Source organism: Rahnella bruchi, from assembly GCF_003614975.1.
GTDB classification, from domain to species: Bacteria; Pseudomonadota; Gammaproteobacteria; order Enterobacterales; family Enterobacteriaceae; genus Rahnella; species Rahnella bruchi.
Map to the genome: position 1 here is coordinate 1 of NZ_QZWI01000016.1, position 115,343 is coordinate 115,343.

Annotated in this window: 105 protein-coding genes and 1 riboswitch (1 of these 106 running past the window's edge); of the genes, 61 read left to right on the plus strand and 44 right to left on the minus strand. The window is 51.7% G+C overall.

Going from position 1 to position 115,343, the window contains the following annotated elements; all coding sequences use genetic code 11:
- Nucleotides 1–309: 309 nt before the first annotated feature.
- Entirely contained in the window at nucleotides 310–1,191 is an 882-nt protein-coding gene (murI, locus tag D5398_RS20720; RefSeq protein ID WP_120509317.1) for a glutamate racemase, read from the minus strand.
- Nucleotides 1,136–2,998, minus strand: coding sequence for a TonB-dependent vitamin B12 receptor BtuB (btuB, locus tag D5398_RS20725; protein ID WP_120509318.1), 1,863 nt, complete (start codon nucleotides 2,996–2,998; stop codon nucleotides 1,136–1,138). Before btuB ends, murI begins: the two co-directional genes overlap by 56 nt.
- Before the next feature lie 71 nt (nucleotides 2,999–3,069).
- Nucleotides 3,070–3,337: riboswitch (cobalamin riboswitch) on the minus strand.
- Nucleotides 3,338–3,478: 141 nt separating this feature from the next.
- Between btuB and trmA the strand changes: the two genes are divergently transcribed.
- On the plus strand, nucleotides 3,479–4,579 hold the full coding sequence (gene trmA, locus D5398_RS20730; RefSeq protein WP_120509319.1) for a tRNA (uridine(54)-C5)-methyltransferase TrmA: 1,101 nt from the start codon (nucleotides 3,479–3,481) through the stop codon (nucleotides 4,577–4,579).
- 63 nt (nucleotides 4,580–4,642) lie between these two features.
- Here the strand turns inward: trmA and bglB are convergent, their stop codons facing one another.
- From bglB to fabR, 4 genes are all read right to left on the minus strand, one after another.
- Nucleotides 4,643–5,782: a beta-galactosidase BglB gene (bglB, locus tag D5398_RS20735; RefSeq protein WP_120133165.1), complete on the minus strand. Its 1,140-nt coding sequence runs from the start codon at nucleotides 5,780–5,782 to the stop codon at nucleotides 4,643–4,645.
- Nucleotides 5,783–5,806: 24 nt separating this feature from the next.
- Nucleotides 5,807–7,393 (minus strand): MFS transporter, encoded by a 1,587-nt coding sequence (locus D5398_RS20740; RefSeq protein ID WP_120509320.1) that lies wholly within the window; start codon nucleotides 7,391–7,393, stop codon nucleotides 5,807–5,809.
- A gap of 275 nt (nucleotides 7,394–7,668) precedes the next feature.
- Entirely contained in the window at nucleotides 7,669–8,028 is a 360-nt protein-coding gene (locus D5398_RS20745) for a YijD family membrane protein (protein ID WP_120509321.1), read from the minus strand.
- On the minus strand, nucleotides 8,003–8,683 hold the full coding sequence (gene fabR, locus D5398_RS20750; protein WP_095924159.1) for an HTH-type transcriptional repressor FabR: 681 nt from the start codon (nucleotides 8,681–8,683) through the stop codon (nucleotides 8,003–8,005). Before fabR ends, D5398_RS20745 begins: the two co-directional genes overlap by 26 nt.
- A 211-nt stretch (nucleotides 8,684–8,894) precedes the next feature.
- On the opposite strand from fabR, the gene sthA reads away from it, so the two are divergent.
- Nucleotides 8,895–10,295: a Si-specific NAD(P)(+) transhydrogenase gene (sthA, locus tag D5398_RS20755; RefSeq protein ID WP_120509322.1), complete on the plus strand. Its 1,401-nt coding sequence runs from the start codon at nucleotides 8,895–8,897 to the stop codon at nucleotides 10,293–10,295.
- Here the strand turns inward: sthA and oxyR are convergent.
- Nucleotides 10,278–11,201: a DNA-binding transcriptional regulator OxyR gene (gene oxyR, locus D5398_RS20760; RefSeq protein ID WP_120509323.1), complete on the minus strand. Its 924-nt coding sequence runs from the start codon at nucleotides 11,199–11,201 to the stop codon at nucleotides 10,278–10,280. The genes sthA and oxyR overlap by 18 nt on opposite strands.
- Before the next feature lie 160 nt (nucleotides 11,202–11,361).
- Between oxyR and D5398_RS20765 the strand changes: the two genes are divergently transcribed.
- The 7 genes from D5398_RS20765 to D5398_RS20795 all read left to right on the plus strand — a co-directional run bounded on the left by D5398_RS20765 (nucleotide 11,362) and on the right by D5398_RS20795 (nucleotide 17,555).
- On the plus strand, nucleotides 11,362–12,123 hold the full coding sequence (locus D5398_RS20765) for a glutathione peroxidase (RefSeq protein WP_120509324.1): 762 nt from the start codon (nucleotides 11,362–11,364) through the stop codon (nucleotides 12,121–12,123).
- Nucleotides 12,124–12,326: 203 nt separating this feature from the next.
- Nucleotides 12,327–13,082 carry a LacI family DNA-binding transcriptional regulator gene (locus tag D5398_RS20770; protein ID WP_120509325.1) on the plus strand — a complete coding sequence of 252 codons (756 nt, stop codon included), beginning with the start codon at nucleotides 12,327–12,329 and terminating at the stop codon, nucleotides 13,080–13,082.
- Nucleotides 13,083–13,110: 28 nt separating this feature from the next.
- Nucleotides 13,111–13,338: a hypothetical protein gene (locus D5398_RS20775; protein WP_120509326.1), complete on the plus strand. Its 228-nt coding sequence runs from the start codon at nucleotides 13,111–13,113 to the stop codon at nucleotides 13,336–13,338.
- Nucleotides 13,339–13,484: 146 nt separating this feature from the next.
- Nucleotides 13,485–14,873 (plus strand): Sapep family Mn(2+)-dependent dipeptidase, encoded by a 1,389-nt coding sequence (locus tag D5398_RS20780; RefSeq protein ID WP_162940805.1) that lies wholly within the window; start codon nucleotides 13,485–13,487, stop codon nucleotides 14,871–14,873.
- Nucleotides 14,874–14,875: 2 nt separating this feature from the next.
- Nucleotides 14,876–15,196 (plus strand): PTS fructose transporter subunit IIB, encoded by a 321-nt coding sequence (locus tag D5398_RS20785; protein ID WP_120509328.1) that lies wholly within the window; start codon nucleotides 14,876–14,878, stop codon nucleotides 15,194–15,196.
- A gap of 36 nt (nucleotides 15,197–15,232) precedes the next feature.
- Nucleotides 15,233–16,474, plus strand: a complete 1,242-nt coding sequence (locus tag D5398_RS20790; protein WP_120509329.1) for a PTS fructose transporter subunit IIC — start codon at nucleotides 15,233–15,235, stop codon at nucleotides 16,472–16,474.
- Between the two features lie 13 nt (nucleotides 16,475–16,487).
- Nucleotides 16,488–17,555: a M24 family metallopeptidase gene (locus tag D5398_RS20795; RefSeq protein ID WP_120509330.1), complete on the plus strand. Its 1,068-nt coding sequence runs from the start codon at nucleotides 16,488–16,490 to the stop codon at nucleotides 17,553–17,555.
- A 64-nt stretch (nucleotides 17,556–17,619) separates the two neighbouring features.
- On the opposite strand, the gene argH is transcribed toward D5398_RS20795, so the two are convergent.
- From argH to argC, 3 genes are all read right to left on the minus strand, one after another.
- Nucleotides 17,620–18,996: an argininosuccinate lyase gene (gene argH / locus D5398_RS20800; protein WP_120509331.1), complete on the minus strand. Its 1,377-nt coding sequence runs from the start codon at nucleotides 18,994–18,996 to the stop codon at nucleotides 17,620–17,622.
- A gap of 88 nt (nucleotides 18,997–19,084) precedes the next feature.
- The gene (gene argB, locus D5398_RS20805; protein WP_120509332.1) at nucleotides 19,085–19,858 is read right to left on the minus strand and encodes an acetylglutamate kinase; all 774 of its coding nucleotides are present in this window, start codon (nucleotides 19,856–19,858) and stop codon (nucleotides 19,085–19,087) included.
- A gap of 129 nt (nucleotides 19,859–19,987) precedes the next feature.
- Nucleotides 19,988–20,992: an N-acetyl-gamma-glutamyl-phosphate reductase gene (gene argC, locus D5398_RS20810; RefSeq protein WP_120509333.1), complete on the minus strand. Its 1,005-nt coding sequence runs from the start codon at nucleotides 20,990–20,992 to the stop codon at nucleotides 19,988–19,990.
- A 137-nt stretch (nucleotides 20,993–21,129) separates the two neighbouring features.
- On the opposite strand from argC, the gene argE reads away from it, so the two are divergent.
- Together argE and ppc are read left to right on the plus strand one after the other, a co-directional pair.
- Nucleotides 21,130–22,281: an acetylornithine deacetylase gene (argE, locus tag D5398_RS20815; RefSeq protein ID WP_120509334.1), complete on the plus strand. Its 1,152-nt coding sequence runs from the start codon at nucleotides 21,130–21,132 to the stop codon at nucleotides 22,279–22,281.
- A 290-nt stretch (nucleotides 22,282–22,571) separates the two neighbouring features.
- Entirely contained in the window at nucleotides 22,572–25,217 is a 2,646-nt protein-coding gene (gene ppc, locus D5398_RS20820) for a phosphoenolpyruvate carboxylase (protein ID WP_120509335.1), read from the plus strand.
- Nucleotides 25,218–25,289: 72 nt separating this feature from the next.
- Here ppc and metF read toward each other — a convergent pair whose 3' ends face one another.
- The 3 genes from metF to metB all read right to left on the minus strand — a co-directional run bounded on the left by metF (nucleotide 25,290) and on the right by metB (nucleotide 30,043).
- Complete coding sequence (metF, locus tag D5398_RS20825; protein ID WP_120509336.1) at nucleotides 25,290–26,198, minus strand: methylenetetrahydrofolate reductase; 909 nt, start codon at nucleotides 26,196–26,198, stop codon at nucleotides 25,290–25,292.
- A gap of 246 nt (nucleotides 26,199–26,444) precedes the next feature.
- On the minus strand, nucleotides 26,445–28,880 hold the full coding sequence (locus D5398_RS20830) for a bifunctional aspartate kinase/homoserine dehydrogenase II (RefSeq protein WP_120509337.1): 2,436 nt from the start codon (nucleotides 28,878–28,880) through the stop codon (nucleotides 26,445–26,447).
- Between the two features lie 2 nt (nucleotides 28,881–28,882).
- On the minus strand, nucleotides 28,883–30,043 hold the full coding sequence (gene metB, locus D5398_RS20835) for a cystathionine gamma-synthase (RefSeq protein WP_120509338.1): 1,161 nt from the start codon (nucleotides 30,041–30,043) through the stop codon (nucleotides 28,883–28,885).
- A 330-nt stretch (nucleotides 30,044–30,373) separates the two neighbouring features.
- On the opposite strand from metB, the gene metJ reads away from it, so the two are divergent.
- Nucleotides 30,374–30,691 carry a met regulon transcriptional regulator MetJ gene (gene metJ / locus D5398_RS20845; RefSeq protein ID WP_004392248.1) on the plus strand — a complete coding sequence of 106 codons (318 nt, stop codon included), beginning with the start codon at nucleotides 30,374–30,376 and terminating at the stop codon, nucleotides 30,689–30,691.
- Between the two features lie 153 nt (nucleotides 30,692–30,844).
- Here the strand turns inward: metJ and rpmE are convergent, their stop codons facing one another.
- On the minus strand, nucleotides 30,845–31,057 hold the full coding sequence (rpmE, locus tag D5398_RS20850) for a 50S ribosomal protein L31 (protein WP_112289349.1): 213 nt from the start codon (nucleotides 31,055–31,057) through the stop codon (nucleotides 30,845–30,847).
- Between the two features lie 201 nt (nucleotides 31,058–31,258).
- Here rpmE and priA point away from each other — a divergent pair, with 201 nt between their 5' ends.
- From priA to rraA, 7 genes are all read left to right on the plus strand, one after another.
- On the plus strand, nucleotides 31,259–33,454 hold the full coding sequence (priA, locus tag D5398_RS20855) for a primosomal protein N' (protein WP_120509340.1): 2,196 nt from the start codon (nucleotides 31,259–31,261) through the stop codon (nucleotides 33,452–33,454).
- Nucleotides 33,455–33,657: 203 nt separating this feature from the next.
- Nucleotides 33,658–34,686 (plus strand): DNA-binding transcriptional regulator CytR, encoded by a 1,029-nt coding sequence (gene cytR / locus D5398_RS20860; protein ID WP_120509341.1) that lies wholly within the window; start codon nucleotides 33,658–33,660, stop codon nucleotides 34,684–34,686.
- A gap of 120 nt (nucleotides 34,687–34,806) precedes the next feature.
- Nucleotides 34,807–35,745: a cell division protein FtsN gene (ftsN, locus tag D5398_RS20865; RefSeq protein WP_120509342.1), complete on the plus strand. Its 939-nt coding sequence runs from the start codon at nucleotides 34,807–34,809 to the stop codon at nucleotides 35,743–35,745.
- Between the two features lie 115 nt (nucleotides 35,746–35,860).
- Nucleotides 35,861–36,391, plus strand: a complete 531-nt coding sequence (hslV, locus tag D5398_RS20870; protein WP_120509343.1) for an ATP-dependent protease subunit HslV — start codon at nucleotides 35,861–35,863, stop codon at nucleotides 36,389–36,391.
- 12 nt (nucleotides 36,392–36,403) lie between these two features.
- On the plus strand, nucleotides 36,404–37,738 hold the full coding sequence (hslU, locus tag D5398_RS20875) for an HslU--HslV peptidase ATPase subunit (RefSeq protein WP_120509344.1): 1,335 nt from the start codon (nucleotides 36,404–36,406) through the stop codon (nucleotides 37,736–37,738).
- Nucleotides 37,739–37,834: 96 nt separating this feature from the next.
- Nucleotides 37,835–38,761: a 1,4-dihydroxy-2-naphthoate polyprenyltransferase gene (locus D5398_RS20880; RefSeq protein ID WP_120509345.1), complete on the plus strand. Its 927-nt coding sequence runs from the start codon at nucleotides 37,835–37,837 to the stop codon at nucleotides 38,759–38,761.
- Nucleotides 38,762–38,881: 120 nt separating this feature from the next.
- Nucleotides 38,882–39,367: a ribonuclease E activity regulator RraA gene (gene rraA / locus D5398_RS20885; RefSeq protein ID WP_104923992.1), complete on the plus strand. Its 486-nt coding sequence runs from the start codon at nucleotides 38,882–38,884 to the stop codon at nucleotides 39,365–39,367.
- A 64-nt stretch (nucleotides 39,368–39,431) separates the two neighbouring features.
- On the opposite strand, the gene zapB is transcribed toward rraA, so the two are convergent.
- Nucleotides 39,432–39,671 (minus strand): septal ring assembly protein ZapB, encoded by a 240-nt coding sequence (gene zapB / locus D5398_RS20890; RefSeq protein ID WP_013577585.1) that lies wholly within the window; start codon nucleotides 39,669–39,671, stop codon nucleotides 39,432–39,434.
- A gap of 575 nt (nucleotides 39,672–40,246) precedes the next feature.
- Here zapB and D5398_RS20895 point away from each other — a divergent pair.
- From D5398_RS20895 to glpX, 3 genes are all read left to right on the plus strand, one after another.
- Nucleotides 40,247–41,095: an MIP/aquaporin family protein gene (locus D5398_RS20895; RefSeq protein WP_120509346.1), complete on the plus strand. Its 849-nt coding sequence runs from the start codon at nucleotides 40,247–40,249 to the stop codon at nucleotides 41,093–41,095.
- A gap of 45 nt (nucleotides 41,096–41,140) precedes the next feature.
- On the plus strand, nucleotides 41,141–42,664 hold the full coding sequence (gene glpK / locus D5398_RS20900; protein ID WP_120509347.1) for a glycerol kinase GlpK: 1,524 nt from the start codon (nucleotides 41,141–41,143) through the stop codon (nucleotides 42,662–42,664).
- A 141-nt stretch (nucleotides 42,665–42,805) separates the two neighbouring features.
- Nucleotides 42,806–43,816, plus strand: a complete 1,011-nt coding sequence (glpX, locus tag D5398_RS20905) for a class II fructose-bisphosphatase (protein WP_120509348.1) — start codon at nucleotides 42,806–42,808, stop codon at nucleotides 43,814–43,816.
- A 64-nt stretch (nucleotides 43,817–43,880) separates the two neighbouring features.
- Here the strand turns inward: glpX and emrD are convergent, their stop codons facing one another.
- Nucleotides 43,881–45,074 (minus strand): multidrug efflux MFS transporter EmrD, encoded by a 1,194-nt coding sequence (gene emrD / locus D5398_RS20910; RefSeq protein ID WP_120509349.1) that lies wholly within the window; start codon nucleotides 45,072–45,074, stop codon nucleotides 43,881–43,883.
- Between the two features lie 308 nt (nucleotides 45,075–45,382).
- Between emrD and fpr the strand changes: the two genes are divergently transcribed.
- Nucleotides 45,383–46,129: a ferredoxin--NADP(+) reductase gene (fpr, locus tag D5398_RS20915; protein WP_120509350.1), complete on the plus strand. Its 747-nt coding sequence runs from the start codon at nucleotides 45,383–45,385 to the stop codon at nucleotides 46,127–46,129.
- 16 nt (nucleotides 46,130–46,145) lie between these two features.
- On the opposite strand, the gene D5398_RS20920 is transcribed toward fpr, so the two are convergent.
- Entirely contained in the window at nucleotides 46,146–46,568 is a 423-nt protein-coding gene (locus D5398_RS20920; RefSeq protein ID WP_120509351.1) for a DUF805 domain-containing protein, read from the minus strand.
- Nucleotides 46,569–46,726: 158 nt separating this feature from the next.
- On the opposite strand from D5398_RS20920, the gene D5398_RS20925 reads away from it, so the two are divergent.
- Nucleotides 46,727–47,335, plus strand: coding sequence for a DUF1454 family protein (locus D5398_RS20925; protein WP_120509352.1), 609 nt, complete (start codon nucleotides 46,727–46,729; stop codon nucleotides 47,333–47,335).
- 127 nt (nucleotides 47,336–47,462) lie between these two features.
- Entirely contained in the window at nucleotides 47,463–48,230 is a 768-nt protein-coding gene (tpiA, locus tag D5398_RS20930; protein WP_120509353.1) for a triose-phosphate isomerase, read from the plus strand.
- A 99-nt stretch (nucleotides 48,231–48,329) separates the two neighbouring features.
- Here the strand turns inward: tpiA and D5398_RS20935 are convergent, their stop codons facing one another.
- The 3 genes from D5398_RS20935 to cpxP all read right to left on the minus strand — a co-directional run bounded on the left by D5398_RS20935 (nucleotide 48,330) and on the right by cpxP (nucleotide 51,346).
- Entirely contained in the window at nucleotides 48,330–49,319 is a 990-nt protein-coding gene (locus tag D5398_RS20935; RefSeq protein WP_120509354.1) for a sulfate ABC transporter substrate-binding protein, read from the minus strand.
- Nucleotides 49,320–49,502: 183 nt separating this feature from the next.
- Nucleotides 49,503–50,489, minus strand: coding sequence for a 6-phosphofructokinase (gene pfkA, locus D5398_RS20940; protein ID WP_112289334.1), 987 nt, complete (start codon nucleotides 50,487–50,489; stop codon nucleotides 49,503–49,505).
- Between the two features lie 347 nt (nucleotides 50,490–50,836).
- Nucleotides 50,837–51,346 (minus strand): cell-envelope stress modulator CpxP, encoded by a 510-nt coding sequence (gene cpxP / locus D5398_RS20945; RefSeq protein WP_120509355.1) that lies wholly within the window; start codon nucleotides 51,344–51,346, stop codon nucleotides 50,837–50,839.
- A gap of 152 nt (nucleotides 51,347–51,498) precedes the next feature.
- On the opposite strand from cpxP, the gene cpxR reads away from it, so the two are divergent.
- From cpxR to trmL, 3 genes are read left to right on the plus strand one after another with little or no spacing between them, the layout of a single operon-like run.
- Entirely contained in the window at nucleotides 51,499–52,200 is a 702-nt protein-coding gene (cpxR, locus tag D5398_RS20950; RefSeq protein WP_120133127.1) for an envelope stress response regulator transcription factor CpxR, read from the plus strand.
- Nucleotides 52,197–53,567, plus strand: coding sequence for an envelope stress sensor histidine kinase CpxA (cpxA, locus tag D5398_RS20955; RefSeq protein ID WP_120509356.1), 1,371 nt, complete (start codon nucleotides 52,197–52,199; stop codon nucleotides 53,565–53,567). Before cpxR ends, cpxA begins: the two co-directional genes overlap by 4 nt.
- Nucleotides 53,568–53,604: 37 nt before the next feature.
- A complete protein-coding gene (trmL, locus tag D5398_RS20960; protein ID WP_120509357.1) occupies nucleotides 53,605–54,078 on the plus strand; it encodes a tRNA (uridine(34)/cytosine(34)/5-carboxymethylaminomethyluridine(34)-2'-O)-methyltransferase TrmL in 474 nt (157 codons plus the stop codon).
- 53 nt (nucleotides 54,079–54,131) lie between these two features.
- Here trmL and cysE read toward each other — a convergent pair whose 3' ends face one another.
- The 5 genes from cysE to D5398_RS20985 all read right to left on the minus strand — a co-directional run bounded on the left by cysE (nucleotide 54,132) and on the right by D5398_RS20985 (nucleotide 57,347).
- Nucleotides 54,132–54,953, minus strand: coding sequence for a serine O-acetyltransferase (cysE, locus tag D5398_RS20965; RefSeq protein ID WP_013577600.1), 822 nt, complete (start codon nucleotides 54,951–54,953; stop codon nucleotides 54,132–54,134).
- Between the two features lie 87 nt (nucleotides 54,954–55,040).
- Nucleotides 55,041–56,060 carry an NAD(P)H-dependent glycerol-3-phosphate dehydrogenase gene (gpsA, locus tag D5398_RS20970; RefSeq protein WP_120509358.1) on the minus strand — a complete coding sequence of 340 codons (1,020 nt, stop codon included), beginning with the start codon at nucleotides 56,058–56,060 and terminating at the stop codon, nucleotides 55,041–55,043.
- Nucleotides 56,060–56,530, minus strand: a complete 471-nt coding sequence (gene secB, locus D5398_RS20975) for a protein-export chaperone SecB (RefSeq protein WP_013577602.1) — start codon at nucleotides 56,528–56,530, stop codon at nucleotides 56,060–56,062. The genes gpsA and secB overlap by 1 nt, the downstream gene beginning before the upstream one ends.
- A 64-nt stretch (nucleotides 56,531–56,594) precedes the next feature.
- Nucleotides 56,595–56,846, minus strand: a complete 252-nt coding sequence (gene grxC / locus D5398_RS20980) for a glutaredoxin 3 (RefSeq protein WP_120509359.1) — start codon at nucleotides 56,844–56,846, stop codon at nucleotides 56,595–56,597.
- Nucleotides 56,847–56,915: 69 nt separating this feature from the next.
- On the minus strand, nucleotides 56,916–57,347 hold the full coding sequence (locus tag D5398_RS20985; RefSeq protein WP_015699203.1) for a rhodanese-like domain-containing protein: 432 nt from the start codon (nucleotides 57,345–57,347) through the stop codon (nucleotides 56,916–56,918).
- Nucleotides 57,348–57,651: 304 nt separating this feature from the next.
- Between D5398_RS20985 and gpmM the strand changes: the two genes are divergently transcribed.
- From gpmM to D5398_RS21010, 5 genes are all read left to right on the plus strand, one after another.
- The gene (gpmM, locus tag D5398_RS20990; protein WP_120509360.1) at nucleotides 57,652–59,196 is read left to right on the plus strand and encodes a 2,3-bisphosphoglycerate-independent phosphoglycerate mutase; all 1,545 of its coding nucleotides are present in this window, start codon (nucleotides 57,652–57,654) and stop codon (nucleotides 59,194–59,196) included.
- A 172-nt stretch (nucleotides 59,197–59,368) separates the two neighbouring features.
- Complete coding sequence (gene envC, locus D5398_RS20995) at nucleotides 59,369–60,634, plus strand: murein hydrolase activator EnvC (RefSeq protein WP_244216808.1); 1,266 nt, start codon at nucleotides 59,369–59,371, stop codon at nucleotides 60,632–60,634.
- A gap of 2 nt (nucleotides 60,635–60,636) precedes the next feature.
- Nucleotides 60,637–61,569, plus strand: a complete 933-nt coding sequence (locus tag D5398_RS21000) for a divergent polysaccharide deacetylase family protein (protein ID WP_120509362.1) — start codon at nucleotides 60,637–60,639, stop codon at nucleotides 61,567–61,569.
- Between the two features lie 180 nt (nucleotides 61,570–61,749).
- Nucleotides 61,750–62,973: a glycosyltransferase gene (locus tag D5398_RS21005; protein ID WP_120509363.1), complete on the plus strand. Its 1,224-nt coding sequence runs from the start codon at nucleotides 61,750–61,752 to the stop codon at nucleotides 62,971–62,973.
- A 2-nt stretch (nucleotides 62,974–62,975) separates the two neighbouring features.
- Complete coding sequence (locus D5398_RS21010) at nucleotides 62,976–63,905, plus strand: hypothetical protein (RefSeq protein WP_120509364.1); 930 nt, start codon at nucleotides 62,976–62,978, stop codon at nucleotides 63,903–63,905.
- A gap of 67 nt (nucleotides 63,906–63,972) precedes the next feature.
- On the opposite strand, the gene tdh is transcribed toward D5398_RS21010, so the two are convergent.
- On the minus strand, nucleotides 63,973–64,995 hold the full coding sequence (tdh, locus tag D5398_RS21015; protein WP_120509365.1) for an L-threonine 3-dehydrogenase: 1,023 nt from the start codon (nucleotides 64,993–64,995) through the stop codon (nucleotides 63,973–63,975).
- Nucleotides 64,996–65,004: 9 nt separating this feature from the next.
- Complete coding sequence (gene kbl, locus D5398_RS21020) at nucleotides 65,005–66,201, minus strand: glycine C-acetyltransferase (protein WP_120509366.1); 1,197 nt, start codon at nucleotides 66,199–66,201, stop codon at nucleotides 65,005–65,007.
- A 241-nt stretch (nucleotides 66,202–66,442) separates the two neighbouring features.
- On the opposite strand from kbl, the gene rfaD reads away from it, so the two are divergent.
- The 12 genes from rfaD to coaD all read left to right on the plus strand — a co-directional run bounded on the left by rfaD (nucleotide 66,443) and on the right by coaD (nucleotide 78,927).
- On the plus strand, nucleotides 66,443–67,375 hold the full coding sequence (rfaD, locus tag D5398_RS21025; RefSeq protein ID WP_120509367.1) for an ADP-glyceromanno-heptose 6-epimerase: 933 nt from the start codon (nucleotides 66,443–66,445) through the stop codon (nucleotides 67,373–67,375).
- A gap of 30 nt (nucleotides 67,376–67,405) precedes the next feature.
- Complete coding sequence (gene rfaF, locus D5398_RS21030) at nucleotides 67,406–68,455, plus strand: ADP-heptose--LPS heptosyltransferase RfaF (RefSeq protein ID WP_120509368.1); 1,050 nt, start codon at nucleotides 67,406–67,408, stop codon at nucleotides 68,453–68,455.
- Nucleotides 68,455–69,438: a lipopolysaccharide heptosyltransferase RfaC gene (rfaC, locus tag D5398_RS21035; RefSeq protein WP_120509369.1), complete on the plus strand. Its 984-nt coding sequence runs from the start codon at nucleotides 68,455–68,457 to the stop codon at nucleotides 69,436–69,438. The genes rfaF and rfaC overlap by 1 nt, the downstream gene beginning before the upstream one ends.
- Nucleotides 69,439–69,440: 2 nt before the next feature.
- Entirely contained in the window at nucleotides 69,441–70,538 is a 1,098-nt protein-coding gene (locus D5398_RS21040) for a glycosyltransferase family 9 protein (RefSeq protein ID WP_120509370.1), read from the plus strand.
- Entirely contained in the window at nucleotides 70,531–71,535 is a 1,005-nt protein-coding gene (locus D5398_RS21045) for a glycosyltransferase family 8 protein (protein ID WP_120509371.1), read from the plus strand. Before D5398_RS21040 ends, D5398_RS21045 begins: the two co-directional genes overlap by 8 nt.
- Nucleotides 71,532–72,818: an O-antigen ligase family protein gene (locus tag D5398_RS21050; protein WP_120509372.1), complete on the plus strand. Its 1,287-nt coding sequence runs from the start codon at nucleotides 71,532–71,534 to the stop codon at nucleotides 72,816–72,818. Before D5398_RS21045 ends, D5398_RS21050 begins: the two co-directional genes overlap by 4 nt.
- Nucleotides 72,819–72,884: 66 nt before the next feature.
- Nucleotides 72,885–73,892, plus strand: a complete 1,008-nt coding sequence (locus D5398_RS21055) for a glycosyltransferase (protein WP_120509373.1) — start codon at nucleotides 72,885–72,887, stop codon at nucleotides 73,890–73,892.
- 160 nt (nucleotides 73,893–74,052) lie between these two features.
- Entirely contained in the window at nucleotides 74,053–75,135 is a 1,083-nt protein-coding gene (rfaQ, locus tag D5398_RS21060; protein ID WP_120509374.1) for a putative lipopolysaccharide heptosyltransferase III, read from the plus strand.
- Entirely contained in the window at nucleotides 75,128–76,276 is a 1,149-nt protein-coding gene (locus tag D5398_RS21065) for a glycosyltransferase family 4 protein (RefSeq protein ID WP_120509375.1), read from the plus strand. Before rfaQ ends, D5398_RS21065 begins: the two co-directional genes overlap by 8 nt.
- 120 nt (nucleotides 76,277–76,396) lie before the next feature.
- A complete protein-coding gene (gene waaA, locus D5398_RS21070) occupies nucleotides 76,397–77,671 on the plus strand; it encodes a lipid IV(A) 3-deoxy-D-manno-octulosonic acid transferase (RefSeq protein WP_120509376.1) in 1,275 nt (424 codons plus the stop codon).
- The gene (locus D5398_RS21075; protein ID WP_120509377.1) at nucleotides 77,671–78,438 is read left to right on the plus strand and encodes a glycosyltransferase family 2 protein; all 768 of its coding nucleotides are present in this window, start codon (nucleotides 77,671–77,673) and stop codon (nucleotides 78,436–78,438) included. Before waaA ends, D5398_RS21075 begins: the two co-directional genes overlap by 1 nt.
- A 6-nt stretch (nucleotides 78,439–78,444) precedes the next feature.
- Nucleotides 78,445–78,927, plus strand: coding sequence for a pantetheine-phosphate adenylyltransferase (gene coaD / locus D5398_RS21080; RefSeq protein WP_120509378.1), 483 nt, complete (start codon nucleotides 78,445–78,447; stop codon nucleotides 78,925–78,927).
- A gap of 8 nt (nucleotides 78,928–78,935) precedes the next feature.
- On the opposite strand, the gene mutM is transcribed toward coaD, so the two are convergent.
- The 4 genes from mutM to radC form a co-directional block, all read right to left on the minus strand.
- A complete protein-coding gene (gene mutM, locus D5398_RS21085; RefSeq protein WP_120509379.1) occupies nucleotides 78,936–79,745 on the minus strand; it encodes a bifunctional DNA-formamidopyrimidine glycosylase/DNA-(apurinic or apyrimidinic site) lyase in 810 nt (269 codons plus the stop codon).
- A gap of 141 nt (nucleotides 79,746–79,886) precedes the next feature.
- Entirely contained in the window at nucleotides 79,887–80,054 is a 168-nt protein-coding gene (rpmG, locus tag D5398_RS21090; protein ID WP_004392084.1) for a 50S ribosomal protein L33, read from the minus strand.
- A gap of 11 nt (nucleotides 80,055–80,065) precedes the next feature.
- On the minus strand, nucleotides 80,066–80,302 hold the full coding sequence (gene rpmB, locus D5398_RS21095) for a 50S ribosomal protein L28 (protein ID WP_004953342.1): 237 nt from the start codon (nucleotides 80,300–80,302) through the stop codon (nucleotides 80,066–80,068).
- 265 nt (nucleotides 80,303–80,567) lie between these two features.
- Entirely contained in the window at nucleotides 80,568–81,248 is a 681-nt protein-coding gene (radC, locus tag D5398_RS21100) for a RadC family protein (protein ID WP_120509380.1), read from the minus strand.
- 185 nt (nucleotides 81,249–81,433) lie between these two features.
- Between radC and coaBC the strand changes: the two genes are divergently transcribed.
- The 3 genes from coaBC (at nucleotide 81,434) to slmA (ending at nucleotide 83,855) form a co-directional block, all read left to right on the plus strand.
- Nucleotides 81,434–82,651: a bifunctional phosphopantothenoylcysteine decarboxylase/phosphopantothenate--cysteine ligase CoaBC gene (coaBC, locus tag D5398_RS21105; protein WP_208646042.1), complete on the plus strand. Its 1,218-nt coding sequence runs from the start codon at nucleotides 81,434–81,436 to the stop codon at nucleotides 82,649–82,651.
- Entirely contained in the window at nucleotides 82,629–83,087 is a 459-nt protein-coding gene (gene dut / locus D5398_RS21110) for a dUTP diphosphatase (protein WP_162940806.1), read from the plus strand. The genes coaBC and dut overlap by 23 nt, the downstream gene beginning before the upstream one ends.
- Before the next feature lie 171 nt (nucleotides 83,088–83,258).
- Entirely contained in the window at nucleotides 83,259–83,855 is a 597-nt protein-coding gene (gene slmA / locus D5398_RS21115) for a nucleoid occlusion factor SlmA (protein WP_120509381.1), read from the plus strand.
- 172 nt (nucleotides 83,856–84,027) lie between these two features.
- Here the strand turns inward: slmA and pyrE are convergent, their stop codons facing one another.
- Together pyrE and rph are read right to left on the minus strand one after the other, a co-directional pair.
- Complete coding sequence (gene pyrE / locus D5398_RS21120) at nucleotides 84,028–84,669, minus strand: orotate phosphoribosyltransferase (RefSeq protein WP_120509382.1); 642 nt, start codon at nucleotides 84,667–84,669, stop codon at nucleotides 84,028–84,030.
- 83 nt (nucleotides 84,670–84,752) lie between these two features.
- A complete protein-coding gene (gene rph, locus D5398_RS21125; RefSeq protein WP_120509383.1) occupies nucleotides 84,753–85,469 on the minus strand; it encodes a ribonuclease PH in 717 nt (238 codons plus the stop codon).
- Between the two features lie 126 nt (nucleotides 85,470–85,595).
- Here rph and D5398_RS21130 point away from each other — a divergent pair, with 126 nt between their 5' ends.
- Nucleotides 85,596–86,459, plus strand: coding sequence for a YicC/YloC family endoribonuclease (locus D5398_RS21130; protein WP_120509384.1), 864 nt, complete (start codon nucleotides 85,596–85,598; stop codon nucleotides 86,457–86,459).
- An 80-nt stretch (nucleotides 86,460–86,539) separates the two neighbouring features.
- Here D5398_RS21130 and fabF read toward each other — a convergent pair whose 3' ends face one another.
- Complete coding sequence (gene fabF / locus D5398_RS21135; RefSeq protein WP_120509385.1) at nucleotides 86,540–87,814, minus strand: beta-ketoacyl-ACP synthase II; 1,275 nt, start codon at nucleotides 87,812–87,814, stop codon at nucleotides 86,540–86,542.
- 143 nt (nucleotides 87,815–87,957) lie between these two features.
- The gene (locus tag D5398_RS21140) at nucleotides 87,958–88,578 is read right to left on the minus strand and encodes a TetR/AcrR family transcriptional regulator (RefSeq protein WP_120509386.1); all 621 of its coding nucleotides are present in this window, start codon (nucleotides 88,576–88,578) and stop codon (nucleotides 87,958–87,960) included.
- Between the two features lie 342 nt (nucleotides 88,579–88,920).
- Here D5398_RS21140 and D5398_RS21145 point away from each other — a divergent pair, with 342 nt between their 5' ends.
- Nucleotides 88,921–89,538, plus strand: coding sequence for a trimeric intracellular cation channel family protein (locus D5398_RS21145; RefSeq protein WP_120509387.1), 618 nt, complete (start codon nucleotides 88,921–88,923; stop codon nucleotides 89,536–89,538).
- A 15-nt stretch (nucleotides 89,539–89,553) separates the two neighbouring features.
- Here D5398_RS21145 and ligB read toward each other — a convergent pair whose 3' ends face one another.
- On the minus strand, nucleotides 89,554–91,248 hold the full coding sequence (gene ligB / locus D5398_RS21150) for an NAD-dependent DNA ligase LigB (RefSeq protein WP_120509411.1): 1,695 nt from the start codon (nucleotides 91,246–91,248) through the stop codon (nucleotides 89,554–89,556).
- Between the two features lie 278 nt (nucleotides 91,249–91,526).
- Between ligB and gmk the strand changes: the two genes are divergently transcribed.
- From gmk to D5398_RS21180, 6 genes are all read left to right on the plus strand, one after another.
- Nucleotides 91,527–92,150 carry a guanylate kinase gene (gene gmk / locus D5398_RS21155; RefSeq protein ID WP_120509388.1) on the plus strand — a complete coding sequence of 208 codons (624 nt, stop codon included), beginning with the start codon at nucleotides 91,527–91,529 and terminating at the stop codon, nucleotides 92,148–92,150.
- A 54-nt stretch (nucleotides 92,151–92,204) separates the two neighbouring features.
- Nucleotides 92,205–92,480 (plus strand): DNA-directed RNA polymerase subunit omega, encoded by a 276-nt coding sequence (gene rpoZ, locus D5398_RS21160; RefSeq protein WP_015699238.1) that lies wholly within the window; start codon nucleotides 92,205–92,207, stop codon nucleotides 92,478–92,480.
- A 19-nt stretch (nucleotides 92,481–92,499) separates the two neighbouring features.
- Complete coding sequence (gene spoT / locus D5398_RS21165) at nucleotides 92,500–94,608, plus strand: bifunctional GTP diphosphokinase/guanosine-3',5'-bis pyrophosphate 3'-pyrophosphohydrolase (protein WP_120509389.1); 2,109 nt, start codon at nucleotides 92,500–92,502, stop codon at nucleotides 94,606–94,608.
- Nucleotides 94,609–94,613: 5 nt separating this feature from the next.
- Nucleotides 94,614–95,312, plus strand: coding sequence for a tRNA (guanosine(18)-2'-O)-methyltransferase TrmH (gene trmH / locus D5398_RS21170; RefSeq protein ID WP_120509390.1), 699 nt, complete (start codon nucleotides 94,614–94,616; stop codon nucleotides 95,310–95,312).
- Nucleotides 95,309–97,390: an ATP-dependent DNA helicase RecG gene (recG, locus tag D5398_RS21175; protein WP_120509391.1), complete on the plus strand. Its 2,082-nt coding sequence runs from the start codon at nucleotides 95,309–95,311 to the stop codon at nucleotides 97,388–97,390. The genes trmH and recG overlap by 4 nt, the downstream gene beginning before the upstream one ends.
- Before the next feature lie 230 nt (nucleotides 97,391–97,620).
- A complete protein-coding gene (locus D5398_RS21180) occupies nucleotides 97,621–98,949 on the plus strand; it encodes a PTS sugar transporter subunit IIC (RefSeq protein ID WP_120509392.1) in 1,329 nt (442 codons plus the stop codon).
- A 55-nt stretch (nucleotides 98,950–99,004) separates the two neighbouring features.
- Here D5398_RS21180 and gltS read toward each other — a convergent pair whose 3' ends face one another.
- Nucleotides 99,005–100,216 (minus strand): sodium/glutamate symporter, encoded by a 1,212-nt coding sequence (gene gltS, locus D5398_RS21185; protein ID WP_120509393.1) that lies wholly within the window; start codon nucleotides 100,214–100,216, stop codon nucleotides 99,005–99,007.
- A 239-nt stretch (nucleotides 100,217–100,455) separates the two neighbouring features.
- Between gltS and D5398_RS21190 the strand changes: the two genes are divergently transcribed.
- Nucleotides 100,456–101,847: a nucleobase:cation symporter-2 family protein gene (locus D5398_RS21190; RefSeq protein ID WP_120509394.1), complete on the plus strand. Its 1,392-nt coding sequence runs from the start codon at nucleotides 100,456–100,458 to the stop codon at nucleotides 101,845–101,847.
- Nucleotides 101,848–102,001: 154 nt separating this feature from the next.
- Nucleotides 102,002–103,696, plus strand: coding sequence for an AsmA family protein (locus D5398_RS21195; RefSeq protein ID WP_120509395.1), 1,695 nt, complete (start codon nucleotides 102,002–102,004; stop codon nucleotides 103,694–103,696).
- 68 nt (nucleotides 103,697–103,764) lie between these two features.
- Here D5398_RS21195 and fabY read toward each other — a convergent pair whose 3' ends face one another.
- From fabY to typA, 5 genes are all read right to left on the minus strand, one after another.
- On the minus strand, nucleotides 103,765–104,697 hold the full coding sequence (fabY, locus tag D5398_RS21200; RefSeq protein ID WP_120509396.1) for a fatty acid biosynthesis protein FabY: 933 nt from the start codon (nucleotides 104,695–104,697) through the stop codon (nucleotides 103,765–103,767).
- A 33-nt stretch (nucleotides 104,698–104,730) separates the two neighbouring features.
- On the minus strand, nucleotides 104,731–105,168 hold the full coding sequence (gene dtd / locus D5398_RS21205) for a D-aminoacyl-tRNA deacylase (RefSeq protein ID WP_120509397.1): 438 nt from the start codon (nucleotides 105,166–105,168) through the stop codon (nucleotides 104,731–104,733).
- Between the two features lie 18 nt (nucleotides 105,169–105,186).
- Entirely contained in the window at nucleotides 105,187–106,056 is an 870-nt protein-coding gene (locus D5398_RS21210) for a virulence factor BrkB family protein (protein ID WP_120509398.1), read from the minus strand.
- 11 nt (nucleotides 106,057–106,067) lie between these two features.
- Nucleotides 106,068–106,655 (minus strand): glucose-1-phosphatase, encoded by a 588-nt coding sequence (gene yihX / locus D5398_RS21215; RefSeq protein ID WP_120509399.1) that lies wholly within the window; start codon nucleotides 106,653–106,655, stop codon nucleotides 106,068–106,070.
- A 163-nt stretch (nucleotides 106,656–106,818) separates the two neighbouring features.
- Entirely contained in the window at nucleotides 106,819–108,642 is a 1,824-nt protein-coding gene (typA, locus tag D5398_RS21220) for a ribosome-dependent GTPase TypA (protein ID WP_120133061.1), read from the minus strand.
- Nucleotides 108,643–109,099: 457 nt separating this feature from the next.
- On the opposite strand from typA, the gene glnA reads away from it, so the two are divergent.
- From glnA to glnG, 3 genes are all read left to right on the plus strand, one after another.
- The gene (gene glnA / locus D5398_RS21225; protein WP_013577652.1) at nucleotides 109,100–110,509 is read left to right on the plus strand and encodes a glutamate--ammonia ligase; all 1,410 of its coding nucleotides are present in this window, start codon (nucleotides 109,100–109,102) and stop codon (nucleotides 110,507–110,509) included.
- 269 nt (nucleotides 110,510–110,778) lie between these two features.
- The gene (gene glnL / locus D5398_RS21230) at nucleotides 110,779–111,828 is read left to right on the plus strand and encodes a nitrogen regulation protein NR(II) (RefSeq protein WP_120509400.1); all 1,050 of its coding nucleotides are present in this window, start codon (nucleotides 110,779–110,781) and stop codon (nucleotides 111,826–111,828) included.
- Nucleotides 111,829–111,835: 7 nt separating this feature from the next.
- Nucleotides 111,836–113,248, plus strand: a complete 1,413-nt coding sequence (gene glnG, locus D5398_RS21235) for a nitrogen regulation protein NR(I) (protein ID WP_120509401.1) — start codon at nucleotides 111,836–111,838, stop codon at nucleotides 113,246–113,248.
- A gap of 62 nt (nucleotides 113,249–113,310) precedes the next feature.
- Here the strand turns inward: glnG and hemN are convergent, their stop codons facing one another.
- Nucleotides 113,311–114,684: an oxygen-independent coproporphyrinogen III oxidase gene (gene hemN, locus D5398_RS21240; protein WP_120509402.1), complete on the minus strand. Its 1,374-nt coding sequence runs from the start codon at nucleotides 114,682–114,684 to the stop codon at nucleotides 113,311–113,313.
- Nucleotides 114,685–114,871: 187 nt separating this feature from the next.
- Nucleotides 114,872–115,343, minus strand: the 3' portion of a protein-coding gene (yihI, locus tag D5398_RS21250; RefSeq protein ID WP_120509403.1) for a Der GTPase-activating protein YihI. The gene runs 80 nt beyond the window's last position; only the last 472 of its 552 coding nucleotides appear in the window; the start codon falls outside the window, past its right edge; the stop codon is at nucleotides 114,872–114,874.

The following is a 115,343-nucleotide window of genomic DNA, read 5'->3' on the forward strand; positions in this document are numbered from 1 at the left end:
GATATTTTTTGCCACCGAGGTGGCTGATATCGTCTTGTGAGTGCCCACACAGATTGTCTGATAAATTGTTAAAGAGCATGCCGCGGTTCGCAAGGAATCTTATGCGGCGCGGGAGGCGTATATTACGTTTTCCCGCTGAAGAGTCAAGAGATTATTCATTCGAACATTCTACTTTTTCTCTTCCTGTCCGAGCGACTTGTCAGTCGTTGTTCCCGGTCAGTGGAGGCGCATTATAGGGAGTTCTCAGAAGGCCGCAACCCCTAAAATACAAATAATTTACTGACCGCTGAATCTTTCATCAAATGGCGTTTAAAGCGGCAATTCCTGGATACTTATGAAGCCATATGACTGTAAAACAGGCAGCAAACTTTGCGCCTCTGCGGTCATCGCCATGCAGTAGGCGACACTCTCTATTTCAACACCGGCTTTTTTTTCTGGAATAGCGGCATGAGAAGTCTCAATTAACCAGTGCGCACGTCTGGCAATCGCAGAACCGGAGTCGATCATGCGCGTGCCGTCGGGTAAAACCTGTGACAACTCTTGCGAAAGCAGCGGGAAATGCGTGCAACCTAATACCACAGTGTCCGGTGGTTCACGTAAACGCAGCCACGGGTGCAGGATTTTCTTCAATGCCGCCAGTGAAACCTCTTCGCCATGCAGCTTCGCTTCGGCGAGTTCCACCAGCTCCGCCGATCCCAGCATCAGAATCTGACAATCTGTCGCAAACCGCGCAACTAAGTCATGCGTATAAGGACGTTGTACCGTCGCGCGCGTCGCCAGCAATCCGACCACTCCATTACGGGTTAATTTGGCCGCAGGTTTGATGGCAGGAACAACCCCGACAACTGGGCAACTGAATTTGGCGCGTAATGCAGGAAGAGAAACGGTGCTCGCAGTGTTGCAGGCGATGACAATAATAGAGAGGGGGTGGCGTTTCGCGACGGCAGTGACAATCTCAACCACGCGCTCAACAATAAACTCTTCGGATTTCTCACCGTAGGGGAAAGCTACATTATCGAAGGCATATATATAGTGCAGGTCCGGCAACATCTGCCGGACCTCATCATAAACCGACAACCCGCCGACGCCGGAATCAAAAACCAGCACCGTCGGGCGTTCAGGAACTTGTGTTGTATCAGAAGGTATAGCTTCCAGAGAGGTAGTACTCACGTCCTGGTGTGGCATAGCCATAAGCCGTCTCGTAATCTTTATCAAACAAGTTGGCAATTCTACCACGAACTGTCAGGTGTGAGGTCACAGGATATGATGCCGCGAGATCCCACAAACTTACGCCGCCCAGTTTAACGGTCTGGTTAGGATAGGTTCCGTAGTCGGTATCGTAACGCTGTCCCAGATACTGATAGTTGATCGACCAGTCGATGTCAGCGATGTTCCAGTCAATCTGGTATTTCACCTGCTGCTTCGCACGACGGACCAGAATCTCGTTGGTTGTCGCATTACGTGGATCAAGATATTCCAGCGTAATCTGATGTTGCAGCGGACCGGTATCGAAAGACCCTGTCCATTCCACACCTTTAATCGTCGCTTTACCGATGTTGTAGTAAGTACTGGTCGAGTCGTCGTAATTAATCATCTGATCGATGTCGTTACGATAAACATTCAGGCGCCAGCTGAGAGGCCCCGTCAGGCCTTCCAGCCCGCCTTCCCATTGCTTACTTTCTTCAGGTTTAAGATCCGGGTTACCGCCGTATCCGCTATAAAGCTGCCCCAGATTCGGCGATTTATAGGCTGTACCATAAGAAGCGATCAGACGATAACCATCGATGAATTCCCACGCTGCGCTGCTCTGCCAGGTGGTGTGCTGACCAAACTGGGAGTTATCGTCACTACGCACGGCACCTTCCAGCGTGAAATCGCTGATTTTTTGCTGCGTGGTCAGATACACGCCTGTGTTGTGCTGGTCATAACCATCGGCCAGATAGTTGGTTCCCGGCTCGGTGGTCAGTTTCTGCCAGTCCAGACCTGCGCTGACCTCACCTTTCCATATCTGGAATGTATTTCCCCATTGCACGTTGTACTGGTCGGAGTCATCCAGAGACGCGGAAGAATCATACGGGCCGTATTTCGGATCGTAGTTGTAGTCTTTGACGTGGCTGTAGCTGCCGATAAGCTGCGTGGCGTAAATGCCATTCTGATAACGCAAGCCGGTGTCATAGGTCCGGCTGTAAAGCTGGCGGGTATCAATCAGCGGGCTGCCCGGAGAATCGTAGGCATCATAAGCCGTGCGGTTATCGAAACCATAGGCTCGCGCAAAGCCACTGATCTCCTCATTGAACTGATGCTGCAACGCCAGATACAGCGTTTTACTCATGAAGCCATCGCGATCGGGCTGCGGAATGCCGCCTGTTGCGCCGTCGGCAACCACATCAATACCGCGCGTATAGGTGTAATCCCCCGCAGCAGTCACTGTGGTGTTTTCACCAATCTTTTGCTGCGTAGAGCCGTTATAGTTTTGATAACCATGCGAGCCCACGCCTGCGCCGAGCGTCGTACCATCTTTATCGCGCGTCGTAATAATATTGACGACACCACCGATGGCATCGGAGCCATAGACCGCAGAACGCGGGCCGCGGATAAACTCAATGCGCTGAACCAGCGAAAGTGGGATCTGGCTGATATCGGCAGAACCGGAAATACCGGCCTGATTAAGGCGTACGCCATCGATTAAAACCAGCGTATGGTTGGAATTGGTACCGCGAACGAATAAGGAAGACTGCTGACCCATTCCGCCGTTTTGCGCGATATCCACGCCAGGCAAACGGCGCAACACATCGGCCACGGATTTTGACTGCCATCTGTCGATATCTTCACGCGTAACGACATCGGTCGGTGCGAGGACAGAAGAAACCGGCTGAGGGAAACGGTTAGCGGTAACCACCATATTATCGCTGCTGTTTGTAGAAGTGCTGTCTTGCGCCCACCCTGAAAAAGCCGTGACGGATAATGCCGTCAGCAGCACGTGCTTTTTAATTGTCATGAATCTAGCATCCAAACTTAATTGGCGGATGCCGCAGAGGATCACCGGCGGTATTTCGCGACGACGATGATTAATGCGACGTAACATCGGCAGGTCTTCGGACTTAGGATTTGCAGGTCCATTAATTACGTCGTAATTAATGGAGAATACCCGCACCGGGCGATGACTTCCCATCTCCTCTTTCTCCTTTCCTATATAAGGACAGAGAAGGAAGAAACAGTGTCTGCATAATAAAGAATGCTATCGCCGTGATTTCCCCATACCGCTGCGCGCCAGTTCCGGATTCACACCGGATTCCCTTTTAACTCAGTCAATGAGGCCGAAGCGCAATCGTACGATCAACCTATTTGGAAATCCAGACATCCGTAATGCCAGATGAACTTTCCCGATATAAACACGACAAAGGTAGACATGGAGGAGACTTTCCCTACAATCCCCCGCTAAGTTTGTACATTCATTCCCTGGTAGACGAGAAAACTGATGACGCCTGAAAACCTGCCCATTGAACAATACGACGACCAGCTGGCGGAAAAGTCCGCACGTCTCACGGCGATGATGTCGCCTTTTAATGCGCCGCAGCCTGACGTTTTCCGCTCTCCTGTCAGCCATTATCGTATGCGCGCGGAATTCCGCGTCTGGCATGATGAGGGCGACCTGTACCACATCATGTTTGATCAGCAGACCAAAGCCCGTATGCGCGTGGACCAGTTCCCGACTGCCAGCGAACTGATTAACCGCCTGATGCCGGTGCTTATCTCCGCTATCAAGCAAGATCCAGCATTGCGTCGTAAGATCTTCCAGATCGACTATTTGTCGACCCGCAGCGGCAAAATCATCGCCTCACTGCTGTACCATCGTAAGCTCGATGAAGAGTGGCAGCAGGCCGCCACCGCCCTGCGCGACCAGCTGCGTGCTGACGGTTTTGATATACAGCTGATTGGCCGCGCCGCGAAAACCAAAATCATGCTCGATCAGGATTATGTCGATGAAGTCCTGCCTGTCGCGGGCCGCGATATGATTTACCGTCAGGTGGAAAACAGTTTCACCCAGCCCAATGCTGAGATGAATATCCAGATGCTGGAATGGGCACTGAAAGCTACGGAAAACTCGACCGGTGATTTGCTGGAACTTTACTGCGGTAACGGCAACTTCTCGCTGGCTCTGGCACGTAACTTCCGCCGCGTTCTGGCGACTGAAATCGCCAAGCCTTCCGTTGCCGCCGCGCAATACAATATTGCCGCGAACCATATTGATAACGTGCAGATTATCCGCATGGCTGCGGAAGATTTTACTCAGGCGCTGAACGGCGTGCGTGAATTCCGTCGTTTACAGGATGTCGATTTAAGCGGATATGAATGCAACACGATTTTTGTTGATCCGCCGCGCAGCGGGCTGGATGACGAAACCGTGAAAATGGTGGCTGGGTACGACCGTATTCTTTATATCTCCTGTAATCCTGAAACGCTGTGTGCGAACCTGGAAACCCTGAGTACAACGCATCGCGTGACGCGTCTGGCGTTGTTTGATCAGTTCCCGTACACGCACCATATGGAATCAGGCGTTCTGCTGGAAAAAATCTGATTATCCGCGGATGAAAAAAACGGGCACCTCGGCGTGCCCGTTTCCTTTACTGCACTACTCTTTTTACAGATAAACCCGCAAATATTCTGACAGGCAAAGGATCGCCATCGCCTGTCCGTAAGGCATCGACGTCAGCGCAATCTCACGATAGAAATCGAGATTGTTCCCCATCGCGGTGCCGAATGACGTTTGCGTCAGTTCCCCGGCCGGATTGATATGCTTAATAACCCCCTGAATGGCTTTCTCTGCCACCGGCGCATACGACGCATCGATATAGCGCTTACGCACCGCTTTCAGAATGCCGTAGGCGAAACCGGCAGTCGCCGAGCTTTCCAGATAAGAGTGCGGATCGTCGAGCAGCGTATGCCATAACCCGCTGTCGTCCTGACATTTCGCCAGTGCACTGACCTGACTTTCCAGCACCTGCAATAAATAGCGGCGTGTCGCGTTGTTTTCCGGTAAATCCACCAGTTCAAGGAATTCAGGAATGGCAATCGTCAGCCAGCTGTTTCCGCGCGCCCAACGGGCCTGGGCAAAATTATGATGACCGTCAAATGTCCAGCCGTGGAACCACAGGCCGGTTTCGCGATCCATCAGATATTGCACATGCAGCAGGAACTGATACGTCGCCTCTTCAACAAACTCCGGGCGGTCGAGCAACTTACCGATTTTGGCCAGCGGCAGTACACTCATCATCAACGTGTCATCCCACATTTGCTGATGGTTTTCGTTGTTATAAACGATGTGCTGCATCGCGCCTTTGTCGGTGCGCGGCATTTCATACATCACCCACTCTGCCCAGCGTTCCAGATAGGGACGCCATGCCGCATTACCGGTTTCTTCGTAACGATACGCCAGCGTCAGGAACGGACTCATGGTATTGACGTTTTTGGTTGGCGTCCCTTCAGCCAGACGCGCAGTAAACCAGTCGTCGATCACCGCACGCATTTTTTCGTCGCCGGTCTGCTGATAGTACTGATAGATACCATACAACCCGATGCCGTGCGTCCACTCCCAGCCTGCCCAGCCTTTGGTATCAATCACGCGACCGTCATCCAGTCTTAACAGGAATTCCCCGGTTTTATCTTCGATATTCACCAGATTATTGGTCACGTTGTGGATCAGCGATTTCAGTTCCCCGCGTGAAATGAAATGTTCCGGCTGTCGCAGCAAAGCACTGTGTTTAACTTCAAAAACTTTCATGGCGTTCTCCTGTGAATTCAAAAATTATAAACGTCCCTGGACCGGTATTTCGGCGGTATTTTCGCGGGTCAGCTTTTCGGGTGGCGGGTTATTGCGATGCAGATAACCGATGTTGTTATTGCCCCACAGAGATTCGTATTTCATCCCTGTCAGCATTTCGACGGTTGCCCGGTCTTCCGGTGTGATTTGCTCCGGCACGATGCGGTTGGCATCACGCATTTTTTGCGTTTCACGGGTCAGTACACCGTGGGTTTTCTGGTTAAGATGGAAGAACAACGAGATAATGAAGCCCATGCTGAGCATCAGCAACGACCCGATCACCAGCACACCAAGGATGGTATGGCCGACCGCCGGAACCTGCTGGCTTTGTCCGGATACAAATCCGGCAAGTTGTAAAATAATCCCTACCAGCATCACCGCGCCGGCCTGCGAAGCTTTACGGGTCAGCGTCATGACGCCCGCGAAAATCCCTTCGCGGCGCTGTCCGGTGATGGTTTCATCGACGTCAGCAATATAGGTATAGATATTCCAGGGCACATAGTTGATCCCGCCACGTCCGAGACCGGCCAGCGCAGAGACCAGTAACAGCAACGACATCGAATCATTCATGCCGGTGTAATACAGCACGCCGTAAGACAACGCCGCGAGCCCGAACAGGGAAACCGCCAGCCGGTAAGAAGGCGCAGGGCCGAATCGGATACACAACGGGATCATGCCGATCACCGCCACGAATTGCAGAATCGCCATCATTCCCATCAGATTGGAAGCAATCGCCGCACTTTGCATCAGCACGAAGACCACGTAATAGGTGAACACGGCATTAAATACGTCCTGCGCGATATACCCGCCCAGATACAAACCCAGATGCTGACGGAAAATCTTGATGCGCAGCGTAGAAGACAATTCGACTTTCAGGCGTTTCAGGCTTTGTGCCAGAGTCAGTTGCTGACGCTCGCGTTCGATTTTCTTCGTGGCTTCAGATTTGAGTTCTTCCGGACGTTCCCAGGTAAAGAAATAGACCAGCGTCAGGACGAAGGCACAAATCACCGCAAATACCAGGCTCGAATAGAAGAAGGAAATGGCGTTATCTTTGCCGAAATGCTGCAACAGAATCCCCGGCAGGAATGCAGCGAGGATAGCGGAGAGCTGCGCCAGCGCGATACGGGCGCCAGAGAATTTGGTTTTCTGTTTGAAATCATCCGTCATTTCCGGCACCAGTGTTTCATACGGCACCAGAATCATGGTGTAGACAATGTCGAACAGCAGATAAGTCAGCAGGTAATAGACGTATCCCATGTCGCCCACCCACATAAAGCTGTAGCTGAAGACACAGGGGATACCGAGCAGAATGAAGAACTTACGGCGGCCAAACCGTTTACCGAGCCAGGTATTGCCGAAGTTGTCGGTGAGATAGCCCATCATTGGACTCAGTACCGCATCGGCGACGCGTGCGGTAGCAAAGATAAAGGTCGCCTCGATGGGCGAGAGCCCGCAGAACGTAGTATAGAAATAGAGCAGCCACGCCGCTGTCAGGGCTGTGGTTCCTGCCCCCAGAAAATCGCCAGAGCCGTAGGCGATGTAATTAAAGATCCCAATTTTACGTGTTTTCATTGCCGTCTTGCCCCTGTTAAATCACCTATAGGCGTAGGCTGAATGCGAACGAAGATTCATCGTCCGGCCATGATTCAAATTAACGAGGTGCAGGAATGAAAACCTTTTGGTTTTTGCCACTCAAACGAACTTTATGGCAAAGAAATAAAGAAGTGGGCGATCAATATCTAACTATTGAACATAGGTTTGATATTAATGAAATGACAGTTCATTAAATGAAGGAAACATAAAAAAGGCAACCCGCAGATTGCCTTTTTTGAATATCAGAATAGATTTTACTGAATTGAAGATTTGCGTTTTTTCAGCTTCAGGCCTATCCAAAACACCAGTGCGACACTGATCAGCGACGGCATGAAATTCGAACCCAGCTCAGGATATTCCGCGCGGACAATTGTGCTGTAAAGCAGCAATCCCAGCAGGAAACTGGCCGCTGCCAGTACCGGTAATCCTTTCGGCATTTCACCTCTGTGGTAGCGAACATGCAGACAATATACTGCTAACACCAGGGAAACGATGGGGAAAATCGAAAATGTGACGATGGAGCTGAATAACGCATCGAAAGTGCCATTAATCGACAGCCCGGCAATCAGAGCCAAAACCAGAGTGCCATTATCCTGGTTCGGTTGTTCGGTCATCTTCTTTACCTCGGGTCTTATTATTGATGGGAGTCACAGCCGTACGTTCCTGTTGACGGCGATACCAGTAATACGCGCCTTTGGAAATCATCCGCAACTGCAACACCAGCCGTTCTTCGAGCTGGCGACGCTGTGCGATATCCACATCCAGTGCTTCAGCACCGGCGTTGAAAACGATAATCACCATGGCTTCAGCCTGCGCTTCGGTAAAACTGCGCGGCATATGGTTTTCGAGTTGCAGATAGTCAGCAAGTTCCGCAATAAAATGCTGAATTTCACGGGCGACAGCGGCACGGAAAGCCGAAGACGTGCCGGAACGTTCACGCAGCAGCAGGCGGAATGCGTTGGGATTATTACCGATGAACTCCATAAAAGTGGAGACCGACGTGCGGATCACGCTGCCACCTTTGGCAATACGCTGGCGCGCCTGGCGCATCAGCTGACGCAACATCAGACCGCTTTCATCCACCATTGTCAGACCCAGTTCATCCACATCGCGAAAATGCCGATAAAAGGATGTGGGTGCAATTCCTGCTTCGCGGGAAACTTCACGCAAGCTCAGACTGGCAAAGCTGCGCTCGGCACTGAGCTGGCTAAAAGCCGCCTCGATCAGCGAGCGACGCGTGCGCTCTTTTTGTTGTGCTCTTACGCCCATGACCTTCATCCGGATAGTATTCTTCTTTTGATTATTCGCCCGATACCGATTCACTATACCAAAATTTTTAACGGGCGGAGCCAAAGAAACAACAGCATAAAGTGGGTCAGAATGTTGCTGCTTTACCATTAAATGACAACTGCATGTGGGGTAAACAGGTGTAATATGTTACTTTCTCGTTGTGATTTTGTATAAAAATAGGTTTCGAACTATGCCACAGCACTCACATTTTGATGCCATCATCATTGGCTCAGGCCCTGGCGGAGAAGGCGCCGCGATGGGACTGGTTAAACAAGGCGCCCGGGTTGCTGTCATCGAACGCTATAACAACGTCGGTGGCGGATGTACTCACTGGGGCACCATCCCTTCCAAAGCACTGCGCCACGCCGTCAGCAGAATCATCGAATTTAACCAGAATCCGCTCTACAGCGATAACTCGCGCACCATGAGTTCAAGCTTCCCGGATATTCTGCGCCATGCCGATTCGGTTATTAATCAGCAGACCCGTATGCGTCAGGGTTTCTATGAAAGAAACCAGTGCCAGCTGTTTTCCGGCGACGCCAGCTTCGTGGATGCCAATACTGTCAGCATCCGCTATGCCGATAACACGCATGAACAAATCACCGCTGATAACATCATCATCGCCTGCGGCTCGCGTCCTTACCGCCCTGCCAACGTCGATTTTGGTCATCCACGCATTTATGACAGCGATCTGATCCTTGAACTGAGCCACGAACCGCGCCACGTCATTATTTACGGAGCAGGTGTGATCGGCTGCGAATATGCGTCGATTTTCCGTGGGCTGAACGTCAAAGTGGACTTAATCAACACCCGCGACCGCCTGCTCTCTTTCCTCGATCAGGAAATGTCGGACGCCCTTTCCTACCACTTCTGGAACAACGGTGTGGTTATCCGCCACAACGAAGAATTCGAGATGATCGAAGGTGTGGAAGATGGCGTGATCATGCATCTCAAATCCGGTAAAAAAGTGAAAGCCGACGCGCTGTTGTACGCCAACGGACGCACCGGTAACACCGACAAGCTGGGTCTGGAGAATATTGGTCTGGAAGCCGACAGCCGCGGTTTGCTGAAAGTGAACAGCATGTACCAGACGGCGCTATCGCATATTTATGCGGTCGGTGATGTGATCGGTTACCCAAGTCTGGCATCAGCTGCTTACGATCAGGGCCGTATTGCCGCACAGGCGATGATTCAGGGGGAAGCCAAAGTCCACCTGATTGAAAACATTCCAACCGGTATCTACACCATTCCTGAAATCAGTTCCGTCGGTAAAACTGAGCAGGAACTGACAGCGATGAAAGTGCCATACGAAGTGGGCCGCGCCCAGTTCAAACATCTGGCACGCGCACAAATTGCCGGGATGAATGTCGGCAGCCTGAAGCTGTTGTTCCACCGTGAAACCAAAGAAATTCTGGGTATTCATTGCTTTGGTGAACGTGCCGCCGAAATTATCCACATCGGCCAGGCCATCATGGAACAGAAAGGGGAAGGCAATACTATCGAGTATTTCGTTAATACGACCTTCAACTATCCGACCATGGCAGAAGCCTATCGTGTTGCCGCGCTGAACGGATTAAACCGCTTGTTTTAATACCGCGGTTTTATCCATGTAAGGCTGCATGTGCTCTTTAATGGCTTCAGCAAGTTGTTCGTAACGCCCGCGCAGTGGCGAACCGGGACGGTATACCAACGCGATAGTGCGTCGCGGTTCCGGTTTGTCACATGTCAGGTAAGTCACTCCGTCACGGCTGCGCTCTTTTGGCACGGCCAGTGATGGCAGTAAGGTAATGCCGCTGCCCGCCGCGACCATATTGCGCAGCGTTTCCAGACTGGTCGCACGGAAATGCGTATCCTCGTCAGCACCTGCCTGGAAGCAAAAACCTAAAGCCTGATCGCGCAGACAGTGTCCGTCTTCCAGCATCAGCAGTTTTTCACCCGCCAGATCGGCCATCGCCACGCGATCGCGTGATGCCCACGGATGATCGTCATAGATTGCCAGTTTCATCGGCTCATCGAATAACGGCACTTCTATAAACGCTTCGCTCTCTTTCACCAGCGCCAGAATGGCACAATCGAGCTTTCCGCTGTCGAGTTGCGCCAGCAGCTGATGGGTTTGCGCTTCATGCAGATACATTTCCAGTTTCGGGAACGTCTTGTGCAATGACGGAATAATTTGCGGCAAAAGATAAGGTCCGACGGTTGGGATCAGCCCGATATGCATCGGGCCGGACATCGCTTCGCCCTGCTGACTCGCCATCTCTTTAAGCACTTTCACTTCGCGCAGCACCGTGCGTGCCTGATCGACCAGCAGTAACCCCGCCTGCGTAAACAGCACCTTACGGCTGGTTCTTTCCAGCAACATCACACCCAGCTCGTCTTCCAGTTTGCGGATCTGTCCGCTCAACGTTGGCTGGCTGACATGGCATGAGTCTGCGGCGCGACGGAAATGACGGAACTCTGCCAGTGCCACCAGATACTCTAAATCACGGATGTTCATTTTTCCTCCAGTCCCTATAAGGCAATGCGATAGTCGGTAACGATAGATAAGATAGCAATCAACGATTATATCTATCAACCTTTATCGTTAATAATGCATCCCAACGAAGCGGCATGACCGTTAAGACATTCATTTATATTCAGTAATCAGGAGGTTATTCATGTTCGCAAGCCAGGAAGGTAAACACATACCGCAGGTTACTTTTCACACCCGCCAGGGCGACCAATGGGTAGATCTCACCAGCGATGAGCTGTTCAAAAATAAAACAGTGATTGTCTTTTCACTGCCGGGCGCATTTACCCCGACGTGTTCTTCGAGCCATCTGCCACGTTACAACGAACTGGCACCGGTCTTTAAAAGTCACGGGGTGGACAGCATTCTGTGCGTTTCCGTAAACGACACTTTCGTGATGAATGCCTGGAAAGCAGAGCAAAACGCATCAAACATCACTTTCATTCCGGACGGTAACGGTGAATTCACCAAAGGGATGGACATGCTGGTAGAGAAAGCAGATTTAGGTTTCGGCCCGCGCTCATGGCGTTATTCCATGCTGGTACGTAACGGCGTGGTGGAAAAAATGTTCGTCGAGCCAAACAAACCGGGCGACCCGTTTGAAGTGTCGGATGCCGACACCATGCTGAAATATCTGGCACCAGAATTCAAAGTGCAGGAATCCGTCTCCGTGTTCACCAAACCGGGATGTCCGTTCTGCGCCAAAGCCAAACAAATGTTGCAGGAACGCGGCATTCAGTACGAAGAAATTGTATTAGGTAAAGACGCGACCACCGTCAGTCTGCGCGCCGTGACGGGCCGGGCGACAGTGCCGCAAGTCTTTATCGGTGGACGCCACATCGGGGGAAGTGACGACCTGGAGGTTTACCTCCATTCAGAAACAGAAGACCTGTGTGAAGTCGCACAATAATCTTCGATAAGAAACAGCTGTAAGAAGTAAGACAAGAAATCCCTGCATTACCAACAAAAAAGCAAAGTTAGACTACGTGAATTTTCGGCGGATCTCTGATCCGCCTTTTTTTGTTTCACTATCCCCTTCTGAGATCACCGACCCTGTTTTCCAGCCACGCACCTGCGACACTTTGCGGTTCCTTTATAACGAATGGCACCTCGATGACGGCGCAAAAACCCCGCAATAAAATCACGCAGCAGGATGTCGCCCGTCTGGCCGGCGTATCAGTAGCGGCAGTTTCGCTGGTGCTGGGCGGAAAAGGTCGCATTTCGCCGGAGGGCGTGGAAAGGATTTATCAGGCGATTGACCAGCTGGGTTACCGTCGCACCATCACTTCCCCGCCCGTCACACTAGCGCGTATCGGCCTTTTACTGCCGTATGGCTGTGCCTTTTCGGCAGGCCTGCTGCCGGAACTGGCGAACATGTTGCAACAGGCCGGTTTCGCCCTCGCGCTGGCGTATTCCACACTGGCTCCCGCTGACGTGCTCGCTCAGGCCGAAGCGCTTCTTTCCCAGGATGCGCGGGGCATTATTATCTGCGGCAAATTACTGAACAGCCGTTCGGAAACATTGCAGGCGCTGAATGCCAGAATGGCGGCACGTCACGTTGCACTGACGGGAATATGCGCACATCATCATCCGGGGCCGGTTGCGGCCGTCCATCCCGATAATGCACTGGCCGCGCATATGGCCGCAGATGCGTTGCTGGAGCAACAACATCAACATATTGCGTATCTCGGCGGCGAAAACCACTCGCTGATCCGTGCCGAGCGGCTCGGCGGACTTTCCGTAGCGCTGGGCAAAGCGGGCGTGGCATTTTCACCGGCGCTCAGCTTTCCCTGCGCTGCCACGCTTGATGATGCGTCACTGGCTGCCACGCAGGTACTCAAACATAACCCTAGCAATCCTGTGCGATAACCCGACGGTTTTGCAGGCTGTATATCACGTGCTGGCCAGCCGGTTACAGGCCAACAAATGGCGGCTTTTTTCACGACGCATTGCGCTGACCGGTTTTGGTGAATGTGACCAGTCGGTAAAGCTGCAACTGCCGCTGATTGCCGTCAGTCACAACGCGATCGCCACCCGTGCGCTTGAATGCCTGCGACACCAGCTGGAGGGCTCCTCATTATTACCCGGAGACTCGCGGCTGACGGTTGCTCCCGCGTTCCTCTGACACACCGTCCACTCGCGTCCTGAACAGGTTAAAAAAAACGGCAAAAAATTTTACCTGTTTTATTTATCATTCCTGAATCCTGCCTTTTGACGCTTTTTGCGCCAGCCGTGATGCTTACCTCCATGTTTTCCAGATGGCCAGGGTCAATGATCGACTTCTCCGCACACGCCCGGGACAGGGCAAATCATTTTCTTCAATTACTCGCGCAATGGGTGGCAATCCCCTCGCCCTTCGACAGCGAAACTCGCCAGCCGGATGCCCCGTTTGGTCAGGGCGTAGCTGATGCGCTGGGCTGGTGGCAAAAACTCGGCGACGATGCCGGACTGAAGACGCTCAACGTTGATCATCACGCGGTACATATCGAATACGGCAGTGGCGACGAAATTGTGTATGTCTTTGGGCATGCCGATGTCATTCCTGCTGGTGAGGGCTGGCATTTCCCGCCGTATCAGCTGACGCGGCTGGGCGATAAGCTGATGGGTCGCGGCGTCGTTGATGATAAAGGCCCGATGATCGCCGCATGGCTGGCACTGGATATTCTGCGCGAGCTGCAACTGCCGCTGGCGCGCCGCATTCGTCTGGTCGCGGGCGGTAACGAAGAAACCGGCTTCCGTTGTATCCGCCGTTATTTTGAATCACAGCCACAACCGGCCTTCGCTTTCACGCCTGACGGAAAATTTCCGGTGATCTACGGCGAAAAAGGCTCGTTACTGGTCACGCTAACGGCGCCTGTGGAACAACCTGATTTGTCGGTTTCCTGCGGCGAAGTGGTGAATTCCATTCCTGATGTCGCGCACCTGCGCGGCCTTTCGCTGTATTGCGGCAGCTGGACGCTGGAAGAGGGATTTACGCTGCTGGCGGAGCCGGAATCCGCCGACCACTGGCGGCTGTATGGCCGCGGTGGTCATTCATCAAAACCGGAATCCTGCCTGAACCCGGTAGTCGCCACGGCGCAGTTACTTCATCAGCGCTATAACGCCCGCTGGACGCAACAACTGGTCGAAATCACCGAGGCGAAAACCGGCCAGAGCGGCGTGCGTTTTGCGCTGGACACCGCCGGAGAATGCGGAAAAATCCTGCTGGTGCCGACGGTACTGAACATCGAAAACGGGCTGATGACACTGACACTCAATGTGCGTTATCCCGAAAATATCAGCGCAGAAATGATCACGGAAAGTCTTGCGCGTTGGAATCACGACTGGCCCGCCAGCCGCTTTGAAATCCAGCCGGTCAAACCGCCGAGCCTTTATCCGCCAGACAGCCCGCTGGTGCAGACGCTGCATGAGATTTACACCCGCCACACCGGCGATACACACCATCCTTCACGCACCACCGGCGCGGGCAGTTACGCCAGCGCGATGCAAAACGCAGTGATTTTTGGCTGCGAATTTCCCGACGGATCTTCCGGTAATACTCACAGCCCAGATGAATACGGCAGCTTGAGTCGTTTTATCAGCGCCATCGGTATTTACGCCGAAGCCCTTTACCGGCTGGCAAATCTGCCCGCCGAAACCAGTGAAAAACGAGGTAACTGATTATGTCTGCTAAGAAACTGATTGCTCTGTGTGCCTGCCCGATGGGTCTGGCCCATACCTTTATGGCCGCCGAAGCCATCGAAGTGGCCGCCCGCGCACGGGGTTATGAAGTGAAAATTGAAACGCAGGGGGCTGACGGCATCCAGAACGAACTGACGGCGGAAGATATCGCACAGGCCACAGTCATCATTCACGCGACCGGTATCACCCCGCAAAACATCGAGCGGTTTAACGGCGTGGAAGTGTATGAAGTCGAGCTGAAAGACGCGGTGAAAAACGCCGGCGGGCTGATCGACGAAATCGAAGAAGATCAGGGTCAGTAATTCCACTTTTGCTTTGTTAAGCGCAAGGAGTTTCCCGTGGCGATAAGAAAAAGAGTCATCAATACCGGTCACAGTCAGTCCTCCGATACCCCGGCAGCGCCCGCAGGACCGGCAGGTAAAGGTCAGAGCCATGCCTGGAAAGAGTTCAGCAAACACATCATGACCGGTATTTCCTACATGATCCCGGTGCTGATTATGGGCGGCCTGATTGGCGCACTGTCGCAAATCATTCCGTATGTTTTTCTGGGGATGTCACCGGATGAGTCGATCATGGCGGCGCTCAACAGCGGGCGCTACACCGGCAGTTCCGTCTGGATGCTGCAAATCGCCAGCATCATGGAAAGCTTCGGGTTCACGCTGTTTGGCTTTGCTATCCCGATGTTTGCCGCTTTCACTGCCAACTCTATTGGCGGTAAAACGGCGCTGGCAGCCGGATTTATCGGCGGCTATGTGGCAATCAAACCGGTGGCCGTTCCTGCGCTGGTCAGCGGGCAATGGGCGGCGGTCGCACCGGTCGCTTCAGGATTCCTCGGTGCCATCGTGATTGCGTTTGTAGTTGGTTATTTCGTCCGCTGGATGAATAACAACATCAAACTGCCGCACAACTGGCTGGCGTTCAAAACCACCTTTTTCATTCCGCTGATTTCCGCGATTGTCGCGATGGTATTGATGGTGTTCCTGATCACACCAATCGGTGGCTGGCTGAACACGCTCATCAAAGAAGCGTTGCAGGCCGCAGGCTCGGCAGGGACTTATTTCTACGCCACTTTGCTGGCAGCCGCGACAGCCTTTGACCTTGGCGGACCGGTGAATAAAGCCGCAGGATTTGTGGCGCTCGGTTTCACCACCGAAAAAGTGCTGCCGATCACCGCACGCTGTCTTGCCATCGTCATTCCTTCGTTCGGGCTGGGGCTTTCAACGGTTATCGATAAATGGCTGGTAGGGCGCCGGGTTTACGATCGCCAGTTCAATCAGATTGGCCGCACAGCGATTTTCCTGGGCTTTATGGGGATTTCAGAAGGGTCGATTCCGTTCGCACTGGAACGTCCGGGGTTTGTCATTCCGGTATACGTGATTGGTGCCGTTATCGGCGCGTTGCTGGGAGTTTCGCTGGGTGCCGTACAATGGTTCCCGGAATCCGCCATCTGGGCGTGGCCACTCATCAGCAACATTCCGGCTTACCTGATTGGTCTGCTCGGTGGTTCACTGTTTATTGCGGTGACCTGCGTGTTCTACCGTAACCGTTTAATCAAAAAAGGCCTGCTTGAAGTCGCCTGATACCGGAGGATAAATGAGTCGTCAGCAACGTCTGGATGTTCTGCGCCAGCATATGGCAGAGCACAATATGGCCGCCGTGCTTCTGACCGACAGGTTCAGTAAGTACGCGATGGCTGAACTGTACAGCGCATCGGGTTATGTGCTGGTCACGCCAGCAGGTCTGCGGATCCTGGTCGATGGTCGCTACAGCGCCGAATGCAGCCAGAACAATCCGGACGTTGAGGTGCTGACGCTCAACGCTGAGCATCCGCTCAGCCATTTCCTCAGGCAGTTTATCAGCGCAGACACCCTGTTCGCCGATGCCAGCACGTTATCGCATCTCGCCTGGCAGGCGCTGGAAAGTCAGTGCGGCCTGGCACTTCAGCATTGGGATGCTTCAGTTCTGCGCGTGCATAAATATCCCGATGAAATCGCCAAAATCCGTGAGGCCGCTGCGATTGCTGACCGCGCGCTGGAAAAGGTTATTCCGTTTATCAGGCCGGGTATCAGTGAGAAAGCGCTGGCGGATCATATCGAAATGGCCGTGAGGCAGGCAGGTGGCAGTAAAACGTCGTTTGATACCGTGGTGGTTTCCGGCACGCGCGGTGCATTGCCGCACGGGCGTCCGGCAGACAAAAAACTGATGACCGGTGAACTGGTGACGATAGATTTCGGCGCGGTATATCAGCATTACTGTTCCGACATGACACGCACTTTCGCCCTCGGCAACGTCAGCCCGGAACTCAAAGCGATTTACGACACGGTACTTATCGCGCAACAGGCTGCCCGCGATGCCGTGAGACCGGGGATCCGCTGTCAGGAACTGGATGCCGTCGCCCGCGATATTATTGTAGCAGCAGGTTTTGGCGAGTATTTCAGCCATAATCTGGGGCATGGCTTAGGTCTGGATGTCCACGAAGCGCCAGCGCTCAGCCCGCAAAATGCGCAGCCGCTGGAACCGGGAATGGTGATCACCATTGAGCCGGGAATTTATGTTCCGGGTCTGGGCGGTGTGAGAATTGAAGACGACGTACTGGTGACGGAAAATGGTGGCGAGGTGCTGACGCAAAGTCCTCGGGCGTGGGAAGAGATCTGTTTGTAGAACTGCCGTCGTTTGCAAAACCCTTTCTCAGTCTCCCCCTTCGCAGGGGGAGAAGCTAAGAGATTTATACCCCTAAACGCGCTTTCGCATCGGCAATTGCCTGCGCGACCTGCTGCGGAGAAACACCGCCTTTAGCCGCACGTTTATCGAGACAGGATTGCAGTTCGAGAATGGCGTAAACGTCATCGCCAATCACGCTGCTGAATTTCTGCAAATCTGCCAGCGGCAATTCTTCCAGCGCTTTGCCCTGATTTATCGCTTCCACTACCGCTTCACCCACAATATGGTGCGCTTCACGGAACGGAACACCTTTGGCGACCAGATAATCCGCCAGCTCGGTGGAGTTGGCGTAACCCTGCTGTGCGGCTTCTTTCGCTCGCGGGCGTTTCACCTGAATACCGTCCAGCACCAGCGATGCCATGTTCAGACAATCCATCCAGGTGTCGAGCGCGTCGAACAGCCCTTCTTTGTCTTCCTGCATGTCTTTGTTATACGCCAGTGGCAGACCTTTCATGGTCATCATCATGCCGGTCAGTGCGCCCTGCACCCGACCGCATTTGCCACGGATAAGCTCCAGCGCGTCCGGGTTTTTCTTCTGCGGCATCAGGGAAGAGCCTGATGTCACACGGTCAGACAAATCGATAAATGCCGCTTCACCGGTGTTGAAGAAGATCAGATCTTCGGCGAAACGGGACAGGTGAACCATGCTGATGGCCGCATTGGAAAGCAGTTCCAGCACGTGGTCACGGTCGGACACGCTGTCGAGGCTGTTGCGGGTGGCAGATGCAAAGCCTAACCAGCCTGCCAGCTGCTCGCGGTCCATCGGATACGCAGTACCGGCCAGTGCGCCACAACCCAGCGGGCTGACGTCCAGACGGGTCAGCGTATCTTTCAGACGGCTTTCGTCACGCGCCAGCATTTCGACATACGCCATACACCAGTGCGCGAAGGTCACCGGCTGAGCGCGTTGCAGGTGAGTGTAACCCGGCATCACGGCGTCCTGATTAGCTTCAGCGGTAGCGACCAGCGCCTGTTGCAAATGATGTAACGCATCGCCCAGCTCAACCACCTGCGCTTTACACCACAGTTTGATGTCAGTGGCGACCTGATCGTTACGGCTGCGACCGGTGTGCAGTTTTTTGCCGAGATTGCCGACTTTATCGATAAGCTTACCTTCGACCCAGCTGTGAATATCTTCGGCATCGCTGGCTAAAATAGCGCGGGGATTGGCACGGACTTCCTCCAGCAGTACGGTCAGGGCTTCTTCCAGCTGAATCTGTTCATCCGCGGTTAATACATTCACGGTTACCAGCGCTTTGGACCAGGCAACGGAGCCCACAATGTCCTGCTCTGCCAGCCGGTAATCGAAACGCAGTGAATCATTCAGCTCTTTAAAACGCTGATCTGCTGCCTGAGTAAAACGTCCGCCCCAAAGTGCCATTTTCCTGCTCCTGAAATTTTTTATGCAAAAGGGCGCAAGATGCTGCGCCCTGACAAAAGTGTGTACCGTATGCGCGCCAGATCCGAAGCTACGCCAGAATGCGTGTGCCGATCGCTACGCCGTTAAATAGTGCCGGTAATTGCTCGGCGTGACGCCAGCTGGCGATGTCCACCGGACGTCCGAGAGAACGTGCAGCATCCAGCGCGGCGTGGACTTTGACGATCATGCCGTCAGTGATAATGCCCTGCTCAATCAGCTGTTCCGCTTTCTCTGCGCTCATTTCCGGAATACGCTGACCTTTGCCATCGAGAATACCGCTGACATCAGACAGCAGGATCAGATCTGCGCCCAGCGTGGCCGCCAGCGCCGTTGCCGCCTGATCCGCATTTACATTCATCAGTTCACCGGCTGCGGTTATGCCAATAGAGCTGACAATCGGCAGATAGCCTGCGCCGGTCAGCGTGTTGATTAGCGCCGGATTGCCCGCTTCCGCTTTACCGACGAAGCCCAGTGATGCATCCAGCTGTGTGACGCTGACGGTGCCGCCGTCCGCCAGAGACAGACCCACCGCATTGATATGATTTTTTACCGCCCACGCCAGCAGGGTTTTGTTAGCGCTGCCCGCGAGCGCGCCGGTGATGATATCAATCTGGTCAGCCGGAGTAACACGCAGACCAGCTTTTTTCACCACGGGCAGATTCAGCTTTTTCATCAGCTCATCAACCAGGCAGCCGCCACCGTGAACAATGACCAGCGGGCGGTGATATTCCTGACGATAAGCTACGACCGCCATGAACAGGCGCTCAAGCGCTTCTTCATTGTCCAGCAACACACCACCTAATTTGATGACTAACGGATTCATAGCTGTTCGCGCCCCGACCGGTTGAGAATGTTAATTAATAACAATGGGTTTCATTTAATCTACCACCCCTGCGCGTCTGAATAAACGCTCAGGGGCGGTTGTTTTTGTTTGCTGACAATCTGAGGATTGTTAAAGCAGAGATTGCGTTTCAGGGAAGCCGAAACGGATATTCATGCACTGAACCGCCTGTGCTGAGGCGCCTTTGAGCACGTTATCTTCCGTCGCCACCACAATCAGGTGTTCGCCTTTCACCGCAAAACCGATATCGCAGAACGGCAGACCGACCACGTCTTTCAGCGCCGGAACACCTTTGGTGTACAAACGCACCAGCGGTTTATCGTGATAAGCATTATGGAAAGCTTCCGCCACATCCTGCTCCGTCACACCCGCGTTCAGACGGCAGGTGATGGTCGCCAGAATTCCGCGCGGGAAGTTGCCCAGATGCGGGGTGAAAATCACCGGCACGCCCAGGTGTTCGACAATTTCCGGCTGATGACGGTGGCTGAACAGTTTGTAAGGCTGAAGACTGACTTCGCAGAAGCTGTTGCCGAGCGTGGCTTTACGACCTGCGCCGCTGACGCCACTGGTGGCGTTGATGACCGGCCACTGGCCGTCATTGAGCAGACCCTTTTCGATAAGCGGTTTAAGCGCCAGCTGTGAAGCGGTCGGGTAACAACCCGGCACGGCGATCAGCTGCGCGTCTTTTAATTTGTCAGCCTGCCATTCGGCCAGGCCATACACGGCTTTATCGAGCAAATCGAGATGCTGATGCTCGAAGCCGTAGAATTCGGTGTAAAACTCAGGTTTGCTGACGCGGAAGGCTCCCGAGAGATCAAACACCACGCAGCCCGCCGCCAGAAACTGTGGCGCCAGATCGTGGCTGACTTCGTGCGCGGTCGCCAGAAATACTACATCGACACCTTTCGCTGCTTCCGCCACATCAGTCAGCGGCAAAACAGGCAAATCGACGATGCCTTTTAATTGAGGATGCAAATCAGAAAGCAATTTTCCTGCATCTGCACTTTGCGCTGAAACCGTTAAACCGGTTATGTTCATATGTGGGTGGCGATTCAGGTAAGCGGCGAGTTCGGCTCCGGCATAACCTGTGGCACCAACAATCAGCGTATTCAACATAGGGCTTGTTCACCTTCTCAATTTTTGGGTAGGGGCCGGATGAATTTTTTCCGGTTTCCTTACGCGCTGGCTTATTGTATTTTTATTCACAATTATTGCATGAATATGAATACTACCCTAACTAAAGGCTGTCAACAGTGAAGATGAAATTACCTCCTTTTATTGAGCTCTACCGGGCGTTAATTGCAACGCCTTCCATCAGCGCAACCGACGCGGCTTTGGACCAGAGCAATGAGACGTTAATCAATTTACTGGCAGGCTGGTTCGGTGATTTAGGCTTCAAAGTCGAAGTGCAACCCGTTCCAGGAACACGCCATAAATTCAATATGTTAGCCAGCACCGGCGAAGGCGCTGGCGGCTTGCTGCTGGCCGGCCACACCGACACAGTTCCGTTCGATGATGGCCGCTGGACACGCGATCCGTTCACCCTCACCGAGCATGAAAATAAGCTCTATGGTCTGGGTACTGCCGACATGAAAGGTTTCTTCGCCTTTATCCTCGATTCACTGCGTGATGTAGACCTGACCAAACTGACTAAACCGCTGTATATTTTGGCGACCGCTGATGAAGAAACCACCATGGCCGGTGCCAGCTATTTCTCCAAAAACGCCAAAATCCGCCCCGATTGCGCCATCATTGGCGAACCGACTTCCCTGAAGCCCGTTCGTGCGCACAAAGGTCATTTGTCGAATGCTATTCGCATCACCGGCCAGTCCGGTCATTCCAGTGATCCTTCACGCGGCGTGAACGCGATTGAGCTGATGCATGAATCGATTACCCATTTAATGACGCTGCGCAATACGCTGAAAAGCCGTTACAACCACAGTGGTTTCGTGATCCCGTACCCGACCATGAACTTTGGGTATATCAACGGCGGCGACGCGCCAAACCGTATTTGTGCGTGCTGCGAAATGCATATGGATATCCGCCCGCTGCCGGGTCTGACGCTGTCCGAGATCAACGGATTGCTCAATGAAGCGCTGGCACCGGTGAGCGAACGCTGGCCGGGACGTCTGGCGATTGAGGAACTGCATCCGCCGATCCCGGGTTATGAGTGTCCGCCGGATCACCCGCTGGTGCAGGTGGTCGAAAAGCTGCTGGGTGTGGAAACGGAAATCGTTAACTACTGCACCGAAGCGCCGTTCATTCAGGAACTGTGCCCGACGCTGGTTCTCGGACCGGGTTCTATCGATCAGGCGCATCAGCCAGACGAATATATTGATACCGCGTTCATTAAACCAACTCGCGAGCTGATTTCTCAGGTCGTTCATCACTTCTGTTATCACTGATACTGAATTACGGATTGATGAAGAAACAATCAGGGCGCTCACGGGCGCCCTTTGATACTGTACAAAACGTTGATTAGCCAAACTGATATCGTCGCTGTTGTAATTAAATTTCAGCGACATCGCCAAAAAGACCATTTTTCATGTGAGTGATCGGGGCTTTTTGGGTTAAAACAGGGGTGGCATTTAAAAAGTATGGCCAGGTTGGCAGGGTGAACGGGGCAAGAATGCCTGACGGGTGAAAGTTATTTACAGAAAATAAAAATTAAACGAGAGAACGGGTCAGAGGTAATATGAACGAACAATATTCCGCAATGCGAAGTAATGTCAGCACCTTAGGTAAATTGCTAGGTGACACGATCAAAGATACGTTGGGAGAGCATATCCTGGATCGTGTTGAGAAAATCCGTAAGCTGTCGAAATCCTCCCGTGCCGGAAACGACGCGGATCGACAGGAATTGCTGTCAACGCTGCAAAATCTCTCAAATGATGAGCTGCTGCCGGTTGCCCGAGCTTTTAGCCAGTTCCTGAATTTAGCCAACGTGGCGGAACAATATCACAGCATTTCGCCGCACGGCGAAGCAGCCAGCAATCCTGAAGCGCTGGCGCAATTGTTCGATCGTCTGAAATCCAAAAATCTCTCTGAACAGCAATTACGGGATGCCGTTGACCAGCTTTCTATCGAACTGGTTCTGACCGCGCACCCGACAGAAATTGCCCGCCGTACGCTGATCCACAAACTGGTCGAAGTGAATAACTGCCTCAAGCAGCTCGACCATAATGATCTGGCCGATTACGAGCGCAAACAAATCATGCGCCGCCTGCGTCAGTTGATCGCGCAGTCATGGCATACCGATGAAATCCGCAAAAATCGCCCTTCTCCGGTGGATGAAGCCAAATGGGGCTTTGCGGTAGTAGAAAACAGCCTTTGGGAAGGCGTGCCGGCTTTCCTGCGCGAACTGAATGAGCAGCTGGAATCTTCACTGGATTACAAAATGCCAGTGGAAGCCGTGCCGGTTCGCTTTACCTCCTGGATGGGTGGCGACCGCGATGGTAACCCGAACGTGACCGCGGATATCACCCGTCACGTGCTGTTACTGAGCCGCTGGAAAGCAACTGACCTGTTCCTGCGCGATGTGGCAGTGCTGGTGTCAGAGCTGTCGATGACCGAATGTACGCCGGAGCTGCGCGAGCTGGCCGGTGGTGCGGACATCCTCGAACCTTACCGCGAAATCATGAAGCAGCTTCGTTCGCAACTGACTAATACTCAGGTGTATCTGGAAGCCCGTCTGAAAGGCGAACGCGTTGCACGACCTCACGATCTGCTGGTGAAAAATGATCAGCTGTGGGCACCGCTGTATGCCTGCTACCAGTCGCTGCAAGCTTGCAACATGGGCATTATCGCCAACGGTCAGTTGCTCGATACCCTGCGCCGCGTGCGCTGTTTCGGCGTGCCGCTGGTCCGTATCGACGTGCGTCAGGAAAGCACCCGCCATACCGACGCTATCGCTGAAATCACCCGTTATCTGGGGCTGGGCGATTACGAAAGCTGGTCAGAATCTGACAAACAGGCATTCCTGATCCGCGAACTGAATTCAAAACGTCCGCTGGTGCCACGTCACTGGGAACCTAGCGCAGATACCAAAGAAGTGCTCGATACCTGTCAGGTGATTGCCGAAGCGCCGGAAGGTTCGATTGCGGCGTATGTCATCTCAATGGCGCGTACTCCGTCTGACGTGCTGGCCGTGCATCTGCTGCTTAAAGAAGCCGGTTGCCCGTTCCCGCTGCCTGTCGCGCCGCTGTTCGAAACGCTCGACGACCTGAACAATGCCGACGATGTGATGAAGCAGTTGCTGAGCATCGACTGGTATCGCGGTTTCATTCAGGGCAAACAGATGGTGATGATTGGCTATTCCGACTCCGCAAAAGACGCGGGCGTAATGGCGGCATCATGGGCGCAATATCGCGCGCAGGATGCATTGATCAAAACCTGCGAGAAATCCGGGATTGCTCTGACGCTGTTCCACGGACGCGGTGGTTCTATTGGCCGTGGTGGCGCACCGGCACAGGCAGCATTGTTGTCTCAGCCTCCGGGCAGCCTGAAAGGTGGCCTGCGCGTCACCGAACAGGGCGAGATGATCCGCTTCAAATTCGGTCTGCCGGAAGTCACCATCAGCAGCCTGGCGCTGTACACCTCGGCGATTCTGGAAGCTAACCTGTTGCCACCGCCTGAGCCGAAACAAGCCTGGGTCAACATCATGGAACAGCTGTCTGATGTGTCTTGCAAGATGTACCGCGGTTACGTTCGCGAGAACAAAGACTTCGTGCCTTACTTCCGCGCCGCAACGCCTGAGCAGGAACTGGCGAAACTGCCACTGGGTTCGCGCCCGGCGAAACGTAAAGCCAGCGGCGGTGTTGAAAGCCTGCGTGCTATTCCGTGGATTTTCGCCTGGACGCAAAACCGACTGATGCTGCCAGCCTGGCTGGGCGCCGGTGCCGGTTTGCAGGCTGTGGTGGATGGCGGTAAACGCGACGAGCTCGAAACCATGTGCCGCGACTGGCCATTCTTCTCCACCCGTATTGGTATGCTGGAAATGGTGTTTGCGAAAGCGGACCTGTGGCTGGCGGAATACTATGACCACCGTCTGGTTGGCGAAGAACTGTGGCCACTTGGACAGCAACTGCGTGAGCAGCTGGCGAGTGATATCAAAGTGATTTTGGCGATTTCTAACGACGATCACCTGATGGAAGACTTGCCGTGGATTGCGGAATCCATCGCACTGCGTAACGTCTACACCGACCCGCTGAACGTGTTGCAGGCTGAATTGCTGCACCGCTCCCGCGAGCTGGAGAAAGACGGCAAACAGGACGCTAACGTTGAACAGGCGCTGATGGTGACGATTGCTGGTGTGGCAGCAGGTATGCGTAATACCGGCTAATTCCCGCAGACAAGCACCCAAAGAAAAACCCGCGAATTCGCGGGTTTTTTGTATTCTGCATCGGGCAAAAGATTAAGCGCGAACCGGCACGGCGATTTCAGGGCGCACACCCAGCGTGTGGCAAATCGCGTAGCTCATTTCTGCACGGTTCAGGGTGTAGAAGTGGAAATCCTTCACGCCTTCGCGGCTGAGGATTTTTACCATGTCCATTGCGATATTGGCACCGACCATTTTGCGGGTTTCCGCATCATCATCCAGCCCTTCAAACTGACTGTTCATCCATTTCGGCACACGCACATTGGTCATCGTAGCAAAGCGCGTCAGCTGCTTGAAGTTGGACACCGGCAGAATGCCCGGCACGATTTCTACATCAATTCCCTGACCGGCGCAGCGGTCGCGAAACCGCAGGTAGCTTTCGACATCGAAGAAGAATTGCGTGATGGCGCGGTTTGCACCGGCGTCAATTTTACGTTTCAGGTTAATCAGATCAGCCTGCGCGCTTTTGGCTTCAGGATGCACTTCCGGATAGGCCGCGACAGAAATATCAAAGTCGCCGACTTCTTTCAGCAAATGCACCAGATCGGTGGCATACATTTCGGGTTTGCCGCCGCCTGCCGGTAAATCCCCGCGCAGGGCCACAATGTGACGAATGCCACTGTCCCAGTAATCCTTTGCAATCTGGCGCAATTCATCACGGCTGGCATCGATACAGGTCAGGTGCGGTGCCGCTTCCAGACCGGTACGCTCTTTAATGCCTTTAATGATGCTGTGCGTGCGGTCGCGCTCGCCGGAGTTTGCGCCATAAGTCACAGAGACAAACTTGGGTTTAAGGCTGCTGAGACGGTCAATAGAGCTCCACAACGTATCTTCCATCTCGCTGGTCCGCGGCGGGAAAAATTCGAAAGAAACGTTAATCTGACCCTGTAACTCGGCCAGATTCTGATTCAGCGCTTCGCGCTGGTTTGCGTGGAAAAAGCTCATAAACACTACCTCATGGATCACTGCGTTTTATTATGGTTCGTCATGATGGACGTTTGGACGTCTAAACGTATAGATAGAAAATGACGGAAAGCGGGCAAAGTGTCAACGTTAAAATGAGGGGATAGGATGATTAATCTTCACGCAAACTGAAAGAATTTCACTTTGGGGAATGTTTGCTGCGGGGAAGATGAGGAAAAATGGAGATTTTTTACTCCTGCCCTTCATGAGACGGACAGGAGTAAGGAATTACAGAAGTTGAGTCAGACGATTAAGGTCAGACTGCAATGCACCGGCGGTGACATCACGTCCTGCACCCGGCCCGCGGATCACCAGCGGGTTATCGCGGTACCAGCGGCTTTCGATAGCAAACACGTTATCGCATGGTAAAAGGGAAGCCAGAGGATGATCCTCACGCACCGCTTCAACACCAACGCGCGCTTTGCCGTTCGCATCGAACCGCGCCACGTAGCGCAGCACCAAACCCATTTCGCGGGCGGCTTCCAGACGTTGCAGCATTTGCTGGTTCAACGCCTCGCCGTCTTCAAAGAACTGATCGACGGAACCTGTCACACAGCTCTCCGGCACCAGCGACTCAACACGAACTTGCGTCGGTTCAATGTCATATCCCGCTTCACGCGCCAGAATCACCAGTTTACGCATGACATCCTGACCGGATAAATCATCACGCGGATCTGGCTCCGTCAGCCCCTGTTGCCACGCCAAATCCACCAGTTCTGTGAACGGCAGCGTGCCGTCAAATTGCAGGAACAGCCACGACAATGTACCGGAGAAAATCCCGCTGATGGCCAGAATGCTGTCGCCGCTGTCGCGCAAATCACGCACCGTATGGTTTACCGGCAAACCGGCGCCCACAGTGGCGTTATACAACCAGTGGCTGTCAGTTTTAGAAAACGCATCGCGGATCTGGCGGTATTTATGGGTGTCCGACGCGCCAGCCAGCTTGTTGGCGCTGATCACGTGGAAACCGTAACTGGCGAAATCCAGATACTGATCGGCCAGTTCAGCGCTGGCGGTGACGTCCAGCACCACTAAATCGTCATAAGGATGCGCACGCATCCACAGGAACAACGATTCTTCATCGTGCGCCTGTGCTTCATCATCAAAGAAAGCCAGAGCACGGCTGGCGTCCAGCCCTTCATAATTAAGCAGGCTGCGCTTACTGTCGACCACACCGGCCAGCACGAACTCAAAGCCGCTGCGGGCAGAAATGTTCTTTTGCTCGCGGGCGAACAGTTCCAGCCAGCGTGAGCCGATATTGCCTTTACCAAACAGCATCAGACCGATTTGCTTTTCAGCACGGAACAGCGTCTTGTGCAGCCCCTGAATCAGGTGCGCGGTCGGGCCGATACGCAGCACAGCGACCAGGCTGATGCCGTCTTCGGCCTGCCATATAAACTCGACAGGCTGATCTTTCATTTCCTGATAAAAACGGTGGCTGTGCAGCGGATTCTTGCAAACCCCCGCACCGACCAGCGCCACCAGCGCCAGCCCTTCACGCAGCGTCAGACGCGCCGGAAGTGCCGCCTCTTCAAGAACCTGCAACGCACTGCCCGCCACTTCGGAGGTGTAGCAAAGTTGCAGCAAATTACGGTCAGGATGAATGCCGGTACACAGCGGTTTGATCTGCGCACGTTTCAGCAGCAGCTCAACATCTTTTTGCGCCAGACCAAAATCGTGGCCGGACGGAATGACCATTTCGATCAGACAGATATCATCGTGGCTGGTGACAATTTTTGCACCTGTACCGGAAGCCAGCACGCGCTCAATACGCGTTGAGCCTTGCTCCGGCTGGTAGCTGCAACGCAGCTGTAAATCGATATCGCTGCCGGAAACCGGCTGAAGCGTACGGGTGTGCAATACCGGGGCCGCCAGACGCGCCAGTTCACTGGCTTCATCGAGGCGCAGCAACGGCAGCAGACACGCATCTTTTACTTTACGCGGGTCAGCGCTGTAGACACCGGCCACATCACTCCAGATAGTCACGCGGCTGGCATCGGCGAGTGCGCCAATCTGAGTAGCGGAATAGTCACTGCCATTACGGCCAAGCAACACGGTTTCACCCGCTTCGCTGCGGGCGATAAAGCCGGTCACCACCAGATATTGCTGAGGATGTTGCGCGAGAAGTTGTTGCAGCAGCGGATACGAACGGCCCTCATCCACCTGAGGTTGAGCGGCACGTTCAGCACGCAGGAATTCACGGGCATCCAGCCAGGCGGCCGGTAATTCCAGTTTGCATAACACCGCAGACATCAGGCGTGCAGACCAGACTTCGCCGTGCCCGACGACTTCGGCGTAAATCGCGTCGGTCATTTTACCATCAAGCAAAACGGCCAGACGTTCGAGATCATGAATAAACGAAGCAATAAGCGGTTCGGCCATTTCCGGCGGCAACAGGCCGGTTATCAAATCACTCTGATAACGGCGCAGAGCCTGCTGAACCTGATGCGCGGCAATTCTGTCTGTCTGGCTGAGCTTCAGCCAACTGATCAGCTGGTTGGTTGTGCTGCCCGCCGCCGACACCACCATCATGTCACCCGGCTTAGCATACTCGGCCATGATCCCGGCAACGCGCAGATAACATTTCACGTCGGCCAGACTGCTACCACCAAATTTGTGCAACTGACGGCTTCCCGCCGGCGCTGCAACCGCTATTGCATTCATACTTACCTCGTTGCCACTGACTGGAATGCGTGTTCCAGATCAGCAATCAAATCTTCGCTGTCTTCAAGACCTACAGAAATACGGAGCAAGCTGTCAGAAATCCCGGCGGCTTTACGCGCTTCTGGCGCCATGCCAGCATGCGTCATGGTCGCGGTATGAGAAATCAGGCTTTCGACGCCCCCCAGTGATTCTGCGAGGGTAAATAACTTCAATTCTTTCAGGAAATGGCGCAACTGAGCTTCATCTCCGTTAAATTCAAAACTGATCATGGCACCGAAGCCACGTTGCTGACGGCGGGCAATTTCATGGCCCTGATTTTCCGGCAGCGACGGATGATACAGCTTTTTGACCTGCGATTGTTTCTGTAAATAAGCAACAATTGCCAGTGCATTTTCCTGCTGCTGTTTCACGCGAACGGTCAGCGTGCGCAGACCACGCAATAACAGATAGCTGTCAAAGGCTGCGGCGGTCACACCGATGTTGTTCGCCCACCACGCCAGTTCTGTCGCGTGTTCTGCGGTCTTAGATATTACCGTACCGGCGACCACATCAGAATGCCCGTTAAGATATTTCGTACACGAATGGACGACTAAATCCGCCCCAAGCTGCAACGGGTTCTGCAAGGCCGGACTGAGGAAGGTGTTATCCACCACAGTCAGCGCACCGGCGTCGCGGGACGCATCGCAAATCGCCTGAATGTCCACGACACGCAGCAACGGGTTGCTCGGGGTTTCAATCAGCACCAGCTTCGGTTGTTCTTTCAGTGCTTCAGCCAGCGCCTGCGGGTCGCCCTGATCGACAAACAGCACGCGATAGGCGCCACGCTTGCTCAGGCTGTCGAACAGACGGTAACTGCCGCCGTAGCAATCGTGCGGCGCAACCAGTAAATCGCCAGGTTTCAGAAAGACCGTACATACCAGATGAATAGCAGACATACCGCTGCTGGTCAGTACCGCACCGGCACCCCCTTCCAGATCAGCCAGCGCACGCTGGACCACATCACGTGACGGATTACCGCGACGCGAATAGTCATGGGCTCTTGGCTGATTGAAATCTTCAAAGTTGTAAGTACTGGAAAGGTAGATTGGCGGAACTACACAACCATATTGCTGATCATTGTTCAGGCCACTGCCCACGGCAATGGTGGCTTGCTTGTGCGTCATAATCATTTCTTCCTGACGAAATGCGGAGGATGAGGGTGTCAAGAGTAACGCCCGGAGTTATAGACGTCAATACATCTGGACATCTAAACTTCTTTGCGTATAGATTGAGCAACAGAGCAATACCCGCTAAAATTATGGCGTTAATGAAGATGTCAGGCAGATCTGTCGCGCGGAGGTAGTTAAGCGCAAGGTGACAAAACGAACAATGCCGCAGAGGAAATCGTGAGATATCCCTGTCAAATCCCGACATTTATTTAGTGAGAACAGTGAAAATCGGGCATAATCACGCGGTTTTCAGAATTTTATTTTTTTATAAATTTAAGGTGTCCCATGGCTGAGTGGAACGGCGAATATGTCAGCCCTTACGCTGAACACGGTAAGAAAAGCGAACAAGTTAAGAAAATCACGGTATCCATTCCGCTGAAAGTCCTCAAAATTCTGACTGATGAGCGCACCCGTCGCCAGGTGAACAACCTGCGTCATGCGACCAACAGTGAATTATTGTGCGAAGCTTTCCTTCATGCCTTCACCGGTCAGCCTTTGCCGAATGACGAAGACCTGCGTAAAGAACGCAGTGACGAAATCCCGGAAGCGGCGAAGATCCTGATGCGTGAACTGGGTGTGGATCCTGATACCTGGGAATACTGATCGCGATGTTGCAAAGAAGTGCTGAAAGACCGTGCGAACCGTCGCGCGTTTTTTCAGTGTCTTTGTAATTGCAGAAGATTTGTCTGGCGGGAAGTGAAACGACAGGCAACAAAAAAGGCGCCAAAGGCGCCTTTTTTTGCTCTCAAGCGTAGCTTATTTGCTGCTTGGAACGCTGAAACGCTTGTTGAAGCGGTCAACGCGGCCACCGGTAGCGACTTCACGTTGCTTACCAGTGTAGAACGGGTGACATTCGCCACAAACGTCCAGGTTCAGATCATGACCCACAGTTGAGTGAGTTTTGATAACGTTACCGCATGAGCAGTTTGCAGTAACTTCTACGTATTTAGGGTGAATACCTTTTTTCATGGAAAACCTCTTCTTAAGGCCGCGTCGCTATCCAACCCTGTTCTGTCAGACACCACGCGTAGTGGATGATAGGCTTTGAGTACGAAATGCACCAAAGGCGGCGAATCATACAGAATCTCTGAGAACCACGCAATGATGTTCATGCATTTCGAAGGACACAGTGTACACTATCTCGTCATTTTTTTATAGTCTGGACCCACAATGCCTGTTGCCCACGTTGCTTTACCCGTCCCGCTCGCCCGTACTTTCGACTATCTGTTGCCGCCTGACATGCCGGTTTCAAAAGGTTGCAGGGTCAGTGTGCCTTTCGGTAAACGCGACGCTATCGGCATTGTTGTTAACGTCAGTGAATCCAGTGATTTTGGCCTGGATAAGCTAAAACCTGTGCGCGAAGTGCTCGACAGTTCCAGTCTTTTTACCCCTGATTTGTGGCGCATCCTGTTCTGGGCTGCCGACTATTATCATTATCCGATAGGTGAAGTGCTTTTCCATGCACTGCCGGTTTTACTGCGTCAGGGGAAACCCGCCGAACTCACGCCACTGTGGCAATGGTTCGCCACCGAACAGGGGCGCGCTACCCCGCTCGACAGCCTTAAACGTGCGCCTAAGCAACAGCAGGCGATGGCTGCGCTGATGCAAAAACCGCTTTACCGCCATCAGGTCGCCGATCTTGACCTCACGGACACGGCGTTGCAGGCATTACGCGCCAAAGGGCTGACGGATTTACGCAGTATCGCACCCGCCACGCTCGACTGGCGTAAAGATTTCTCAGTGGTGGGCGAGCGTCTGCGCCTTAATACTGAACAGGCCACTGCCGTTGGCGCAATCCGCAGTGAAGATCAGCAATTTTCCGCGTGGCTGCTGGCCGGTGTGACAGGTTCAGGTAAAACAGAAGTTTATCTGAGCGTACTGGAAAACATTCTGGCGCAGGGCCGTCAGGCGCTGGTGATGGTACCGGAAATCGGCCTGACGCCGCAAACCATCGCGCGCTTTCGTGAACGTTTCAGCGCGCCGGTGGATGTACTGCATTCCGGCCTGAACGACAGTGAACGTCTCGCCGTCTGGTTGCGGGCGCGTAATGGCGAAGCCGGAATTGTCATCGGCACCCGCTCGTCGCTCTTTACGCCGTTCGCGCGGCTGGGCGTCATTATTATCGATGAAGAACACGACAGTTCTTATAAGCAGCAGGAAGGCTGGCGCTATCACGCACGCGACCTGGCGGTGTACCGCGCTCATGCTGAAAACATCCCGATTATTATGGGTTCTGCGACGCCTGCGCTGGAAACTCTGCATAACGTGGAACTGGGGAAATATCGCCAGCTGAAACTGACCAAGCGCGCCGGGAATGCCAAACTCGCCCGCCAGAATTTACTGGATTTAAAAGGGTTGCAGCTGAAAGTCGGGCTGTCTCAGCCGTTAATTCAGAAGATGCATGAACATCTGAAAGCCGATAATCAGGTGATGTTGTTCCTCAATCGCCGCGGTTATGCACCTGCCCTGCTTTGCCACGAATGCGGCTGGATTGCTGAATGTCAGCGCTGCGATCACTATTACACTCTGCACCAGAATCAGCGTCAGTTGCGCTGCCACCATTGCGATAGCCAGCGCGCCGTGCCGCATCAGTGTCCGCACTGCGGATCAACGCAGCTGGTTTCCGTTGGCGTAGGCACTGAACAGCTGGAAAACGAAATCGCGCCGTTGTTCCCAGATACGCCTATCACGCGTATTGACCGCGATACCACCAGCCGCAAAGGCTCGCTGGAACAGCATTTGAATGAAGTCCATCGCGGCGGCGCGCGTATTCTTATCGGCACGCAGATGCTGGCGAAAGGACATCACTTTCCTGACGTCACGCTGGTGTCATTACTGGATGTCGACGGCGCGCTGTTCTCGGCGGATTTCCGTTCTGCCGAGCGCTTTGCCCAGCTTTATACGCAAGTTTCAGGCCGTGCCGGACGTGCCGGTAAACCGGGTGAAGTGGTCCTGCAAACGCATCATCCTGAGCATCCGCTATTGCAGGTTCTGTTGCAGCAAGGCTATGACGAGTTCGCCAGACAAACGCTGGCGGAACGTAAGAGCGTGTTTCTTCCTCCTTTTACCAGCCATATTCTGATCCGCTCTGAAGATCATGATAATCAGCAGTCGGCGCTGTTTCTCCAGCAGTTACGCAATCTGCTCGAATCGAGCCCGCTGAAGGATGATTCGCTGTGGATTTTAGGGCCGGTTCCCGCTTTGCAGGCCAAACGCAGCGGACGCTTCCGCTGGCAGTTGCTGCTACAGCATCCTTCACGGCGCGTTTTGCAGCATCTGATCAAAAGTTCTCAGCCATTGATTGCCAGCCTGCCGCAAGCTAAAAAAGTGAAATGGACGCTGGATGTCGACCCGATTGACAGCTGATCCCTGAGGGAAATCCGCATAATTAGTCAGGATTTCTGCGTGATGGATCGAAAAAAGCATCTGCATCACACTTTTAATGCAAATTAGGTAACAAATCCTACTCACATTCTGTTTAGAATGTGATGTGCTACACATCATCGGTAGCCAGGTGAGGAATGTTGATGCTGTTGTGTCAGTTTGATGCTGTTGCAAGGAGAGAGACGTTGGAGCACAAGAAAGAATTACCCGCCGCGACAATGAAAGATGTGGCTGAACAGGCAGGCGTTTCAACAGCAACGGTATCCCGCGCGTTAATGAATCCGGAGAAAGTCTCCGCCTCTACCCGTCAGAAGGTTGATCAGGCCGTCATGGCAGTGGGTTATTCTCCTCACGCCTTGTCCCGCAACCTGAAACGTAACGAATCGCGTACGATCCTGGTGATCGTCCCGGACATTTGCGATCCGTTTTTTGCCGACCTGATCCAGGGGATCGAACGAACGGCGGCTGAAAGCGGCTACCTGGTGCTCATTGGCGATTGTGCCCAGCAGAATCAGCAAGAAAAAACCTTCATCAATCTGATCATTACCAAGCAAATTGACGGCATGCTGCTGCTCGGCTCCGATTTACCTTTCGACGCCAGCAAAGAAGAACAACGCAATTTGCCACCGATGGTGATGGCCAACGAATTTGCGCCGGAACTCGAACTGCCAACGGTACACATCGATAATCTGACCGCCGCGTTTGAAGCCGTACATTATCTCCTCAAACTGGGGCATCAGCGCATTGCCTGCATCGCCGGGCCGAAACATATGCCGCTGTGCCAGTACCGTTCACAAGGTTACGTACAGGCGCTGCGCCGCAACGGGCTGAGCGTCGAAAGTCAGCTCTCCGTACACGGTGATTTCAGTTATGAATCCGGAGCACAGGCCGTTACCGAACTGATGTCCCTGCCCGTGCCGCCTACGGCGATTTTCTGCCATAACGATATTATGGCGATTGGCGCGATGTTCCAGGCGAAAAAAATGGGTTTGCGCATCCCGGAAGATCTGTCGGTCGTCGGCTTCGATGACATCAAGGCCAGCCAGTATACCGATCCTCCGTTGACCACTGTCGCGCAGCCAAGATTCCAGCTTGGTCGTCAGGCCATGTTATTATTACTTGAGCAGTTGCAGGGAAATCAGGTACAAAGCGGTTCACTGCTGCTTGATAGCGAACTGGTCGTGCGTGAAAGCACCGCCGCCCCAAAAACGTGAGTCAGTTTTGATTGCTGTTCAGTGATTTTGATTTCAGCAATTGAGTTTTAATTTCAGTAAATGTTCAGGGTTGAGTAACATGACGCACTTCTTCATTTATCACGACACAGCGAAACGATAGTGGCACAAAGAGACTATGTAAGCCGTGGGCGCTCAGGAGCGCGGCGGAAAAGTACCAGCCGGAGTAAAAAACGCAGTTCCCCAACGATCTCCAAAACCATGGTGGTGTTAGCCGTTGCGGTGCTGGTGGTGTTTGTCGGTGGCCTCTATTTTATTGCGCACAATAAACATGAAGAAGCGGCGGTATTACCGACGCACGCTGTCCGTCCTGGTAATGGATTGCCACCTAAGCCAGAAGAACGCTGGCGCTACATCAAAGAGCTGGAAAACCGCCAGATAGGCGTGACTACGCCAACCGAACCGACAGCGGGCGGCCAGGTCGAATCCAAAACACAACTGACGCCGGAACAACGTCAGCTGCTCGAACAGATGCAGGCCGATATGCGCCAGACGCCGACACAACTGTCGGAAGTGCCGTATAACGATCCAAATCAGGCGACACAAACGCGCACAGCGCCAGCACAGCGTCAGGTTCAGCAGCAGCAACCGATACCGACTCAGCCGCGTCAGGTCCAGCCACAGCCGACCTATACGCCGCAGACTCAGCCGGTACGTGCGCCGCAGGCTCAGGTGCAAACGCAGCCCGTTCAGCCAAAACCGAAGCCACAGGTTAAAGAACCAGTGAAAGAGGTGCCGAAAGAAGTGGCGAAACCGCAACAACCGGCAGCAATTACCCAGGTCGCGCCGGAGAAACCGAAAGCGCAGGAAAAAACCCAGCACTTTCTGGTTCAATGTGGTTCGTTCAAAGGATCTGAGCAGGCGGAATCCCAGCGTGCCAAGCTGGCATTCGAAGGTTTTGAAGGCCGGATCACTAACGGCGGTGGCTGGAGTCGCGTCGTCATCGGCCCGTACAACAGCCGTTCGGGTGCTGACAGCACACTATCGCGCCTCAAAGGCGCTGGCATCTCCGGTTGCATCCCCGTCGCAACCGGGGGTTGAAAACTCGTAATCCTTCCCCAATCTATACTTTCAATATGCCCCGTAAGTTTGTGAGACACATTCAGTGTCGCGCAAACCTACGGGGATCTTTTCCGTCTGCAACGAGGAACTGCTCGTGACAACAATTGTAAGTGTACGCCGCAACGGCAAGGTCGTTATTGGTGGTGATGGCCAGGCCACATTGGGAAATACCGTCATGAAGGGCAACGTCAAAAAAGTACGTCGCCTCTATAACGATAAAGTGATCGCCGGTTTTGCTGGCGGTACGGCTGATGCCTTCACGCTGTTTGAGCTGTTCGAACGCAAACTGGAAATGCACCAGGGTCATCTGGTGAAAGCTGCCGTTGAACTGGCAAAAGACTGGCGTACCGACCGCATGTTACGTCGTCTGGAAGCTCTTCTGGCCGTGGCGGATGAAAACGCCTCGCTTATTATCAGCGGTAACGGTGACGTTATTCAGCCTGAAAATGATCTGATCGCGATTGGTTCCGGTGGCCCATACGCGCAAGCGTCAGCCCGCGCTTTGCTGGAAAACTCAGAGCTTGGCGCACGTGATATCGTGGAAAAATCGCTGAGCATTGCGGGTGATATCTGTATCTACACCAACCATTTCCAAACTATCGAAGAATTGTCTTCTAAAGCGTAAGGATCGAAAATTATGTCTGAGATGACCCCGCGCGAGATTGTCAGCGAGTTAGACAGCTACATCATTGGCCAGGATAAAGCGAAACGCGCTGTGGCCATTGCTTTGCGTAACCGCTGGCGCCGCATGCAGCTTGATGAAGCGCTGCGCCATGAAGTCACACCGAAAAACATTCTGATGATCGGCCCGACCGGTGTCGGTAAAACCGAAATCGCGCGTCGCCTGGCTAAACTGGCTAATGCGCCGTTCATCAAAGTTGAAGCCACCAAATTCACCGAGGTGGGTTATGTCGGTAAAGAAGTGGATTCTATTATCCGCGATCTGACCGATTCCGCCGTGAAAATGGTGCGCCTGCAATCCATTGAGAAAAACCGTTACCGCGCCGAAGAAATGGCCGAAGAGCGCATTCTCGACGTACTGATCCCGCCTGCTAAAAACAACTGGGGACAGTCCGATGAAGCGCAGGAACCTTCTGCCGCACGCCAGAATTTCCGCAAAAAACTGCGCGAAGGTCAGCTCGACGATAAAGAAATCGAAATCAATCTGGCCGCTGCGCCAATGGGCGTTGAAATCATGTCCCCTCCGGGCATGGAAGAAATGACCAACCAGCTGCAATCCATGTTCCAGAACATGGCCGGTCAGAAACAGAAACCGCGTAAACTGAAAATCAAAGAAGCGTATAAGCTGCTGGTTGAAGAAGAAGCGGCGAAACTGGTGAACCCGGAAGAGCTGAAAGAGCAGGCTATCGAATCCGTTGAACAGCACGGTATCGTGTTCATCGATGAGATCGACAAAATCTGTAAACGCGGCGGCCAGAGTTCCGGTCCTGACGTTTCCCGTGAAGGCGTTCAGCGCGACCTGCTGCCGCTGGTGGAAGGGTGTACGGTTTCGACCAAACACGGCATGGTGAAAACGGATCACATTCTGTTTATCGCTTCCGGTGCATTCCAGACGGCCAGTCCGTCAGACCTGATCCCTGAATTGCAGGGCCGTCTGCCAATCCGTGTGGAACTGCAGGCACTGTCGACAGAAGACTTCGAACGCATCCTGACTGAGCCAAGTGCTTCGCTGACACATCAGTACAAAGCGCTGATGGCAACCGAAGGCGTGACGATTGATTTCACGGCTGATGGCATACGTCGTATTGCCGAAGCGGCATGGCAGGTTAACGAAACCACCGAGAATATTGGTGCGCGTCGACTGCATACCGTTCTGGAGCGTCTGATGGAAGATATCTCCTATGACGCGAGTGAAAGTAACGGAATCTCCATAAACATTGATGCAGATTATGTTAGAAGCCACCTTGACCAGCTGGTAGCTGATGAAGATCTGAGCCGTTTTATCTTATAATTTGCTCATACGTTCCGAAAGTGATCTTCAGGGAGGCGTTTGCCTCCCTGATTTTTTTAGATTTCGGACTGATTCTTCACCTGAGCGAAATCACCTATGAGCACAATGACTCCCTGCACCCCGACAACGCCTGCCCGCGCGTGGCTGGAAAGCCTGCGTCCGAAAACGTTGCCCCTGGCTTTTGCCTCTATCGTCATGGGTTCTGCCATTGCCAGCCTGCAAGGCGTTTTCCATCCGTTAACCGCGCTTCTGGCGCTGCTGACCGCCGGTTGTCTGCAAATCCTGTCGAATCTGGCCAATGACTATGGCGACGCCGAAAAAGGCAGCGATACGCCCGATCGCGTCGGGCCTTTGCGCGGTATGCAAAAAGGTCTGATTACGGCCGCGCAGATGAAACGCGCCATCATACTGACTATCGCGGTGACCATTGTTTGCGGAATTGCGCTGATTGCCGTCGCCTGCCACAAACCAAGCGATGTGGTGGGGTTCCTGATCCTCGGTCTGCTTTCGATTGGCGCAGCTATCACTTACACCGTCGGCACACGTCCTTACGGTTACATGGGGCTTGGCGATATTTCCGTACTGATTTTCTTTGGCTGGATAAGCGTCGCGGGGACGTTCTATTTACAGGCAGGATATTTTGACTGGATTGTGATGTTACCGGCAACAGCAACCGGTTTGCTCTCAACTGCCGTTCTGAATATCAATAATTTGCGCGATATCGAAACCGACAGCGCGAATGGCAAGAACACGCTGGCTGTACGGCTCGGTCCGGTTAATGCCCGTCGCTATCATGCAACCATTCTGACGGCTGCTGTCGTGTGTCTGGCAATATTCTCCGCCGTACATTTGCATCACTGGACCGGCTGGTTGTTTATTCTGGCCATTCCGATGCTGGCAAAACACGTCATGCGTGTAATGCGGGCCAAAACATCCACCGGGGTACGTCCCCTGCTGGAACATATGGTGAAAGCGGCGTTGCTGACTAACGTCTTGTTTGCAATAGGTCTGTTGCTCAACTGAGGCAAGTTGGCCTGACGTGCGTTTATCGGGCCACTTTTCACATTTAACAATTGATGATTTTGCCAACATCTGCCGGAAAGGGATATACTGAACACTCATGCAGCAACCAGATGAAATCCTATGAAATACGATACTTCCGAACTTTGCGACATCTACCATGAAGAAGTGAATGTCGTCGAACCCCTGTTCTCCAATTTTGGCGGCCGTACTTCATTTGGCGGGCAAATCACAACAGTGAAATGCTTCGAAGATAATGGCTTGCTTTATGATCTGCTGGAAGAAAATGGCCGTGGCCGCGTGTTAGTGGTCGATGGTGGCGGCTCTGTTCGTCGCGCATTGCTGGATGCCGGACTGGCACGCCAGGCGCTGCAAAACGAATGGGAAGGCATTGTGATTTACGGTGCTGTCCGTCAGGTAGACGATCTGGAAGAGCTCGACATCGGCATTCAGGCGATGGCAGCCATTCCTGCGGGCGCAGGCAGTGAAGGGATCGGCGAAAGCGACATTCGTGTCAATTTTGGCGGCGTCACCTTCTTCTCCGGCGATCATCTGTATGCCGACAATACCGGCATCGTGCTGTCAGAAGATCCGCTCGATATCGAATAAACCGCTGTTTTCAGACACAAAAAAGGACGCCTTGGCGTCCTTTTTCATTTAATGGCGGAAGTACTCAGACTTCCTCCATTTTTCCCAACAATGCACGCAGACGATCCTGCCATACGTGTTGTTCTTCTTTCAGCTGCGCATTTTCACGCACCAGAGACTCGTGGTTGCCGCTGGCCTGCTGAACTTCCTGAGACAGGGTGTTGTTCTGCTCTTTCAGTTCTTCGATTTCCATCTGCAACAGAGTGATGGTATCAATCGCTTGCTGAACTTTAGCTTCTAATTTCTCAAATACTTCAAATGACATTTTTCGGTCCCCTTATGTTCGCAAGGCGCACATCTTATGTTCTGCCGCATCGTCCGGACACGGCTCAAAAATTCCTGCACTCCGCCGATTTTCATAACGAATTCAAATCAGAATTTCGTAGAAACGTCAGGTGTCTTAACGGGTGATTGTATGTAGCCAGCTTTGCCCTGTCTACCAGGAACCCCTTTATCCACGCAGTCTGTTGCAATTTTACCGCCCCGAATATCAGGAAATGCCTAAAAAGCAGCGTCAGCCGCCAGAAATCTGCCTTAATACCAAATAACCTTGGCGACTGTACTGAAATCCCCTTTCATGTTCGTTACCTCAAAAGCGGCCCTGAAATGTTAAATCACGGACTTTCCGCTGCGCCTGATGCTCCGATAATACGCGAAATCGCTCATTTTTATGACACAACACACAAAATTTGATTTCGCTATTTCTCGTTTATGCTCGTTAACGATAAATTCACATTACGTTCTCATTTAATGATGAACGTCAAAATCCGATTACGTTCACGTACGCATGACAGAAAAACTATAACTAACCATTAACATCATCCTTAGCAGGATCAAACTATGAGCCAAACCATGAGTTCCACATTAAAAGGTCAGTGCATCGCTGAGTTTCTGGGTACCGGGCTTATCATTTTCTTCGGTGCAGGCTGTGTTGCTGCGCTGAAACTTGCCGGAGCATCCTTTGGCCAGTGGGAAATCAGTATCGTCTGGGGGTTTGGTGTGGCAATGGCCATTTACCTGACTGCTGCAATTTCAGGCGCACACCTGAACCCGGCTGTAACCGTCGCCTTATGTTTGTTCGCGAACTTTGAAGGACGCAAAGTTCTGCCTTACATCATCGCGCAGGTCGCAGGCGCCTTCTGCGCCGCCGCACTGGTCTACGGCCTGTACTACAATCTGTTCTTCGATTTCGAGCAAAGCCACAATATGGTGCGCGGTAGTGTCGAAAGTCTGGATCTGGCCGGTATTTTCTCGACCTATCCAAACCCGCACATCAGCGTATTGCAGGCCTTCTTCGTTGAAACTGTGATTACTGCGGTTCTGATGGCACTGATCCTCGGCCTGACCGACGACGGTAACGGCCTGCCACGTGGTCCGCTGGCACCGCTGCTTATCGGTATTCTGATTGCGGTTATCGGTGCATCAATGGGTCCTTTGACCGGATTCGCACTGAACCCGGCTCGTGACTTCGGTCCTAAGCTTTTCGCGTACTTCGCTGGCTGGGGCAAAGTTGCCTTCACCGGTGCCCGCGATATTCCTTATTTCCTGGTGCCAATTTTCGGTCCGCTGGTGGGTGCTGCCTTGGGTGCCGCCGGTTATAAAGCATTGATTAGTCGCCATCTGCCACATCAGATTAATGTGCCGGCAGAAGATAAAGCGCAGCAGCCAACCAAACAGCGTAAGGCCTGATCGGCTAAACTGTTCCACAGCTTACTTATTCGCAGGATGAACATTATGTCAGCAGATACGACTCACGAAAAAAAATACATTGTCGCCCTCGACCAGGGTACGACCAGTTCACGCGCCGTGGTTCTGGATCACGATGCCAATATCGTCAGCGTTTCACAGCGCGAATTCACCCAGATTTACCCTAAATCTGGGTGGGTTGAGCATGACCCGATGGAAATCTGGTCCTCACAAAGCTCGGTGCTGGTAGAAGTGCTGGCGAAAGCCGACATTAACTCCGATCAGATCGCCGGTATCGGTATCACCAACCAGCGTGAAACCACCATCGTGTGGGAAAAAGAAACCGGCAAGCCAATCTATAATGCGATTGTGTGGCAATGCCGTCGTACTGCTGACATCTGTGAAAAGCTGAAAAAAGACGGCATGGAAGAATACATCCGTCACAACACCGGCCTGGTGGTTGACCCGTATTTTTCCGGCACCAAACTGAAATGGATCCTTGATAATGTTGAAGGCTCCCGCGAGCGTGCTAAAGCTGGCGAACTGCTGTTCGGCACCGTAGACACCTGGTTAGTCTGGAAAATGACTCAGGGACGCGTTCACGTTACGGATTACACCAACGCCTCACGTACCATGCTGTTCAACATCCACGACCTGAAGTGGGACGACCGTATGCTGGAAGCGCTGGATATTCCGCGCGAAATGCTGCCGGAAGTGCGTCCTTCTTCTGAAATTTATGGTCAGACCAACATCGGTGGTAAAGGCGGTACGCGTATTCCAATCGCGGGCATTGCAGGTGACCAGCAGGCGGCGCTGTATGGCCAGCTCTGCGTACAACCGGGTATGGCGAAAAATACCTATGGCACCGGCTGCTTCCTGCTGATGAACACCGGTACTGAAGCAGTCGCTTCTAAAAACGGCCTGCTGACCACCATCGCCTGCGGTCCGCGCGGCGAAGTAAACTACGCACTGGAAGGCGCAGTGTTTGTTGGCGGGGCTTCGATTCAGTGGCTGCGCGACGAACTGAAACTGATCAGCGACGCAACCGACTCCGAATACTTCGCGTCTAAAGTGAAAGACACCAACGGCGTTTATGTCGTTCCTGCTTTCACCGGACTGGGCGCGCCTTACTGGGACCCGTATGCCCGTGGCGCAATTTTCGGACTGAGCCGTGGCGCGAACAGCAACCACATTATCCGCGCAACGCTGGAATCCATCGCTTACCAGACCCGCGACGTACTGGATGCGATGCAGGCTGACTCAGGCGCACGTTTGCAATCGCTGCGCGTAGACGGCGGCGCGGTTGCCAACAACTTCCTGATGCAATTCCAGTCAGACATCCTGGGCACCCGCGTAGAGCGCCCTGAAGTGCTGGAAGTTACCGCACTGGGGTCTGCCTTCCTCGCAGGTCTGGCCGTCGGTTTCTGGAACGACCTGGAAGAAGTTCGCAGCAAAGCCTCTATCGAACGTGAATTCCGCCCAAGCATCGAAACGACGGAACGTAATGTCCGCTATAAAGGCTGGCAAAAAGCGGTGGCACGCGTTCGTTCGTGGGAAGATCACGACGAATAATCGTCAGAGATTACCGCCAACACCACTTTCTGAAACTCCCCGCATGGGGAGTTTTTTATGCCTGTACCCCGTTGTGCTAAAATCGCTCCACAGATGAGCCCTGCCTCACCGACCTCTTTTTTTCTTTCTACAGGCTTTCCAATGAAACGTGAATTAGCAATCGAGTTCTCCCGCGTGACCGAAGCTGCCGCACTCGCCGGTTATAAATGGCTGGGCCGGGGTGATAAAAACCTCGCCGACAATGCTGCCGTTCAGTCCATGCGCATCATGCTCAACAAAGTTGATATCGACGGCACTATCGTCATTGGCGAAGGGGAAATCGATGAAGCACCAATGCTGTATATCGGTGAAAAGGTCGGTACCGGTAACGGCGATGCGGTAGATATCGCGGTCGATCCAATTGAAGGTACGCGTATGACCGCAATGGGGCAATCCAATGCGCTGGCCGTTCTGGCCGTGGGCGATAAAGGGTCGTTTCTCAACGCGCCAGACATGTACATGGAAAAAATCGCTGTCGGACCGGGTGCCAAAGGCGCTATCGATCTGAATCTGACGCTGGCTGAGAACCTGGTCAATATCGCCAGAGCGCTGGATAAGCCACTGACCGAACTGACTGTCGCTGTGCTGGCGAAACCTCGGCATGACGACGCTATCCGTGAAATGCTGGCATCAGGCGTGCGTGTGTTCGCGTTCCCGGACGGTGACGTGGCAGCAACTATTCTGACCTGTATGCCGGAAAGCGAAGTGGATGTGTTGTACGGCATCGGCGGCGCACCGGAAGGTGTGATTTCCGCTGCGGTGATCCGCGCGCTGGATGGCGATATGCAGGGTCGTTTACTGGCGCGTCATGACGTGAAAGGTGATACGCCGGAAAACCGCCGCATGGGTGAAGATGAACTGGCGCGTTGCCAGGCGATGGGGATTGAAGCCGGTAAAGTGCTGCTGCTTGATGATATGGCGCGCAACGATAACGTGATTTTCTCCGCAACCGGCATTACCAAAGGCGATCTGCTGGAAGGCATCAGCCGCAAGGGAAATATGGCGACCACTGAGACACTGCTGATCCGCGGTAAATCCCGCACCATCCGCCGCATCCGCTCGACGCATTATCTCGACCGTAAAGACGCCGCACTGCACGAATTTATTATCTGACCGGACGCCTGATAGACAAAAAGCAGAGCTCAGGCTCTGCTTTTTTTATGTGCCGGACGCGGTTTCAGACCGTGTGACCCTGCTCCTGATGACGGTTTGACATCGGCCACCAGCACAGCAAAATCAGTACCGCCATCGCAAACATCAGTAAACCCAGACTGAACTGACCGGTTTGCGGCAGCATAGCGGACATCCATGCCACCAGACCTGATCCCATATTCTGTAAGCCACCGACCAGCGCACCTGCCGCACCCGCCAGATATGGGAAAGGCTCCATCGCTCCGGTGGTCGCCAGCGGGAATAACATGCCTGCGCCGAAGAAGAACAGCGAGGCGGGAACGATCAGCGTCCAGATATTCATAATGCCCAGCCAGCCCGGTATCCACATCGCCAGCCCGGCCAGCAGACAACTGATGACCGAATGCCACATCAGTTGCTGGAAACTTTTCTCCGTGCGACCGGCATACCAGGCACCGAAAAATGCTGCAGGAATAGGCAGGATAAACAGGATACTGACCATCACGCCGCTCAGCCCGAGAACGCCACCCATCAGCACTCCGCAGCTGGCTTCGAATACTGCCACACCAGCCAGTGCGCCCACCAGCATCACCAGATAACGGCTGAAATTGGCGTCTGCCAGCAATAACCGCAGGCTGGCGAGCATTTTGCGCGGCGGATTATCAGCCGTGAATTCCGGACGCGTTTCCGGCAACCAGCGGTACATTGAAAACGCCACGCCCGCACACAGAATTAACAAAAACCCAAAACTGGCGCGCCAGCCCAGCCACGCCGACAACGCTCCGCCGATAACGGGCGCCAGCAGCGGGCTCACCAGAATGCCCATATTCAGCAGGCTGTTGGCATGACGCAACGCGCCACCGTTGTATAAATCACGCGGCATGGTTCGTGCCATCACGCCTGCCACGCCGGTGCCCAGCCCCTGAACCGCACTGGCCAGGATCAGCATATTCAGACTGGTTGACATCATCGCGCCCGCCGCACCAATCAGGAAAATCATCAGACCGGTCAGGATCACCGGTTTACGCCCGACGTTATCGGAGAGCGGGCCGTAAATCAGCTGCGAGCCACCGTACGTCAGCAGATAGGCCGCCATCACACGCTGTACCGCACCGGGCTTAACCGCCAGACTGGTTGCCATATCCGCGATATTCGGCACATAAATGGTCTGCGCCATCTGGCCCACGGCAACCAGTAAAATCAGCATTACAAGCAGGTGAAAGTTTTCCAGTTTTTTCATTTTTCAGTTCATTATCAGACAGTGTTGTAAAAGGGCAGAACAAATAACCAGTAAAATTAACCGGAGGTGCGGCGGCGCATAAGTTAACAAATTAAGATGAATAAGCGAGTGTCGCGGTGAACTCTGCCGTCTTCTGAGTGGCAGCCGGAAAAGCCAGCGGTGTAACGCTGGGTGTACGAAATCGATACCGGCTAACGGGAGCTGAACAGGCTGATAACATTTAACCGATAAGGGATCCGAAAAATTTGAAATAAAATCAGGCCTCAATTTCGGTATTCATGAATAGATCAGGAACAACGGGAGTTTTTATGGCTGATTGGGTGACGGGAAAAGTCAAAAAAGTTGAGCACTGGACAGACAATTTGTTCAGCATCACGATCAATGCACCGGTCGATCCTTTTACCGCAGGCCAGTTCGCTAAACTCTCACTGGATATCGATGGCGAGCGGGTTCAGCGCGCCTATTCGTATGTGAATCCCCCTTCCAGCAATGAACTGGAGTTCTATCTGGTCAATGTGCCGGAAGGAAAGCTCAGCCCGCGCCTGCACGTTATGCAACCGGGTGACGAAATAAATATCACCAAAGAAGCCGCGGGTTTTTTCGTGGTTGAAGAAGTACCTGAATGCGACACGTTATGGATGCTGGCAACCGGTACGGCTATCGGGCCATATTTGTCGATTTTGCAGGAAGGATTGGGGCTGGAGCGGTTCAAAAATATTGTTCTGGTTCATGCGGCGCGCTTCGCGGCAGACCTGAGTTATCTGCCCATGATGCAACAGCTTCAGCGCCGCTATGAAGGCAAATTACATATTCAGACCGTGGTCAGCCGCGAGGAAATTTCCGGCTCGCTGACCGGTCGCGTACCTGCGCTGATTGAAAGCGGCGCGCTGGAAACCGCTGTCGGCCTGAAGATGCTTGCTGACGACAGCCACGTGATGCTGTGCGGAAATCCGCAGATGGTGCGCGATACCCAGCAAATCCTGAAAGACACACGAGGTATGCGCAAACATCTCAAACGTAAGCCTGGCCATATGACCAGCGAGCATTACTGGTAAATCTGTGACCGCAAAACTAGCGGAATTTCACGTCGTCCGGTTCCGGGCCAAAACGATTTGTGCCCGGTGTCCCGACAAAAGCACCGCAATCGATAATCAGCATGATGAAAATCACCGACGGTGCCAGACGGCCTAATACCCAGCTCCACGTTTGTGGCATCGCCGCAGCCCAGTTACCGGCCACCAGCATCCACGCCAGCACAAACAGCAATGCCCACCAGGCGGATTTATTGCGGTCATGCAATCTTTTCACCAGTACCGCAGCCGTCGGCCACAGTAAAACCACCAGCGCAAAACCGGCCGTCTGGTAGGTAATCCATTCCTGAGCGGCAAAAAAGAAATCAGCCACCATCAGAATTAGCCAGCTGACTATCCAGAACCAGAAATCGCGGCGACCCAGGCGGCCGTTAAAAGAAAACAGTGCATGCTGTAACGTCATTGACAGTCCGTTCCGTAAAGTACAATGGGAGTAAAATGTTAAATCACGCGGAGTGTAACCCACAGGCAACGGCGGCGAGAATCTTTACGCTCTCCTTTTGACATTACCCCTCATTCCCCGCTTTAATCGGTCTGTTGAAACAAAATAAGACACGCCCTATGACTGTTGCTCATTCTTTATTACGACTGGCGCTGCCCGCGCTGCTGATGCTGGCCGGCCAGAATATCGCGCTCGCCGATCCGCCGACCGATCACTCCGGCGCGGAAGAAATGCCAAAGGCACCTTACCTGCTTGCCGGTGCGCCGACCTTTGAAACGACGCTGATTAATTTCCGCGCCAAATACAATGAAGCTAATCCAGCTCAGCAGATTGGCGAATTTCGTTCTATCAGCGATAAATCCGCGAACAGTTCCCTGACCCGCGCCGCCAGCAAGATTAACGAAAATCTGTATGCCTCGACTGCGCTGGAAAAAGGAACAGGCAAAATCAAAACGCTGCAAATCACCTACCTGCCGATTCAGGGGGCGGAAGAAAAAGCCGCCCGCACGCTGGCGATAAGCTACATGGCGAACCTGATGCGCCAGTTTGACGCCACGCTTTCTGTGCCACAAAGCGTGGCGAAAGTAACGTCAATGATTGAGAAAGGTAAAGGCCAGCAGTTTTATAAGCAGGAAGTGGGCGCGGTACGTTTTGTGATTTCAGACAATGGCGAAAAAGGTCTGACATTCGCCGTGGAGCCGGTAAAGCTGGCGCTGGCTGAGCCGTGAGATGACGGCTTTTAATGACAAAAAGCAAAGCCTTTACGTCCAATGATCTCTATACTGTTGCACAGGTAATCTGCTTATTTGGCAGAAATTTTAATCGACACTCGCGTCCCCTTTTGGAGGAAAAAACATGCGACATCCATTAGTGATGGGTAACTGGAAGCTTAACGGCAGCACCCACATGGTTAACGAACTGATTGCAGCTCTGCGTACTGAACTGAGCACAGTTGTAGGTTGTGGCGTTGCGATTGCTCCACCAGAAGTTTACCTGTCACAGGCTAAACACGCTCTGGCTGGCAGCCGTATCGCGCTGGGTGCTCAGAACGTTGATGCTAACCTGTCCGGCGCATTCACCGGTGAGATCTCTGCCGATATGCTCAAAGACATCGGTGCGCAGTACATCATCATCGGTCACTCAGAACGCCGCACTTATCACAAAGAAAGCGACGAATTCATCGCGAAGAAATTCGGTGTACTGAAAGAAGCGGGCCTTATCCCTGTTCTTTGCATCGGTGAAACTGAAGCAGAAAACGAAGCTGGCAAAACTGAAGCCGTTTGCGCTAAGCAACTGGACGCGGTTCTTAACACTCTGGGTGCAAAAGCATTCGAAGGCGCAGTTGTCGCTTACGAACCCGTGTGGGCGATCGGTACCGGTAAATCTGCAACTCCTGCGCAAGCTCAGGCAGTTCACAAATTTATCCGTGACCACATCGCGAAACAAGATGCTGCGGTTGCTGAACAAGTGATCATCCAGTACGGCGGTTCCGTGAATGCTGCTAACGCTGCTGAGCTGTTCACCCAGCCAGACATCGATGGCGCACTGGTTGGCGGCGCATCACTGAAAGCTGATGCTTTCGCCGTGATCGTGAAAGCTGCTGCTGAAGCTAAACAAGCGTAAGCCTGTTTCTTCTGTGCATAAGAAAACCCCGGCATGCCGGGGTTTTATTTTTTTGTTTGCAAAAGAGCTGCTTGCAAAAACCTTGTTTACAAAAGACGACTAACGTTTGCTGATTTGGTCAAAAATACCGTCTGTCGCGAAATGCTCTTTCTGAGCCTGTGCCCAAGTTCCGGCCACCTGATCAATGGTGAACAGTTTCAGTTTCGGGAATTCAGAAGCGAATTTCTTCTCAACTTCCGGATCACGCGGACGGTAATAGTTTTCTGCCGCGATAGTCTGACCTTCCGGTGAATACAGGTATTTCAGATAGGCATCCGCCACGGTGCGCGTATCGCGTTTATCTACGACTTTATCGACCACAGAAACCGTTGGCTCTGCCAGAATTGATTCACTTGGCGTCACGATTTCAAACTTGTCTTTACCGACTTCTTTAGTCGCCAGCAGCGCTTCGTTTTCCCACGCAATCAGCACATCGCCGATACCGCGCTCAACGAACGTATTGGTTGCGCCACGTGCGCCGGAATCCAGCACTTCCACGTTTTTATACAATGCTTTCACGAAATCCTGAGCCTTCGCTTTGTCATTGTTGTTGTGATGCAGGGCATAACCCCAGGCAGCCAGATAGTTCCAGCGCGCACCGCCTGATGTTTTAGGGTTCGGCGTAATGATCGAGATACCCGGTTTGATCAAATCATTCCAGTCGTGAATTTGTTTCGGGTTGCCTTTACGGACCAGGAACACAATGGTGGACGTGTAAGGCGCAGAGTTATCCGGCAGACGGGTGATCCAGTTTTTATCGATGCGGCCACGTTCGGCAATCGCATCAACGTCATACGCCAGTGCCAGCGTCACCACATCCGCTTCAATACCATTGATTACAGACGTCGCTTGTTTGCCGGAACCGCCATGCGACTGGCGCACGGTCACGGTATCGCCGGTTTTAGCCTGCCAGTATTTGCTGAACGCTTTGTTGTATTGTTCATAGAACTCACGCGTAGGATCGTACGACACGTTCAGAATCTGAATATCTTTGGCAATTGCTCCGGTTGCCACCAACAGTAATCCCAAACCTACAGCCCATTTACGCATCGCACTCTCCCGAGATAGTTTCTATGGATTTCATTTATTTGTTCGTTAGGGAGAGCGTGCCAGATAAAAATGAAACGTATAAAGAATAAAAGGTTTTTTTCTATTACTTTCTGGAATAACCAAAATGGAGGCGAAAAAAAACCTCCCGCAAAGGAGGTTCTTTCAAACGCGTAATCAGCTGTATCAGAACAGTTTTTTCGCCGTGTCGTACCAGTCTTCTTTAAATTTGCTTTTCTTGTTCTCTGGCGCGATACAAACCGAGATGAGTTCGTGAACCATTTTCTCGTTCTCAACACCGACGCAGAAACCGCCCTGAGAATAATCGCGGCCTTCTTCCAGAAGCAGATCAACAGCATAAGCGCCCATGCGGGATGCTAAAATGCGGTCGTAAGCGACCGGGGCACCACCACGCTGGATATGACCCAATACAGTGCCACGCGTTTCGCGGCAGGTTTCTTTCTCGATGTATTTGGCCAGCTCTTCGATGTTATCTAACTTCTCAGTGATAGCGACGATCGCGTGTTTTTTGCCTTTCGCGATGCCTGCTTTGATTTCAGCAACCAAATCATCACGTTTGAATTCAACTTCAGGGATGGCAATAAATTCACAACCACCGGCAATCGCCGCAGCCAAGGTCAGATCACCGCAATAACGGCCCATGACTTCAACGATAGAGATACGCTGGTGGGAAGAGGAGGTATCGCGCAGACGGTCAATCGCTTCCACTACGGTGCCAAGCGCCGTGAAGAAACCGATGGTGTAGTCAGTACCGGCAACGTCGTTATCGATTGTGCCTGGCAGGCCGATACAACGGATGCCGCCTTCTTTGGTCAGCAAGTCTGCGCCCGCATAAGAACCGTCACCACCGATAACCACCAGGCCATCGATACCGCGGTCTTTCATATTCTGCAGAGCAACTTTACGCATTTCCGGGTCACGGAATTCCGGGAAACGAGCTGAACCCAGGAAAGTACCACCACGGTTGATCATGTCTGAAACGCTGTAGCGATCCAGTTTGCGCATACGGTTTTCATACATGCCGAGGTAGCCATCTTCAATTCCGTAGACTTCCAAATCTGCAGATAAAGCGGAACGAACAACGCCACGGATCGCAGCATTCATGCCTGGGGCATCGCCACCACTTGTCAGTACACCAATTTTTTTGATCATGACTACCTCTGAACTTGTAGATGCAATTTCTTAAGAATCTTGAGCCTGCCTGTTGGGCGAGTTTTTCTTGTGCAGCCAAAAGGGCTTACTAGCGTTTGAGCCTATAGTATAACAAAACACCGGTGCTGAATTGATTCAAGTCAGCAAGAATACGCATACACTGCTCTGTACTTCGCAATTTACTGATTCATACGGCTTTTACAAGATATTTCCAGTTCGTTACGCGCAGATTTCCACCTTGTTAATTTCCGCTTCTGTGAACCCATCCCGAATTGAAGGCAAAAAAAACCCCACCTTTCGGCGGGGGAAGACAGGGATGGTGTCTATGGCAAGGAAAAACAGGGATCTTACTCGGTCGTGCTGGTACTACTCGTCTTCTGGGCAGAAGAAGGTTGTAAGCCAGATAACTGCATCTGCATCTGTTGCATGCGCTGCTGGTGTTTCTGGTTTAGTACATCTTTTTGCTCAGGCGTCAGCAGATTAAACATCTGGTTGCGGATGCGGGCCATTTCGACCTGGCGATCCACCTGTTCCTGAGCCATTAATTCGGCTTGTGCCCGGACTGCGGCCTGATCAAACTTTTCGGCAGTAACCAACCTGTGCATCGTTTCTATCTGTTCTACATTTACATGAGGCAGATCTTTACGAGCCTGATGCATCAGGTCACGCATTTGCTGGCGCTGCTGCTCAGTGAGATTTACACCATCAAACATGGTGTTGCGTTCCTGAGGCTTATCCAACATCGTGCTATCATGTTCTGCTGGCATCGCCGACACTGGTTTTGCGCCATCTGCTAAAACGACACCTGAACTCAGCGTCAGAAGCGTGGCCAAACCGAATGAAGCTGCCTTAAACATCACATACTCCTAAAGTCTTTATCGCTTAATCGCGAATCATTGAAAAGCAGTCTAAACCTGCTGCTGCAAACAAGCGTCAGTGCTTGTAAAAGTACGTAAAGTCATGGAATAGCGGCAATTGATGACGTATTTTGCGTCTAGAGGTAAATACAATGAATAAAATTTTGTTGGTTGATGACGACCGTGAACTGACTTCACTTTTGAAAGAATTGCTCGAAATGGAAGGCTTTAATGTTGTGGTGGCTTACGACGGTGAGCAGGCATTAGAGAAAGTCGATAATACCATCGATCTTCTGTTACTTGACGTGATGATGCCGAAGAAAAACGGCATTGAAACCCTTAAAGAATTACGCCAGCGCCACCAGACGCCAGTGATTATGTTAACCGCTCGTGGCAGTGAATTAGACCGTGTCCTTGGCCTCGAATTGGGTGCCGATGACTATCTGCCAAAACCGTTTAATGACCGCGAACTGGTTGCCCGTATCCGGGCGATGTTGCGCCGTTCCAACTGGAGCGAACAACAGCAAACCAATGAGAACAACGGTTCACCGACGCTGGAAGTCGATGGCTTACAGCTCAATCCGGGCCGTCAGGAAGCCAGCTTTAACGGCGAAGCACTTGATTTAACCGGTACGGAATTTACCCTGCTGTATTTACTGGCAAAACATCTCGGACAGGTCGTTTCCCGCGAACATCTGAGCCAGGAAGTATTGGGTAAACGCCTGACGCCGTTTGACCGTGCGATTGATATGCACATTTCTAATTTACGCCGTAAATTGCCCGATCGTCAGGACGGACATCCGTGGTTTAAAACCTTGCGCGGACGCGGTTATCTGATGGTTTCTGCTTCATGATAAACAGCCTTACGGCACGTATTTTTGCCATTTTCTGGTTCACATTGGCCCTGGTGCTAATGCTGGTATTGATGGTGCCGAAACTCGATTCACGCCAGATTACGCCGTTGCTCGATAACGAACAACGGCAGGGCCTGATGATTGAACAGCACGTAGAAGCTGAGCTGGCGACCGATCCTGCCAATGATTTGATGTGGTGGCGCAGGTTGTTCCGCGCTATCGACAAATGGGCACCGCCGGGTCAGCGTTTGTTGCTGGTCACCAGCGAAGGGCGCGTCATTGGCGCTCAGCGCAATGAAATGCAGATCGTGCGTAACTTTATCGGCCAGTCCGATAATTCCGATCGTCCTAAAAAGAAAAAATATGGTCGGGTGGAAATGGTCGGGCCTTTCTCCGTTCGTGACGGCGAAGACAACTACCAGCTCTACCTGATGCGCCCTGCCAGCAGTTCTCAGTCTGATTTTATCAATCTGATGTTCGACCGCCCTCTGCTTTTGTTAATCGTCACCATGCTTATCAGCGCCCCGCTGTTACTCTGGCTGGCGTGGAGCCTGGCAAAACCTGCGCGTAAGTTGAAAAACGCCGCAGATGACGTTGCACGCGGTAATCTTAAGCAGCATCCGGAACTTGAAGCAGGTCCCCAGGAATTTCTCGCAACGGGTGCCAGTTTCAACCAGATGGTCAGCGCACTTGAACGGATGGTGACGGCCCAGCAACGGCTGATTTCTGATATCTCTCACGAATTGCGTACTCCGCTGACTCGTCTCCAGCTGGCCACCGCGCTGATGCGCCGTCGTCATGGTGAAGGGAAAGAGCTGCAACGCATTGAAAATGAAGCGCAACGTCTTGATGGCATGATCAATGACTTACTGGTGTTATCACGCAGTCAGCATAAAAATGAGCTGTCGCGCGAAACCCTGAAAGCCAATGAACTGTGGGAAGGTGTGATTGATGATGCGCAGTTTGAAGCCGAACAGATGGGCAAAACTCTGGAGGTTACGTCTCCTCCTGGCCCATGGAAACTGATCGGCAATGCTGCGGCGCTCGACAGTGCACTGGAGAATATTGTGCGTAACGCCCTGCGTTATTCGCACCATCACATTGCGCTGAATTTCGCCCACGACAGTGAAGGGATCACCATCACCGTTGATGACGATGGTCCGGGCGTGAGTGAAGAAGATCGTGAGCAGATTTTCCGTCCGTTCTACCGCACTGATGAAGCGCGCGATCGTGAATCCGGGGGTACCGGCCTTGGGCTGGCTATCGTGGATACCGCAGTACAGCAGCACAGAGGCAAAGTCAAAGCCGAGGACAGCCCGCTGGGCGGCCTTCGTTTGATCATCTGGCTGCCGCTGCACCAGCGTTAAGTTTCTGCTATTCTGCGTCCCTCTATCAGGGGGACGCATGCTTAACATCGTTTTATTTGAACCAGAAATCCCGCCAAATACCGGCAACATTATACGCCTGTGTGCCAACACTGGCTGTCAGCTTCACCTCATCGAACCTTTAGGTTTCGGCTGGGACGATAAACGTCTGCGCCGCGCAGGGCTCGATTACCATGAATTCGCCCATATTAAGCATCACGTCAATTATGACGCGTTCCTTGGCAGCGAGAATCCGCAACGTCTTTTCGCACTGACCACCAAAGGTACGCCAGCGCACAGCGCCGTCAGCTATCAGGATAATGATTTCCTGCTGTTCGGCCCGGAAACCCGTGGCCTGCCGGCAACCATTCTGGATAATCTGCCCGCTCAGCATAAAATCCGCATTCCAATGCTCGCAGAAAGCCGCAGCATGAATTTGTCGAATGCCGTTTCAGTGGTGGTGTATGAAGCCTGGCGCCAGCTGGGATATCCGGGCGCATTGCTGAAAGAATAGATTTGCCTGAATTGAAAGATGGCATGCAGATCCATGCCATCTGAAAACGCCTGTCAGATACCGTCGCCGAATTCAAAACCCTGCGCAATACCGTTGAAATGCTGATCCATATCCATGGAAGGACGCTCGCTTTCCGGTCGTCCGACAATACGTGCCGGCACACCCGCAGCCGTAGTGTGCGGAGGAACTGACTGCAACACGACTGAACCCGCCCCGATTTTCGCGCCAGCACCCACCTCGATATTACCGAGGATTTTCGCGCCAGCGCCAATCATGACACCTTCACGGATTTTAGGGTGGCGATCACCGCAGGTTTTGCCGGTACCGCCGAGCGTGACAGACTGCAAAATCGAAACGTCATTCTCGACCACGGCAGTTTCACCGATGACAATACCGGTTGCATGGTCAAACATAATGCCGCAGCCAATACGTGCCGCCGGATGAATATCTACACCAAATGACACTGAAATCTGATTCTGGAAGTAAATCGCCAGTGCTTTGCGATCCTGCTTCCACAGCCAGTTACCGATACGGTAAGCCTGAAGCGCGTGGAAGCCTTTCAGATAAAGCAGCGGAGTCGAATATTTATCGACTGCCGCATCGCGCTGATGGACAGCCAAAATGTCGCGGGCAGCGGACAAAATCATTTGCTCGTCGTTACGATAGGCTTCTTCGACCACTTCACGAATAGCCATCGCGGGCATAATCGGATTGCCCAGCTTGTTGGCCAGAATGTAGCTCAACGCGCCGCCCAGCGTTTCATGTTTTAGCAATGTCGCATGGAAAAAACTTGCCAGCATCGGTTCACACTCAGCCAGTGCTCTCGCTTCTGATTTAATGTTATTCCAGACCAGCTCTAATTCTTCTAGCGACATCACTTTTCCTTACGACTTTGCAAGTTCGGGTAATAAAAAGCCGCCCTGTCGGATGTACCAACAAGGTGGCTATACTTTATACGCCTTTCAGTGGCTGTGTTTTTCGTCCTTGCTCGCACGGGCAAGCAAACTGATCGCTGCCTCACGCGCATCTTTACCGCAGTACAATACCTGGTAAATCTGTTCTGTGATTGGCATTTCAACGTTATTACGCTGCGCCAGAGCCCGTACTTCTTTGGTATTGCGATAGCCTTCAACAACCTGGCCAATGGTGTCCTGAGCAGTCTGAACATCCTTGCCTTGCCCCAGCATAATGCCAAAGCGGCGGTTGCGGGACTGGTTGTCTGTGCAGGTTAACACCAAATCACCCAAGCCTGCCATGCCCATAAATGTCGCAGGATCGGCGCCTAAAGCGGCACCTAAGCGCGTCATTTCAGCCAGACCACGGGTAATCAGCGCGGTTCTCGCATTGGCGCCAAAGCCAATGCCATCCGACATTCCGGCTCCAATTGCGATGACGTTTTTAATCGCCCCGCCCAGCTGAACGCCGATAAAATCGGGGTTGCTGTAAACACGGAAGCTTTTGCCACAATGCAGTAATTGCTGCAAATCTTCGGCAAATGTCACATCGGTAGCAGCCAGAGAGATTGCCGTCGGCATGCCCGCAGCTAGCTCCTTGGCGAATGTCGGACCTGAAACCACAGCTAACGGTATAGCATCGCCGAGTTCTTCGCGTGCGACATCCTGCAACAGACGGCCGGTTTCGGCTTCCAGTCCTTTCGTCGCCCATACCACACGTGCATCTGGGCGCAAATGGGGTTTCAGCTGACGCAGTACGTCACCAAATACATGGCTTGGCACCACAACCAGCACATTACGGCTGGCCGCTAACGCGACAGAAAGATTGGTTTCGAGCAACAGGTTATCGGGGAATGGAACATCAGGAAGGAATTCCTGATTACAGCGGGCACGCTGTAAGGCGTTGATGTGGTCGGGATTATGTCCCCACAGCACAACGGGATGGCCATTTCTGGCGAGAGTAATCGCTAAAGCGGTGCCGTACGAGCCGGCACCGATTACTGTCATTGACGCATTGACGGTTTTCATCAGGCATCCTGATGCGGTTCAGCACCTTCGCCTTCAGCTTGCTGTTGCAGATAGTTCATGAACAGAGCGTCAAAGTTAACAGGTGCCAGGTTCAGTTGCGGGAAGGTACCGCGGGAAACCAGGCTGGTGATGCACTCACGGGCATACGGGAACAGAATGTTCGGGCAATATGCACCCAGGCAATGCGCCATCTGGTTGCCATCAATACCGGAGATAGTGAAGATACCACCTTGCTGAACTTCACACAGGAACGCAGTTTCGTCGCCCAGGGATGAAGTTACGGTCACACGCAAGACAACTTCATATACGCCTTCGGCCAGCTGGCTGGAAGCGGTATCAAGATCCAGTTTAACTTCTGGCTGCCAGTCTTGCTGGAAAACCTGAGGCGCATTTGGCGCTTCAAAAGAAATGTCTTTGGTGTAAATACGTTGGATCTGGAAAGCCATCTCGGTGTTATTTTGTTCTGACATGTGAGTAGTACCCTCGGGTTAATAGTCCTTTTAAACACTTGATGAAAAACCGCAGTGGCCTCTATTAACCCAGTAACGGGTCAAGACCACCGCGTGCATCAAGCGCATGTAAATCATCACAACCGCCAACGTGCTGTCCATCGATAAAAATCTGAGGAACGGTTGAACGACCGCTGCGCGCGATCATTTTTTCACGTTTTTCTGCGTCACCATCGATAGCGATTTCATCGAATGAAACGCCTTTGCTGTTAAGCAAAGCTTTCGCACGATGGCAGTAAGGGCAGGTTGCCTTGGTGTAGATTTCAATTTTTGCCATGGGTTCCACCTCAGAGTCGTAGAATTTAATGCCGTAGCGGTTATCTGAACGTCTAATCTTTAGCGCGAACTATTTACCGCGAACTAAAGGCAGGTTTTCACCGCTCCAGCCGCTGATGCCTTCTTTGAGTGTGAATACACGCTCAAAACCGGCAGCAATCAGGCCTTCAGCCGCAGTACGGGAAGTTTGGCCAGTAGCACACACCACGATCACTGGCTGTGCTTTGTGTTTAGTCAGTTCACCCAGATTGTTGTTTTTGATGTCAGCAGACAACACATTCTGTGATTCAGCGATGTGGCCTTTGCGGAATTCTTCACGCGCGCGAACATCGACAACGATGGCATCTTCTTTATTAATCAGGCGTGTTGCTTCGCCACGGGTGATCTCTTTTACTTTAGAGAAACGTGTTTTAAAGGTGGTCACAATTACTGCAATCAGTAACGCAACCCACGCCAGGCTGAGAACCGGATGCGCACTGATGAACGGCATAATATCTTGCATGGGGTGTAGCAACTCCCGTCAGTTGGGGGAAAATTCAAGGCTTCAGAGTATACCTGCGCGCCGGAGCAATTACAGCCAGTAAGCGCGGGCGAATGCCACAATCTGCGGCACGTCTCGGAAAATTAACACGCCTTTATGCCGAAAGTTAACCCTCACCTCGCCTCATCTTTGATCTCCTCCGGCTATTCACATCCCGCACTGGGGTAAAATCTGCCAGCTCAAATGCCTTTAGCCGCGCCTGTTTACGCTGTTTCAGCGGGCGAGCCTATTGAGCATTTCATCTTTTAAACTGAGGTCAATTGACATGTCGAGCAACAAAAAACCGATGGTTCTGGTGATTCTGGACGGCTACGGACATCGCGAAGAGCAACAAGATAACGCGATCCTGAACGCCAAAACGCCGGTGATGGATAACCTGTGGGCCAATAACCCGCACACGCTTATCGCCGCCTCTGGGTTGGATGTCGGCCTGCCTGACGGTCAGATGGGCAACTCCGAAGTCGGCCATGTCAATTTAGGTGCGGGCCGCATCGTGTATCAGGATCTCACCCGTCTGGATAAAGAAATCAAAGAAGGTGATTTCTTTAATAATAGCGTACTGACCGGGGCAGTTGATCGCGCAATCAGCGCTGGCAAAGCAGTTCACATTATGGGGCTGTTGTCCGCAGGCGGCGTTCACAGCCACGAAGACCACATTATGGCGATGGTGGAACTTGCACATCGTCGCGGCGCAAAAGCGATTTACCTGCACGCTTTCCTTGATGGCCGTGATACGCCACCACGTAGCGCAGAAGCCGCCCTGAAACGCTTCTCTGAGAAATTCGCGCAAATTGGCGCCGGTCGTATTGCATCTATCGTCGGTCGTTATTACGCGATGGATCGTGATAACCGCTGGGACCGCGTGCAGCTGGCTTACGATTTGATGTCTCAGGCCAAAGGCGCATTCACCGCTGATAACGCGCTTGCAGGTCTGCAGGCCGCATATGCCCGCGATGAAAACGATGAATTCGTGAAACCTACCGTATTGCAGGCAGCAGGTGAAGAATCTGCCGCGATCCATGACGGCGATGCAATGATATTCATGAACTTCCGTGCTGACCGTGCCCGTGAAATCACCCGCGCCTTTATCAATCCGGATTTCGACGGCTTTGCCCGTGATAAAGTGATTAACTTCGGCGATTTCATCATGCTGACCGAATACGCTGCCGACATCAACGCCGCCTGTGCTTACCCACCAGCATCACTAAAAAATACCCTCGGCGAATGGCTGATGGCGCACGGCAAAACGCAGCTGCGTATTTCCGAAACCGAAAAGTACGCGCACGTTACCTTCTTCTTTAACGGTGGTATGGAAGACTCATTTGAAGGCGAAGACCGTATTCTGGTGAAATCCCCGAACGTGGCAACCTACGACCTGCAACCGGAAATGAGCTCGGTTGAACTGACGGAAAAACTCCTCGGCGCGATTGCGAGCGGCAAATACGACACCATTATTTGTAACTATCCGAATGGCGATATGGTCGGTCATACCGGCGTTTACGACGCTGCGGTGAGCGCCGTTGAAGCACTCGATAATTGCGTTGCCCAGGTTGTTGATGCCGTGAAAGCCGTTGGTGGTCAGTTGCTGATCACCGCCGACCACGGCAACGCAGAACAAATGCGTGACCCGGCGACAGGTCAGGCGCATACCGCACACACCAGTCTGCCAGTGCCGTTAATCTATATCGGCGGGAATGCACAAGCGGTTGAAGGCGGTAAATTGTCCGATATCGCACCAACGATGCTTTCTCTGATGGGCATGGAAATTCCGGCAGAAATGAGCGGCAAACCGCTGTTTATCGCGCGTTAATTTCTCTTAAAGCTCGGTTAAAAAGGCGTGCTGACACCCGTTGGTACGCCTTTTTTGTTTGTGCATCAGCCGGTTGATTAGTGTTACGATACGATAAGGGACAGCCATATTGTCTATCATCCACGGTCGACAAGCGGAAAAAAGTTTGAGCAAATTCATTCATTTCAGCCTGATGAGAACCCGCCTTTCCGCTCAGGACAAGGCCGTATCTGCTTTCCCATCTTCAGCCTTATTGCTTTGCGCCTCTTTACTCTCTCTTTCTGTGAGTGTGCATGCTGACGACAATAAAGATCAGCTCAAAACCATTCAGCAAAACATCGCGGAAAAAGAAAAAAACGTAAAACAGCAGAAACAACAGCGCGGCACCCTGTTGCAACAATTGCAGGCGCAGGAAAAAACCATTTCCTCTGCCAGCAGCCAGCTTCGCGGAACTCAGTCAACGCTCACCACGCTCAGCAAAGACATTGCCAGTCTGAATGCCTCAATAGATAAATTGCAGAAACAGCAAAAGACTCAGGAAGAGATCCTGGCAAAACAACTCGATGCGGCATTCCGTATCGGACAACATAAAGGCTTGCAGTTGCTGCTCAGCGGTGAAGAAAGTGACCGCAATGAGAGGATCCTGGCGTATTTCGGTTATCTGAATACCGAGCGGCAGAAAACAATCGAAGACCTGAAACAGACCCGCACCACGCTGGCTGAACAGCGTGTTTCTTTGCAATCAAAGCAAACACAGCAAAAAAGTCTGCTGACTGAACAGCAAACACAGCAACAAAAACTCGAACAGGCGCGTGCCGCCCGTAAGCAAACCCTTACGGCGCTGGAATCCTCATTGCAAAAAAATGAGCAGAGTCTGACGGAACTGCGAGCCAACGAATCCAGCCTGCAAAACAAAATTGCTGCCGCTGAACGTGCCGCCAAAGCGCGCGCGGAAAAAGAAGCGCGTGAAGCCGCCGCCGTCAGGGCAAAAGAACAGCAAGCGAAAAAATCGGGTTCAACCTACAAACCGACCCAAAGCGAACAGTCACTGATGGCCCGTACCGGCGGTCTGGGGCGTCCATCCGGGCAAAATATGTGGCCGGTTAACGGTTCGTTGATACATCGCTTCGGCGAACAACTACAGGGTGAACTACGCTGGAAAGGCATGGTCATTTCAGCACGCGAAGGCAGTGATGTCCGGGCGATTGCAGACGGACGCGTCATTCTGGCGGACTGGTTGCAGGGCTACGGGCTGGTTGTGGTGATCGACCACGGCAAAGGCGACATGAGTCTGTATGGTTACAACCAGGATGCGCTGGTCAGCGTCGGCGATCAGGTGAGAACCGGTCAGGCTATCGCAAAAGTGGGGAACAGCGGCGGACAAGGCCAGCCATCGCTGTATTTTGAAATTCGTCGTCAGGGCCAGGCAGTAAATCCACAACCGTGGTTGGGAAGATAGCATTGCGATATAAAAAGTCCGTTTTAGCTGCCCTTTGTGGTACTGCGTTTTTCGTTTGTCAGGTTCAGGCAGCGAAATTATCCATCCTGATTGATGACTTTGGTTATCGCCAGCATGAGGAAAACCAGGTACTTCAGATGCCTAAAGCGGTATCGGTTGCGATTTTCCCCAATGCACCAGATTCGCAAATGATGATGAAAAAGGCACATCTTCAGGGGCGCGAAATCCTGATCCATCTGCCGATGGCGCCGCTCAGTAAGCAGCCACTGGAAAAAGATACGCTGACACCTTCTATGAGTCCCGCAGAAGTGAAGCGCATTGTCGATCAGGCCATCAGCAATATCCCGTACGCGATTGGTATCAATAATCATATGGGCAGTGCTATGACATCCAGCCTGAGCGGGATGGAAAACGTCATGCAGGCCATGAATGCCCACAACCTGTTCTTCCTCGACAGCGTGACAATCGGTAATACCAAGTCGGTTCAGGCGGCTCAGGGAACCCGGGTGAAAGTGATTAAGCGCAACGTCTTTTTAGATGATGTGCAGAATGAAGCGGAAATCCGCCATCAGTTTGAACGCGCCATTCAGCTCGCCCGCAGGAATGGTTATGCCATCGCCATCGGTCATCCCCACCCGACCACGGTAAAAGTGCTGCAACAGATGCTGCCGAATTTGCCCTCCGATATCGTTCTTGTGCGGCCAAGTGACCTGCTCAATGAACCGCAGCACAGCGCCCCGGCAAGTAAATCAACCAATAACGTACCGTCGAAACCATCGCGCAAAGGCATCAGCGTCTGCCGCGTAAAACAACCTGCCCCTCAAGTCTATGCCGACAGCATGTTCAAAGTGCTGGGCGAAAGCCTGTCTGCATTGCCGGCAGTGCAACTTGTTGAACGTCAGTATTTAACGTGGACCACATTTTCTAAAAAATAGGATTCACAGACATTGACGGGTGTCAGGTTCCCATTTTCGAAAAAATGGATTTAAAACACCCATACAACATATTGATATGAATGGTTTTATCTTCACAATCAAATAACTAGAGCTTAAGGAATTTGCCTCTTATAATGGGTAGCATATTTTTTTAACCGGGCTGAGCAAGGGCGCTAACCGATGGGACTAGATCGATCTAAAATTCTGCTGCTGGACAGCGGCAAAGAATGGGGAGGTGGCACCAACAGCATGTTGGAGTTGCTGAAAAGAATCGATCGTGAAAAGTTTGAAATCAGTTGCTGCTTTTACAATGATTATGCCCGCGATAACGGCGAAACAATCAGCCAGATACTGAACTCACTCAATGTGCCGGTATTTTTCATTCCGCAATTCAGGCAACCCACCTGGGCGAAAATCAGCAAAGAAATCCTGAGAACGCTGTTTTTCTTTAGCGGAAATTTGCGCCAGAAAGCCATTTATTCTGTCGATAAAATCTGGCGCATTAATCCCAATATCCGCAAGATCCATTCCCTGCTTGAGCTCGGTCAGTTTGATATTTTATATATGAATAATCAGCCCAGCTCTAACGTGGAAGGCTATTATTCGACCGCAGGATTACCGACTGAAATCGTGCAGCACTGTCGCATTGAACCGGTTCTTAACCGGGAGGTTGTGCGCATCGTCAACCGGTTCTGCCACAGCATTATCTCTGTTTCTCAGGGTGTTCAGGAACAACTCCTCAAACGCGGAGTGCGTAAAGAGCTGTGTTTTACCGTATTCAACGGCATTGATATTAATCAGCCCTTGCCAGATGGCGCCAGGATCCGCGAAGAACTGGGCGCAACAGAAGATACCTTCATCTTAGGCAGTATCGGTTCTCTGATTAATCGTAAAGCCCACCACTTTACGTTACTGGCACTGGACAAATTTAACCGCGCATTTCCGGAAGCAAAATGGAAAATGGTGTTTGTTGGTGAAGGCCCGAATTTACGCCGCCTCATTCAGCAAGTGTCGGCGCTGAATATGATGGATAAAGTGGTATTTACAGGCTTCCAAAACAATGCATTGGAATATCTGGCAGCGTTTGACACCTTTATCTTAGGCTCAAAAAGTGAAGGTCTACCTCGGGTGGTTCTGGAATCTATGTTACTGAAAACACCAGTGATAGGGTCGAATGTCACGGGAACTGCCGAGTTGATTAAAAATGCAGAAACCGGAATGCTTTTTGAGTATGGCGATATTGAGATGCTCTTCAATCATATGAAAACGCTGTATCTCAACACCCATTTGCGAAGTGAAATCGCGACGCAGGCCAACCTCACTGTCCGGGAAAAATTTGCGATTGAAAAATATGTCTCTGGCGTAGAAACCGTTTTAAGCAGCGTTAAAAAGAAACAAGGCTGAACATGTTCAAATTTCTAAATCCTAAATATCGTCACATTCTTTCACGCCACAATCTGCCTTATGCCAATACTGTAGTAGCAGGTGCGCCGAAGAACAATATCACTTCAGTCGTCATTCCATCTGCAGGTGCTGACTATATTGAAGAAGCCTGTTTATGCGCGGAATTTGCCAACAAATTCGCGACGCAATTGCAGGAGATTGTCATTGTGACCGATCAGGATGCCAGCCTGTTCCGGCCTCTGCCTGAAAAAGTCAGGATCGTGACACTAAACCCTGAAACTAAAACGGGCGATTACCGCTACAAACAAATTTATCTCAGCCGTCTGATCAAACTGCTGGCGCCTTTGCAGGCGAAAACTGACGGTATTTTGATGATCGATTCAGACCTGAATCTGCTGAAAATGCCAGAAATTCAGCTGCATGAAAACCATATATATTCGAGTTTCCGTCAGGGTAAAATGATTGCCAAACTCGAAGGTTGTGACCCTGAAATCATCCCGGCGTATTACAAAGACAGCGTTCGGCCTTATATTGTTGACCACGTCAACGGCGCATTCTTAGCGGCGACACGTAAAACCTGGGAACGCTTGTGCCCGCTGTGGATTATGTTTTTCAGAGATACCTGGAATATTCTGCCAGATAATCAGCCACCGACGGATCAGTTGCCACTGGCGGCAATGCTCGACACTCTGGATATCAAAAGCGTCAATCTCGGCGACTGGATGAACTGGCCGGTTTCGAAGAAAATTGGCGGTACGCCGTCGGTTATTCCGAAAGAAGTCATTGGTGCGCATGGCGGTTTCCCGCTGACTGAATGGCAAAAATATCTGGTCTCACCAGACAATGAGCTGCTGTTTAAAGGTCAGGATTACACCCGTAAAGTGCGATATCTTACGGATGTAGAGAAACAAAAAGCAGAGCCGGACGCATAAAAACGTCCTTCCGGTCAGACAAAAGCCCGCTATTTCAGCGGGCTTTTTCATGTCTGCGAAAATCAGGTCACCAGTTAAGGATGACTTTGCCGGAATGCCCGGAACGCATCGCATCAAAACCTTTCTGAAATTCATCAATCGGGAAATGATGAGTAATTAACGGCGTGAGATCTAACCCGGACTGGATAAGCGCCGCCATTTTGTACCAGGTTTCAAACATTTCACGGCCGTAGATCCCTTTAATGAACAGGCCCTTGAAAATCACCTGATTCCAGTCGATGGCCATTTCTGTGGAAGGAATGCCGAGCATGGCGATCCGCCCGCCGTGATTCATGGCACTGAGCATGCTTCGAAACGCCGATGGTGCGCCGGACATTTCCAGTCCGACATCAAACCCTTCCGTCATCCCCAGTTCTTCCATAACGTCCGCCAGGCTTTGCTGGCTGACATTGACCGCCCGCGTCACACCCATTTTGCGGGCCAGTTCCAACCGGTATTCGTTCATGTCGGTGATCACTACATGACGTGCGCCGACGTGTTTGCAAATCGCTGCGGCCATAATACCAATCGGACCTGCACCGCTTATCAGCACGTCTTCTCCGACGAGATCAAAAGACAGCGCTGTATGAACCGCGTTGCCCAGCGGATCGAAAATAGCCGCCAGATCATCAGAAATATTGTCCGGAATTTTGAACGCATTGAACGCAGGCAAAACCAGATATTCCGCAAAGGCGCCGGGGCGGTTTACCCCTACACCCTGCGCATTACGACATAAGTGCGTGCGCCCGCCACGGCAGTTGCGGCAATGTCCGCAGGTGATATGGCCTTCACCGGAAACCCGGTCACCGATGCTGAAACCTTTGACTTCCTGCCCGATCCCGACGACTTCGCCGACATACTCGTGCCCGACCACCATCGGTACAGGAATGGTTTTTTGTGACCATGCATCCCAGTTATAAATATGCACATCTGTACCGCAGATGGCCGTTTTGCGGATTTTAATCAGCAAATCGTTATGGCCCATTTCCGGCACCGGCGCATCCGTCATCCAGATGCCTTCTTCACGTTTGAGTTTTGCTAAGGCTTTCATGGAATCTCCTCAGGCGATCACGCCAAGTTTTTTACCGATACGGGTAAAGGCTTCAACCGCCTTTTCGATTTGTTCAGCGCTATGTGCCGCAGACATCTGGGTACGGATACGCGCCTGCCCTTGCGGCACTACCGGATAAAAGAAACCGGTGACATAAATGCCTTCCTGCTGCAAAAGCGCGGCAAATTCTTGTGCTAAACGGGCTTCGCCCAACATGACAGGAATGATGGCGTGATCGGCTCCCGCCAGTGTAAAGCCTGCTACGGTCATTTTTTCACGGAACAATTTGGCGTTACTGAGCAGACGCTCACGCAGTTCGCTGCCTTCTTCGAGCATGGACAGCACTTTGAGAGAGGCCGCAACAATCGAAGGTGCTAAAGAATTGGAGAAAAGATAAGGACGTGAACGCTGACGTAACCAGTCAATGACTTCCTGACGCGCTGCCGTATAACCACCGGAAGCCCCGCCCAACGCTTTGCCGAGCGTACCGGTGATAATGTCTACCCGACCCATTACGTCGCAATATTCGTGAGTACCGCGTCCTTCGGCACCGACAAAACCCACGGCATGAGAATCATCGACCATCACCAGTGCGTCGAAACGTTCCGCCAGGTCGCACACGCCTTTCAGATTAGCAATCACGCCATCCATGGAAAATACGCCGTCGGTTGCAACCAGAATATGCCGGGCACCGTTGTCTTTCGCCTGCTGCAAACGGGCTTCGAGTTCGTCCATATTATTGTTGGCATAGCGATAACGTTTGGCTTTGCACAACCGGACGCCATCGATGATTGATGCGTGGTTAAGCGCATCCGAAATGATGGCGTCTTCTTCGCCAAGCAGCGTTTCGAATAATCCGCCATTAGCATCAAAACAGGAGGAATAAAGGATCGCGTCGTCCATACCGAGAAAATCGGCCAGACGATGTTCGAGCTCTTTATGGGTATCTTGCGTACCGCAGATAAAACGCACAGATGCCATACCAAAACCGTGGCTGTCGAGCCCTTCTTTCGCAGCCCGGAGAAGCTCCGGATGGTTGGCTAATCCGAGATAGTTATTGGCGCAAAAATTGATGACCGGTTTGCCACCCGCGACAGAAACTTCAGCTTGCTGGGGCGTGGTTAAAATGCGTTCTTCTTTAAACAGTCCTTCAACCCGAGCCTGATCGAGCTGGTCTTCCAACTGCCGATAAAACGAAACAGACATACAGTATTCTCCTGAAATGACTCATTCACGGAATACCTTACTAATCTGCATACGAAATAACGATGGAACTGCGCACAATATCTTTGTTTTGCAGCATAGTTCACGCCTTACGGTCTGAAACACAAGAATGCGTGTTATCGGACACCTTCCCAATGTGAGCTTCATAATGAAGTGTTATGATATTACCCAATTACAGGCTGCGCATGGTGCGCGGTTCTTCAAATGAATAAAGGTGGATCCCATGATAATCGTCACTGGCGGCGCTGGTTTTATCGGCAGCAATATTATTAAATCGCTCAATGATATGGGATACCGCGATATTCTGGTGGTTGATAATCTGAAAGACGGCACCAAATTCGTCAATCTGGTTGATCTGGATATTGCGGATTATTGCGACAAAGAAGATTTCATCGCCAGTATCGTTGCAGGCGACGATTTAGGTGATATTGACGCCATTTTCCATGAAGGCGCCTGTTCCTCCACCACTGAGTGGGACGGCAAGTACATGATGGATAACAACTATCAGTACTCTAAAGATATTCTGCATTATTGCCTGGATCGCAGTATTCCTTTCCTCTACGCCTCTTCTGCCGCCACTTATGGCAGCCAGAGCACCAGCTTTGTAGAAGAGCGTAAATACGAGCAGCCGCTGAACGTCTATGGCTATTCGAAGTTCCTGTTTGACCAGTATGTCCGCGAAATTCTGCCACATGCAGAATCTCAGATTTGTGGTTTCCGTTACTTCAATGTCTACGGACCACGTGAAGGCCACAAAGGCAGCATGGCCAGCGTCGCATTCCATCTGAATAACCAGATCAACGCCGGCGAGAACCCGAAATTGTTCTCCGGCAGCGAAGGTTTCAAACGCGATTTCATCTACGTGGGCGACGTGGCTGCGGTAAACCTGTGGTTCTGGCAAAACGGTGTTTCCGGTATTTTCAACTGCGGTACTGGCCGTTCAGAATCCTTCCAGGCTGTGGCAGACGCCGTAGTGGCGTACCACAAATCTGGCGATATCGAATACATTCCTTTCCCGGAAAAACTGAAAGGCCGTTATCAGTCCTTCACTCAGGCCGACATGACCGCGCTGCGCAATGCCGGTTATGACAAACCTTTCAAAACGGTTGCTGAAGGCGTGACGGAATACATGAGCTGGCTTAACCGCACAGTATAAGCCCTGCACATTGAGGAATGGATTAACGGTATGAAAATACTGGTAATTGGGCCGTCATGGGTCGGTGACATGATGATGTCTCAAAGTCTCTACCGCACCCTGAAAGCTACGCATCCGCAAGCACAAATAGACGTGATGGCACCTGCATGGTGCCGTCCTTTGCTCGACCGGATGCCACAAGTCAATCAGGCGCTGGCGATGCCATTGGGCCACGGCGCTCTGGAACTTGGCGAGCGTCGTCGTCTGGGCGTTTCATTACGTGAAACGCATTATGACCGCGCCTATGTTTTGCCTAACTCCTTTAAATCAGCGCTGGTTCCGTTCTTTGCGCGCATTCCTCAACGTACTGGCTGGCGTGGTGAAATGCGCTATGGCCTGCTCAATGATGTGCGGGTACTGGATAAGGCGGCATTTCCGCTGATGGTTCAGCGCTACGCTGCGCTGGGATACGAAGCAGGGCAAATCAAAACGGCGGCTGATCTTCCGCAGCCGATTCTGTGGCCGAAATTACAGGTCGCTGAAGCCGAAATCACTGCCGTCAAAAACGCATTTACTGTCGATAATACACGTCCGTTGATCGGGTTTTGTCCGGGCGCTGAATTCGGCCCGGCCAAACGCTGGCCGCATTATCACTACGCCGTGCTGGCCGAAAAACTCGTCAGCCAGGGCTATCAGGTCGTCCTGTTTGGCTCAGAGAAAGACAATCCGGCAGGGGAACAAATCCGCCTGGCGCTGACCGAAAATGCTCAACCTTTCTGCTTGAATCTTGCCGGTAAAACCTCGCTGGATCAGGCGGTGGTGATGATCGCCGCCTGTCAGGCAGTGGTCAGCAATGACTCGGGTCTGATGCATGTGGCCGCAGCACTGGATAAACCGCTGGTAGCACTTTACGGGCCGAGCAGTCCGGACTTCACCCCGCCGCTCAGTCATCAGGCAAAAGTGATCCGCCTTATCACCGGCTACCATAAAGTCCGCAAAGGGGATGCCGAAGAAGGCTATCACCAGAGTTTGATTGATATTCAACCAGAGCAGGTTTATCAGGAATTAAGCCAGTTACTGAGCGCAAGGAAGGAGCTTTAATGCGGGTTCTCATCGTCAAAACCTCGTCCATGGGCGACGTTCTGCACACGCTTCCGGCGTTAACGGATGCCATGCAGGCTATTCCCGGGATCCGCTTTGACTGGGTTGTGGAAGAAGGTTTCACGCAGATCCCCGGCTGGCATCCGGCTGTCGACCGCGTTATTCCGGTGGCTATCCGCCGCTGGCGTAAAAACTGGTTTGGCTCTGAAACCCGGCAACAACGCTGTGATTTCAAACGTGAAGTTCAGTCCACCACCTATGACGCCATCATTGACGCTCAGGGGCTAATCAAAAGTGCAGCGCTAATCACCCGCGTTGCCAAAGGTGAAAAACACGGACAAGACTGCAAAAGCGCCCGCGAACCTTTCGCCAGCTGGTTCTTTAATCAGCGGCACGAAATTGATAAAAAGCAGCACGCCGTGGAACGAACCAGAGAACTGTTCGCTAAAAGTCTCGGTTATGAAAAACCTGCGACCCAGGGCGACTACGCCATTGCGGCGCGTTTCCTTTCACATCTGCCTGCCGATGCCGGTCAGTATCTGGTCTTTCTCCACGCGACCACCCGTGCAGACAAACACTGGCCGGAAGAAAAGTGGCGGGAGCTGATCGGGATGCTGAGCACAACTCATCTTCGCGTCAAACTGCCGTGGGGGGCTGAGCATGAATATCAGCGCGCATTGCGCCTCGCTGAAGGGTTTCCGTACGTCGAAGTTTTGCCTAAATTGAGCCTGGAAAAAGTGGCTGAGGTTTTAGCCGGTGCGAAAGCCGTAATCTCAGTGGATACAGGACTCAGCCATTTGACCGCAGCGCTGGATCGCCCGAATATCACCCTCTACGGCCCGACAGATCCGGGTTTAATTGGCGGGTATGGGAAGAATCAGTTTGTCCTGAAATCAGAAAACAACTCGCTGGAAACTCTGCCGCCGGAGCGCGTTTTTGAGCAACTCAACGATGTAATTTTTGCCAATAAGGACGCGAACTGACCATGAGCTATGTGATTATCTTCATTTTGCTGTGGCCATTCAAAATACTGATGAAACCTTTTCATCAGGGCAAAGGGCGAAATCTGGTCATCCAGACCGCCAAAATTGGCGATTTCGTTAACATCACGCCGTTACTTAAACATCTGAAAAAATCCGATGTGCTAATCAGTAAAACAGTACTGCCGCTGGCCGGGCGCGATACAACGATTGAGTCGATATTCCTGATTGAGGAATATAAAAAGTCCCTGTTGGGTAAAATCCGTCTGGCGTTCAAGCTGCTAAACCGCTACGACAATGTCTATCTGCTGCAACCTAACAGCATCAATGCTTTCTACGCTGCATTTTGTAATGCGGAGTACAAAGCGTTTCTGATTGCTTATACCCGCAAATGGTATCACGGGATTTTTTATCGGACGGCCGACGTAGTTCGCTTACATCAAAAAACCGATTTCACCCTGGAGAGTTATCTGAAGCTGGCGGATAGCAGTCTCAGTGCAGAAAGCTATTCTAAACACGCCACCTTTCCCTTGTGGAAGCCTGAAAAAACGTTGCAGGAGCTGAATGAAAACAACAAGATAAAAATTGGCATCAGCATTTCGGCAGGTAACAAAGCTAAAACAATTCCGACAGCGGTGTGGATTAAAATCCTGAACGTTCTGGACGGGCTGCCTTGTCAGTTTTATGTTTTTGGTCCGGAAAATGAGCAGAAATATTATGCTCAGCTTGTGGAGAAACTGAGTAATAGCGAAAATATCGTCAGCTTAATAGGTAAACTCGAATTGCAGGAAGTTCCCTATGCGATTTCGCAGATGGACATGTATATTGCCTCAGACTCTGGCAACATTTATATCGCTGATGCCGTTAATATCCCGGTAATTTGTCTCGCGGGTCCGTGCGACCTGACTGAGCAACACCCTACCTACGCACCCTTGATCTTGATGCCAGAAGATAAAAAGCTCATACCTGAATCTTTCATCTTCTCAGCACCTTATCAATTCAGGCACAGCGCGGAAGAACTATTTTCACTGAGTGATACACAGCTGGATAAAATACGTTCATTCGTTATGAACAAAGTATTTCAGGGACAACGCCATGTCTGACCATGAATACCTGAACTATATCGAGTATAAAGAAGAACTCGTGAACAATTTAGGGGGGACAGACTTCCCCGTGGTTCATATTGCATTCGGAATAAACAATGCATATGCACGCGGCATGGGGATCACTATATTTTCTGTTTTAGAAAACAACCCTGAATTAGCATTTCATATTCATGTTTTTGGTGGTTCACTGGACGGAAAATCAAAATCTCTGCTGCTTGAACTGGCAGTGGATAAACCGCTCGCCATAACCTGTTACGTTTTCAAAGAGTCTGCGTTCTCCGATTTACCGCTGATGGGCCGCTATCCACAGGCTATATATTATCGTTTGTATACTCCTTATATTTTGGCTGATGTCACCTCGAGATTCATCTATCTTGATGCGGACACCTTGTGCTTAGGCAGTTACAAAGAACTGAATGAGATGGATATCAGCTCTTATACGCTGGCAGCGGTGAATGATACGCAGCGGGCCAGAAACAGGTTGTGCTCTCAATTAGGCCTGACCAACAATAATTATTTTAATTCAGGTTTTTTATACATCAACATCCCTCAATGGATCGCGAAAAACACCACAGAAAGGGTAATTAAGACACTTTCCTGTAATGAAGATGAATTTAAATTCCCTGACCAGGATGCTCTCAATATCGTTCTTGAGAATGAAGTACTGCTGCTTCCTAAAAAATACAACTTTGTTTGCGACATTATTTTAAACAAAGTAGGAAAAAAAGTAGGGATTCCGGAAGATACCATCCTGATCCATTATACCGGTAAGTGTAAACCCTGGCATATTTGGGGAATGGGAGAACTGGCTGACATTTATGATCGTTATTATGCGCAATCTCCGTGGCAGGCAGTCCCACATGACATGCCTGTTTCCTATAAAGAGATGAAACGCTATGCGCAGGCGCTCTGGCACAAAGGCCGGTATGCAGCCAGTTTACGCTGGATGACTAAGTACATGAATAATAAGATTTTCAGAAAGAGCCCTCTATGATCAGGCAGCTGATCATAGAGATTAAACAATCGTCCTTAGACGATAAAGTGGCATCTTTATTTTTCTTATTTATTACTATTTCCATCTCCTTTTTTATGTACTCCGGGGAGGTGACCCGTAACTTCTTTTATATCGCGACCTATATCGCTGTAATATACTTTATCTACCTCACTTTACGGATTGAGAAAAGGATTCATTTTTATCCGATTACTACGGTAGTCTTGCTTCTGGGCATCAGCAAGTTGCTTTGGGTTGTCCTCACCATAAATCATGAATATCCGCTGATCGCTTACCATTATCAGATCAGTGGCAAAAGACTTATATTAGCGTCTTTTATCTTGTATGCCATTGAGCATAATATCCGCAAATGGAAGATCCCCACACTGACAGTGCGCACGGGCATCTCCATTATGACGCTTCTGTTCATTATCATCTCCGTCACACGGATAATTATTTATTTACAAACGGGTGATCGGGTAAAAATAAATTCTGATGCCCCGACATCCGGCGCTTACACATTTACTATTTTCTCGTTACTGGTGATGTACAGTCTCAAATTTCATGGACTCAAACATTACAGACTCCTTTGTCTGGTGGTGATGACCATGACATTTGGCGTTCTGGCAGCAACAGAAACCCGGTCGGCGGTAATGCTTTTTACCTTAATTAGCGCATGTAGCGTCCTCTATGATTTCGCGAAGAGTTCACATACCTCAAAAGTGATTTATGGTTTTGCTATTGCCGGGTTAATCATTGCGGCAATTGTATCCGGCCACCCTTATTACAGCAAAGTCGTCAACCGGATAGATAATCTTCATAATGAAGTCGCTTCTTACGATGCCGGAGACCGTAATACTTCCGTAGGCGCCCGCTTCTCTATGTGGCGTGCGGGTATCGATGCTTTTAAGCATCATCCTTTCGGGCAGTCAGCTGACAGCAGGAATGCACTTGCGACAACTTTCATTAATCAGCATGAGGGCGGGAACCCGGAAGCCTTACGTAATCTGCAATTTCATTTGCACAATGACATTATTGATACGATGTCATTACAAGGGATTTTTGGCGCACTGATTATGGTGCTTTTCTTCGCCACATTACTGGTCTATCCCTTCAGACTTATTCCTAAAGGTTACGAGTTTTTATTAGTGTCAGTTCCGGTCATTTACTTTAGTCTGGGCGATACTCAATTTTATAATCGCGAATCACCGTATTTTATTGTACTGGTATTTGCCTATCTGCTGATGCTGAGGATGAAGACCCCTTCAGTGCCTGAGAAACCATGATTTTCCGGGCCGGGCTCTCCGCCCGGTCCGGTTGCCTGATGTCCTTATCCGTGGAAATTTTGTGTTATGACCCTTACAACGCCATCCGAAAACATTAAGCTCAGCGCGATCATCCCTATGTACAACGCAGGGGCGATGTTCCGGAATTTTATGGATTCACTCGTCGCACAAACGTTGGATAGCCTCGAAATTATCATCGTTAACGACGGTTCTACGGACGGTTCGGAGCAGGTTGCACAGGAGTACGCTGAAAAACACTCGCATATTCGTGTCATTACTCAGGCAAACGGCGGGGTTTCGCGTGCGCGTAATGCGGGGCTGGATATCGCCCGGGGTAAGTATGTAACCTTTCCGGATGCCGATGACATCGTCTATCCGCAGATGTACAAGACGTTGATAGAAATGTGTGAGCAGGACAGTCTTGATGCCGCGCAGTGCAATGGCGAACGCTACTTTGTCGGCTCAGAAAAAGTAAAACCACTCATCCCCCTGGACCGTTTAACTTCAACGGGTGTATTGGATGGGCCCCTGTGGCTGAAAACCGCCCTGGCTACAAACCGGTATTTGCATGTGGTCTGGCTTGGCGTTTATCGTCTTGAACTGATTAAAAAACAGGGTCTGTATTTTGAACCTGGTTTACATCATCAGGATATTCCCTGGACGACCGAATTCATGTTCAATGCCCGCCGCGTGAGATATACCGAAACTGTCCTCTATCGCTATTACATTCACGGTCAGTCAATCAGTAATCAGAAACGCACGGGAATGAAAAATGTTGAATATCAAAGACATTATCTGAAAATCGCTAAAATGCTTGATGAGCTGAATGAGCGGTATAAAGACCGGATAAAAATTTATGCGGAGTTTCCACGGCAGGTCACACGTGAAGCGCTGGCGGTATGCCATTCTGTTCGTCGTGAGCCTGACCCCGCAGCACAAAAAGCCATGATTGAAGACATTTACACCTCCGGCACACGCAGAATAATGCTCCGCAATGCCCGTGGCCCGAAGCAATGGTGGCAGTTATTATTGTGGTTAAAGCGCCTGCATAACTTGCACAAAAAACTCGCCTGAGGCCTTTAAGAAAGAGACGATTTTTTTGCCCGGAAAATTCCTTTATAACTATTTCCTAAACGAAGTTATTTACCTTTCTATATCAGGCAGATAAATAACTTCACAGCTTAGGATTCTTCACCTAAAATCTATTCACTATGTTCTAATATCAGATAATAGAATGCCTAACTCAGAAGCCAAGTACGCAGCCTTTATCCCCAGACGAATTTTGCTGGTGAAACTCCGTCATCACGGAGATATGGTGCTCACAACACCAGTGATAAACAGACTGCGACAGCATTACCCTGATGCTGAAATCGATGTGCTTCTCTATAAAGAAACCCGCCCGATCCTGAGCGAACATCCGGCGCTTACCCATATCCATGTCATTGACAGAACATGGAAAAAACAAGGTGTCCGCTATCAGTTACAACAAGAATTTAAGCTGCTGAAAGCCGTTCGCGCACGGCATTATGATCTGGTGATCAATCTGGCTGATCAGTGGCGCAGTGCGCTGCTTTCGTTGTTTACCGGAGCAAAAGTCCGGCTGGGGTTTGACTATAAAAAACGTCGTTCCCCGGTCTGGAGGGTTGGACATACCGGGTTAGTGACCACTGAAAATCACGGTATTTTGCATACCGTTGAACAAAACATGTCGATTTTATCTCCGCTGGGGATTTCTCTCGAGAATGCACAAACGTCGATGCATTATTCAGAAAGTGATAAAGCTTTTTGCCAGCAGTTGCTTCTCAAACATAAGGTGACTGGCGGATACATTGTGATCCAGCCCACTTCCCGCTGGACGTTCAAATGCTGGGATGACGAGAAATTCGCCAATGTCATTGATGGACTGGCAGATACAGGGCTGACGATCATCATGACTGCCGGTCCCGATAAAAAAGAGCTGGAAATGGTGCGGAAAATCCAGGATCTCACGCATAACCCTCAGGTTATTTCTGTCGCGGGGCAGTTATCGCTTACGCAACTGGCCGCCATGATAGATGGCGCGAAACTGTTTATTGGTGTCGACTCCGCGCCTATGCATATGGCAGCAGCCCTCAATACGCCTTGCGTGGCTTTATTTGGCCCGACGAAAATGCAGCACTGGCGTCCGTGGGGCAATAACAATACTACCCTCTGGGCCGGCGATTACGCCCCGTTGCCAGCACCTGACTCGATCGACACAAAAACCCAGCAGCGTTATCTGCATGCCATTCCGGTCAGCGATGTGATTGATGCTGCCAGGAGTTATCTGCATGACTAATTCTGCGGATCAGACAAAAAGTATTCGCTTAGCGATTGTCAGACAGAAGTATCGCCCGGATGGCGGCGCGGAACGTTTTATCTCACGCGCACTGGAAGCACTGGATGATCAGAATATCGAACTGAACATCATCACCCGCCAGTGGGAAGGCAAGCCAAATCCGAAATGGAAGATTCATCTTTGTAACCCGGCTAAATACGGTCGGGTTTCAAGGGAAAAAGGTTTTGCCGCCGCCGCGCAGCAATGCTGGAAGCAGGAACACTTCGATATAGTACAAAGTCATGAGCGTATCCCGGGCTGTGATATTTTCCGTGCTGGTGATGGCGCACACCGTGTCTGGCTGGAACAAAGGGCACGCGTTATTTCCCCTCTTCAGCGTTTCCTTACGCAAATCAGTCCCTACCACCGTTATGTCCTGCGAGCCGAAGAAGCTATGTTCCATTCGCCGGAGTTGAAAAAAATCATCTGTAATTCTGAGATGGTAAAACGCGACATCATGCGTTGTTACGGGGTTGATGAGAGCAGGTTCGAAGTTATTTATAATGCGATCGACTCGCAAAAGTTTGTTCCGGCCACTGCAGAACAGCGTAATGCCTCGCGCGAATCGCTTTCTATCCCTTCAGACGCAGTTGCCCTCATCTATGTGGGTTCAGGTTTCGAACGTAAAGGACTCAAACCCGCGATAGAAGCCATTGCCGCCAGTGACCGGTATCTCATCGTTGTCGGACAGGATAAAGATCAGAAAAAGTACGAATCACTGGCAAAACAAGCAGGATGCCTGGAAAGAATCCGTTTCGCTGGCGTCCAAAACAATGTTCTCCCTTTCTACCACGCAGCAGATGGGATGATTTTACCAACGCTGTATGACCCTTTTCCAAATGTCATTCTTGAAGCAATGGCTTGTGGCCTGCCGGTTATCACCAGCCAGACCTGTGGCGGCGCTGAATTCATTCGGCAAGGCTACGAAGGGTTTGTTTGTGATGCGCTGGATGTGGCAAGACTCAGTGAATACGTGAAGAAAATCCCTTCCCGGCTGGAAAATGCTGAGATGGGAATTGCAGCCAGAGAGCGTATTCTCCCTTATAGTCCGAAAAACCTTTCACAACAACTGGTTGCACTTTATCACTCGTTACTGGCCTGATGGCATTCACGCTGACATGATGAGTCGATCACACTTATCTGGTAACATGTGCTCATCTATCCGCCGGGACTATTTTCGCTACATGAAATTGACTTTCCCTATTGCAATGCCTGATAAAAAATGAATATTTTTTATAATATAATCATATATTTAATTCAGCCTCTCATCTGGATCCGTTTACTCTTACGCAGCCGGAAGTCTCCTGCATATCGTAAACGCTGGGCTGAACGTTATGGCTTCTGCAAAGGAAAGGTTGTCTCCGGCGGCATCATGCTGCATTCCGTCTCCGTAGGCGAAACACTGGCAGCGATTCCTTTAGTCCGTGCTTTACGCCATCGCTATCCCTCCTTGCCGATTACCGTTACGACAATGACACCGACCGGGTCGGAACGCGTTCAGTCTGCGTTCGGCAAAGGCGTGCATCACGTCTATCTGCCTTATGATCTGGCTGGATCGGTAAATCGTTTTCTTGATGAAGTGAATCCTAAGCTGGTGATCATCATGGAAACCGAATTGTGGCCAAATCTCATCAGTGCCCTGCACCGTCGCCATATCCCGTTAGTGATTGCCAATGCGCGCCTTTCAGCCCGCTCGGCGAATGGATATCAGAAACTGGGCAAATTCATTCGTACCATTTTGCAACGCATCACGCTGATTGCAGCGCAGAATCAGGAAGATGGTGAACGCTTCCTCTCTTTAGGTCTAAAACGCAATCAGCTCGCGGTTACCGGTAGCCTGAAATTCGATATCTCCGTGACGCCAGAACTGGCAGCAAAAGCCATAGCGCTGCGCAGTCAGTGGGCCTCCCGACGTCAGGTCTGGATAGCCACCAGCACGCATGAAGGTGAAGAAACTCTGCTGCTGGAAGCACACAAAGAGTTACTGAAAGCGCATCCTAACTTGCTGCTGATTCTGGTTCCCCGCCATCCGGAACGTTTCCCGGTTGCCTGCGAACTGACCCGTAAAGCCGGGCTTTCTTTCATTCAGCGCAGTTCCGGCGAAGTGCCTTCTTCGGCAACTCAGGTGGTGATTGGCGATACGATGGGCGAACTCATGTTGCTGTACGGTATTGCCGATCTGGCATTTGTCGGCGGCAGTCTGGTTGATCGCGGTGGTCATAACCCGCTTGAAGCCGCAGCACACGCCATTCCGGTACTGATGGGGCCGCATACTGTTAATTTCAAAGACATCTGCGCCAAGCTGGCTCAGGACGATGGTCTGATTACGGTGACGGATACCGCATCGCTGGTGAAAGAAATTTCTACCCTGCTGACCGACGAAGACTATCGTTTGTATTACGGGCGTCATGCCGTTGAAGTTCTGCATCAAAATCAGGGCGCACTACAACGCCTGCTGCATTTACTGGAGCCTTATCTGCCTGTCCGGAGTCATTAATGGCTGATAAAAAACGTTTATCCGTTGTACTGATTGCCCGCGATGAAGCCGGTTTATTGCCGGAATGCCTTGAATCAGTCGCGTGGGCGGATGAAATCATTCTGCTCGATTCCGGCAGCAAAGATGCAACGCAGGACGTCGCCCGCAGTTTCGGCGCTAAAGTATTCCAGAACAGTGACTGGCCGGGATTCGGCAAACAACGCCAGCTGGCGCAAAGCCATGCCACCGGCGACTATATTTTGATGATCGATGCCGACGAACGTGTGACGCCAGAATTACGCAAGTCGATTGAAAATGTTCTGAATACTCCGCAGGAAAATACCGTTTATAGCCTCGGGCGCAGTAACTTATTCCTCGGAAGATTCATGCGTCACAGCGGCTGGTATCCCGATCGCGTCAACCGTTTATACCCTTCCATATTCAGTTATAACGACGATCTGGTTCATGAATCACTGAACACAGGCAATGCTGCTGTCGTTGGGTTGCAAGGTGATCTCCAGCATCTTACTTGTCGCGACCTTCTCTCTTTCCAGCGTAAACAACTCAGCTATGCCCAGGCCTGGGCGGAACAACGTCATCAGCAAGGGCGAAAGTGTAGTTTCTTCTCAATTATTTCGCATACCCTGGGGGCATTCACAAAAACCTGGATACTTCGCGCTGGCTTTCTGGATGGAAAGCAGGGGTTGATCCTGGCAGGCGTCAATGCACAATATACGTTCAATAAATATGCCGCCCTGTGGGCACTCAGCCATCAACTGCAAAAGTGAGCCGTCATGAGCACGAAGGCAATTTATCCCGGCACGTTCGACCCGATGACCAACGGGCATCTCGATATCGTCACCCGTGCGGCGCTGATGTTCGACCATGTTATTCTTGCGATTGCGGCCAGTCCCAGCAAAAAACCGATGTTCTCGCTGGATGAACGCGTAGCGCTGGCGACACAAGTGACGTCGCATCTGGATAACGTTGAAGTGATTGGATTCAGCGATCTGATGGCAAATTTTGCCAAAGCTCAGGGCGCTAACGTGCTGGTACGCGGATTGCGTGCGGTATCTGATTTTGAATATGAAATGCAGCTGGCGAACATGAACCGGCATTTGCTGCCGACGCTGGAAAGCGTGTTCATGATGCCATCAAAAGAGTGGTCGTTTATTTCTTCTTCCCTGGTCAAAGAAGTGGCGCGCCACGGTGGTGACATTACACCGTTCCTGCCGCAAATCATTACTCAGGCACTGATGGAAAAAATCAGCGCCTGAATCGCGGATCAGTGCTGACAGTTCGGGCAGAAAAACGTGGTGCGCTGGGCATGTTTCTTACTCTCAATAGGCGTACCACAAGCCCGGCAAGGCTCACCCGCTCTTCCGTACACCTGCAGTTCCTGGGCGAAATATCCTGGCTTTCCATCAGATTGTAAAAAGTCCTTCAGCGTAGTCCCACCCTGTTCAATAGAACGCAACAATACCGCTTTGATGGTTCTGACCAACAAGGCCGCTTCATCATGTTTGAGCGAATGCGCGGGTCTGTCAGGCGAAATACCGGCAACAAATAAGGATTCGTTGGCATAGATATTCCCCACCCCCACCACCAGTTTGTTATCCATCAGCCAGGGCTTGATCGGTGACTTCTTCGTGCGGCATTTCTCAAACAGATAATCTGCCGTGAAATCTTCACTCAGCGGTTCAGGCCCGAGATGCGCCAGGACATTGCTGGCGGTCAGATCAGAAGACCATAACCAGGCACCAAAACGGCGCGGATCGGTATAACGCAGCACATGTCCGGTATCCATAACCAGATCGACGTGGTCATGTTTGCCGGGCTCCGTTTCTTCCGGTAATACCCGCAAACTCCCGGACATGCCCAGATGAATGATGATCCAACCGGTTTTCAGTTCAACCAGGAGATATTTTGCGCGGCGCTGAACACTCAGAACGGGCTGATCGCTTAACGCTAAGATCTCCGCCGAGACAGGCCATCGTAAACGCGGATTGCGCACGACGGCATGGAGTATCGTGTGACCTTTCAGATAGGGTTCAATCCCTCTGCGGCTGGTTTCAACCTCAGGTAATTCCGGCATAATTTCTCCCTTAGCAGAATCAAGATCAGAGTGTGTCGCAGACACCGACATCAGGCAAATAAAAGTCGCTGAGAATGGAAATCACAAAATTCAGGCAATAAAAAACCCGGCCGGAGCCGGGTTTTTAGCAATCCACTAAAATTATTTAATTTTAGCTTCTTTGTAGATCACGTGTTGACGGACAACTGGATCGAATTTCTTCAGTTCCAATTTTTCCGGCTTAGTACGCTTGTTCTTCGTAGTGGTATAGAAGTGACCAGTACCAGCAGAAGAAACCAGCTTGATCTTCTCGCGAACACCTTTAGCCATGATGCAGTTCCTTAATACTTCTCACCGCGGGTACGCAGATCGGCCAAGACCGTCTCAATACCCTTCTTATCGATAACACGCATACCTTTAGCAGATACACGCAGAGTTACAAAGCGCTTCTCAGCCTCAACCCAAAAACGGTGGGAGTGCAGGTTCGGCAGAAAACGGCGTTTGGTCGCGTTCATTGCGTGGGAACGGTTGTTACCGCTCACCGGGCGCTTGCCAGTAACTTGGCAGACTCGGGACATGTCTATTCTCCAAAAATCAAATCAGCTCGAGCTTCGTATAGGGTATGGCCGCCTCGTCAGGCTTTTAGAGCCCATCTCAGCAAACTCCACTGAGAACCGACTCACTGTCGTCGGGTAAAAACCAATTCATCAGGTCAGAAACCTGCTGAGATAGGCTCTTAACGCCAAACCCAAGATTCTCAAAGGTGGCGTAGTATACGCTCTGTAGCGTAAGTGCTCAAGTCCCGAACAGCTAAAGATCCCTAAGGATCTTCAAAAAACGAGCCTAAATCCAACCGCGCTCGGCAAAAGACACCGTTTCTCCGTGACCTACAACCAAATGATCGAGGACTCGGATCTCAAGCAGCTGGCACGCTCGAATAATCTGTTCAGTCACTTTTCTGTCCATCAGGCTGGGCTCAGCCCGACCGGATGGGTGATTATGCGCCAGAATTAAAGCTGCCGCATTAACCTTCATCGCACCACGAACAATTTCGCGGGGATACACTTCTACGTGCCCAATAGTACCAGCAAACATCTCCTCATGGCGAATAACGCGATGCTGGTTGTCGAGAAAAAGTACCAGAAAGACCTCTCTTTCCCGAAAAACGAGCAAATTCTGTAAATATTCTCTGATAACCTCTGGGCTGAGCATCGCATTTTCGGCGCTAAGGTGACGCAGATAGGCGCGGCGTGATAATTCGGACACGGCGACCAGCTGGGAAAATTTGGCGACGCCCATTCCTTTCGTGCGAGCCATCGCGTCAAAATCGGCCATCAGTAACTGATGCAAAGAACCAAACTCCTCCAGCAGGTTCTTTGCCAGTTCCATTACATGCATCCCCCGACATCCTGTGCGCAGGTAGATCGCCAGCAGTTCCTGATCCGACAGCTCTTTAGCTCCCTGCTGCAATAATTTCTCCCGTGGTGGCATCATGCCCGGCCAAAGCTCTTGTCGTTTCGTCATCCTGACTCCTTAATTGACCTGGATTGTGGCACAACGTCATAGCCGCCGCGATTTCCACCCGTTCAGCTTGCGAGGCATTACGCAGAATTTTTATTGCTCCGGTAAAGGAGCATCGCCAATAGCTGTCATCATTGTGCGTTATGCTAAAATGTCGCTTCTTCCAGCTTTCAACCAATCGGACAATGATGATGACGGGACTTTCCGGCAAACATATTGTGCTCGGTATCAGCGGTGGTATCGCTGCCTATAAAGCACCAGAACTGGTACGTCGCTTACGTGAAAGAGGCGCTGAAGTCCGCGTCGTCATGACAGAAGCGGCGAAATCCTTTGTGACTCCGCTGAGCCTTCAGGCTGTTTCTGGCTATCCGGTTTCTGACGATCTGCTTGACCCCGCAGCTGAAGCGGCAATGGGTCATATCGAGTTAGGTAAATGGGCAGATTTAGTGATTATCGCTCCCGCTACCGCGGATTTGCTGGCCCGAATGAATGCCGGTATGGCGAATGATCTGCTGACGACGATTTGTCTGGCGACAGCGGCACCGGTCGCGGTACTGCCGGCGATGAACCAGCAAATGTATCGCGCGGTGGTTACGCAGGAAAACCTGCAAAGCCTGGCGGCGCGGGGCACGTTGTTATGGGGCCCGGACAGCGGTAGTCAGGCTTGTGGCGATGTCGGCCCCGGCCGCATGCTCGATCCGCTGGTGATTGTTGATTTGGCGAATGCGCATTTCTCTTCGCGCAACGATCTGGCCCATCTGAAGATTATGGTGACCGCAGGCCCTACCCGTGAACCCCTGGATCCGGTGCGTTTCATCAGTAATCACAGCTCAGGGAAAATGGGTTTTGCGATTGCCAAAGCGGCTGCAGAACGTGGCGCTCAGGTTACGCTGGTCGCGGGACCGGTGACGCAGCCGACACCTTTGAATGTCCGTCGTGTTGATGTGGAAAGCGCACTGGAAATGCAGCAAGCGGTTCAGCTTTCTGCAGCATCTCAGCATATTTTTATTTCCTGCGCTGCCGTAGCGGATTACCGAGCAGAAGCCATTGCCGATGAGAAAATCAAAAAGCAAGGCGATGAAATCACTGTAAAAATGGTGAAAAATCCCGACATCGTCGCAGGCGTTGCCGCGATGACAGAAAACCGACCTTATGTCGTGGGATTTGCCGCTGAAACCCAGAATGTGGAAGAATACGCCCGGCAAAAAAGGATCCGTAAGAATCTGGATCTGATCTGCGCCAATGATGTTTCAATTGCCGGGCAAGGTTTCAACAGCGATTCCAATGCTCTGCATCTTTTTTGGCAGGACGGGGATAAAATCTTACCGCTCAGCGATAAGTCCCTGCTTGGTCAACGTTTATTAGAAGAGATTGTCAGCCGTTATGATGAAAAAAATCGACATTAAAATTCTCGACCCGCGCATCGGTTCGACTTTCCCTTTACCGGCTTACGCGACACCTGGGTCCGCAGGTCTGGACTTACGTGCCTGTCTGGACGCATCAGTAGAACTGGAAGCGGGTGAAACCACGCTGCTGCCAACCGGCCTGGCTATCCATATTGGTGATGCTAATCTGGCGGCGGTGATTTTGCCGCGCTCCGGTCTGGGCCATAAACACGGCGTCGTGCTGGGCAATCTGGTCGGCCTTATCGACTCTGATTATCAGGGCCAGCTGATGGTGTCTGTGTGGAACCGCGGTCAGACCACATTTATTATTGAACCGGGCGAACGCATTGCTCAGATGGTATTTGTCCCTGTGATTCAGGCAGAATTCAATCTGGTGGAAGATTTTGACGCCAGTGAACGCGGCGAAGGTGGTTTTGGCCACTCAGGTCGCCAATAAGAACCTGTTCAGCACCGCAGATTTTGACGCGATATTGAACAGATCCTTATCACTATCAGACCGTAACAACGCGAAGGGAACGAAATAAGCCGCAGGATCACAGTGATTCATGCGGCAGTTGTGCGGTTTCTCCATGGTTTTAGCCGTTTTTTAGCAAGGGTCTATTCAGACATGGCAGAGAAAGAAACGACAAAAAGGAACAGGCGCGAAGAGATTTTGCAGGCGTTAGCGCAAATGCTTCAGTCCAGCGACGGCAGTCAGCGGATCACGACTGCAAAACTCGCCGCCAGCGTAGGTGTTTCAGAAGCAGCTCTTTACCGTCATTTTCCCAGTAAAACGCGGATGTTCGACAGCTTAATCGAGTTTATCGAAGACAGTCTGATCACCCGTATCAATCTCATCCTGCAGGATGAAAAAGATACGCTAAACAGAATACGTCTGATTTTGCTGCTGGTTTTGGGTTTTGCCGAACGCAATCCGGGACTGACCCGCATCATGACCGGTCATGCGCTGATGTTTGAACAAGATCGCCTGCAAGGTCGCATCAACCAGCTATTTGAGCGGATTGAAGCGCAATTGCGTCAGGTTTTGCGGGAAAAGAAAATGCGTGAAGGCAGCGGTTTTATCAGTGATGAAACCCTGCTCGCCAGCCAGTTACTGGCGTTTTGCGAAGGAATGCTGTCGCGCTTTGTACGCTCTGAATTTAAGTACAAACCAACGCAAGACTTCGATACCCGCTGGCCGCTTATTTCAGCTCAGTTGCAGTAAACGCGCGAAGCAGGGTCAAACGTCAGATATCAAAAAGGGCCGAAAGGCCCTTTTGTTTTTTCCGTTACGGCTGACTCATTTTTCCCTTTTATCCAGCATCACAGTCAGTAAGGGAACCAGAAATTTTCGCCATTCCGGATAATCAGGCCGGACGCCACAAAAAACAGAAATACTAAACGCCATACTCCTTCCTGTAAGCCCTCACGGCAGCCAGATGATCAGCCATTTCCGCTTTTTCTTCCAGATACTCAATCAGGTCGGCCAGCGTAATAATAGAAATCACTTTGCAATGATAGTCGCGTTCAACTTCCTGAATTGCGGAGATATCTGCACGTCCACGCTCCTGACGATCCAGAGAAATCAGCACACCTGCAAGTGTGGCTTTATTAGCATTGATGATTTCCATCGATTCACGGATGGCGGTACCGGCGGTTATCACATCATCCACCAGCATGATGCGCCCCTGCAACGGACTGCCAACCAGCAAACCACCTTCGCCGTGGTCTTTGGCCTCTTTGCGGTTAAAGCAGTATGGCACATCGCGCTCATGGTGCTCCGCCAGCGCAACCACAGTGGTCGTCGCGATCGGAATACCTTTGTATGCCGGACCAAACACTAAATCGAAATCAATTTTGGAATCCACCAATGCTTCGGCATAAAAACGTCCCAGTAACGCCAGATCACGGCCAGTATTAAACAAACCGGCATTGAAGAAGTAAGGACTGATGCGCCCGGACTTCAGGGTAAATTCGCCGAATTTCAAAACCTGTTTGTTCAGTGCGAACTCAATAAACTGGCGCTGATAGGCTTTCATTGATGGTCTCCTCAATAATGTCTTATTGCTCATTGTCAGCCCGCAGGCCATAAAAAAGGCGACTTCTCAGTCGCCTTAAAAAATTATTCCGCCAGCGCCGCTTTCTGCGCCTGGAAGATAGTGTCGATACCCCCCCGGGCGAGGGCCAGTAAATCGAGCAACTCCTCATGACTAAACGGCTCGCCTTCTGCGGTGCCCTGCACCTCAATCATGCGGCCATCTTCCATCATCACGACGTTCATATCGGTTTCCGCTGCGGAGTCTTCGACATACTCAAGGTCGCACAGCGCTTCGCCTTTAACGATACCGACAGAAACCGCGGCAACCATGCCTTTCATCGGGTTAGCTTTCAGTTTGCCTGCAGCCACCAGTGCATTCAGCGCATCTGCCAGAGCCACACACGCACCCGAAATAGACGCAGTACGCGTGCCACCGTCAGCCTGCAACACGTCGCAGTCGAGGGTAATGGTGAACTCACCGAGTTTTTTCAGATCCACCGCAGCACGCAGGGAACGGGCAATCAGACGCTGAATTTCCAGCGTGCGGCCACCTTGCTTACCTTTTGCGGCTTCGCGCGCATTACGCGTATGGGTAGAACGCGGCAACATGCCGTACTCTGCGGTGATCCAACCTTGTCCCTGACCTTTCAGAAAACGCGGAACACCCTCCTCCACCGTTGCGGTACACAGCACTTTGGTATCACCAAACTCCACCAGCACGGAACCTTCAGCGTGTTTAGTGTAATGGCGGGTCAGTGTTACGGGGCGCACTTGTTGTGCATTTCGGCCTGCTGGACGCATGGATAGTTCTCCGGGTCGCGAATCATGTTTGGCTGCGCATTATACGGACTTCGCGAGGTAATGCCTATCATGACCGGCACGGCACGGCTATAATCGCTGCATCTTTACATTAACAGGTACGCATACATGATCAGAAGTATGACCGCTTATGCCCGACGCGAAATTAAGGGTGACTGGGGCAGCGCAGCGTGGGAACTCCGCTCGGTAAACCAACGTTATCTCGAAACTTACATCCGTCTGCCCGAGCAATTCCGCAGCCTGGAGCCGGTTGTCCGCGAGCGCATTCGCGCCCGTCTGACCCGCGGTAAAGTCGAATGTAATTTGCGTTTTGATCTCGATCCGGGCGCACAAAGCACATTGCAGCTAAACGAAAAACTGGCCAAGCAGCTGGTTGAAGCAGCCCAATGGGTGAAAATGCAAAGTGACGAAGGCGAGATCAATCCGCTGGAAGTGCTGCGCTGGCCGGGTGTGATGCTGGCCGAAGAACAGGATCTGGATACTATCAGCAACGAATTGCTGCTGGCGCTGGAAACAGCACTGGACGATTTCATCAGCGCCCGCGAAAGCGAAGGTGCGGCACTGAAAACGATGATCGAACAACGCCTCGATGGTGTCAGCGCTGAAGTCATCAAAGTCCGTGCCCAGATGCCAAACATTCTGCAATGGCAGCGCGAGCGTCTGGTCAGCAAACTGGAAGACGCTCAGGTACAGCTGGAAAATACCCGTCTGGAGCAGGAACTGGTTCTGATGGCGCAACGTGTTGATGTTGCAGAAGAGCTGGACCGCCTGGAAGCGCACGTCAAAGAAACGCACAAAATCATGAAGAAAGAAGAAGCCGTGGGCCGTCGTCTTGATTTCATGATGCAGGAATTTAACCGCGAGTCGAACACACTGGCGTCTAAATCCATCAATGCTGATGTCACAACTTCCGCCATTGAGCTGAAAGTGTTAATCGAGCAAATGCGCGAGCAGATTCAGAATATCGAGTAACTTTCCTGCCCCGCATAATAAAAAACGCCTCAGGTCATCACAACCGGAGGCGTTTTTTTATGCTTTAACGGAGAAGAAAATTAGTTTTCCCAGCGTTTGAGCAGTACGCAGGCGTTCACGCCCCCGAAACCGAATCCGTTTGACAGGGCATACGTAATCTCATGTTTCTGCGCGGTATTACCGACAATGTTCAGACCTGCAGCTGCTTCATCTTTATTTTCCAGATTCAGCGTCGGAGGAACAATCTGGTCACGTACGGCCAGAATGGTGAAAATGGTTTCCAGACCGCCAGCCGCGCCCAATAAGTGCCCGGTCGCCGATTTGGTGGACGTTACCGCCAGCTTACCGTCAGTGCCGAACAAGGTTTTAATCGCATTGATTTCACCCAGATCACCCACCGGCGTTGAGGTTGCGTGAGCATTCAGGTGCTGAACATCTGAAGGCTGAATACCCGCCTGACGCAGAGCGATTTTCATCGCGCGACCGGCGCCGTTGCCATCTTCCGCACCTGAAGTCATATGGTAAGCATCGCCGCTGGTACCGTAACCGACAATTTCAGCCAGGATTTTTGCACCACGGGCTTTCGCGTGTTCCAGTTCTTCAATGACCAGCATGCCCGCGCCTTCGCCCATGACGAAGCCATCACGCGCGCTGTCGAACGGGCGGGATGCTTTTTCCGGATGATCTTCATGACCGGTGGACATCGCCTTCGCCGCAGCAAAACCACCCAGGCTGACGGTATCAATAGCAGCTTCAGCACCACCACAAAGTGCAACATCCGCTTCGTCATTACGAATCAGACGTACTGCATCGCCAATTGCCTGAACACCCGCCGCGCAAGCCGTTACCGGCGCGCCGATTGGGCCCTTAAACTGATGCTTAATGGAAACCTGGCCAGACGCCAGATTCACCAGGAATGAAGGAATAGTGAAAGGGGAAAGACGCTTAGCACCACGGCTGTCATTGGTACGCACGGCGTGAGCGATCGCCGGGAAACCACCGATACCAGAACCGATGACGGTTGCAGTACGTTCCTGTTGCTCCTGCGTTTCTGCTTTCCAGCCCGCATCGGCAACGGCCATATCCGCAGCAGCCATTGCGAAAAGAATGAAACGGTCCATTTTTTTCTGGTCTTTCGGCACTACAAACTGATCCGGATCGAATCCTGATTCAGGGTCCTGTTCTTTGGTTTGTACCTGACCGCCAATTTTCACGGACAGGGTTTCAACAATCTCTTCCGGCAAAACACGGATACCGGACTGACCGGCGAGCAGACGCTTCCAGATCGTTTCGATATCACAGCCCAGAGGACTCACAGCCCCCATGCCGGTTATAACTACTCGACGATGAGTCATAAAACATTCCTCTCTGTCTGTTTAGGACTTAAGTTTCTGCGGGTGCTTTTATGAACCGGCCAGAAACGGGTTTCTGAAAATAGGGTTGACAGTATGTGACGAATTACGATTTTGTAAACCCGTAACCAAAAATTTCGTTGTGGCTATTTTGCCAGACTACGCAAAACCAGACTGGTGATGGCCTGCACACGTTCTTCCAGCTGTTCCGGCGTTTTTTGCTCCAGCAACAACGGGTGCGAGAAAGGCGTAGTTACGCTGGTAATCGCCATGCACACCTCATCCAAGGGTGTTTTACGTTCAAACTCACCGGATTCGCGCCCGTCGGTGACCACTTTCTCAACAATGCTGTACATCATCGCCCGGTGATTCAGGGTCGATTTCCACTGCTGAGCCGAAGCAGTGGCGGCCAGGTCATGCAATTTTCTGTCCTGGAAGAAGAGATCCAGACTACGGGTCAGCAGCGTTTTAAAAATAGATCGCAGACGCAGAGTCGCACTTTGGTCAGTATGTGCAATCAGCATCAAAGCCTCATCTATTTGCCCGACACGTTGCGAGCAAATAGCTTCACCAATAGCCTGTTTCGACTCGAAAAACTTGTAAATATAGGCACCTGAAACACCTATCGATTTAGCCAAATCGGCTACCGACGTCTTGGCATACCCATACAGGCGGAAGTGCTCAAATGCCGCATCAATAATCTGTTCACGCCGTTCATGCTCGGCAGGTCCACGTTGTGTTAACGCAAACGGAATATCGGGCTTCATACACTCCTCCGGGCAGATAAAACAATTAAGCTGAGCGTCAGTGAGTGACGATTTTACTTAATCGTAACCTATAAACAGAGAAAATTCACTTCTGAAAAGAAAGACGGGCTTACATAAAGAGAAAGAGGAAAGCTAAAGTAACGAGCAATTACGATTTTTCTAATCTAAAATAACCCGGCATTCATATTCACCCTTACGTATAGGCAAGTTTCAGGGGTGACCGCATTAGATTTAGTTATTTCAAAATCAATGCAAAAGAAAAACTCAGTCGAGAGGCAAGGGGAAACTCATTACTCTACGCGGCTTCCGTTTTCTCATTACTGATTCGTCTGGCGCACATCGATGTTACTCACTGTTCTTTATATTATTGGGATCACCGCAGAGGCCATGACCGGTGCTCTTGCTGCCGGACGGCGTAAAATGGACTCCTTTGGCGTCATTATTATCGCAGCTGCAACGGCAATTGGCGGCGGCTCTGTCCGCGACATGCTGTTGGGGCACTATCCTTTGGGATGGGTCAAACACCCGGAATACATAGTTATTGTGGCCGTCGCCGCACTCATGACCACCTGGCTGGCACCTCTGATGCAACACCTGCGCAGACTCTTTTTAGTGCTCGATGCGCTGGGGCTGGTGGTGTTTTCTATTATCGGGACACAAGTGGCACTCGATATGGGACATGGTCCTATCATCGCTTCCGTTTGCGCCGTCATTACCGGCGTTTTCGGTGGTGTCCTGCGGGATATGATGTGTAATCAGATCCCACTGGTCTTCCAGAAAGAAATTTATGCAGGCGTTTCTTTTGCCTCTGCCTGGGTCTACATCGGGCTGCAATATTTATCGTTGCCGCACAATCTGGTGGTGATCATCACCCTGCTGGTCGGCTTTATTGCCCGCCTGATAGCACTGCGGTTCCGCCTTGGACTACCCGTCTTCAATTATCCGCATTCCGATCATTAGCCCGCTTTTTATACCTCACTGAAAGGCAGGCAAATGTGCCTGCCTTAATGCCCCGGCGATTGCCCTAACTTGCGGGTGATGAGTAAATTCAAAAATCTGATCCGCTCGTGTTTTCCCTATTCCTGCGGAGGCTTCCCACTCCGGCGAGGTTAATGCTTTCAGCTGATCCCAGGTATGCTGGTTCTCTGCAAATTTCAGTGCAGATGATGGAAATCCCATGGCTGAGAGCCAGTGGTGAAAATCTTTTTCCCGCGCCAAAGAAATCTGGGCCACCAGTTTCTGAGCCTGTTTTGCGCCGATCCCCGGAACCGCAGCCATCTCTTTTTCGGTGATATTTATCCAGCTGACCAGCGAATCAGCTGGAATAGCATCGAGCAATTTTTGCCAGGTTGCCCCTCCAAATCCGGCCATATCTAAAGCTTCCGGCCCGCTTAGCCAGATCAGACGGGACAGAAACTGCTGCGTACAACCAGGCTCAGGGAGGAAACAGGAAAAGGCATTGTATCGCTGCGGATCTGGCAATTGCAGGACTTTGCGCTCACTGACGCGCCATACCACTTCGTCAAGACGCGGTATCCCCTGCCCGGCCAGTGTAATGGCCACCTGATCGCCGGGGAGCACATCCCATTTTCTGAAACGACTGACGGATCCCACGCTCACCTTATTCACCCATTTGTCATCCACCCTGAGGCTTTTCAGATTCAAAATGACGGTGACTTTCCCGCTTCGCCCGATAGTCGTCGTGATACCAGCAACTTCTGTAAGCTGTCTCGGCGGAGGATATTTCCAGGCTACAGCCCAGCTTGCTGGCTTATTTTTCCAGTATTTACCCGCAGGTTCTTCTTCCTGACGGATGACTACCCCATCGGTCGCAAAAGGCAGTCGCTGGAGAAACCAGATGTCCCGCCACTTAGCCACATCATCAACAGTACTCACGGGCAAGGTGTATTGAGAAACCGCAGGAAAACCGAACTGGCTTAGCTTCTCAAGACGAGAAGCCATACCGACAGGGCCATCCGGCCACGACCAGATAAAAATACCCAGCTGATTCAATATGTCAGAAGCAGCAGTACGCATCATTGCGCCCGCAACTTTCGATCGTGCATTCACGCCGCCATCAGCATTTTGCTGATGACCGGTCATCTTCAGATAAAGCTCGCCCTGTAATACCAGTTCGGGACTGATATCCGCAATTCTGAGCGGGATAGCCGGGATCAACGCAGCTTTTGCCGTCCAGCTTTGCCCTTTTTTGCCATCACCGCGGCTTAACAACGCTGCCAGCTGTCCGTACCGGTAAACCAGCGATACAGCTACGCCATCTATTTTGGGCTGTACCCAAAGATTTTTACGCCCCTGCATCCAGTCTGCAACGGCCTGCTTGTCTCTCATTTTATTCAGCCCGGTGTGGGAAACCGGATGAACAGAAATGGCATCATCTGCACGGGGGATAACTGGCGCGGGAAGGGCCTGACCAGCACATTGCAGCCAAAAACTTTGTTTCTGACGTAAATTGTCATACACCGAATCCTCTATCGGGCTGATGCCTGACTGATGATAAGCAGTGTCCCATTGCGCAAGTTGTACCGTGAGCTTAAGCGTTTCCTTTTCCAGATGTGTTACTGGCCAGTCCGGACAAGCGGCATCAGGCAACTCTGCGCATAGAGAAGAAAAATGGATAAATAACAGGCTGATAATCATTAACTGGCGCATTTGCACCTCCTTGTGGGTGCCAGTAAGCGCCGCGGGAATATCCTGCGCCAGTCGCATTTTCGATTCCTGCGAGATGCTTCCACAGATATTTAGCGGGTTGCTGTAACGAAAAGAAATTTTGGAAGACGGCACGTAAATCTACAAAGAAGGGCTATTTTCCCGCGCAAAGTTGCGATGAAATACGTCTGGGCGCTGCACCGAATGCGGCGAGCGTGTATACTGTGCGAGAGATCACTCTTCGCATACTTCCTATCAACCCATTCAGTTGAAACGTCATCATGGTTCAAGGCACGCTATATATTGTCTCCGCCCCTAGTGGAGCAGGTAAATCAAGTCTGATTCAGGCTTTACTTAAAACACAACCGCTCTACGACACGCAGGTTTCTATTTCTCATACCACCCGTTCAATGCGACCGGGCGAGAAACACAGCGAACATTACTTCTTTGTCTCTAAAGAAGAGTTTCGCGAGATGATTGAACGTGATGCCTTCTTAGAACACGCTGAAGTTTTCGGTAATTACTACGGTACTTCACGTGAAACCATTGAGCAGGTTTTAGCTTCTGGTGTGGATGTTTTCCTGGATATCGACTGGCAGGGCGCTCAGCAAATCCGGCAAAAAATGCCCCAGGCACGCAGTATTTTTGTATTGCCACCATCAAAAGATGAGCTTGACCGTCGCCTGCGTGGACGTGGTCAGGACAGCGAAGAAGTTATCGCAAAACGTATGGCGCAGGCTGTTGCAGAAATGACGCACTTTGCCGAATACGACTATTTAATTGTGAATGATGATTTTGATCTGGCGTTATCGGATTTAAAAACCATTATTCGCGCCGAACGTCTGCGTCTGAGCCGTCAGCGGCTCCGTCATGACGGATTAATCACCAAACTATTGGCAGACTGAAGTCACTTTCAGTATTATGCCCAGTCTTTCGTCACCCTGTGGAGTAGCACATATATGGCACGCGTAACTGTTCAAGACGCTGTTGAGAAAATTGGTAACCGTTTTGACCTGGTGTTGGTGGCTGCTCGTCGCGCACGCCAGCTGCAATCTGGTGGTAAAGATCCACTGGTTGCTGAAGAAAACGATAAATTCACCGTTATTGCCCTGCGCGAAATTGAAGAAGGCCTGATCACTAATCAGATCCTCGACGTTCGTGACCGTCAGGAGCAACAAGAGCAGGAAGCCGCAGAGATTCAGGCAGTGACTGCCATCGCTGAAGGCCGTCGTTAATTAACGAAACGGATCTCACTTGTATATCTTTGAAAGCCTGAATCAACTGATTCAAAAATACCTGCCGGAGGAGCAAATTAAGCGCCTCGTGCAGGCTTACCTCGTGGCGCGGGATGCGCACGAGGGGCAGACACGTTCCAGCGGTGAGCCTTATATCACTCACCCGGTGGCTGTGGCTTGTATTTTGGCTGAAATGAGGCTCGATCATGAGACTCTGATGGCGGCGTTATTACACGACGTTATCGAAGACACGCCTGCAACTTACCAGGATATGGAACAACTGTTTGGCAAGAGCGTTGCTGAACTGGTTGAAGGCGTTTCAAAGTTAGACAAGCTGAAGTTCCGCGATAAGAAAGAAGCACAGGCGGAAAACTTCCGCAAAATGGTCATGGCGATGGTGCAAGACATCCGCGTCATCTTGATCAAACTTGCTGACCGTACCCATAACATGCGCACGCTGGGCTCTTTACGCCCGGATAAACGTCGCCGTATTGCCCGCGAAACGCTGGAAATTTACAGTCCGCTGGCACACCGTTTGGGTATTCACCATCTGAAAACCGAGCTCGAAGAGCTGGGCTTCGAAGCGCTCTATCCAAACCGTTATCGCGTCATTAAAGAAGTGGTGAAAGCCGCGCGTGGTAACCGTAAAGAGATGATCCAAAAAATCCTCTCAGAGATTGAGGGCCGTTTAACTGAAGCCGGTATTCAGTGTCGCGTGAGTGGTCGCGAGAAACACCTGTATTCTATCTATTGCAAAATGCACCTCAAGGAACAGCGTTTCCATTCCATTATGGATATTTACGCTTTCCGGGTGATCGTTAAAGACCTCGATACCTGTTATCGCGTGTTAGGACAGGCACATAGCCTGTACAAACCGCGTCCGGGCCGGGTCAAAGATTACATCGCAATCCCAAAAGCCAACGGCTATCAATCTTTGCATACTTCACTTATCGGTCCGCACGGCGTACCGGTTGAAGTACAGATCCGTACTGAAGACATGGACCAGATGGCAGAGATGGGGGTTGCGGCTCACTGGGCTTATAAAGAGAACAGTGAAACCAGCACCACAGCACAGATCCGCGCTCAACGCTGGTTACAGAGTTTGCTTGAACTACAACAAAGCGCAGGCAACTCCTTTGAATTTATCGAAAGCGTGAAATCGGATCTGTTCCCGGACGAAATTTATGTCTTTACGCCGGAAGGTCGTATCGTCGAATTGCCTGCGGGCGCGACGCCGGTCGACTTTGCTTACGCCGTGCATACCGATATCGGTCATGCCTGTGTGGGTGCCCGCGTTGACCGCCAGCCTTATCCGCTTTCGCAGCCGCTGACCAGCGGCCAGACTATCGAAATCATTACCGCACCAGGCGCCCGCCCGAATGCTGCCTGGCTAAACTTTGTCGTCAGCTCGCGCGCTCGAGCCAAAATCCGCCAGATGCTTAAAAACCTGAAACGTGATGACTCCGTTTCACTGGGTCGCCGTCTGCTGAACCACGCACTGGGTGCCGGTAAAAAACTCTCAGATATTCCACCAGAAAACATCAAAAACGAGCTGGACCGTATGAAGCTCGCGGCAATGGATGATTTACTGGCTGAAATTGGTCTCGGCAACGCCATGAGCGTTGTTGTTGCCAAGAATCTGATGGGCGATCAGTCTTCAATGGCGACATCTGGTACGCGTAATCTGCCGATTAAAGGCGCAGATGGCGTGCTGATCACGTTCGCAAAATGCTGCCGTCCGATCCCAGGCGACCCGATCATTGCCCACGTGAGTCCGGGCAAAGGTCTGGTTATCCACCATGAATCCTGCCGTAATATTCGTGGTTACCAGAAAGAACCTGAGAAATTCATGGCCGTAGACTGGGATGATCATCAGGAAACGGATCAGGAATTTATCGCAGAAATTAAAGTCGATATGTTCAACCATCAGGGCGCTTTAGCGAACCTGACCGCCGCGATTAACGCAGCACAGTCGAATATTCAGAGTCTGAGTACCGAAGAAAAAGACGGTCGCGTCTACAGCGCCTTTATCCGCCTGACGACCCGCGATCGCGTACATCTGGCGAATATTATGCGTAAAATTCGTATCATGCCGGATGTCATCAAAGTTACCCGTAACCGAAACTGATTGTCATGACTCCAGAACGTTATGCGCGCATCCGCGAAATGCTTGCGGCCCGACAGCCAGACCTGACGGTCTGTATGGAACAGGTGCATAAACCGCATAATGTTTCTGCTGTCATTCGCACGGCAGACGCCGTCGGCGTTCACGAAATCCACGCGGTCTGGCCAACGACCCGAATGAAGACGCTGGTCTCTTCGGCGGCGGGCAGCAACAGCTGGGTTCAGGTTAAAACGCACAAAACCATTCAGGATGCCGTCGCCAAAATGAAGGCGAAGGGTATGCAAATACTCGCCACGAATCTTTCTGAAAAAGCCGTCGATTTCCGCGCAATTGATTACACCCGCCCGACCTGCATTTTGCTGGGTCAGGAAAAAACCGGTATCACACCTGAAGCATTAGCACTGGCAGACAGCGATATCATCATTCCGATGATCGGTATGGTGCAATCCCTGAACGTGTCTGTCGCCTCAGCGCTTATCCTTTACGAAGCCCAGCGCCAGCGCGAAAATGCCGGTCTGTATCGCCGCGAAACCAGTCTGCTGAGCGAGAAAGAACAGCAGCGTTTGCTGTTTGAAGGTGGCTACCCGGTTCTGTCGAATGTGGCGAAGCGAAAGAAACTTCCGCGCCCTTTCATTGATGAACACGGGCAAATCGTTGCCGATGATGAATGGTGGTCTGCGATGCAAATGACGGTTAAAAAAAGATGAAAGGCCGCCTGCTCGACGCCATCCCGCTGACGTCGCTTTCCGGCGTCGGAGCCAGTCAGGCAGATAAACTCGCTAAACTCGGTCTTGAAACCATTCAGGATTTACTGCTTCATCTGCCCTTACGTTACGAAGACCGCACCCGCCTTTACACCATCAATGATTTACAGCCCGGTATTTTCGCGACTATAGAAGGCGAAGTGCTGCGCAGTGATATCAGTTTTGGCCGCCGCAGAATGCTGACCTGTCAGATAAGTGACGGTACGGGCATGGTGACGTTGCGCTTCTTTAATTTTAACGCTGCGATGAAAAACAGTCTCGCCGCAGGCCGTCGTGTCACTGCTTATGGCGAAATTAAACGCGGCACCATCGGCGCAGAAATCATTCATCCGGAATACCGAATACAGGGTGAAAACAGCGAAGTCGTTTTACAGGAATCACTGACGCCGGTCTATCCGACAACGGAAGGTATTCGCCAGGCAACACTGCGTAAGCTGACCGATCAGGCGCTGGAATTGCTCGATACCGTCCCTATCGCTGAATTATTGCCGGAAGAACTGAGCCGTTCGCTGATACCACTTCCTCAGGCGTTGCATTTACTGCATCGCCCGCCGCCAGATATCCAGCTCGCCGATCTTGAGAAAGGTCATCATCCGGCTCAACGTCGCCTGATTATGGAAGAACTGCTGGCGCATAATCTCAGTATGCTGGCCGTTCGCGCTGGCACACAAAGCTATAAAGCCCTGCCGCTGCATCATGACGACCGGCTAAAAAATCAATTCCTCACGTCCCTCCCCTTCAGTCCGACCGGTGCGCAACAGCGCGTGGTAGCTGAAATTGAACAGGATCTGGCGAAAAGTTACCCGATGATGCGATTAGTTCAGGGCGATGTGGGTTCTGGCAAAACGCTGGTGGCGGCTCTCGCCGCACTATGCGCTATCGCTCAGGGGCAACAGGTCGGGTTAATGGCACCGACTGAATTACTGGCCGAACAGCACGCCAATAATTTTCGTCAGTGGTTTGAACCACTGGGTATTCAGGTTGGCTGGCTGGCCGGTAAGCAAAAAGGCAAAGCACGACAGGCTCAGCAGGATGCTATCGCCAGTGGCCAGGTTTCCATGGTGGTGGGCACACACGCCATTTTCCAGGAGCAGGTACAGTTCTCGTCATTGTCTCTGGTCATCATTGATGAACAACACCGGTTTGGCGTACATCAGCGTCTGGCCCTGTGGGAAAAGGGGCTGCAACAGGGCTTCCATCCTCATCAGTTGATTATGACGGCGACACCCATCCCGCGAACACTGGCTATGACTGCCTATGCGGACCTTGATACGTCAGTGATCGACGAACTGCCGCCGGGCCGTACGCCGGTGACCACCGTCGCCATTCCTGATACACGACGAAGTGACATTATCAGCCGCGTCAAAAGTGCCTGCGAGCAGGAAAATCGTCAGGCCTATTGGGTTTGTACGCTGATTGAAGAATCGGAAATGCTCGAGGCTCAGGCGGCTGAAGCGACCTGGGAAGGCCTGAAAGAAGCGCTTCCGGCACTGAATATCGGGCTGGTACATGGCCGTATGAAAGCGCAGGAAAAGCAGGGCGTCATGCAGGCGTTTAAACAAGGCGAAGTGCAGCTTCTGGTGGCAACGACCGTTATTGAAGTCGGCGTTGACGTGCCGAATGCCAGCCTGATGATAATCGAAAATCCGGAGCGTTTAGGACTGGCGCAGTTGCACCAGCTGCGCGGACGCGTCGGACGTGGCGCAGTGGCCTCGCACTGTGTTCTGCTCTATAAAACTCCGCTAAGCAAAACCGCACAGAAGCGTTTGCAGGTGCTGCGTGACAGTAACGATGGCTTTGTCATCGCCCAACAGGATTTAGAAATCCGCGGACCGGGTGAGTTACTGGGCACGCGCCAAACCGGCAGCGCCGAGTTCAAAGTCGCGGACTTGCTGCGCGATCAGGCGATGATCCCCGATGTCCAGCGCATTGCGCGCTATCTCCAGCAGCAGTTCCCGGAACATGCCAAAGCATTGATTGAACGCTGGCTGCCGGAAAGAGTCAGATACACCAACGCCTGATCCACTCCCCCTAATCTCCAGCCGCCAAAACATTATTAAAAATGATGTTTTGGCATCTCCTCATTCATGCAAATTTTAATCTGACCGCAGCTGAACCGCTTTCCTCACTGGTTATTTGATGACCTTCACAGACTGAGGCAAAGCCGGTAACCGGTTTCATACCCCACCACTACACTGATGATAATTAAGGCAACCGTGTCTGAACTCTTCAACATAAGGCCAATATCATTATGAGCATCAGCCAGTCACTCTTTAACTTTATAGAACAAAAAATCAGCCCTTTTGCTGCCCGGCTTTCCTCGCAACGACACGTCATGGCAGTGCGTGATGGGTTTATTTCAGCAATGCCGTTTATGATTGTTGGCTCATTTTTACTGGTTTTTGTTCATCCACCCTTCTCGCCTGAATCCTCATGGGGTTTTGCCAGAAGCTGGCTGGCACTCTCGGCGAAATATGAAGTGCAGATCCTGACGCCGTTCAATATGACGATGGGGATCATGTCGATCTACATCTCGGCATCGATTGCCTACAATCTGGCAAGAAGTTACAAACTTGACCCGTTTATGACGGCCATGCTGGCGCTGATGTCATTCCTGCTGGTCGCTGCGCCGCAGGTTGATGAGAAGATGTCGACCGTTGCGCTGGGTGGAGTGGGAATATTTACCGCCATATTGGTGGCTATTTATGTGACAGAGCTGACGCGGTTGCTGAAAAAATACAATATTGGCATACGCTTACCCGAACAGGTTCCTTCAAACATAAAGCATTCGTTTGATTTGCTGATCCCGATTATTGCGGTGGTTGTGACCCTTTTCCCCCTGAGCTTGCTGGTGCAGTCAGGGTTCGACATGCTGTTGCCGCAGGCGATTATGGCGCTGTTCGAACCACTGATTTCCGCGGCTGATTCTCTCCCTGCGGTGCTGCTTGCCGTGCTGATTTGTCATCTGCTGTGGTTTGCCGGTATTCACGGTTCGGCCATCGTTTCAGGGATGCTGCAGGCCTTCTGGTTAACTAATCTCGGCCTGAATCAGACTGATCTCGCAGCAGGTTTACCGATGACGCACATTATGACCGAAGCGTTCTGGAACTTCCTGATTGTCATCGGAGGCTCTGGTGCGACTATCGGGCTGGTATTGTTGTTCTGTCGCAGTAAGTCGGCGCACCTGCGCACGATGGGTAAACTGAGTCTGGTTCCCAGTTGCTTTAACATCAATGAGCCGGTGATCTTTGGCACCCCAATTGTCATGAATCCGGTATTTTTCATCCCCTTCCTTCTGGCACCGATGGTGAATGCCGTTATTGCCTACACCACGGTTAAAACTGATCTTCTGCCACATATGATTTCACTGGTGCCATGGACATCCCCGGCGCCAATTGGCGCAGCCTGGGCGATGGGCTGGGATTTCAAAGTGTCGATTTTGGTCATCATGCTGATGGCGCTTTCCATGGTGATTTACTATCCATTCTTTAAAGTTTATGAAAAGCAGTTGCTCACGCAGGAGAAAGCGGCTGAAGCGGAAGATCAGACATTTACCGAAAAGGCAGATGCTGCGCATTAAGAGGTAAAACTACAGGAGAAATTCAGGCACAGAAACCTAGCTTCTGTGCCTTTTTTTAGCTGATCGAAGGGAAGATGGGCAACATGAGGTAGAGCTTAATCACGATCGCATTGGCGATATCAATGAAGAACGCGCCAACCATAGGCACGACCAGAAAAGCGAGATGTGAAGGACCAAACTGATTGGTGATGGCCTGCATATTGGCAATGGCGGTTGGCGTGGCACCAAGTCCGAAGCCGCAATGCCCGGCAGCCAGCACTGCAGCATCATAGTTTTTACCCATCACCCGATAGGTGACGAAAATCGCGTAAAGTGCCATCGCGATGGTTTGCACAATCAGAATGGCCATCATCGGCAACGCCAGCGACGCCATTTCCCAAAGCTTCAGGCTCATCAGCGCCATTGCCAGAAACAGCGACAAGCTCACGTTCCCCAGCACAGAGACGGCCCGGTCGAAAACGCGGTAAAAACCGAGCCATGCCAGGACATTGCTCAGGATCACACCGACGAAAAGTACGCAGACAAATGTCGGAATTTCGAATGCAGACCCCTGAAGCAGGGTGGCAACCTGAGTTCCTGCCATCAGACATATCGCGATCAGTGCGATAGTTTCCACCATCACCAGCGGCGTTATCATCCGCCCGATGGTCGGTTTCTCAAATGCGCTCGGATCAACCGTGTCTTCAGGTGTTCCGTTGGGAGTGGAGGAATGGCTCACTAAATAACGCGCTACCGGCCCGCCTATGATCCCGCCCAATACCAGGCCGAAGGTCGCGCAGGCCATCGCGACTTCTGTGGCGTTTTCAAAGCCATAACGCTCAATAAATAGCTTACTCCACGCGGCGCCCGTTCCGTGACCGCCGGAAAGTGTAATCGAACCGGCAAGCAGACCCATCAGCGGATCCAGCCCCAGCATTTTCGCCATACCGATACCGATGGCATTTTGCATCAGCAGCAGGCCGATGACGACAAAGACCAGAAGGAACAATGATTTGCCTCCCGCGCGCAAGCTGGCAAGATTGGCGTTCAGACCGATTGTCGCAAAGAACGCCAGCATCAGAGGTTCTTTCAGGGACATATCAAATCCGATTTCCCAGCCGAACACCTGATTGGCTATCAGCAACAGCAAAGCGACCAGCAATCCGCCGGCTACTGGCTCAGGAATAGTATATTTCTTCAGAAACTTGACCGACTGGACGCATTTTCGCCCTAAAAGGAGCACCAACGTAGCAGCAACCAACGTGCCATAGGTGTCGAGTTGAATCATTGAAAAACTCCTTTTTAAAAAATATCCAATAATATTATTTAGTTACAAATATCTTATTTAAGTATCATTCCCCCAGAGGCTGAATTAGAAGTCATTAAAGCTGCTATAAGCAAGAAAAACAGGTGGTAAATCTTCCATTAACCTAAACATCCTCTCTAAAATAGCTGATAGCAAACGATTGCTTTTATCGCTGATTTCAATAAAAATGCCCGCTTTGCCGCTTATTGGAATGCCATAACATGAGTTCGCAAACAGCAGAACAAGAAACACCGCAACCTGATCTTTCCCGCCAGCAAAAAAGTGAACTGATTTACCGGCTCGAAGATCGTCCGCCACTTCCTCAGACGTTATTTGCCGCCTGTCAGCATTTGCTGGCGATGTTTGTTGCGGTTATCACACCAGCATTACTGATTTGCCAGGCACTGGGTTTACCCGCGCAAGACACGCAACACATCATCAGCATGTCGCTGTTCGCCTCCGGTCTGGCTTCAATTTTGCAGATTAAAACCTGGGGGCCTGTCGGTTCAGGCTTACTCTCCATTCAGGGCACCAGTTTTAATTTTGTCGCGCCGCTTATCATGGGCGGAATGGCGCTGAAAAATGGCGGCGCCGATGTCCCGACCATGATGGCGGCCCTGTTCGGTACACTGATGCTGGCTTCATGTACTGAAATTATCCTTTCCCGTTTCTTGCACCTCGCGCGCCGTATTATTACGCCGCTGGTTTCCGGCATTGTGGTGATGATTATCGGGCTGTCACTGATTCAGGTCGGACTGACTTCTATTGGCGGCGGTTACTCCGCGATGAGTGATCACACGTTCGGCGCGCCGAAAAATCTGCTGCTGGCCGCCGTCGTGCTGGTGGTGATTGTTCTGCTGAACCGCCAGCGCAACCCTTACCTGCGCGTGGCGTCTCTGGTTATCGCGATGGCTGTAGGTTATCTGGCGGCCTGGATGATGGGGATGTTGCCAAACGTCGCACCAGCCGCACAGACAAACTGGATAACCTTACCGACGCCGCTTTATTACGGATTGGGCTTTGACTGGAACCTGCTGATCCCTCTGATGCTGATTTTCATGGTCACGTCGCTGGAAACTATCGGTGATATTACCGCGACCTCAGACGTTTCTGAGCAGCCGGTCAGCGGCCCGCTTTACATGAAGCGCATCAAAGGCGGCGTTCTGGCAAATGGCCTGAACTCGATGCTTTCTGCGGTATTTAACACCTTTCCGAATTCATGCTTTGGGCAAAACAACGGCGTTATTCAACTGACCGGCGTTGCCAGCCGTTACGTCGGTTTTGTCGTCGCGCTGATGTTGATCATTCTCGGTCTGTTTCCTGCCGTAGCAGGCTTTGTGCAGCATATTCCTGAGCCGGTACTGGGCGGCGCGACCATTGTGATGTTCGGTACGATTGCGGCTTCAGGCGTACGTATTGTTTCCCGTGAGCGCCTGAACCGCCGCGCGATTATGATCATGGCGCTTTCCCTCGCCGTCGGCATGGGTGTTTCTCAACAGCCACTGATCCTGCAATTCGCGCCAGACTGGCTGAAAACCCTCCTGTCTTCTGGCATTGCCGCCGGTGGTATCACTGCGATTGTTCTGAATCTGGTTTTCCCTCACGAAAAGTAATCACCGGATGTAATTCGCATGCAACAGCGGCAGCGGGTCTGGAACCCCTGCCGCTTTTTATTGTCTCCATTCTGCTAACCTGTTGAGAAAAGTCGCTGTTTGCGGCATAAACAAAGAATCTTTTTTCCACTTTCCCGTTACAGGGCTCCAGACGATGAGATTTATCGGTAAAATTTTGCTGACGTTCGCCTTACTTCTGGTGCTGGCGATCGTACTGGTGTACGTCCTATTACAAACCCGCTGGGCGGCTGGCTGGGTCAGCCACTGGATAAGCGATAACAGCGAGTACCGCGTCTCCGTTGAGAAAATCGACCATAGCTGGTCTTCTCCGGGGCGTGTGACGTTAAACAATGTCGTCTTCGGGCAAAAGAATCAGCCGGAAATTCTCAACGCTGGCGAAGTCAGTCTGGATTTGAGCTGGCGTCAGATAACTGAGCCGCGCTTTTTCGATCGCGTGGTTCTGGCTAACGGGCGTCTTAACGTCAGTCCTTCCTCAATGACTTTACCGTTGCAGGCGAATACCCTTCAACTCAGCAAAATGGCGCTCACCGGAAATACTGAAGGAGTAGATATTCAGGGGCAGCAGATTAACGCCGGTATTTCGCCGTGGCAGCCAAAAGCGGCTCAGTTGTTGGGAGACAAAGCCGATTTCCAGCTGAGTGCTGCCAGTCTGACGGTCAACGGCCTTCCGACCGAAAATGTGCTGATCCAGGGTAATATCAATAATAACACTCTGACGCTGAGCAATTTTGGCGGCGATTTGGCGCGCGGCCAGCTGACAGGTAAAGCCACGCAGGCCGCTGACGGCAGCTGGAACATTGAAAATCTGCGGCTGAGCAATGTGCGCCTGCAAACGTCCAAACCGCTTTCTGCATTCTTCAATGATTTCCAGACGCTGCCCAAAGTGACCATCCAGCGTCTTGATCTGATCGACGCCCGTTTACAGGGGACTGACTGGGCATTCAGCGACGTTGATTTATCCGTGCAGGATCTGACGCTTGAAAAAGGCGACTGGCAAAGCGATGACGGTGAAATCACCCTGAATGCGACCGATATGATTAACGGCAATCTGCATATTCAGGACCCGATTATCAGCCTTGACCTTTCTCAGCAGGGGATTGTCATCAGGCAGGCCACGGCACGCTGGGAGCGCGGTTTACTTCGCACCACCGGTAACTGGTTGCGTGCCAATAAACGCCTGCAACTTGATGAAGTTTCCGTGGCTGGCCTTGAATACACATTGCCGGAAAACTGGAAGCAGCTTTGGAACCAAGCGCTTCCTGATTCGCTTTCTGAAGTGTTCATCAGCCGGTTTATTGCCAACCGCAACCTGATTATTGATATCAACCCGCAGTTCCCGTTCCAGCTGACCGCGCTCGATGCTCTGGGAAATAACCTGCTGCTGGCGCGGAATCATCAGTGGGGGATCTGGAGCGGAACGCTGAATCTGAATGCCAGTGAAGCCACCTTTAACCGCAATGATGTTCGTCGTCCTTCCATTACGCTAAATGCAAACGACAGCCAGGTGAATATTTCCGAGCTGAGCGCATTTACCAAAGAAGGTTTACTGGAAGCCACTGCGACCGTTAACCAGCAGCCGCAGCGCCATTTTTCCGTGAAGATGACCGGCCGTTCCGTGCCGGCAAATCAGCTGGAGAACTGGGGTTGGCCACACATTTCGCTGGAGGGTAACGCCAACATGCAGCTCAATCTGCAAGGGCAAATGCCGGCGAATATCGATTACAAACCGACACTGAACGGGACGTTGCAGGTTAATGGCAGTCAGACGATTGACCAGAGAATGGTAAACGGGCTGGTAACCGGCACACCAACACCTGTTGCCCCGTAATTCTGGTCAGCCACTTAAATGCAAAAAGGCACCGCGAAAGCGGTGCCTTTTAATTGGTCTGAAACAAATCAGTTAATTTCAGGTTCCAGCGGTGCGCCGGGTGCCGCGGGAAGGACCAGATAGGTGCCTTCAAACACTGCGCCATCCACCTCATCGCCGTATAAATTCACTTCAAGCTGAACGCGGGCTTTACGTCCACGCGCCAGACGGTCAAGGTCACCACTGACTGAGCCGAGATCGGCCACCGCACGAGGTCTGCCGGTCACCGGAGAACTGTAGCGGATATGGGCATCGGCCAGCACGATCGTGCCGCCCAGATGCCGTTCACGCAACAGCAGCCAGATCAAACCCCAGCCGGTCAGCGTTGCAAGCGAAAATAAACTCCCGGCGAATAACGTATGGTGCGGATTCTGGTTGCCCGTTTCCGGCATCGTGGTCACAAAACGCTGGCCAGTATACTGACTGATCCGCACCCCCATTTTTTCACTCAGAGGAATATGATCGTACCAGGCTTGTTGCAGCTGTCCGCACCAGTCGGGGCGATGGAGAATGTCATCCAGCGTTTCGATCGGTTTAATCATCAGGAAATGGCGGACCGGAGTAGTTTGCGGCGTAGTAATTTCGCCCTGATTCACAAAACCCAATTTGGCAAAAAACTCCACAGCGTCTTCGCGTGCGCTACAGACTACGCGCTTTACCCCTTCCTGACGCGCCACAGACTCCAGGGTCATCGCCACCAGCGTTCCTAACCCTTTGTCCTGCACATTCGGATCAACAGCCAGGAAGCGGATTGAGGCTTCGTTATCTGCATTTATATATAAACGGCCAACCGCGACCGGTTCGCCGCTTTCATCCACGACCATCTGATGATGCGCAATTGAATCGTAGGCATCACGTTCGGAACCTTCAGGCTGGCGCAGTGGTTTGCGCAGCATTTCCCAGCGAAATCGGTAATAGGCGGCCAGTTCTTTTTCGGTCGTCGGTACTCTAAGGTGATACATAGATACTTTCTCTCCGGCGTTATGCCTTATCGATCAGACTTGTAGCCAGAAGGTCACCGGCCCGTCGTTCACCAGCGCCACTTTCATATCCGCAGCGAAACGCCCGGTTTCGGTCACAATGCCTTTCTCACGACACTGTCCGCAAAAATACTGGTACAAACGGTCGGCTTCCTGTGGCTCAGCACCGCGCGAGAACCCCGGACGCATGCCTTTTTGTGTATCGGCCGCCAGCGTAAATTGCGACACCACCAGCAGACTGCCGCCAGCCTGCTGTACGTTAAGATTCATTTTGTCATTTTCGTCACCGAAAATTCGGTACCCGATCACCCGTTCACTAAGGCGCTTAGCTTTTTGTTCGTCATCGCCCTGTTCAACACCCAGTAAAACCAGTAATCCCGGCCCTATCTGGCCGCAAACGTCGCCATCGATAGTCACGCTGGCATTCAAAACCCGCTGAATTAACGCAATCATACAAATCCTTCGGACTGATTATTCTTCTGCCTGGTATTGAGCAGACTGTAATTTTCTCACAGAACGAAACTCGCCAAGCGTGACGGTAATTTCGGCTCCAAGAAGCACGATACACCAGCTGACATAGACCCACAGAAATAAAATGGGGATCACAGCCAGTACACCGTAAATCAACTGATACGATGGGAAAAGCTGAATATACAAGGTGAAGATTTTTTTACTCAATTCAAATAAGGCACCGGAAACCAGGGCACCCACCAGTGCGTCTTTTGCCGGAACTCTGACTGTTGGCACCACCTGGTATAATAGCCAGAACGTCACCCAGGAAATCAGTAAGGGCAGAATACGCAACGCATGGTCGATGAGAGAATGTACCCCGCTAAGGTTCAGCCAGTTCAGAGAAAGCAAATAAGAACTGACCGCAACGCTGGCCACTAAAAGGATTGGCCCGAGCGTTAATACCATCCAGTAAACCGCAAATGAGAACACAATCGGGCGCTTGGTTTTGCTGTCCCAGATTTTGTTGAGCACGCTGTCCACAGACGCTATCAGCAACAGGGCCGTCACGATTAATCCGCAGGTGCCCACAGCCGTCATTTTGCTGGAGTTAGCAACGAACTGTTCGAGATAGCGCTGAATGGTATTGCCCGTCGCCGGCATGAAGTTGGAAAAGATGAAAGATTTTAGCTGAACGCTGATCTCCGAAAACACCGGAAATAAGGCAAACAGCGAAAATACCACAGCGATCAGCGGAACCAGAGAAAGCAAAGAGACATAGGCTAAATGGCCCGCGAGAAGCGTCAGGCCATCCTTGTCTGAGCGCTTTAAGAGCAGGACTGTGAACTTCCACAATGATTTTGGATAGTGGCTCAATGCCCTTTGCTGCATCCTTACATCCTTCAGGAAAAGTATTTCGGTACCGTCTGGTTGTCTTCCACCCACACAGCTTCAATGCCTGCAGCGCGGGCGGCTTCAATATTTTCAGCCACATCATCGAAGAAGACTGCCTGGCTGGCAGTAAAGCCCTCTTTCTCCAGCACATGCTGGAAGATTTCCGGTTCAGGTTTTCGCATGCCCAGATTTTGCGAAAGATACATCGCATCAGTATTGGCTTCGATTTCCGGATAGTGCTGAGGCCAGAAATCCAGATGTAAACGGTTAGTATTCGACAACACGACAACGCGATGACCTTCTTCGCGCAGCTTCTGGAATAAAGTGATGACTTCAGGACGCAGGCCAACGAAAACAGCGTGCCAGCCCGCACTAAACTGTTCGAAGCTGAGCGCAATGCCCATTTCATTACACAGATCGGCGGCAAACTGTTCGTCGGTGATTTCACCCCGCTCGTGCCTCTGGAACACATCGCCCATTTTGAACCGCTCGGTCAGCGTGGCCAGCGGCGTTCCGCTGAGATGGCTCCACACACCAAGGACACGTTTGAAATCAATATCAATAATGACGTTTCCCATATCAAAAATGTACAGCATTGCACGCTCCTGATTTCAAAGATGACTTTTAACTTTAGCGGTAAAACGTACACCTGAACAGTGACAGAGTTGCGGTGTTTACCTCAACGTTAGAAAAAAAGACAAAAAAAACAGGGTACCCAAAGGCACCCTGTTTCTGTGTAACGGCGAGCGTTAAAGAAGATTAACCTTCTTTAGGACCACGCATAGCACGTTTACGATCGTTCTCGGTCAGGTGACGTTTACGGATACGTACAGACTGAGGAGTAACTTCGACCAGTTCGTCATCATCGATGAATTCCAGAGCTTGCTCCAGAGACATTTTGATAGCAGGAACCAGAGTCGTTGCTTCGTCAGTACCGGACGCACGCATGTTGGTCAGTTTCTTACCGGTCAGGCAGTTCACGGTCAGGTCGTTAGAACGTGAGTGAATACCGATGATCTGGCCTTCATACACTTCTGCGCCATGGCCCAGGAACAATTTACCGCGGTCTTGCAGGCTGAACAGTGCGAACGCAACTGCTTTACCCTGACCGTTGGAGATCAGCACGCCGTTCTGACGCTGGCCGATTTCGCCCGGACGAACGTCATCGTAGTGGCTGAACGTGGAGTACAGCAGACCGGTACCAGAAGTCATGGTCATGAATTCTGTACGGAAGCCGATCAGACCACGTGCAGGGATCAGGTAATCAAGACGGATACGACCTTTGCCGTCTGGGATCATGTCTTTGACATCGCCTTTACGCTCACCCATGGCCTGCATTACAGAACCCTGGTGTTGCTCTTCGATATCCAGTGTCACGTTCTCGAATGGCTCTTGCATGCGGCCATCGATTTTACGGTTGATTACTTTAGGACGGGATACCGCCAGCTCGAAACCTTCACGACGCATGTTTTCGATCAGAACCGACAGGTGAAGTTCACCACGGCCTGAAACGCGGAATGCATCAGCATCTTCAGTTTCTTCAACACGCAATGCCACGTTGTGCACCAGTTCTTTGTTCAGACGGTCAAGGATCTGACGTGAAGTCACATACTTACCTTCTTTACCACAGAACGGAGAGGTGTTAACGCAGAAATACATGGTCACTGTTGGTTCATCAACGCTCAGCGCTGGCAGAGCTTCAACATTCGCCGGATCACAGATAGTGTCGGAGATGTTCAGTTCGCCCAGACCGGTGATTGCGATGATGTCGCCCGCTTCAGCAATGGTCGCTTCGATACGCTCAAGACCCATGTGGGTCAGAACTTTACCGACTTTACCATTACGGGTTTTGCCTTCGCTGTCGATGACAGTGATTTGCTGGTTAGGCTTAACGGTACCGCGTTTGATGCGGCCGATGCCGATGACGCCAACATAGTTGTTGTAGTCCAGCTGAGAGATTTGCATCTGGAAAGGTGCTTCCATCTCAACTTGTGGCGGAGATACGTGGTCAACGATCGCCTGGTACAGCGGGGTCATGTCTTCGGCCATATCGTTATGGTCGTTACCCGCGATACCCATCAGTGCTGATGCATAGATGATTGGGAAATCGAGTTGTTCGTCGGTTGCGTCCAGGTTTACGAACAGGTCGAAGACCTGATCAACAACCCAGTCAGGACGCGCGCCAGGGCGGTCAACCTTGTTGATTACCACGATCGGCTTCAGACCATTAGCGAATGCTTTTTTGGTCACGAAACGGGTTTGCGGCATTGGGCCATCCATTGCATCCACAACCAGCAGCACCGAGTCGACCATTGACATTACACGCTCTACCTCACCGCCGAAGTCGGCGTGTCCTGGGGTATCCACGATGTTAATGCGGTAGTCTTTCCAATTAATGGCGGTGTTTTTTGCGAGGATGGTAATCCCACGCTCTTTCTCCAAATCGTTGGAGTCCATTACGCGTTCGGTTGCTTCTACACGCTCTCCGAAAGTACCGGATTGTTGCAGCAGCTTGTCGACCAGGGTGGTTTTACCATGGTCAACGTGGGCAATAATGGCGATGTTACGCAAATTTTCGATCACAGCTTTGCCTCAGGCATTAGAAATAGCGCGCTATTGTACACGTATTAAGCGAGGTTCTAAACAAGATCACAAGGATCTTGATGAAACAACTTATGGATGGTTACTTTGTGATCCCTTTCACGGTGCAAAAAGACCACTGAACCATAATGACGCACCTTTTTGGTGCTATGCATCTCAGAGTTAGCACCATTATAGTGCAGATATTCCGTTATGGTGCATACTTATTGAGTGCAAGAGCCCTGTAAAATGGCGTTGTTTGCATTTTCTCAAAGTTGGCACACTTTTCGCTAATAGTTTTTAGGGTAAAAAAAAGTTTTTACAGGGTGAAGCGTCTGACCAGTCAAATAATAGCGCTGTTCAGTCCACACGCCAGTTCAAGTAAAGCTGTTATTTCCAACTAAAGACCAAAAATGGTTATTCGTTCCACGACGATAATGAGAAATTCGGGAGAACTAGTATGTCCGCTGAACACGTTTTGACGATGCTGAATGAGCATGAAGTGAAATTCGTAGATTTACGTTTCACAGATACCAAAGGCAAAGAACAGCACGTCACCATTCCTGCACACCAGGTTAGCGCTGACTTCTTCGAAGAAGGCAAAATGTTCGATGGCTCTTCAATCGGTGGCTGGAAAGGCATTAACGAATCTGACATGGTTTTGATGCCAGATGCGAGCACTGCTGTTCTTGACCCGTTCTACGAAGAAACCACTCTGATCATTCGTTGCGACATCCTTGAGCCAACCACGCTGCAAGGTTATGACCGCGACCCACGTTCTACCGCAAAACGTGCAGAAGATTTCCTGCGCTCTTCCGGTATCGCGGACACAGTACTGTTCGGGCCAGAGCCAGAATTCTTCCTGTTTGATGATGTGCGCTTCGGCAGCAGCATCTCCGGTTCTCACGTTGCTATCGATGATATCGAAGGCGCATGGAACTCCAGCACCAAATACGAAGGCGGCAACAAAGGCCACCGTCCTGCTGTTAAAGGCGGCTACTTCCCGGTTCCTCCGGTCGACTCCTCCCAGGATCTGCGCTCTACCATGTGTCTGACCATGGAAGAAATGGGTCTGGTTGTTGAAGCTCACCACCACGAAGTGGCAACAGCTGGTCAGAACGAAGTGGCAACCCGCTTCAACACCCTGACCAAAAAGGCTGACGAAATTCAAATCTACAAATACGTGGTTCACAACGTGGCTCACGCATTTGGCAAAACTGCGACCTTCATGCCAAAACCAATGTTTGGCGATAACGGTTCCGGTATGCACTGCCACATGTCTTTGTCCAAGAACGGTAACAACCTGTTCGCTGGCGACAAATACGGCGGCCTGTCTGAAATGGCACTGTTCTACATCGGCGGTATCATCAAACACGCTAAAGCGATCAACGCCTACGCTAACCCAACGACCAACTCCTACAAGCGTTTGGTCCCGGGCTACGAAGCGCCAGTCATGCTGGCTTACTCAGCGCGTAACCGTTCTGCATCCATCCGTATTCCACACGTATCTACGCCTAAAGCAATGCGTATCGAAGCACGCTTCCCTGATCCAGCTGCTAACCCATACCTGGCGTTTGCTGCACTGATGATGGCTGGCCTGGACGGTATCATTAACAAGATCCACCCTGGCGATGCGATGGACAAAAACCTGTATGACCTGCCACCGGAAGAAGAAGCAGAAATTCCAAAAGTTGCAGGTTCACTGGAAGAAGCTCTGAACGCACTGAACGAAGACCGCGAGTTCCTGACCCGTGGCGGCGTGTTCACTGACGACGCTATCGATGCTTACATCGGCCTGCGTAAAGAAGAAATGGACCGCGTACGTATGACTCCGCATCCGGTTGAGTTCGAACTGTATTACAGCGTTTAATAAAAACAGCGTTTAATTTTCGAATTGAACCTGAACTCAGTGCCCGTCCTCTGACCGGCGCTGAGAAAAATACCCGGCTGGAGGTCTGGCTGTAAGAAAACCTTCAGCATCAAAATGAAGTAAAACGATTTTATTTGTTGCCGTGGAAACTTTCAGCCCATCTCCGGATGGGCTTTTTTCTCCACACTCTTTCCTGCTTAACCCCTCTGACCCGTGATTTCGCCGGGTAGCGAGATAAAATGCACCCATCAGGTGCGGGAGACTGCGGTATGGCAACTGGCAAGCTGCCCGATGCTGGGCAGATCCTGAATTCTTTAATCAACAGCGTTCTGCTGTTGGACGACGATTTGGCTGTGCATTACGCCAACCCGGCGGCTCAGCAGTTACTGGCGCAAAGTTCCCGCAAACTTTTTGGCACCCCTTTGCCAGAGCTGGTGGGATATTTTTCGCTCAACATCGGGTTAATGCGTGAAAGTCTGACTGCCGGACAGGGCTTTACAGACAGCGAAGTGACTCTGGTGGTTGATGGCCGCGCTCATGTGTTGTCACTGACCGCCCAGATGCTGCCGGAAGGCTTCATTCTGGTCGAACTGGCGCCGATGGATAATCAGCGACGCCTGAGCCAGGAACAATTGCAGCATGCTCAACAGGTTGCGGCCCGTGATTTGATACGCGGTCTGGCGCATGAAATTAAAAACCCGCTTGGCGGTTTGCGTGGTGCGGCCCAGTTGTTATCAAGAGCGCTGCCGGATCCGGCCCTGCTGGAATATACCAAAGTCATTATCGAGCAAGCTGACCGTCTGCGGAATCTGGTGGACAGATTGCTGGGGCCACAGCGCCCGAGTCAGCACATTACACAAAGTATTCATCAGGTTGCAGAGCGCGTTTGTCAGCTGGTATCGATGGAAAAACCCGATAACGTTCAGCTGGTGCGGGACTATGACCCGAGCCTGCCGGAACTGGCACATGACCCTGACCAGATAGAACAGATTTTATTGAATATCACCCGCAACGCCTTGCAGGCGCTGGGGGAGGAAGGCGGCACAATAACACTGCGCACGCGGACTGCTTTCCAGATTACGTTACACGGCGTGCGTTATCGTCTGGCGGCAAGAATCGATATTGAAGATGACGGCCCCGGCGTACCGGCACATTTGCAGGACACTCTTTTTTACCCCATGGTCAGTGGCCGCGAGGGAGGTACCGGTTTGGGCCTTTCAATCGCGCGCAGTTTGATTGATCAGCATTCGGGTAAAGTTGAATTTAACAGTTGGCCAGGACATACCGAATTCTCGGTTTACCTGCCTATTCGCCAGTGAGGTTCTTATGCAACGAGGGATAGTCTGGATCGTCGATGACGATAGCTCCATCCGCTGGGTACTTGAACGTGCGCTCACTGGAGCCGGTTTAACCTGCACCACGTTTGACAGCGGCAATGAAGTGCTTGATGCCATTGCGACTCAAACCCCTGACGTTTTGTTATCAGATATCCGTATGCCGGGGATGGACGGTTTAGCGCTGTTAAAGCAGATTAAACAACGCCACCCGATGCTTCCGGTCATCATAATGACAGCGCATTCCGATCTGGATGCCGCCGTCAGCGCCTATCAGCAAGGCGCATTTGATTATCTGCCAAAACCTTTCGACATTGACGAAGCAGTGGCTCTGGTTGAACGTGCCATCAGCCATTATCAGGAACAACAGCAACCCGCGCGCAGCCAGCCAGCCAGCGGCCCGACGGCGGATATTATTGGCGAAGCGCCAGCCATGCAGGACGTGTTCCGCATCATTGGCCGTTTGTCCCGCTCGTCGATAAGCGTACTGATTAACGGGGAATCCGGAACGGGTAAAGAGCTGGTGGCTCATGCATTGCACCGCCACAGCCCGCGTGCCAAAGCGCCGTTTATCGCGCTGAATATGGCAGCCATACCTAAAGACCTGATTGAGTCCGAATTATTCGGTCACGAGAAAGGGGCATTTACTGGCGCCAATACCATCCGCCAGGGACGTTTTGAGCAGGCCGATAACGGCACGCTGTTCCTGGATGAAATCGGTGATATGCCGCTCGATGTACAAACCCGTCTGCTGCGCGTGCTGGCAGATGGTCAGTTCTATCGCGTAGGCGGCTATGCGCCAGTGAAAGTGGACGTGCGTATTATCGCCGCGACTCACCAGAATCTGGAACTGCGGGTTCAGGAAGGAAAATTCCGCGAGGATTTATTCCATCGCCTGAATGTTATCCGCGTCCATCTGCCGCCGTTGCGTGAACGTCGTGAAGATATTCCGCGTCTGGCGCGGTACTTCCTGCAAGTCGCAGCGAAAGAGCTTGGCGTCGAAGCGAAAAACCTGCACCCGGAAACGGAGATAGCGCTGACGCGTCTGCCGTGGCAAGGCAACGTGCGCCAGCTGGAAAACACCTGTCGCTGGTTAACGGTGATGGCGGCTGGTCAGGAAGTGCTGATTCAGGATTTACCGAGCGAACTGTTTGAAACTTCGGCCCCGGAAACAGGTGGTCAGAGTCTGCCGGACAGCTGGGCAACATTGCTGGCTCAATGGGCAGATCGCGCCCTGCGTTCCGGTCATCAAAACTTGTTATCAGAAGCACAGCCTGAAATGGAGCGCACCTTACTGACTACGGCGCTGCGCCATACTCAAGGTCATAAACAGGAAGCCGCACGTTTGCTGGGCTGGGGACGAAATACCCTGACCCGCAAGCTGAAAGAACTGGGCATGGAATAAAAGCCAGGTGCCAGAAAGCAAAACAGCCGCATAAGCGGCTGTTTTTGTTTGCAGCAAAGAACTCAGATCACGCGGGAAAATTGCTGCTGACGCACCTGACGGCGCAGATAAATATCAAAGCACATGCAGATATTTCGGATCAGCAAACGGCCGCGTGGCGTCACCTGAATATGCTTTTCACTCACCTCAACCAGCCCGTCTTCGGCCAAGGGTTTCAGTAATGCCAGATCGTCGGCGAAATAGTCGGTAAAGCGGATGCCATATCGCTGCTCGACATCGGCAAAACTCAGCTCGAAATGGCAGATTAGCGATTTAATGACATCGCGGCGCAGACAATCGTCATTGGTCATTTCCAGACCGCGCCATAATGCATTCCCCTGCTCTTCTACTCTGGCGTAATAGGTTTTCAGGTCTTTCTCGTTCTGCGCGTAAGTATCGCCCAGCATGCTGATGGCCGAAACGCCCATACCCAGCAAATCGCTGTCGCCCTGCGTGGTATATCCCTGGAAATTGCGATGCAGTTTGCCTTCGCGCTGGGCAATCGCCAGTTCATCATCAGGACGGGCAAAGTGATCCATCCCAATAAAACGGTAACCGGAGGCCGTCAGCGAAGCGATGGTTTCCTGCAGGATTTTCAGTTTCTCTTCTGCGCCAGGCAAATCGGCATCTTTGATTTTCCGCTGAGCGGCAAACAATTTTGGCATGTGCGCGTAATTGAACACACTGAGACGATCCGGATTAAGCTCTGCCACGCGTTGCAGCGTATAAGCGAAACTCTCCGCCGTTTGTTTCGGCAGACCATAGATCAGGTCGATATTGGTGGAATTGAAACCCAGCGCACGGGCGCGTTCAATCAGGGCAAAGATGAAGTCTTCATCCTGCTCGCGATTAACCAATCGCTGCACTTCTTTGTTGAAATCCTGCACGCCCATGCTCAGGCGGTTAAAGCCTTCACTGCGCAAATGGTCGAGCACATCCAGCTCGATTTCACGTGGGTCGACTTCCAGCGACATTTCTGCATCGGGCAGGATATCAAAGTGTGCCCGCAGAAGGCCCATCAGACGGCTTATCTGCGCTTTATTGAGATAAGTCGGCGTACCACCCCCCCAGTGCAGTTGACTGACCTGACGGCCCTTAAAGAGCGGCGCACGGTGGCTTATCTCTTTCTCAAGCACGTTGAGATATTCTTCGGCTTTATGCTGCTGGCGCGTGACCAGTTTATTGCAGCCGCAGAAATAGCAAAGCTTATGGCAGAAAGGAATGTGCACATACAGCGAAAGGGAGCGCTCAGGGTAACGGACAGCCGCTTTTTTAAAAGCCGCATCGTCGTCGCTTTCGCTAAATTCGAGTGCAGTTGGGTAGGATGTGTATCGCGGACCTGAATAGTTGTACTTCTGGATCAGCGCTAAATCCCAGACGGTTGTCTGTTCTGACATGGGTGATTTACTCCTTCCGGCGTCGGATGCTGCCGGTTTCCCTTACAGGCAGGCTTTTGGCCTGCCTGACAAAGGTCGCTCTGCGCAAACGTGCTTTAGTTTTCGATAACCGCCGTAGTTTACCGAATAACCAAAGGAGATAACATGCAAAGAGTAAGGCTATTGCCGGAATGACCCAGCGCATCGCTTAGAAACCTTCTTTAGGATTCCCGCGTTTGAGCAACTGCATCATATCTTCGTTCTTCTCTTCTTCTTCGTCATCTTCGTCGTCGCCGAGTTCGATACCGAGGATTTCCATCAGAACATCAATACGATCCAGAGTCTGGTCAACATAAGCCTGATCTTCTGCGCTCAGCGCTTTGCCGTCGTCAATAAGATCGAGCAGTGAATCCAGACGCTCATCATTTTCCAGTAATGTCAGTTCTTCTTGCGGAGACATTTTTGGTTTTGCTTCCGGCTTCGCCTGCGCCGCTTTCTTCGCTTTCGCTGCATTGTTCGTGACGGTTTCCACGATCAATGGCACGGCTTTCTTACTGCCGATGCGCGGATCAGTTTTTTTAGCGCCTGCTCCGCTTTGATTCTGGGCAGCGTCCGGGTTAGCGCGTGAGCCTGCTTTGTGGCCACGGCGCTTATTGTCACGCTTGCGTTCGCGCGCTTCG

What these genes read in the sequence shown, in the direction of transcription:
- murI (WP_120509317.1), bottom strand. Translation starts at nt 1,191, where the DNA reads ATGGCTATGCCACACCAGGACGTGAGTACTACCTCTCTGGAAGCTATA.
- btuB (WP_120509318.1), bottom strand. Translation starts at nt 2,998, where the DNA reads ATGACAATTAAAAAGCACGTGCTGCTGACGGCATTATCCGTCACGGCT.
- trmA (WP_120509319.1), top strand. Translation starts at nt 3,479, where the DNA reads ATGACGCCTGAAAACCTGCCCATTGAACAATACGACGACCAGCTGGCG.
- bglB (WP_120133165.1), bottom strand. Translation starts at nt 5,782, where the DNA reads ATGAAAGTTTTTGAAGTTAAACACAGTGCTTTGCTGCGACAGCCGGAA.
- D5398_RS20740 (WP_120509320.1), bottom strand. Translation starts at nt 7,393, where the DNA reads ATGAAAACACGTAAAATTGGGATCTTTAATTACATCGCCTACGGCTCT.
- D5398_RS20745 (WP_120509321.1), bottom strand. Translation starts at nt 8,028, where the DNA reads ATGACCGAACAACCGAACCAGGATAATGGCACTCTGGTTTTGGCTCTG.
- fabR (WP_095924159.1), bottom strand. Translation starts at nt 8,683, where the DNA reads ATGGGCGTAAGAGCACAACAAAAAGAGCGCACGCGTCGCTCGCTGATC.
- sthA (WP_120509322.1), top strand. Translation starts at nt 8,895, where the DNA reads ATGCCACAGCACTCACATTTTGATGCCATCATCATTGGCTCAGGCCCT.
- oxyR (WP_120509323.1), bottom strand. Translation starts at nt 11,201, where the DNA reads ATGAACATCCGTGATTTAGAGTATCTGGTGGCACTGGCAGAGTTCCGT.
- D5398_RS20765 (WP_120509324.1), top strand. Translation starts at nt 11,362, where the DNA reads ATGTTCGCAAGCCAGGAAGGTAAACACATACCGCAGGTTACTTTTCAC.
- D5398_RS20770 (WP_120509325.1), top strand. Translation starts at nt 12,327, where the DNA reads ATGACGGCGCAAAAACCCCGCAATAAAATCACGCAGCAGGATGTCGCC.
- D5398_RS20780 (WP_162940805.1), top strand. Translation starts at nt 13,485, where the DNA reads ATGATCGACTTCTCCGCACACGCCCGGGACAGGGCAAATCATTTTCTT.
- D5398_RS20785 (WP_120509328.1), top strand. Translation starts at nt 14,876, where the DNA reads ATGTCTGCTAAGAAACTGATTGCTCTGTGTGCCTGCCCGATGGGTCTG.
- D5398_RS20795 (WP_120509330.1), top strand. Translation starts at nt 16,488, where the DNA reads ATGAGTCGTCAGCAACGTCTGGATGTTCTGCGCCAGCATATGGCAGAG.
- argH (WP_120509331.1), bottom strand. Translation starts at nt 18,996, where the DNA reads ATGGCACTTTGGGGCGGACGTTTTACTCAGGCAGCAGATCAGCGTTTT.
- argB (WP_120509332.1), bottom strand. Translation starts at nt 19,858, where the DNA reads ATGAATCCGTTAGTCATCAAATTAGGTGGTGTGTTGCTGGACAATGAA.
- argC (WP_120509333.1), bottom strand. Translation starts at nt 20,992, where the DNA reads ATGTTGAATACGCTGATTGTTGGTGCCACAGGTTATGCCGGAGCCGAA.
- ppc (WP_120509335.1), top strand. Translation starts at nt 22,572, where the DNA reads ATGAACGAACAATATTCCGCAATGCGAAGTAATGTCAGCACCTTAGGT.
- metF (WP_120509336.1), bottom strand. Translation starts at nt 26,198, where the DNA reads ATGAGCTTTTTCCACGCAAACCAGCGCGAAGCGCTGAATCAGAATCTG.
- D5398_RS20830 (WP_120509337.1), bottom strand. Translation starts at nt 28,880, where the DNA reads ATGAATGCAATAGCGGTTGCAGCGCCGGCGGGAAGCCGTCAGTTGCAC.
- metB (WP_120509338.1), bottom strand. Translation starts at nt 30,043, where the DNA reads ATGACGCACAAGCAAGCCACCATTGCCGTGGGCAGTGGCCTGAACAAT.
- metJ (WP_004392248.1), top strand. Translation starts at nt 30,374, where the DNA reads ATGGCTGAGTGGAACGGCGAATATGTCAGCCCTTACGCTGAACACGGT.
- rpmE (WP_112289349.1), bottom strand. Translation starts at nt 31,057, where the DNA reads ATGAAAAAAGGTATTCACCCTAAATACGTAGAAGTTACTGCAAACTGC.
- priA (WP_120509340.1), top strand. Translation starts at nt 31,259, where the DNA reads ATGCCTGTTGCCCACGTTGCTTTACCCGTCCCGCTCGCCCGTACTTTC.
- hslU (WP_120509344.1), top strand. Translation starts at nt 36,404, where the DNA reads ATGTCTGAGATGACCCCGCGCGAGATTGTCAGCGAGTTAGACAGCTAC.
- D5398_RS20880 (WP_120509345.1), top strand. Translation starts at nt 37,835, where the DNA reads ATGAGCACAATGACTCCCTGCACCCCGACAACGCCTGCCCGCGCGTGG.
- rraA (WP_104923992.1), top strand. Translation starts at nt 38,882, where the DNA reads ATGAAATACGATACTTCCGAACTTTGCGACATCTACCATGAAGAAGTG.
- zapB (WP_013577585.1), bottom strand. Translation starts at nt 39,671, where the DNA reads ATGTCATTTGAAGTATTTGAGAAATTAGAAGCTAAAGTTCAGCAAGCG.
- D5398_RS20895 (WP_120509346.1), top strand. Translation starts at nt 40,247, where the DNA reads ATGAGCCAAACCATGAGTTCCACATTAAAAGGTCAGTGCATCGCTGAG.
- glpK (WP_120509347.1), top strand. Translation starts at nt 41,141, where the DNA reads ATGTCAGCAGATACGACTCACGAAAAAAAATACATTGTCGCCCTCGAC.
- glpX (WP_120509348.1), top strand. Translation starts at nt 42,806, where the DNA reads ATGAAACGTGAATTAGCAATCGAGTTCTCCCGCGTGACCGAAGCTGCC.
- emrD (WP_120509349.1), bottom strand. Translation starts at nt 45,074, where the DNA reads ATGAAAAAACTGGAAAACTTTCACCTGCTTGTAATGCTGATTTTACTG.
- fpr (WP_120509350.1), top strand. Translation starts at nt 45,383, where the DNA reads ATGGCTGATTGGGTGACGGGAAAAGTCAAAAAAGTTGAGCACTGGACA.
- D5398_RS20920 (WP_120509351.1), bottom strand. Translation starts at nt 46,568, where the DNA reads ATGACGTTACAGCATGCACTGTTTTCTTTTAACGGCCGCCTGGGTCGC.
- D5398_RS20925 (WP_120509352.1), top strand. Translation starts at nt 46,727, where the DNA reads ATGACTGTTGCTCATTCTTTATTACGACTGGCGCTGCCCGCGCTGCTG.
- tpiA (WP_120509353.1), top strand. Translation starts at nt 47,463, where the DNA reads ATGCGACATCCATTAGTGATGGGTAACTGGAAGCTTAACGGCAGCACC.
- D5398_RS20935 (WP_120509354.1), bottom strand. Translation starts at nt 49,319, where the DNA reads ATGCGTAAATGGGCTGTAGGTTTGGGATTACTGTTGGTGGCAACCGGA.
- pfkA (WP_112289334.1), bottom strand. Translation starts at nt 50,489, where the DNA reads ATGATCAAAAAAATTGGTGTACTGACAAGTGGTGGCGATGCCCCAGGC.
- cpxP (WP_120509355.1), bottom strand. Translation starts at nt 51,346, where the DNA reads ATGTTTAAGGCAGCTTCATTCGGTTTGGCCACGCTTCTGACGCTGAGT.
- cpxR (WP_120133127.1), top strand. Translation starts at nt 51,499, where the DNA reads ATGAATAAAATTTTGTTGGTTGATGACGACCGTGAACTGACTTCACTT.
- cpxA (WP_120509356.1), top strand. Translation starts at nt 52,197, where the DNA reads ATGATAAACAGCCTTACGGCACGTATTTTTGCCATTTTCTGGTTCACA.
- trmL (WP_120509357.1), top strand. Translation starts at nt 53,605, where the DNA reads ATGCTTAACATCGTTTTATTTGAACCAGAAATCCCGCCAAATACCGGC.
- cysE (WP_013577600.1), bottom strand. Translation starts at nt 54,953, where the DNA reads ATGTCGCTAGAAGAATTAGAGCTGGTCTGGAATAACATTAAATCAGAA.
- gpsA (WP_120509358.1), bottom strand. Translation starts at nt 56,060, where the DNA reads ATGAAAACCGTCAATGCGTCAATGACAGTAATCGGTGCCGGCTCGTAC.
- secB (WP_013577602.1), bottom strand. Translation starts at nt 56,530, where the DNA reads ATGTCAGAACAAAATAACACCGAGATGGCTTTCCAGATCCAACGTATT.
- grxC (WP_120509359.1), bottom strand. Translation starts at nt 56,846, where the DNA reads ATGGCAAAAATTGAAATCTACACCAAGGCAACCTGCCCTTACTGCCAT.
- D5398_RS20985 (WP_015699203.1), bottom strand. Translation starts at nt 57,347, where the DNA reads ATGCAAGATATTATGCCGTTCATCAGTGCGCATCCGGTTCTCAGCCTG.
- gpmM (WP_120509360.1), top strand. Translation starts at nt 57,652, where the DNA reads ATGTCGAGCAACAAAAAACCGATGGTTCTGGTGATTCTGGACGGCTAC.
- envC (WP_244216808.1), top strand. Translation starts at nt 59,369, where the DNA reads ATGAGAACCCGCCTTTCCGCTCAGGACAAGGCCGTATCTGCTTTCCCA.
- D5398_RS21005 (WP_120509363.1), top strand. Translation starts at nt 61,750, where the DNA reads ATGGGACTAGATCGATCTAAAATTCTGCTGCTGGACAGCGGCAAAGAA.
- D5398_RS21010 (WP_120509364.1), top strand. Translation starts at nt 62,976, where the DNA reads ATGTTCAAATTTCTAAATCCTAAATATCGTCACATTCTTTCACGCCAC.
- tdh (WP_120509365.1), bottom strand. Translation starts at nt 64,995, where the DNA reads ATGAAAGCCTTAGCAAAACTCAAACGTGAAGAAGGCATCTGGATGACG.
- kbl (WP_120509366.1), bottom strand. Translation starts at nt 66,201, where the DNA reads ATGTCTGTTTCGTTTTATCGGCAGTTGGAAGACCAGCTCGATCAGGCT.
- rfaD (WP_120509367.1), top strand. Translation starts at nt 66,443, where the DNA reads ATGATAATCGTCACTGGCGGCGCTGGTTTTATCGGCAGCAATATTATT.
- rfaF (WP_120509368.1), top strand. Translation starts at nt 67,406, where the DNA reads ATGAAAATACTGGTAATTGGGCCGTCATGGGTCGGTGACATGATGATG.
- rfaC (WP_120509369.1), top strand. Translation starts at nt 68,455, where the DNA reads ATGCGGGTTCTCATCGTCAAAACCTCGTCCATGGGCGACGTTCTGCAC.
- D5398_RS21040 (WP_120509370.1), top strand. Translation starts at nt 69,441, where the DNA reads ATGAGCTATGTGATTATCTTCATTTTGCTGTGGCCATTCAAAATACTG.
- D5398_RS21045 (WP_120509371.1), top strand. Translation starts at nt 70,531, where the DNA reads ATGTCTGACCATGAATACCTGAACTATATCGAGTATAAAGAAGAACTC.
- D5398_RS21050 (WP_120509372.1), top strand. Translation starts at nt 71,532, where the DNA reads ATGATCAGGCAGCTGATCATAGAGATTAAACAATCGTCCTTAGACGAT.
- D5398_RS21055 (WP_120509373.1), top strand. Translation starts at nt 72,885, where the DNA reads ATGACCCTTACAACGCCATCCGAAAACATTAAGCTCAGCGCGATCATC.
- rfaQ (WP_120509374.1), top strand. Translation starts at nt 74,053, where the DNA reads ATGCCTAACTCAGAAGCCAAGTACGCAGCCTTTATCCCCAGACGAATT.
- D5398_RS21065 (WP_120509375.1), top strand. Translation starts at nt 75,128, where the DNA reads ATGACTAATTCTGCGGATCAGACAAAAAGTATTCGCTTAGCGATTGTC.
- waaA (WP_120509376.1), top strand. Translation starts at nt 76,397, where the DNA reads ATGAATATTTTTTATAATATAATCATATATTTAATTCAGCCTCTCATC.
- D5398_RS21075 (WP_120509377.1), top strand. Translation starts at nt 77,671, where the DNA reads ATGGCTGATAAAAAACGTTTATCCGTTGTACTGATTGCCCGCGATGAA.
- coaD (WP_120509378.1), top strand. Translation starts at nt 78,445, where the DNA reads ATGAGCACGAAGGCAATTTATCCCGGCACGTTCGACCCGATGACCAAC.
- mutM (WP_120509379.1), bottom strand. Translation starts at nt 79,745, where the DNA reads ATGCCGGAATTACCTGAGGTTGAAACCAGCCGCAGAGGGATTGAACCC.
- rpmG (WP_004392084.1), bottom strand. Translation starts at nt 80,054, where the DNA reads ATGGCTAAAGGTGTTCGCGAGAAGATCAAGCTGGTTTCTTCTGCTGGT.
- rpmB (WP_004953342.1), bottom strand. Translation starts at nt 80,302, where the DNA reads ATGTCCCGAGTCTGCCAAGTTACTGGCAAGCGCCCGGTGAGCGGTAAC.
- radC (WP_120509380.1), bottom strand. Translation starts at nt 81,248, where the DNA reads ATGACGAAACGACAAGAGCTTTGGCCGGGCATGATGCCACCACGGGAG.
- coaBC (WP_208646042.1), top strand. Translation starts at nt 81,434, where the DNA reads ATGATGACGGGACTTTCCGGCAAACATATTGTGCTCGGTATCAGCGGT.
- dut (WP_162940806.1), top strand. Translation starts at nt 82,629, where the DNA reads ATGATGAAAAAAATCGACATTAAAATTCTCGACCCGCGCATCGGTTCG.
- slmA (WP_120509381.1), top strand. Translation starts at nt 83,259, where the DNA reads ATGGCAGAGAAAGAAACGACAAAAAGGAACAGGCGCGAAGAGATTTTG.
- pyrE (WP_120509382.1), bottom strand. Translation starts at nt 84,669, where the DNA reads ATGAAAGCCTATCAGCGCCAGTTTATTGAGTTCGCACTGAACAAACAG.
- rph (WP_120509383.1), bottom strand. Translation starts at nt 85,469, where the DNA reads ATGCGTCCAGCAGGCCGAAATGCACAACAAGTGCGCCCCGTAACACTG.
- D5398_RS21130 (WP_120509384.1), top strand. Translation starts at nt 85,596, where the DNA reads ATGATCAGAAGTATGACCGCTTATGCCCGACGCGAAATTAAGGGTGAC.
- fabF (WP_120509385.1), bottom strand. Translation starts at nt 87,814, where the DNA reads ATGACTCATCGTCGAGTAGTTATAACCGGCATGGGGGCTGTGAGTCCT.
- D5398_RS21140 (WP_120509386.1), bottom strand. Translation starts at nt 88,578, where the DNA reads ATGAAGCCCGATATTCCGTTTGCGTTAACACAACGTGGACCTGCCGAG.
- D5398_RS21145 (WP_120509387.1), top strand. Translation starts at nt 88,921, where the DNA reads ATGTTACTCACTGTTCTTTATATTATTGGGATCACCGCAGAGGCCATG.
- ligB (WP_120509411.1), bottom strand. Translation starts at nt 91,248, where the DNA reads ATGCGCCAGTTAATGATTATCAGCCTGTTATTTATCCATTTTTCTTCT.
- gmk (WP_120509388.1), top strand. Translation starts at nt 91,527, where the DNA reads ATGGTTCAAGGCACGCTATATATTGTCTCCGCCCCTAGTGGAGCAGGT.
- rpoZ (WP_015699238.1), top strand. Translation starts at nt 92,205, where the DNA reads ATGGCACGCGTAACTGTTCAAGACGCTGTTGAGAAAATTGGTAACCGT.
- trmH (WP_120509390.1), top strand. Translation starts at nt 94,614, where the DNA reads ATGACTCCAGAACGTTATGCGCGCATCCGCGAAATGCTTGCGGCCCGA.
- recG (WP_120509391.1), top strand. Translation starts at nt 95,309, where the DNA reads ATGAAAGGCCGCCTGCTCGACGCCATCCCGCTGACGTCGCTTTCCGGC.
- D5398_RS21180 (WP_120509392.1), top strand. Translation starts at nt 97,621, where the DNA reads ATGAGCATCAGCCAGTCACTCTTTAACTTTATAGAACAAAAAATCAGC.
- gltS (WP_120509393.1), bottom strand. Translation starts at nt 100,216, where the DNA reads ATGATTCAACTCGACACCTATGGCACGTTGGTTGCTGCTACGTTGGTG.
- D5398_RS21190 (WP_120509394.1), top strand. Translation starts at nt 100,456, where the DNA reads ATGAGTTCGCAAACAGCAGAACAAGAAACACCGCAACCTGATCTTTCC.
- D5398_RS21195 (WP_120509395.1), top strand. Translation starts at nt 102,002, where the DNA reads ATGAGATTTATCGGTAAAATTTTGCTGACGTTCGCCTTACTTCTGGTG.
- fabY (WP_120509396.1), bottom strand. Translation starts at nt 104,697, where the DNA reads ATGTATCACCTTAGAGTACCGACGACCGAAAAAGAACTGGCCGCCTAT.
- dtd (WP_120509397.1), bottom strand. Translation starts at nt 105,168, where the DNA reads ATGATTGCGTTAATTCAGCGGGTTTTGAATGCCAGCGTGACTATCGAT.
- D5398_RS21210 (WP_120509398.1), bottom strand. Translation starts at nt 106,056, where the DNA reads ATGCAGCAAAGGGCATTGAGCCACTATCCAAAATCATTGTGGAAGTTC.
- yihX (WP_120509399.1), bottom strand. Translation starts at nt 106,655, where the DNA reads ATGCTGTACATTTTTGATATGGGAAACGTCATTATTGATATTGATTTC.
- glnA (WP_013577652.1), top strand. Translation starts at nt 109,100, where the DNA reads ATGTCCGCTGAACACGTTTTGACGATGCTGAATGAGCATGAAGTGAAA.
- glnL (WP_120509400.1), top strand. Translation starts at nt 110,779, where the DNA reads ATGGCAACTGGCAAGCTGCCCGATGCTGGGCAGATCCTGAATTCTTTA.
- glnG (WP_120509401.1), top strand. Translation starts at nt 111,836, where the DNA reads ATGCAACGAGGGATAGTCTGGATCGTCGATGACGATAGCTCCATCCGC.
- hemN (WP_120509402.1), bottom strand. Translation starts at nt 114,684, where the DNA reads ATGTCAGAACAGACAACCGTCTGGGATTTAGCGCTGATCCAGAAGTAC.